Genomic DNA, 115,343 nt, shown 5'->3' with positions numbered 1-115,343 from the left:
CTGAAGTACTATGACAACAACCTCTATGGCACCATGGTGCTCCTCCAGTCCATGGTGGCCCACGGGGTGGATAAGATCGTGTTCTCCTCCACCGCCGCCACCTACGGCGAGCCCGAGTCTGTACCCATTCTGGAGACCGACCGCACGCAACCCACCAACTGCTACGGCGAGACCAAGCTGTCCATGGAGCACATGATGAGCTGGGTGTCCAAGGCCCACGGCCTGCGCTATGTGGCCCTGCGCTACTTCAACGCCTGCGGCGCTCACGCCTCCGGCAAGATCGGCGAGGCCCACAACCCCGAGACTCACCTCATCCCCCTGATTCTCCAGGTGCCCAACGGCCAGCGGGAGAAGATCTCCATCTTCGGCGACGACTATCCCACTCCCGATGGCACCTGCATCCGGGACTACATCCACGTCACCGACCTGGCCCAGGCCCACATCCTGGCTCTGGACTACCTGATGAAGGGCGGCGACAACAACGTCTTCAACCTGGGCAACGGCGTGGGCTTCTCCGTCAACGAGGTCATCGAGGTGGCCCGGGCTGTCACCGGCCATCCCATCCCCGCTGAGGTCTCTCCCCGCCGGGCTGGCGACCCCGCCCAGCTCATCGCCTCCTCTGAGAAGGCCAAGACCGTGCTGGGCTGGAAGCCTCAGTATGACGACCTGAACACCATCGTCTCCTCCGCCTGGAACTGGCACAAGGCCCATCCCCACGGCTACGAGAAGTAAGGGAGGGGCAGAGAGATGAACGAGGCCATTTCCAAGCTGATTACTTATGCGGTCCGCACCGGGCTCATTGAGCCCTGCGAGACCACCTGGGCCACCAATGCGGTGCTGGAGGTGCTGAAGCTGGACAGCTACACCGACCCCGGACAGGAATGGGGCGACATCGACCTGGCCGCCGTGCTGGATGAGCTGCTGGACGATGCCTATGCCCGTGGCGTCCTCACCGAGAACTCCGTGGTGTATCGGGACCTCTTTGACACCGCCATCATGGGTGCTCTCACCCCCCGGCCCAGCCAGGTGCGGGCCAAGTTCCAGGCTCTGTACCACGAGGACCCGGAGAAGGCCACCGACTGGTACTACACCTTCTCCCAGGACACCAACTACATCCGCCGGGACCGCATTGCCCGTGACGTGCGGTGGAAGGCGGACACCGAGTACGGGGAGATGGACATCACCATCAACCTCTCCAAACCGGAGAAGGACCCCAAGGCCATTGCTGCCGCCCGTAATCTCCCCGCCTCCAACTATCCCCGCTGCCAGCTGTGCGCGGAGAATGAGGGCTATGCCGGACGGGTGAACCACCCCGCCCGCCAGAACCACCGCATCGTGCCCATCACCATCAACAACTCCCCCTGGTTTTTGCAGTACTCCCCCTATGTGTACTACAACGAGCACTGCATCTGCTTCAACCAGGAGCACACCCCCATGAAGATCGACCGGGCCTGCTTCGGCAAGCTCCTGGACTTCGTCCGCCAGTACCCCCACTACTTTGTGGGCTCCAACGCCGACCTGCCCATCGTGGGCGGCTCCATCCTGGCCCACGACCACTTCCAGGGCGGCCGCTACACCTTCGCCATGGCCACCGCTCCCGTGGAGACTCCCGTTACCTTTGCTGGGTACGAGGACGTCACCGCTGGCATCGTCAAGTGGCCCATGTCCGTCATCCGCATTTCCAGCGAGAACCCGGAGCGGCTGGTGGACCTGGCCGACAAGATTCTGCTCAGCTGGAGAGGGTACACCGACGAGGACGCCTTCATCTATGCCGAGACCGATGGGGAGCCCCACAACACCATCACCCCCATTGCCCGGATGCGGGACGGCAAGTATGAGCTGGACCTGGTACTGCGCAACAACATCACCACCGAGGAGTATCCCCTGGGTGTGTATCACCCCCACCAGGAGCTCCACCACATCAAGAAGGAGAACATCGGCCTCATCGAGGTCATGGGTTTGGCCGTGCTGCCCGCCCGCCTGAAGGAGGAGCTGGCACAGGTGGCCGACTGCCTGGCCAACGGCGGCGACCTGCGTGCCCAGGAGACCACCGCCAAGCACGCCGACTGGGCGGAAGGCTTTAAGACCAAGTACGAGTCCATCACCAAGGACAACGCCTGGGACATCGTCCAGTACGAGACCGGCCTGGTGTTTGCCAAGGTGCTGGAGCACGCTGGCGTGTATAAGCGCACCGCTGAGGGCAAGGAGCAGTTCCTCAAGTTCATTGCACAGGTGTAATTGACAACAAACGACCCCGGAGCTACGGCTCCGGGGTTTTGTTTGTCTAATGTATTTTGCATGTTTGCCTTGCCCTTGCCTCTCCCTCTGGGAGAGGTGGCAGCCCGTAGGGCTGACGGAGAGGGTGGCAAGCCGTAAAAAGCAGGAACTTATTTTGAAAATGTTGTGTGTTCCAATAAAAACATGTATAATAGCACAGATTATAGCATGTGTGAGAAAAGGGGACCAATGATGTTTTATCAAATGATTACCTGTGCCCGGGACCGATGGTTTGCATCCTCTGCCTGCACCGTCACTGGGATTGTGGACTATATCGTCAAGACCAACCAAATGCGTGATGCCCAGGTGGATGCCATCAAATCCTACCTGTTTTTGAAAATCGCTTGCGGTTGTAGACCTCTGGTGGAATTGTTTTGCCAGGGGGCTTTTAACAATTTGGATTTAGAGCAAGAGGAGCTCTCTGCCACCACACGGGACTATCTGACTTCTCACCCAGCTGCTGCGGCGTTATTTGAGTACGCTTGTCTGAAAAACGACCGGGGCGCACAGGTTTCGCCAAAGCTGGAGAAACTGCTGCGGAAGTCACCAGAATCGGTAGATTGTGAGAGCTTCTTCCGGCAAGCTTTTTATGGGGTGGGATATACAGACTATCTCTTTAGCCTTCCCATGGGTGCGGGTAAAACTTACTTAATGGCAGCATTCATTTATTTGGATTTGTATTTCGCTAGAAATGAGCCTCACAACCCGGCCTTTGCACATAACTTTATGATTTTTGCCCCGTCTGGGTTAAAATCTTCTGTGGTTCCCAGTCTCAAAACCATTCAGCGTTTTGAGCCGTCTTGGGTCATCCCGGAACCGGCAGCCTCTGAAATCAAGCGGCTCCTCTCCTTTGAGGTCCTGGACCAGGCCAAGACAGCTAAGAAGTCCAACAAGACCAAGAACCCCAACGTGCAAAAAATCGCTAACCACCAGCCCCTTTCGGAGCTATTCGGGTTAGTGGCAATCACTAACGCAGAAAAGGTGATCCTGGATAGAATTCAGGAGGCAGATGGGCAAATCAGCTTCTTTGAAGAGAGTGAAGACGAGAAGGACCGCCAGGCCAATGAATTGAGAAATCTTATCGGGAAACTCCCGGCTCTATCCATCTTCATTGACGAGGTACACCACGCAGTCAGCGAAGAGATCAAACTGCGTGCTGTGGTGAACCGCTGGGCCAAGGAGAATACTGTGAATTCTGTGGTGGGCTTTTCTGGCACGCCGTACTTGGAAAAGCCGGAGAAAACAAAAGTGACCGATGAGCTCTCCGTCTCCTCGGGAGAGATCTCCAACATTGTGTACTACTATCCCCTCATCGACGGTGTGGGAAACTTTCTGAAAAGGCCTGTGGTCAAAATTGTAGACCAGGCGGAGAGCCGCCTGATCATCGAAAGTGGCATCAGAGAATTCCTCGACACCTATAAGGATACCGTATACCCCAACGGGACCAAGGCCAAACTGGGCATTTACTGTGGTACCATTGAGAAGCTAGAAGAAATGGTCTACCCCCTAGTGTCCAGCATTGCGGCAGAATACGGCTTGTCCGGGGATACCATTCTCAAATTCCACAAGGGAAACAAGCAATACCCCCAGCCTGCGGATAGTCAGATGGAATTTGAGTGTCTGGACCAGCCCTTTTCCAAAATTCGCATCGTTCTCCTGGTCCAAATTGGGAAAGAGGGCTGGGATTGTCGCAGCTTGACGGGCATCATCTTGTCCCAGGAGGGAGACTGTCCCAAAACCATGGTGCTGCAAACGGCGTGTCGGTGCTTACGCCAGGTGGAGAAGAACGCCCTGGAGACGGCGCTCATCTACCTCAATAGCAGCAATGCGGAAAAGCTCAACAGTCAATTGGAAAAACAGCACCACGTCTCCCTGAAAGAGCTGACAGAGGCCGACCACCATAAGGTCTCTCTCAAGCGGTACGACCGCACACAGTATCTGAAACTGCCCAAGGTGGACTTCTACCAACTGAAAATCAAGTATGAGACCCTCATCGTGGAAGAAGCTGCCCCAGAGGCGGCGCTTGCCACCGCCTGTGATGGGACAAAACGGGCGGCGGAGGTCATCAAAACCACGGACCTCACCATGAAGGTGGCGGAGACCAAAGTGATGGAGGAGGAACGAGGTGAGATGCCAGCCTCCTATTCTGCTTGGCTGTACGGCATCGTACGAAGCTCGTTTGGCACCCTTACCATGGAGCAGATGCAGCCTTATGACGCACAATTGCGAGAGGTGTTTGACACCATTACCTATCAGCGGGAAGGCTCCCGGTATTTTAGCTCCAGATATGACCACCCGGCGGTGCAGGCCAACGTGCGAAAGGCGTTTTGTGACCGGCGCACCTTCCAGACCCAGGAGGAGCGCATTCCCCAGTCGGCCAGCCTGTTGAACATTGCCAACTTCACCGAGAACATCGAGACGGAGCGGCCCCAGGACTACTACCCGCCTCAGGACACCGTGGAAAACATCGTGTTAGATGATCGTGGAAAGCTGAAATTAAAGCCAGACATAGCAGCAGCCATTTTGGCGTTGGAATCAGATGATAGCCAAGTTAATCGGGCCATTGCAGCGACCCTTCGCAAGCAAAACTCTTCCCACCCCCAGAAAGACCGCTCCTTCCACTACCTGCCCTACCGTACAGACAGTGGCTTTGAGCAGACCTTCCTGGAAGAGGTGCTGACTTTCCCGGAAATGGAACGCCTAGGCCTGGAGGTCTACTACAACGGCGACCGGGCCATGACGGAATTCAAAATCAAGTGCTACAAACAGAGTGGAAACGGCTGGCAGTATGTGGGCGTGTATACCCCCGACTTTCTCATTCTCCAGCGCAAAGATGGGCAGATACACAAAGTTATCATTGCAGAAACCAAGGGCGAGGCCTACGCCAACGACACCAAGTTTCAGGACAAAAAGGCCTTTGTGGAGACAGAATTCCTCCGGCAGAACAATGAGGCTTTTGGGTATGAGCGGTTTGAATATCTGTATTTGGAGGACGCTTTGCCGGAGCATGAACGGCTTTCAATGATACAGAAAAAGATTATAGAATTTTATGAGGTGATGGACGATGAATTGGCTTGACTATAGAGAAGCTCTAGGAATTGGGTTCTCGGACCAGGATAAGGTGGTTTTTTTTCTGAGGAAAATTTTTAATTTTCTTACGACCGCCTCCCAAGATACCCAATATAGTATTACCGAACGTGAATATTTTACATTTTGTAATATGACTGGAAGTCAATTTCATCCTATCAGTAGTTTTACTAATAATGCCTATCAAAATATTCTAGAAGTCTTACAGGTTAATACCCAGTCACTTGGCAGTTTCCTTTCATATTATGTTGCGTTTATTAATTGTAGAGAAGTAAATGATTGGAAACCCTCGAATAGAGATATGTTCATAAAAATTCTTTGCACAGCTTTGCAAGAGTCTCAAATTCCATATGATATGCTACAGGATAAAGATGGAGTTTTTGTTTTTCCCAAGGGAGCGAAAGAACTAGATAATGCACTCGTATCAGAACCTCTGGAATGGCTGAAAGCATATCCAAAATCGCATCAGGCATTCATAAAAGCATTGAAACAATATGCAGAAGCTACTCCAGAGAACGCAAGTGATGTTGCGGACAAGTTTCGAAAAGCCCTCGAAACTTTTTTTCAAGAGTTCTTCGGGGGTGCTCGTTCTTTAGAAAAATACATTACTGATCACACTTACGAGCAATACCTGAATCAACGTGGTGTACCAGCTGATATGCGTGATGAGTTTAAGAACACTGTCAATGCGTATGCAAAGTTTATTAACAACAATGCCAAACACCATGATAAGACACAGCTTAATGTACTGGAGTATCTTTTATACCAGACAGGTAACATTGTTCGATTTCTCATAACGCTGAGGCAGGAGGAAAATGCAAATGCCGATTAAATATGTACCGTTCATCCCAGAGCCTGTGGAAGGACAGGCGGTGCTGGGGAACTTTAACCGCATTTTGAAATACAAGGGTGCGGACGATGTATCTATGGTCTTGCAGCGAGGAATGCCCCTGTACGAGATGGAAAAACAGGAGACGGTGGGAGAAAATCGGGACGGGAATCTGGTCATCCGGGGTGAATGCGTTTCTGCCTGTGCTTACCTGAAAGAGCATGACATCCAGGTGGATTTGGTGTACATTGACCCGCCCTTTGCCAGCGGGGCAGACTACGCCAAAAAAGTTTACATCCGCCGAAATCCCAAGGTGGCTGCGGCGATTGCACAGGCCGAGCAGGAGCTGGACATTGACGAGCTGAAAGCCTTTGAGGAGAAGATGTACGGCGATGTGTGGGACAAGGAGAAGTACCTCAATTGGATGTATGAGAATCTTATGGCAATTAAAAGTGTCATGAGTGAGACCGCGTCTATTTATGTGCATTTAGATTATCATATTGGGCACTATATGAAGGTTCTAATGGATGAAATCTTCGGAGAAGATAATTTTCGAAATGAAATCATCTGGAAACGTGCAACTGCTCACAGTGATGCCGAGTTTTATGGAAATAATTTCGACTGTATTTATTTTTACACAATGGCGCAAGCACAGTATATCTTTAATACAGTTTACCAACCTTATGATGAGGCATATATTGCGAGATTCAGCAGAAGTGACCCAGATGGTCGAAAGTGGGATAGTGGTAATTTGACGGCCAAAGGGCTTCAAGGCGGAGGGTATGATTATGAATATAAAGGATACCGTTCGCTGTGGAGAATGCCACTCGAAACCATGGAAAAAATGGATCGAGAGGGCAGAATTCATATAACAAAAACAGGAGGTATTCGGTCAAAGGTATATTTGGATGAATTGCCTGGAATGCCTGCTCAATCAATGTGGACTGACATCAATCCCATTAATTCACAGGCGAAAGAAAAAGAAGACTATGCCACACAAAAACCTGAGGCACTTCTGGAACGCATAATCAAAGCATCCTCCAACGAAGGCATGCTTGTCGCCGACTTCTTTGGGGGCAGTGGAGTTACAGCGGCGGTAGCCAATAAGATGGGCCGCCGATTCATCCACTGTGACATCGGCCTCAACTCCATCCAGACCGCCCGGGATCGCCTAAAGGCGGATGGGGTACAGTTCGATGTGTTGGAGATTAAGGACGGGGTGCAGCTCTACCGCAATCCAGTTCAGACCATGGATAAGATCAAGTCCCTGATTCCTGGGCTGAAAAACGAGGATTCCTTGGATGCCTTCTGGGAGGGAGCCATTGCTGACAGCAGACTGGGAACCGTTCCCGTCTATGTCCCCAATTTGATGGACAGCAGTTCCAAGCTGTTGGATCAGGTGATGATGAACCGCATTATCCACCAGGCCATTCCAGATTTGGACAATGACGTGAAAAAGGTCATTGTCTATTACATTGACATCACCAGTGAGGAAGAAATTCGCAAGTTCATCGAGGAAGACGACAGCACCACCGTAGAGATCGAACTGCGAGACTTGAAGACCATTTTGGACGATGTGGTCATTGGGGACTATGCCACCTTCCACACGCAGGAGCCCCAGGAGGGCATCGAACGCTATACCGTTGTGCTGGACACCTTTGTCAGTGACCGTGTGATGCAGAAAATCACCGAGTTCAACGAAAAGGCCAGAATGAACGCCACCACCAAAAGGCCCTTCAAGCCTATAGAAATCAGTGACACCGGCCTGGAGCTCATCGAGTATTTGAGCCTGGATTGTACGGCGGCAGACGGAGAGTGGCACTCGGACAGCGAGATCAAGATTGATAAGAATGGCTACGTCATCTGCAATGGCGAGAAAACCAAGAGCCTCTGGGATGGTGCCATCCGTAGTGAGAAGAAACCTCTGCGCCTCAAAATCCGCAACATCTGCGGGGATGAGACGGTGTGGTCATTGGATAACCCATAACGACAACCGGGAAAAGGGTTGCAATCTCACATATGGAAAACGCCGCTTGCCACAATCGTATGGTTGTGGTAAGCGGCGTTTCTCTGCGGTGCCTTCAACCCAAAAGAAGAGCAAACCCATACCCCAGCCCCATGCAGGCGGGGAAGGTGAGCGCCCATACCAGCAGTAGCTGGGCCACCACTCCCGCCTTGGGATGGGGGGAGGCCCCACAGATGGCGGCCACCTTGGCGTGGCTGGTGGACACGGGCAGGCCTAGAGCCGAGCACACCCCCAGCACCACCCCGGTGCCCAGATCGGCGGCCAGCCCCTGGGTGGGGGTGAGGTGGGCCAGCTCGTGGCCGATTTTCTCCACAATCCGCCGTCCCCCCAGCCCGGTGCCCAGGGCCATGGTGTCGGCGGTGAGCAGCAGCAGGATGAGGGGCGGCCGGGCGGCGCTCACTCCCTGGGCCATGAGAAGCAGGGCAAGAAACTTCTGCCCATCCTGGGCCCCGTGGAGAAAGGCGGTGAGGGCGGCGGCCCACCGCTGCCCCTGGATCGGGTTGTGGGGGATGCGACCCAGCCCACAGCACACTGCCCGGCCCGCCACCACCCCGGCGGGGAGGGAGAGCACCAGCCCCACCCCCACCGCCACCCAGGCGGAGGGCTGAATGTCCGCCCCCAGGGCCAGAGCCGCCCCGGACAGCCCTGCCAGCAGAGCGTGGCTCTCACTGGTGGGCAGGCCAAACCGCCATGCCGCCACACCCCATAAGATCACCGCCAGCAAGGCACCACACAGCCCCGCCTGGGTGGCCTGGGGGGAGGAAAAGCGCACCAGATTCTCCATGGTGGCGGCCACGGCGGGAAAACACAGGCAGGCCAGGGCCACCCCGGCAAAGTTGCACACCGCCGCCAAAGCTACGGCGGGGCGGAAGGACAGGGCCCCAGAGCCTACGGCGGTGGCAATGGCGTTGGGGGCGTCGGTCCAGCCGTTGACCAGAATGACGCATAGCACCAGAAAGGGTAACAGGGCGGCGTGGATGGGCATGAGACATTCCTCCTTGCCATACCCTATGGAGGGGACAAGAGGGGTATGAAAAAAGTTTTCAAAAAATTTTGATAAAAAGAAGGATTCCCGCCAGATATGGAGTATATAGTGATAGGAAATATCGGATAGGAGGGGTGCAAATGGAAATTCGTACCTATGCCGAGGAGTTGGAGCGACAGATTCTCTCTCCCCGGGCCTGCTTGGCTGCCCAGTCCAAAGGGCGGGCGGTGGACATCCCTCCCTGTCCCATGCGCACCTGTTTTCAGCGGGATGTGGACCGGGTGGTGCATTCCAAGGCCTTTCGGCGGCTGATGCACAAGACCCAGGTATTCCTCCAGCCGGAGGGGGACCACTACCGCACCCGCATGACCCACACCCTGGAGGTGTCGGGAATTGCCCGGAGCATGGCCCGGGCGTTGGGTCTGAACCAGGACCTCACCGAGGCCGCCGCCTTGGCCCACGATTTGGGCCACACCCCCTTTGGCCACGCCGGAGAGCGGGCGCTGAGCCGGATGGTGGAGGGGGGCTTCCGCCACTATGAGCAGTCCCTGCGGGTGGTGGACCGCCTGGAGCGGGACGGTGCCGGGCTGAACCTGTGCTATGAGGTGAGGGACGGCATTCTCCGCCACACCACCGGACCCATGGCGGAGACCCTGGAGGGGCAACTGGTGCGCTACGCCGACAAGATCGCCTACATCAACCACGACATTGACGACGCCATGCGGGGCGGCATCATCTACCCCACCGACATCCCCGTACACATCTCCCAGGTGCTGGGCTTCACCCACGGGGAGCGCATTGAGCGGCTGGTGCTGGACATTGTGGCCAATAGCCAGGAGGGCATGGAGATTCACCAGTCCCCGGAGGTGGCCCAGGCCATGGCAGAGCTGAAAAACTTCATGTTTGAGGCGGTGTACTTCAACCCCAAGGCAAAAGGGGAGGAGTCCAAGGCGGAGGACATGATCTGCCACATGTTTGAATACTACTGCAAGCACAACGACAAGCTCCCCTGTGAGTATCAGGACATTCTGGTGCGGGAGGGCGTGGAGCGGGCGGTCACCGACTACATCGCCGGCATGAGCGACGCCTACGCGGTGGAGAAATTTGAGGAGCTTTTTATCCCCATGCGGTGGATGATTAAATAAAATGAGATAAAAGTGGCCAGAATTGGGGGTGATACCATGGCCATACCGGAACAATTTTTGGACGAGCTGAGCAGTCGGCTCAACATTGTGGACGTGGTGTCCGCCTACGTCCCCCTCACCCGGAAGGGTGGCAACTACTGGGGCCTGTGTCCCTTCCACCGGGAAAAGACCCCCTCCTTCTCCGTCAACGAGAGCAAGCAGATTTTCCACTGCTTCGGCTGCGGCAAGGGGGGCGGTGCGGTGCGCTTTGTCATGGAGATGGAGAATCTCCCCTTCCCCGAGGCGGTGCGCAAGCTGGCCGCCCAGGCTGGCATGGAGGTGCCCGAGGACAACAGCAATGGTGCATGGCGGGAAAAACGCCAGCGCATTCTGGAGCTGAATAAAGAGGCCGCCCGGTTCTATCGCTCCATGCTCTCCCAGCCCGAAGGGGCCCAGGTGGCGGAGTATATCGCCAAAAAGCGGCGCATCAGCCCCAAGTTTTCCGCTCGGTTCGGTCTGGGGGCCGCCCCCAACGCCTGGGACCGGCTCATTTTGGCCATGCGGGAGAAGGGCTACGACAAGGCCGACCTCATCGAGGCGGGCCTGGCGGTGGCTGGGAAAAACGGCGGCATCTATGACAAGTACCGAAACCGCCTCATGCTCCCGGTCATCGACGTGCGGGGCAATGTCATTGGCTTTACCAGCCGGGTGATGGACGACTCCACCCCCAAGTACTTGAACACCCCGGAGACCGCCATCTTCAAAAAGCGGTCCATCCTATACGGCCTCAACTACGCAAAAAACACCAAACGGCCCAACATGATTCTGGTGGAGGGCAACATCGACGTCATCACCCTACACCAGGCGGGCTTTGACAACACCATTGCCACCATGGGCACGGCTTTGACGGAAGAGCACATCCGCATTCTGGAAAAGTACACCCAGGAGCTGGTGCTGTGCTACGACAACGACAACGCGGGCGTGGACGCCACCCAGCGGGCCATCGCCCTGCTGAAAGGCTCCCAACTGCAAGTGAAGGTGCTCCAGCTGCCCCGGCGGCGGGACGACAGTGGCCAGCTGGTGAAACAGGACGCCGACGACTTCATCAAGCACCAGGGGCCTGAGGTATTTGAAGGCCTGCTCCAGGGCTGCGCCAACTCGGTGGAGTACCGCCTGGAGGAGGTGCGCCAGGGCTTCGATTTGAGCCAGGACGACCAGAAGGCCCAGTACTTACAGGCGGCGGCGGGTCTGGTGGCGGGCCTCAACAGCCCGGTGGAGCGGGAGATCTACGGAAACCGAGCCGCCGACGCCGCCGGCATCAGCCGGGAGGCCATGGCCCAGGAGGTGGAGCAGCAGCGCCGCCAAAAAGGGCGACAGGCCCGGCGTCAGGAGGAGCGGCGCAGCCTCACTCCCACTCAGACCATTCAGCCCAAGCAGCGGGAGCTGAGGTATACCAATGTGGCCTCCGCTCTGGCGGAGGAGGGCGTGCTGCGGGTGGTGCTGCTGGACCCCAGTTATTTCCGGCAGCTGGAGGACTTACCTGCGTCCGATTTCTCGGCCCCTCTGCTGGGGCGGGCCTATGACCAGTTGCGGCAGCGGTGGCAGGCGGGCAAGCCGGTGAGCTTGGCGGCCCTGGACGGGGTGTTTACCCCGGAGGAGATGGACCACCTGTCCGCCGTGGTGCAGCAGCCCCAGCCCATGCACACCGCTCAGGCGGCCTTAGACGATTATAAGCAGACCATCCTTGCGCAACACCGCAGGGCAGACATACACAGCGGCCAGGACTTGGCCCAACTCAGAGACCTACTCAAACAGAAAAAAAGCTACGGAGGATGAAAACCATGAGTGAAAAGAAGAAAAACGGAAAGAAGCCCGAGGTGGCTTCCGGCATTAGCATGGTCAGCAAGGAAAAGTTCGAGAGCGCCAAGGCCGAGCTGGTGAAGCTGGTGGACGGCATCCAGGGCGGTGAGCGTCTGGTGGAGCTGGTGGACGCTGGCTACAAGAAGGGCAAGCTGTCCTCCGGTGAGATGATGGAAGTGCTGGAGTCCATGAACCTGGAGAGCGAGCAAATGGACAAGATGTACGACATCATGGAGAACCTGGGCGTGGACGCCGCCGGGGAAGAGGACCTGATGCCCATCCTCAGCGAGGAGGACCTGCTGCCCCCCGCCGAGGAGATGGAGGACTTCAACGAGGAGGAGCTGGTGGACCCCAACACCCTGGTGGACTCCTTCGCCATCGATGACCCCGTGCGCATGTACCTCAAGGAGATCGGTAAGGTGGACCTGCTCTCTCCCGACCAGGAGATCGAGCTGGCCCAGGCTATGGCCGCTGGCAACCTGGCCAAGGAGCAGAAGGCCGAGCTGGAGAAGACTGGGGAGGAGCTGCCCGCCGAGGTGCTCCAGGAGCTGAACAAGAGCATCAAGGCCGGGGAGCGGGCCAAGCAGAAGCTGGCCGAGGCCAACCTGCGTCTGGTGGTGTCCATCGCCAAGCGGTATGTGGGCCGTGGTATGCTGTTTTTGGACCTCATCCAGGAGGGCAACCTGGGTCTGATCAAGGCCGTGGAGAAGTTCGACTACACCAAGGGCTACAAGTTCTCCACCTACGCCACCTGGTGGATTCGTCAGGCCATCACCCGTGCCATTGCCGACCAGGCCCGTACCATCCGTATCCCCGTGCACATGGTGGAGACCATCAACAAGGTCATCCGGGTCAATCGTCAGCTGCTCCAGGAGCTGGGCCACGATCCCACCCCCGAGGAGACCGCCGCTGAGATGAACATGCCAGTGGAGAAGGTGCGGGAGATTTTGAAGATCGCCCAGGAGCCCGTCTCCCTGGAAACCCCCATCGGCGAGGAGGAGGACAGCCATTTGGGCGACTTCATCCCCGACGAGGACGCCTCCGAGCCCTCCGAGGCCGCCTCGTTCACCCTGTTGAAGGAGCAGCTGGTGGACGTGCTGTCCACCCTCACCCCCCGAGAGGAGAAGGTGCTGAAGCTGCGCTTCGGCATTGAGGACGGCCGTACCCGCACCCTGGAGGAAGTGGGCAAGGAGTTCAACGTCACCCGTGAGCGTATCCGTCAGATCGAGGCCAAGGCCCTGCGCAAGCTGCGCCACCCCAGCCGCTCCAAGAAGCTGAAGGACTTTTTGAGCTAATAGAAGCACAAACCCCCGCTGTGTCTGCCTCTAATTTGGGCAGATGCAGCGGGGTTTTCACTTCTTTGGAAAGGAAGACATAGGCTTGCCAGCCTGGCGGGGACGCTCCCCGCTGGGGGTTCCTTTTGCCCGGTCAAAAGGAACCAAAACCCGCTTAGGGCGTCCCCCCCTAAGGACCTCCCTGGGGTACGAGGCTGGACCTGCGTCAAAACTGAGTTCGGCCCGTGACCCTTGCTGTGGCCCCTGTTTCTGCCACCACACCAGTCCAACTTGGGCAACTGGCCCTATGGCTGGGTGGTTTCCATGCCCGGGCCTACCTTGGCGCAGCGGCGTTCCCGCCGCCGGGAGCCAGCCCCCATTAGCTGGGAACAGCGGCGCACCAGGGTAAGGCCCTGGCAGCAGAAAGACACACTAGCAGAGAAGCAAATACAAGCCATAGAACGACACGTCATCTATGTGACCCAACCGAACCAAGGGCCGAATAGAGAAGAACGCAGGGACGCCCAGTGCCGCGGGGTGGATTCCACAAGGCGGGGGAAGGCCCCGCCTTTGGCGGTCTTTGGTGACTTTCTGGCGGCAGAAAGTTACCCCAGCGGAGCGTCCCTGCCAGGGGCGCAGGTTTGCGCCTAGGACATGGGAGAACATCAATGTTTACTTGTAAAAAGCCAAAATAGGCAAAAAGGCAGGCGGTCATCTTCACCGCCTGTCTTTCTATCTTATTCGTCGTAATCCCAGTCCTCGTTTTCCTCCTCCAACTCGGGGTGGAAGGAGCGGAACTTGGAGAGCATGTACTCCACCGCTTCATCGTCTATGAGGTTGTAGTAGAAGCGGACAGGAGACTTGCCCGGCAGCTGGTAATAAAAGTACAGAGCGTTGTTCCCATCGCCATAGGAAGTCCAGGCCTTTTCCAGCTCACTGTAGCGGTGATAACGCCCGTTTCCCGGTTTGGTCTTATGATAAAAGCCGTTTTCACCTACCAGGAACTTCACGATGAACCGACGATACAGCCCCATCAACGTCATCACCAGCATGAACAGAGCAAACAGGCCTATAAAGAATACCGCCGGATTGTTTGCCAAAGCCAGCGCAATGGCAACGCCGCCAGATATGGCCAGGCCAATGAGGGGGAATATCACAGCCAAGCTGTCTTTCCCAATTTGATAGACCCACTTATCCTCTTGCATTTCCTTCACTCCTTGAAAAAACGAATCTTATCGGGCGGTTCGGTTGGAATCCCGACGCACCTTCGCCGGAGTAGCGGCGGGCTTTTTTAAGCTCCAGGCCACCACACCCACACACCCCAGACCCAAGGCCGTGGAGAGGGCCCCCAACAGCGTTTTGCTCATGGGGACGGTTTCTCCGGTGCCCCCGCCTATGGAGTCCCGGGAGAACTGGGGAGAAGCCGGGTTATAGTACACCGAGATGGTGTCGCCCAGCCGCATAGAGGTGTCCGAGGTGGTGGAGTTCTGATAGGACGCACCGTTGACGGTGTAGGAGTAGACGATATTGTAGGAATCGTCCTGGGTGGAGACGTTCACCACTGTGGCGGTGGTCTGGGTCCAGCTGTTGTTCTGGGGGTTCAGACGCAGCATGGCCACGATGTGGGGGGAGAGCAGGTACAGCCCGATGCCCAGCAGCACAATCCCCAACAGCAGCAGCGGCAGAGGGGGAACCTTGCTGGAAGCGGCGGTGCGGGCTCGGGGGGACGCCGTGGGGCGAGTTGGCTCCTGGACGTCCTGGTGCTGGGCCGCCGCAATGCGGGCCTTTAGCACCTGAATCTCGTGGCTGAATTGCTCCTTCTGAAAGAAAAATTGCCGGGTGACCCCAGACCCATCGGTGAAGAAGAAGAGAAAGGCATAGGAACGGGTGGCTCTGCTGCCCTGGGCCCCACGGGGACGGTATACCCGCCGAACCTCTCGGCACTCCTTGATCTCGGTGTAGCGGTAGTATTTACCGTTGAAGGGAGTGGTGCGAAGATAGAACCCCTGGGCGTCCATCTTCACCTGAAAGCACCGATAGCGCACCGCCAAATAGACCAGAATACCCACCATGGCCACAGCTCCGATGCCGGAGAAAAGGGCCAGGGAATTGTTGTGGGTGGTCACGCTGTGCAGGAGGATGGGCAGCAGGAGGAAAACCAGCAGCGCCAAAATCACCCCTGCCAACACCAGATAGCTCTTGCCGTTGGGCCTTCCGGTGATTTCACACCGCTCAGGCTCAGGTTCTGTGGCGGTGGATTCCAGGCTTTGGTCCCGGGTACGGGCCTGCCTGGATGTGTCTTTGTATCTGTTCATGGCGTTTGCCCATCTCAGCGGAACACTCGGTTGAAGTCCCGGGGCATCTTAGCCTTGAAGGTGGTGGGCTGTCCAGTGGCGGGGTGGGTGAAGGACAGCTCGTTAGCGTGGAGGCACAGCCGCCCGATGGGGTTGGTGCGGGCGTCATACTGCTTGTCCCCGGCAATGGGACAGCCTCGCTCCTTCATGTGGACACGAATCTGGTTTTTCCGGCCGGTATCAATGGAGATATCCAGCAGGGAGTAGCCGGAGCCGCTCTTAATGACCTCGTAGTTGGTGATGGCCTCCTTGGCCCCGGGGCCGGGGTCGCCGGAGAAGATCATGTGGGTCTTGGTCTCCACCAGGTAGGAGTGGATGGTGTCCCGTTCGGGGCGAGGGGTGCCCTCCACCACCGCCAGATAGCCCCGGCGGGTGACAATGTCGTTCCAACGGGACTGGAACAGCTCTTTGGTGGCCTCGTCCTTGGCGAACATCAGCACCCCGGAGGTGTCCCGGTCCAGACGGTGGATGACAAAAATGCGGTTGTCAATGTGCTGGCTCTTCACGTAGTCGGTGACCATGTGGTAGGCCGTGCGCACCTTCTCCTTCTCGTTGCCCACGCTCAAAAGCTTGGCGGGCTTGTTGACCACAATGAGGTGCTCGTCCTCAAAGAGGATGGGGAAGGGGAGGGTGTCCTGCTTGGGGGCGGACACGGACAGGATGGTCACCACCTGGCCGGGGGCCAGGGGCGTGTCGAACTGGGAGGTGGGCTTGCCGTCCACCGTCACCAGCTTGCGGGAGAGCAGGGACTTGACGTTGTTGCGGCTCTTCCCCTTGAGGGTAGCCAGCAGAAAGGGGAGGAGCGTGGTGGGCTCGGCTACCGTGTAGCTGGGCTCCCGGCTCTTATCCCGGTATTTGGAGTTGTTTGGTTGCATGGATGTTGTACCGCCTTTTCTTCACATTTCTCTTTACTCTATCACAACCTGGGGCAAATGTCCACGTAAAATCCCATTGGGACAGGCAAGTGGAGGGCTGATGGTTCATAGAGTTTCCAGAGGTGATGGACATGGAGAAAAAGCAGAGCCTGTTGGAGCGGGCCTCCCGGCTGTTGGATGTGCCGGGGGATGTGTTGGCGGGGCTGCCCCGGCTGGAGCTCATCGGAGACGGGGAGCTGCGCATGGAGCCACACCGGGGCATTTTGGCCTATGGACCGGAGGAAATCCACATCTCTGCGGGCAAACTGCTGGTGATGGTGAAAGGGGAGGGGCTGGAGCTGCGGGCCATGAACCCCACCCAGCTGCTCATCACCGGGCGCATCACAGCGGTGGAGTTGACGAGGTGAGGGTATGAAAAAATGGTTCAACCTGCTGTTGGGTTACGCCGTCATCCAGGTGACCGGGGCCTATCCCGAGCGGTTTCTCAATCTGTGCGCCCAGAACCGCCGGGGCTTTTGGCGGCTTAAGTGGCCCGACGCCCACACCGTCCAGGTGCGGGTGCACCTGTCCGACCTGGAGGAGCTCAAGGAGCTGGCAGGGCGGTGCGGGTGCACCCTGGAGGTGCTCTCACGCCGGGGCGGCGTGGCCCAGGCCCAGCGGCTGTCCAAGCGGTGGGGCTTTGTGCTGGGGCTGGGTCTGTGCCTGGCGGCGGTGAGCATCCTCAGCCAGTTTGTGCTGGTGGTGGAGGTGGTGGGCAATGAGACGGTGCCCTCCGCGGTGATTCTCACCCAGTTGGAGCGGCTGGGGGTGCGTCCGGGGGTGTACGCTCCCTCCATCGCCCAGCGGGAGGTGGTCAACGAGGCCCTGATCTCCCTGCCCGAACTGTCCTTTATGGCCATCAACCTCTACGGCACCCGGGTGGTGGTGCAGGTGGAGGAGGCCGACCCCCAGCCGGAGCTTCTGGACCAGTCCACCCCGGCGGACATTGTGGCCACCGCCGACGGCATCATTGAAGATATCCAGACTTCCGCAGGCCAGGCGCAATTTGTGGATGGTGACATTGTGGCCAAGGGGGAAGTGCTCATCAGCGGCACCATTCCCCTCTACCAGCAGAACCCGGAAAAGCCCTACGCCGGGGACCTGGTGGTCCACGCCACCGGCACCGTCACCGCCCGCACCTGGCGCACCCTGGAGGAGCGCCTGCCCCTGACGGTGCCCACCAAAGTGTATGAGGAGGACACCCACACCGGGTACCGCCTGGGAATTTTGGGGCTGGAACTGGATTTTTTCGAAAAGAGTAGCATTTTCCCCGAAGGATATGATAAAATAACCAACACAGAGTTCCTGGAACTGGGCGGCTACACCTGGCCGGTGTGGTGGCAGACCACCACCTACCGGGGGTACACCGTTCAGGAGCAGCAGGTGGACCCACAGCAGGGAGAAGCGCTGTTGAAGGAATGGTTGCAGCAGCGGCTGGAGCAGCTGCTGGAGGTGGGAGACGGGGAGATTCTCCACCAGGACTTTGTCACCCGGGTAGAGGGGGACACCCTGGTGGTGTCCATGGTGGCCGAGTGCCGGGAACAGATCGGCCGCACCGTGGAGCGCCCGGGTACCACCGGACACGTAGAACCGGAAACCCAGAGTGGGGAGGAATCTTAACAAATGACAGAGCAGTGCATCAGCATTGAGCGTATGGAGGAGGCCATCAACCTCTTTGGCCTCTTTGATGAAAATATCCGCATCATCGAGCAGGAACTGGGGGTCACGGTGGTAAACCGGGAGTCCAACCTGAAAATCTCCGGCGACGGGGAGGCGGTGATGTGGGCGGTGAAGGCGGTGCAGGGCCTTCTCTCCCTGTCCGCCAAGGGGGAGCCCATCAACCAGCAGAATGTGCGCTACATCATTGAGTTGGTGCGGGCGGGCAACGAGGGCAAGATCGCCCAGCTGGCGGGGGACGTGGTGTGCGTCACCGCCAAGGGCAAGCCCATCAAGGCCAAGACCGTGGGCCAGAAGAAGTATATTGACTCCATTAAGAACAACACCGTCACCCTGGGGGTGGGCCCCGCCGGTACCGGTAAGACCTACCTGGCGGTGGCCGCGGCTGTGGCCGCCTTCCGGGAAAAACAGATCAACCGCATCATCCTCACCCGTCCGGCGGTGGAGGCCGGGGAGCGGCTGGGCTTCCTGCCCGGCGACTTGCAGTCCAAGGTGGACCCCTACCTGCGCCCCCTGTACGACGCCCTCTTTGACATGCTGGGGGCGGAGACCTATCAGAAGTACCTGGAGCGGGGCAACATCGAGGTGGCCCCTCTGGCCTACATGCGTGGCCGCACCCTGGACGACAGCTTTATCATCCTGGACGAGGCCCAGAACACCAGCCGGGAGCAGATGAAAATGTTCCTCACCCGTATGGGCTTCGGCTCCAAGGTGGTCATCACCGGCGACGTGACCCAGATCGACCTGCCCGCCGACAAGACCAGCGGCCTGAAAGAGGCCATGCGGGTGCTGCGTGGGGTGGAGGATATCGCCATCTGTCAGCTCACCGACCAGGACGTGGTGCGCCACGTCATTGTCCAGCGCATCATCAAGGCCTATGACGACTACTATCACGCCAACCAGCCCCCCAAGGACAAGGATAAGGGCGGCGACAAGCAGGGGAGGAGGAAGACCCATGGCTGACAAGCACCAGATCTCCATCTCCACCGAGGTGGAGGGGGCGGACACCGAGGAAACCTGTGCCCTCATCCGCTCCACCATTGCCACCGCTCTGGCCGCTCAGGGGGTGGAAGTGCCCTGTGAAATTGACGTGCTGCTCAGCGACGACGCGGGCATCCACGCCATCAATCTGGACATGCGGGGGGTGGACCGCCCCACCGACGTCCTGTCCTTCCCCACGTTTGAGCTCACCCCCGGGGAGAAGCCCCAGGCGGATTGGGCTGACCCGGACAGTGGCTGTGTCCCCCTGGGGGATATGGTGCTGTCTCTGGAGCGGGTGGAGGCCCAGGCCCAGGAGTACGGCCACAGCCGGGAGCGGGAGCTTAGCTACCTGGTGGTGCACTCGGTGCTCCACCTGCTGGGCTACGACCACCTGGACGAGGGACCCCAGAAGGCTCAGATGCGGGCCCGAGAGGATGCCATCATGGAGGAAATTGGACTGACCCGATAACCAACGTGTGAAAAGGAGGCTGTACCATGAAGAGGTTGCTGATGTTATCCGCTGCCACCCTGTGCGCCGGGCTGCTTCTCACCGGGTGCACAGCCTTTATCAACAAAACCGAAGTGACCACGGAGGAGAAGGTCACCACCCTAAAGCCCGTTCAGACCCCAGAACCCGTGGGACAAACAGAGGTGTTTGACGCCCTGGCGGGAGAGAGCATTCTGGGTGTGGTGATTCTAAATCCCACCCAGGCGGAGCTGGACCTGGCGGGCAATGTGGACCAGGTGTACCCCGATCAGGAGTACGGCGAGTATATGCTCATTGTGCCCAAGCTTCCGGGGAGCACCATCACCTTGCAGGAGATCTCCTACGATACGAACACCGGAGAGATCACCGACATCCAGGACGTGCACACCACCAGCGGCCCCGAACCCGTGTCCATGCTGGTGCAGCAGGACATTCCCGAGGGCTTTCCCACCCTGCGGGTGGTCATTGAGGCCGACGGCCGCACCGGAACCTATGAGTTGAGCTATTACGGCAAAGGGGACGGACGGCGGGACTTCTATGTCATGTGGAACCGGGAGCCGTAAGTTCCCTTCCCAATATACAAACGGCCATTGTTCAATGCCGATACCAAAGAAAGTTGAGGATCATCTACTATGTCTCAGATCAAGAAAAGCGGAATTATCACCATCGTGGGCCGCCCCAACGTGGGCAAGTCCACCCTGACCAACACCCTGGTGGGGGAGAAGATCGCCATTGTCTCCTCCAAGCCCCAGACCACCCGTAACCGCATCTGTGCGGTGTTGAACCGAGGAGACACCCAGTTCGTCTTTGTGGACACCCCCGGCCTGCACAAGGCCCGCACTCGTCTGGGCGACTACATGGTGAAGGTGGTGCGCCAGTCCGTGGCGGACGTGGACGGGGTCATGCTGCTGGTGGAGCCTGTGGACCGCATCGGCCCCGCCGAAGAGGAGCTCATTGGCCGCATCAAGGCCCTGGGCGCCCCCGCCGTGCTGGTCATCAATAAGATTGACACCATCGAGAAGGAAAAGCTGCTGTCTGTGATGGCCGTGTATGGCGCCGCCCACAACTGGGACGCCGTCATGCCCATTTCCGCCAAAACCGGGGAGGGTGTGGAAGAACTGCTGGACCTGCTGGCCAAGTGGATTCCCGAGGGGCCCCAGCTGTTCCCCGACGATGTGGTCACCGACCAGCCCGAGCGGCAGATCATGGCGGAGATCGTCCGGGAGAAGCTGCTGCGCAACCTGGACCAGGAGATTCCCCACGGCACCGCCGTGGAGGTGACCCGGTTCACCCAGCGGGACGACGACATCATCGACTGCCACGTCACCATCTACTGTGAGAAGGACTCCCACAAGGGCATCATCATCGGCAAGAAGGGCTCCATGCTCAAGAAGATCTCCACCCAGGCCCGGGAGGACATGGAGGCCTTTATGGGGGCCAAGGTGTACCTGGAAACTTGGGTGAAGGTGAAAGAAAACTGGCGTGACAATGTGAGTCTGATTCACAATTTTGGATATACCGAGGACTAAAGCCTCGCAGAGTTCGCACCCGCAGGTGCGAAAAAATTGAAAACCATTTTCTTCGGCGACATGTGCGGCGAAGAAAATACTTCTCAGCCCGCAAGTGTGGAATTTGTCCTCCCACGCTGGACAAATTATGCGCGCGGCGGGCTGCAACCCACTCAAAAAGATGCTTGCATCTTTTTGAAGGATTTTCCACACATAACCCCACACATCCCCTCTCACCCTAAGGGTAGAAAGGGGATGTGAAGCGTGAAGCCATTGGGGAACTGGGAGCTGTTTTGGAAGACCGGGCTGCCCGAGGCGTGGCTCATGACCCGCTGGGAGCGCCCGGAGACGGAGAAAGAAGGAAAGACCAATGCTCAAACGTGTCACCCAGGTGGAGCCGGAGACGGTGCGCCGTCTGGTGGACCTCTACCGGGAGTCCATGGACCAACTGGCACGCCATTTTGAATCGCCCCAGGCCATGGAACAGGCTTATGAAGAGTTTTTGAAAGAATTTGTCACCCACCACCGCCAGATGGTGCTGGTGGAGGAGGTGGACGGCGTGTGGGTCAGCGGCCTGCGCTGCGTGGAATGTGCCCCGGGAGTGTGGTTCCTGGAGGCCCTGGAGACCGCGCCCCAGGCCCGGGGCAAGGGCTGGGCCAAACAGCTGATCTGCCACACCCAGGAGCTGCTCACTGGGCAGGGAGCGGGCGAGCTATTCGGCCTGGTGTCGCCCCGGAATACCCCCTCCATCGCCACCCATGTGGCCTGTGGCTTTGTGGCCACGGATCGCCAACCCATCAACGGCTGGGGAGAGGAGGAGCCGGGCATGATTGTGTATGCCTGGCAATCGGAGGACGCCCCATGTACCTGACCACCACAGCCCTGGTCCTGCGGGAAGTGGAGTACAAGGACTCGGATAAGCTGCTCACGGTGCTCACACCGGAGCAGGGTAAACTCACCCTGTCTGCCCGGGGGGTACGCAAGAAGAAGGACGCCACCGCTGCCGCCTGCCAAGTGCTGACCTGGGCCGAGTTCACCCTCTCCCAGCGTCAGGGCCGCTGGCAGGTGAAGGAGGCGGTGACCCAGCGGGCCTTTCGTGGAGTGCGGGAGGACCTGGACAAGCTGGCCCTGGGCAGCTATTTTGCCCAGGTCACCGAGACCCTGTGTGAGGAGGAACAGCCCGAGCCGGAGCTGCTGGCCCTCACCCTCAACGCCCTCCACGCCCTGGACCAGATGCCGGTGTCCCTCACCCAGGTGAAGACCGCCTTTGAGTGGAAGGCCATGGCCCTGGCGGGCTATGAGCCCATGGTGGGGGAGTGCGGGGTGTGCGGCTGCGAGACCCCAGAGTCCCCCTGCCTCCACCTGCGGGAAGGGGTGCTCCACTGCAAGGGGTGCCGGGAGAAGCTGGGGGAGGGAGTGTCCATGCCTCTGACCGGGGCGGCTCTGGCGGCCCTGCGATACATCATGTGGGGCAACCCCAAGCGGCTGTTCTCCTTTACTTTGGACGAACCGTCCCTCCGCAAGCTGGCGGACGCCTCCGAGGCCTATCTCATGACCCAGTTGGAACGAGGATTTCATACCCTGGACTTCTATAAGTCCTTGCATACGGAGACTATGACATATGACAGAACTACTTGAAAAATCCATACAGACCCTGGAACTGCCGCGGGTGCTGGCCATGCTGGCCGACGAGGCGGTGACCGAGGAGGGCAAGGAGACCTGCCGGAAGGTGCGACCTCAGACGGTGGTGTCCGACGTGTCCCGGCTGCAAAAGCAGACCTCAGCCGCCTTTCAAATGCTGGTCAAGCACGGCACACCCTCCTTTTCCGGGGTGCGCCCGGTGGCCGCTGCCTTGCAGCGGGCGGACCGGGGCGGCGCATTGAACACCCGGGAGCTGCTGGACATCGCCCAGGTGCTGCGCTGCTCCCGCAATGTGCGGGAGTACGGAGTGGGGGAGAGCACGGAAAAGACCGTACTGGACGGCTACTTCCACAGCCTGTCCCCCAACCGCTTTTTGGAGGAGAAGATCAGCGGCTCCATTCTCAGCGAGGATGAAATTGCCGACTCTGCTTCCCCCGAGCTGGCGGACATCCGCCGCCACATCCGGGCGGCGGCGGGGAAGGTGCGGGATGTGCTCAACCGCCTCATCTCCTCCAACCAGTCCAAGTATTTGCAGGAGTCCATCATCACCATGCGGGGCGGCCGCTACGTGGTGCCGGTGAAGAGCGAGCACAAAAACGAGATTCCCGGCCTGGTCCACGACGTGTCCGGCTCCGGCGGCACCTTCTTCATCGAGCCCATGGGGGTGGTCAACGCCAACAATGAGCTGCGAGAGCTGCAAATGAAGGAGCAGAAGGAGATCGAGCGTATTCTGGCGGAGCTGTCTGCCGATTGCGCCGGGTTCCGGGAGGGCATCGAGGACAACTACCGCACCCTCATTGCCCTGGACGTCATCTTCGCCCGGGCCAAGCTGTCCACCCACATGGGGGGCATGGAGCCGGTGCTGGGGGACTACATCGAGCTCCACAAGGCCCGCCACCCCCTGCTGGACCCCAAGACCGCTGTGCGCAACGTCCTGTACTTGGGCAAAGATTTTGACACCCTGGTCATCACCGGCCCCAACACCGGCGGTAAGACGGTGACCTTGAAGACCCTGGGCCTCTTGACCCTCATGGCCCAGTGCGGCCTCCACATTCCCGCCATGGACGGGTCCACCATTCGGGTGTGCTCGGCGGTGCTGGCGGACATCGGAGACGAGCAGTCCATTGACCAGTCCCTGTCCACCTTCTCCTCCCACATGGTGAACATTGTGGCCATGCTGGAGCAGTTGGATGAGGACACCCTGGTGCTCTTTGACGAGTTGGGAGCGGGCACCGACCCGGTGGAGGGCGCAGCCCTGGCCGCCGCCATCATCGAGTCCGCCCGTCAGCTGGGAGCCCGTGTGGCGGCCACCACCCACTACGCCGAGTTGAAGGTGTACGCCATGACCACCGAAGGGGTGGAAAACGCCTCCTGCGAGTTTAACGTGGACACTCTAGCCCCCACTTACCGGGTGCTCATCGGCATCCCCGGCAAGTCCAACGCCTTTGCCATCTCCCGCCGCTTGGGACTGCCCGACTACATCATCCAGCGGGCTGCCGACCGGATTGATGCCGAGAACGTCCGCTTTGAGGACGTCATCAGCCAGCTGGAGAGCCAGCGCCAGGCCATGGAGCGGGAGAAGGAGAAGGCCCAGGAGCTGCGCCGAGAGATGGAGCGCACCAAGGCCGAGGCGGACCACTACCGGGAGCGCATCGAGGAGGAGCGGCGGAAGGCCACCGAGAAAGCCCAGGCCGAGGCCCGTGCCATCATTCAGGAGGCCCGGGACACCGCCGATGCCGTGTTTAAGGAACTCAACGCCATGCGCCGCCGCCAGGAGAAGGCCAAGGAGTGGGTGGACGACAACCAGCAGCGCTCCGACCTGCGCCGCACCCTCAACGAGGCGGAGAACGCCCTGGGTGCCAAGGGCGAGGAGCTGGAAGCCCCCGCACCCAACCGCCCGGCGGTGGTGGGAGACATGGTGGAGGTGCTGAAAACCCACACCCAGGCCCAGGTGGTGGGGGTGAACAAGGACGGCACCCTCCAGCTCCAGGCGGGCATCTTGAAGCTCAAGGCCAAGCAGGACGAGGTGCGGGTGCTGGAAGAGGCCACCGCCCGTCACAAGCAGAGCCAGAAGGACAAGGCCCGCAAATCCACCGTCACCCGTCCCTTCCGGGCCGCTGCCGCCAAGGCGGAGCTGGACCTGCGGGGTATGATGGTGGACGAGGCCCTGGCTGCTGTGGACATGTTCCTGGACAACGCCCTCATGGGCAAGCTGGAGACGGTAACCATCATCCATGGCAAGGGCACCGGCGCTTTGCGCAAGGCGGTGCGGGAGCACCTCAAGCACAGCCGATATGTGAAATCTGCCCGCCCTGGTGCATATGGTGAAGGAGAGGACGGCGTCACCGTGGTGACCATGAAATAACCAAGGAACGGGTGAATCGTACTTTTCACCAAACGGACCGCTGCGATTTGTACAAAATGCTGTTGACGTTACTTGCCAAATTTGGTATGCTAGGAATGCAAAATATTTTCGGGGAAAGCGCGGGATAGTACTCCCCCAATCCAAGCAAGAATATGGAGGGACTCTCTTATGGTAACGAAAGAGACTGTTGTGAACAACCAGGTTGGCCTGCACGCTCGTCCGGCCACCTTCTTTATCCAGAAAGCCAATGAATTCAAGAGCTCCGTGTGGGTGGAAAAGGAAGAGCGCCGTGTCAACGCCAAGAGCCTGCTGGGCGTGCTCTCTCTGGGCATCGTGAAGGGCACCGCCATCACCCTCATCGCCGACGGCCCCGACGAGGAGGAGGCTGTCAACGCTCTGGTGGAGCTGATCAACTCCGATTTTTCTGAGTAAGCCAGACGGAACAAAGCGCCGCTCACAGCGGCGCTTTTTTTATCTCATGGGGGAGGTTGTCTATGACCTTTGAAGAGCTGCGGGACAAGGCCCACGCACTGCCGTTAAAGCCTGGGGTGTATATCATGCAAAACGCCGCCAGTGAAGTGATCTACGTGGGCAAGGCCAAGGCGCTGAAAAACCGGGTGAGCCAGTATTTCCAGGACCAGAGCCGCCACAATGAGAAGACCCGGGCCATGGTCTCCCAGATCCACCACTTTGACGTCATTGTGGTGGCCACGGAGTTCGAGGCCCTGGTGCTGGAGTGCGCCCTCATCAAGCGCCACCAGCCCCGGTATAACATTCTGCTCAAGGACAGCAAGGGCTACCCCTATATCCGCCTCAGCGTCCAGGAGGAGTACCCCCAGTTCTCCCTCACCTCCAAGGTGGCCCGGGACGGGGCCCGGTATTTCGGCCCCTATGGCACCCGGGGGGCCAGCCAGGGCATCATCGACGCCCTGCTCTCCGCTTTGCGCCTGCCCACCTGCAAGCGGAAATTCCCCCGGGACATCGGCAAGGAGCGCCCCTGCCTCAACTTCCACATGGGCACCTGTGACGGCTATTGTCGTGCCGATATGGACCAGAGCCAGTACCGGGCTAACATGGACAAGGCGGTGCAGCTGCTGGAGGGCAAGCTGGACCAGGTGGTGGCGGAGTGGACCCAAGCCATGGAGCAGGCCGCCGAGGACCTGCGCTTTGAAAAGGCCGCCCAGTACCGGGACCGGATTCGGGCGGTGCAGCTGCTGGCCAAGCGACAGAAGGCGGTGGTGGGTTCTCTGGCGGACACCGACGTGGTGGGCTACCACCGGGGAGAGGCCAAGAGCTGTTTTGTGGTGCTCCACTATGTGGACGGGGAGCTGGCGGCCAAGGACTGGCAGCTGCTGCCCCTGCCCATGGAGGAGGACGAGGGGGAGAGTGTGGCCACGCTGACTGCCCAGTATTACCAGGGCCGCCAGGCCCTGCCCCGGCAGATTCTCCTCCCCCTGGACTTTGACGGCCAGGTGGAGCTGGCCCGGATGCTCACCCAGGCGGTGGGCCGGAAGGTGGAACTGCTCACCCCCCAGCGAGGGGCCAAAACCGAGCTGGTGGCCATGGCCAACCAAAACGCCGCCGAGGAGGTGCAGCGGGCCACCTCCGCCCAGGAGCGCACCTCCAAGCTCATGGAGGCCCTGGGGCGGCTGTTGGGCCTGCCCAAGCCCCCCCACCGCATGGAGGCCTTTGACATCTCAAACAGCGGAAATGCGGACATTGTGGCCTCCATGACGGTGCACGTGGACGGCAGGCCCCTGAAACGGGACTACCGCCACTTCACCCTCAAGGGGCTGGAGCACGCCGACGACTACGCCTCCATGGAGCAGGTCATCGCCCGCCGTTTCCGGCGGTATCTGGACGGGGACGAGAAGTTCGGGGAGATGCCCGACGTGCTGCTCATGGACGGCGGCGTGGGACAGGTGCGGGCGGCGGCCTCTGCCCTGAAAGAACTGGGCCTCAGCGTCCCCATCTTCGGCATGGTCAAGGACGACCGACACCGCACCCGGGCCCTGGTGGACGGGGAGGGGCAGGAGATCGGCTTGCAGCAAAACCAGGCCCTCTTTGCCCTCATTGGCCGCATCCAGGAGGAGACCCACCGCTTTGCCATTGAATTTATGCGCTCTAGGCAGGGCAAGCGGATGAAGGGTTCGGTGCTGGACGAGATTGCCGGGGTGGGCCCCACCCGCAAGACCGCCCTGCTCCGCCATTTTAAGAGCATGAAGGCCATTCGAGGAGCCTCTGTGGAGCAGCTGCGAGAAGTGGTGCCTCAAAACGCCGCCCAGGCGGTATATGACTATTTTCATAAGGAGTGAGACGTTACCATGCGTGTCATCACGGGAACGGCCCGGGGAAAGCGGCTCAAGGAGCTGCCCGGCATGGACACCCGCCCCACCACCGACCGGGTGAAAGAGGGGCTTTTCAATATCATTCAGTTTGACATTCCCGGCAGACGGGTACTGGACCTGTTTGCCGGCACCGGACAGCTGGGCATTGAGTGCCTGTCCCGGGGGGCGGCCTGGTGCGATTTTGTGGACCATTCTCCCGCCGCCATGAAGATCGTGCGGGAGAATGTGAAGGCCTGCAACCTCACCGACCGGGCGGCCTTCCACCAAACCGAGTTCGACGCCTTCCTGGCCAGCGCCAAGGGGCCCTATGACTTGGTGTTTCTCGACCCGCCCTATGCCTCTGACTGCATAAAACAGGCCCTGGAACGCATGACGGCAATTGACATTGTGTCGAGAAATGGTATAATAGTATGCGAGTCTCCAGTGGAAGCCCAGCTTCCGGAGCTTGCGGCCCCCTATGAGAAGGGGCGTGACTACCGGTACGGAAAGATCAAGCTGACCTTGTACCGCAGGAGTGTGTGACCCAATGAAACGAGCCATCTACCCCGGCAGCTTTGACCCGGTGACGCTGGGGCATTTGAACATCATCAAGCGGGCGGCCGCCATTTTTGACGAGCTCATCGTGTGTGTGATGGTCAATTCCAGCAAAAACGGCCTGTTCACCCCGGAAGAGCGGGTGGAACTCATTGAGAAGGTGACGGAAGGACTACCAAATGTGAAGGTGGACTGTTCCCGCCAGCTGCTGGCCGACTACGCCAGACAGCACGGGGCCAAGGTGCTGGTGAAGGGTTTGCGGGCCGTGTCCGACTATGAGTCTGAGATTCAAATGGCCATGATCAATGCCAAGCTGTATGAGGAGCTGGACACCGTGTTTTTGTACACCAGTCCCAAGTACGCCTATCTCAGCTCCACCGTCGTGAAAGAAATGGCGAGATACGGGGCAGACCTATCGGAATTTGTCCCGAGACAGATTATTACCCAGGTACAGAATCGGGTCAATGGGGCCCAGGAACAATAAGGAGGAATTACCTATGGCAACTTCTGTGGAAGAATTGCTGAATATGCTGTTTGATATGGTGGACGAGGCCCGCAATGCGCCTTTGAGCTCTGAGAAGTGCGTCATCGAGCGGGACAAGGCCCTGGACCTCATCGAGGACGCCAAGGCCCAGCTGCCCGTGGAGCTGGCCGAGGCCCGCAAGGTGCTCAACAACCGCAACGAGCTGCTCTCCAGTGCCAAGCGTGAGGCCGAGGAGCTGCAGAAGCGGGCAGAGAACGAGGCCCGCCGCCTGGTCAGCGAGACCGAGGTGATGGCGGTGGCCCGCCAGAAGGCCAGCGAGATGATGGCCCAGGCCGACCAGAAGTCCAAGGAAATGCGCACCGTTGCCAACCAGTACTGTGAGGACGTGATGCGCCGGGCGGAGGAGGCTCTGGGCGAGGCCCACGCCGAGATGCGCCGGGTGCAGAGCAAGTTCCACGAGGCCCTGGGAATTCCCAGCAGCACAACCTCTGCCAACCGCGCCTACGACGCCGAGGCAGATCAATAAGAGAGATTTGAATGGAGGACCGCAGGATGGCGCACATTCTGTGGTCCTCCATTTTACTCCACCACCCGGGACGCCCGGGAGGTATGGAACGAATAAGTGACCCAATTCCCGGCGTTTGGCAGAATAAACAGGGGAATCCGTGATTTTATTCAAGAAAACTTCATATTTTTCCAGGAAAAAAGTCCTTGCAATTTCCACCAGGGGGATGTATACTAGGGATAACTTGGAGTGAAATGGAGTGAAATGGAGGGGACGCGGGATGACTGGCACCTACGAGCATAGTCTTGACAGCGCCGGGCGTCTCATTGTGCCGTCCAAACTCCGGGAGGAATTGGGCTCCCAGTTTTACCTGGCTGTGGGTGTCAAGGAGAATCTGACCTTGTACCCCATGGCGGCGTGGAACAAGCTCCAAGAGCGGGTGGCCAACCTGACCACCGCGCAGGCAGCCTCCATGGATGTCTTCTTTGCCTCGGCTCAACTTTGCGAGCCGGACAAGCAGTGGCGCTTTCAGGTGCCCTCTTATTTGAAGGACTACGCCAAGATTGATCGGGATGTGGTGATTACCGGCAACAACGACCGGGCCCAGATCTGGAGTGCGGAGAACTGGAAGGCCAAGACCGCACAGCAGCTCAACCCCGAGCACATTGCGGCACTGTTGGAAGGACTGGGGATTTAATCCATGGAATATACACACAAGTCTGTGCTGCTCCAGGAGTGTCTGGACGGCTTGAACATCAAGCCCGACGGCATCTATGTGGACGGCACGTTGGGCCGGGCGGGGCACTCGCGAGAGATTGCCAAGCGCCTGACCACTGGCCGACTCATCGGCATTGACCGGGACGCCGCCGCTCTGGAAGCCGCGCCGGCCCGTCTGGAAGGGCTCATGGACCGGGTGACCCTGGTGCGTGGGAACTTCAGCCAGGTGGGGGAGATTCTCCGCAAGTTGGATATCCCCGCCGTGGATGGTATGTTGTTTGACCTGGGTGTGTCCTCGCCCCAGCTGGACGAGGCGGCCCGAGGTTTTTCCTATTTACAGGATGCCCCTCTGGACATGCGGATGGACCAGTCCGCCGCCCTCACCGCCTATGAGGTGGTCAACGAGTGGTCTCAGGAGGAGCTGAAACGAATCTTGTGGCAGTACGGGGAGGAGCGTTACGCCGGCCCCATCGCCGCAGCCATTGTACGCCACCGGGCTCAGGCTCCGGTGCGCACCACCCTGGAGTTGGCGGATTTGATCCGCAGCGCCATGCCCGCCAAGGCGTGCCGGGAGAAACAGCACCCGGCCAAGCGGTCCTTCCAGGCCATTCGCATTGCCGTCAACGACGAGTTGGGGGAAGTGGAGCGGATGCTGGATACCGCCCTGGACCTCTTGAATCCCGGCGGACGGCTGGCCATCATTTCCTTCCACTCCCTGGAGGACCGCCTGGTGAAGACGGCCTATGCAGGGTGGGCCAAGGGTTGTACCTGCCCCCCGGACTTCCCCGTGTGCGTGTGCGGGAAGACCCCCAAGGTGCGCCTGGTGGGGAAAAAGCCCATTGTTTCCACCCCCCAGGAACTTGAAGAGAATCCAAGGGCTCGCAGTGCCAAGTTGCGTGTGGCAGAGAAGCTGTGAGTGAGATAATAAAAGGAGACATCACTATGGCAACCCAGCGCAAAGTTAGACAGTACGCCACCTATGGCAACGTAGCTTATAAAGTAGACAACACCGCCCCCGCCCGGGAGCGGAGAAGAGAGGTGGAGCAGCCCCGGCGGCCCAGAGTCAGACCCCGGGAGCGGGTGGCCACCCGGCCCCAGGTACAGGTCCGGGCCCAGAGCGCTGTGGCGCCCTTCACCATTGTGGGATTTGTGGCAGCCATCGCCTGTGCCCTGTTGCTGGTGGTGTGCAGCGCCCAGCTGGCCATGGTCAACGCGGAGACGGTAGAACTGCGTTCTACCCTGTCCGAGTTGCAGGACGAGAAAAAAACACTGATGGCCCAGTATGAAAAGACCTTTGACCTGACGGCGTTGGAGCAGCAGCTCACCGCTGACGGTTCCATGGTGGAGGCGGGCGCAGGCCAGACCGTCTACCTGGACTTGTCCCAGGACGACAGTGTGGTGTACTACCAGGAGGCTCGGGAGGGAGTCTCCGGCCTGATTCGCCAAATTGAGGAATTTCTGAGCGGCATGCTGTCATAATGGCCGCCCCAGAACACATACAATGAAATGCGGACATAAGAGAGAATGAGGGGCGTAAGAAAACTTTGACCGGTTTCTTACGCCCTTCTTGTCCCGATATGCCGCCACGCCAAACCGGAATATATATAGGAGCGAAGACATATGCAAAAACCCAAATCCAATTCACGCCGCTCCCCTGGACAGGGAAACCGTAGTCTCTTCCGCCGCACGGTGGTGTTGCTGGCGGTGGTGGGAGTGGTGGCCTTTGTGCCCCTGGTGGCCCAGCTGGTGAAGCTGCAAATCTTCCAGCACGACGAATGGGAGCAGCGGGCGGCCAATCAGCAGACCCTGGACGTGGCGGTCAACGCCGGACGGGGTGCCATCTACGACGCCCAGGGCCGTACTCTGGCCCGGTCCGGCACCGTCTATCAGCTGATCCTCTCCCCCCGGGACGTGGTGGTTTCGGTGAATAAGAGCAGCTATGAGGATGAGGACGGCAACCTGAAGCAGGAGGAGTACGAGCAGGCCATCGAGGACAAGCGGGACCTGATTGTGGACGGCCTGGTGGACCTGCTGGGACTCAACGAGGACCGGCTGCGCCAGCGCATTGAGAACACCGACTCCGCCTATGAGCCTCTGGCCTACGAGCTGGAGGAGGAGGAGACCACTGCGGTGCGGGAGTTTATTAAGGAGAACAAACTCTCCTCCATGCTCTACTTCGAGCCCTCCAGCAAGCGCTATTACCCCTACTCCTCGGTGGGCGCCCATATCCTGGGCTTTATGGCCTATACCGAGAGCAGCGGCAGCGTGAAGGTGGGTGCCCAGGGCGTGGAGGCCCTGTACCAGGATGTGCTGTCCGGGGCCACCGGACGAGTGGTCACCTCCAAGACGGGAGCCGGCACTGAGATGCTCTCCACCTATGAGGAGTACATCGACGCCGAGAACGGCGGCAACCTCCACCTGACCATTGATGCCACCATCCAGTCCATGCTGGAGCAGACCCTGGAGGAGGGCATCCAGACCTATAACGTGAAAAAAGGCGGCTTTGCCATTGCCCTGGACCCCTCCACCGGGGCGATTCTGGGCATGGCCAGCAGCCCCAACTTTGACCCCAACGAGTACGCCAGCGTCTTCGACCAGGAGCTGCTGGATGAGCTGAAAGCCCTGGCCGAGGAGTACGGCGAGGACAGCGACGAGTACAACCAGGCCGTCAGCGACGCCCTTAACCTCCAGTGGAGAAACAAAGCCCTGTCTGACACCTATGAGCCCGGTTCTACCTTTAAACCTCTGGTGGTGGCGGCAGCCCTGGAGGAGGGGGTCATCTCTCCCAACGACCACTTTTACTGTGACGGCGGCCAACAAGTGGCCGACTGGTTCATTACCTGTCATAAGCGGGCAGGACATGGAGATCAAACATTGACCCAGGTGCTGGAGAACTCCTGCAACGACGGTATGATGCAGATTGTCCAGAAGTTGGGAGCAGACACCTTCTGGGACTACCTGGAGAATTATGGCCTGTTTGACTCCACCGGTATCGACCTATTTGGCGAGGGAACCAGTGTCTTCTGGCCCGGCGGCAAGGACTTTTTCACCAGCATCTACGGTGAGACTTCCGTGGCCACCGCCTCCTTCGGTCAGACCTTTAAGATTACCCCCATTCAGATGGCCACTGCATTTGCCTCTATGATCAACGGCGGCCATTTGTTGGAGCCCTACGTGGTGCAGTCGGTGAGCGACGACGACGGCAACAGCACCTACTACCACCAGGTGCAGGAGGTGCGCCAGGTCATCAGCGAGGAGACCTCTTCCACCCTCCGCGGTATGCTGGAGAGCGTGGTGGCTGGCCCCTCCGCCTCTGGCCGCAACGCCTATATGGCGGGCTACCGCATCGGCGGTAAGACCGGTACCTCCCAGAAGCGAGATGAAAAGACCGGCGACCTGATCTGTTCCTTCATGGGCTTTGCCCCTGTGGATAACCCCAAGGTGTTGGTGCTGCTGGCCTACGACTCCCCCGAGCAGTCGGCCTCCAACTCCAACTACACCCCCTCCGGCACCTACATCAGCGGTGGTAACATTGCCGCCCCCATGGCCGGGCAGCTGCTGGCCGACATTCTGGACTACATGGGCGTGGAGAAGCAGTATACCACCGACGAGCTGGAAGCTTCGGACACCACCATGATCAACGTCACCGGCTATGAGCTCACCGTGGCCAAGGGCCTGCTCACCGACCGCGGTATCCGTTGCCGCACCGTGGGCAGTGGCAATACCGTCACCGGGCAGCTGCCCGCCTCCGGTGTGACCATCCCCGGCAGCTCCACCGTGATCTTGTATCTGGGCGAAGAGGTGCCCAAGGACAAGGTGAAGGTGCCCGACCTGGAGGGGTTGAGCCCCTCGGAGGCCAAAAATACCCTGGAAGAGATGGGCCTATTCCTGCGAGCCACAGGTGTGACCGATGACGGCGGCAACCTGGAGGCCATCAACCAGAGCATCGCCGCCAATACCGAGGTATCACCGGGCACCGTGGTGGAAGTGAGGTTTGTCAGCAGTGTTATCGACTACGCCGATCAAGAACTCCCAGATTGATGACCCCATTGCCGTGGTGGGACGGGGCAACACCGCCACGGCCCACCTGCTGCGCCGTTTGACCGGGGCACCGGTGGTGGAATTGACCCCCTGTGAGGCCGCCATGGCCGGGGACGACACGTCCCGCTACCAGGCTGTGGTGGTGGAAAACTTCGAGCCCCGGGACCGCCGCACCCTATCCCCCTGTGCGGTGGCCCGGTGGGAGCTGTCCCGGCGGGCCGGGGTCACCGTGGTGGCCTTGGACGACGGGGAGGGGCGGCGGACGGCCCGGGCCATGAGGGGCCGGGTGTTCGCCTACTCCGACGGCAGGCCCCAGGCGGACCTCACCGCCAAAAATGTCTGTCTGCGCCGCCAGCGGGTGGAGTTTGAGGCTCTCACCCGAGACGATCTGCTCCGGGTGCGGGTACCCCGGGGCCAGGGCGGCCTCTATGAGAGCCTGGCCGCCTTGGCGGCGGCTGTGGCACTGGGCGTGCCGCTGGAGCAGGCGGCCCAGCGTTTGAACCAATCCTAGATACAAAAGAGAGAGTGGAGGTTAATAAACCATGATGAGTTTCGCAGCGGCGGCAACCGCCTTTCTGGTCACTGCGGTGGTGGGTAAGTTTCTGATTCCCGTCCTCCGGGCCATGAAGGCCGGCCAATCCATCAAAGAGATTGGCCCCAACTGGCACATGACCAAGCAGGGCACCCCCACCATGGGCGGTATTATGTTTATGGTGGGCATCACGGTGGCGGTGCTGATCTTCTGTTGGAAGGACCTGATGAGCGGAGACTATTCCGCCCTCATCGTGCTGGGCCTGGCCCTGGTATACGGGGGCATCGGCTTCATCGACGACTTTGCCAAGGTGCGCAAGCATGAGAACACCGGCCTCACCGCCGGGTGGAAGCTGCTGCTGCAGCTGGCCGTGTCCGTGGCCTTCCTGGCCCTGATGCGCAATTTCGGCTATCTCTCCCCCAACCTGTACGTCCCCTTTGCCAACATCGACATTCCTCTGCCCTGGGCGGTGTACCTGGTGTTTGCCGCCTTCGTGCTGGTGGGCTGTGTCAACTCGGTGAACCTCACCGACGGCCTGGACGGCCTGGCGGGCTCTGTGACCCTGCCCGTGGCCATCTTCTTCTCCCTTCTGGCTGCCTGGTGGGATAAGGGCAGCGTGGGCGCCTTTGCCGCCGCTCTGGCCGGAGGCATTCTGGGCTTCCTCATTTACAATTTCTATCCCGCCAAGGTGTTCATGGGGGATACCGGCTCCCTGTTTTTGGGCGGCGCCGTGTGCGGCATGGCCTTCGCTGTGGACGCACCCCTCATCCTCATCCCCGTGGGTATCATCTACATCGCTGAGACCATGAGCGATATCATCCAGGTGACCTACTTCAAGCTCACCCACGGCAAGCGTATTTTCCGTATGGCCCCCCTCCACCACCACCTGGAGCTGGGTGGGTGGAGCGAGGTGCGCATTGTGCTCACCTTTACCGCCATCACCGTGGCCTTCTGTCTGCTGGCCTTTGCCGGCGTGATGTACCGCTACGGGATATAACAGCCCCTCTGGCCCGGTTAGACGGGCTCTACTTCGCATTTTTCGTTCCGGGAAGGAGGCGCACCCGTGCGCAAAAAAGCCAAACGAGATCTCACCATAGAGCAGCAACTGGCCCGGGGGCCGCTGGACCTGCCCTACCTGGCCCTGGTGCTGCTGCTGACGGCCATCGGCCTGGTTATGCTGCTCTCGGCCTCCTATGCTTCTGCCTACTACGACCTGGACCCCAGCGTGAAGACAGGAGGCAACCCCTATTACTACTTTTTGGGACAGCTGAAGTTTGCCGTGGCAGGTGTGGTCGGCATGTATATCGTGTCGAAAATCGACTACCAGTGGTGGCGGGGGCTGTCTGTACCCGCCCTTGCGGGCAGTATCTTCCTGCTGATTCTGGTCTTTACCCCTCTGGGACGAACCAGTAACGGCGCACGGCGCTGGCTGGACATCGGCTTCTCCTTCCAGCCCTCCGAGCTGGTGAAGGTGGCGGTGATTCTGTTCTTTGCCGCCCGGCTGTCCAAGCGGAAGGACCAGATCAAAGCGCCCCCTAAGAAGTGGAACCGGCGTACCCTCCGGGGCCGCATGGGAGAGTTTGCCGAGAACATCGGCCTGCTGGAGCTGATTCCCTACGCGGTGATTCTGCTGATTATCCTCTTCTTGCTCTACAAGCAGCCCCACATGTCCGGTATGATTCTGGTGTGCTCGGGGGCGGCGGCGGTGCTGTTCGCCTCGGGCATCCGGCTGTACTGGTTTGTAGGCGGCGGCGCTGCCGTGGGTGCGGCGCTGCTCTTCCTCATCACCCAGACTGAGTACATGACCGCCCGTATGCAGTCCTGGCTCAACCCCGGCAGCGACCTGCGGGGAGACGGCTACCAGCTGTGGCAGTCCCAGATTGCCATCGGCTCCGGCGGCCTGCTGGGCACCGGGCTGGGCAACAGCCGTCAGAAGTACATGTTCCTCCCCGAGGAGCACAACGACTTTGTGTTCGCCATTGTCTGTGAGGAGCTGGGGCTCATCGGCGCCTGCCTCATCATTGTCCTCTTCGCCCTGCTCATCATCCGGGGCTATTGGCTGGCCCTCCACGCCCGGGACCGCTTCGGCAGCCTGATGATTGTGGGTGTCAACACCCAGCTGGCGGCCCAGGTTATCCTGAACATCGGCGTGGTCACCGGCGCTCTGCCCACCACCGGTATCTCGCTGCCCTTCTTCAGCTACGGCGGCACCGCCCTGGTGGTTCAGTTGGCGGAAGTGGGCTTGATCTTAGCGGTGTCCAGGCAAATCGTGGCGCCAAAGGAAGAGTAGGAGGGGGAGCATGAAGGTACTGTTTACCTGCGGCGGCACGGCAGGGCACGTCAACCCGGCCCTGGCCGTGGCCCAGACCTTTGAAAAATACCATCCCGGCTGCCAAGTCCTCTTTGTGGGGGCCGAGAAGGGGATGGAAAAGCGATTGGTGGAGCAGGCGGGATACCCCATCCGCTGTGTGAAGGTGTCCACCTTCGAGCGGCAGCTGAGTTGGAAGATCATCCGCCACAACTTCAAAAGTGTGTTTAAAGTGCCGGTGGGGCAGTGGCAGGCCTCCCGGATTTTACGACAGTTCAAGCCCGACCTGGTGGTGGGCACCGGAGGCTACGCCTCGTTCCCCGCTGTACGGGAGGCCACCCGCATGGGCATTCCCACCGCCATTCACGAGTCCAACGCCTTTCCCGGCCTCACCACTCGGGTGCTGGCCAAGCGGGTGGACCTGGTGATGGTGGGCTTCCCTGAGGCGGCGGAGTATTATACCCACGCCAAAAAAGTGGCGGTGACAGGTACCCCGGTGCGGGGGGCCTTTTTCCGCCTGGACCGGGCCCAGGCCCGGCGGGAACTGCGCATCACCGACGACAAGCCTCTGGTGGTGTCCTTCTGGGGCTCCCAGGGGGCCCGGGACATGAATCTCATGACCGAGGACTTCGTGCAGCGGTGGGTGGAGGAGGGCAGACCCTTCCACTACATCCACAGCGGTGGCCGGGACTATGAGACCATGGCCCAGCACCTCAAAGAGCGGGGCGTGTCGGTGACGGACCAGGAGGTCCGTCCCTACATTGACAACATGCCCACGGTGATGGCAGCCGCCGACCTGGTGATCTGCCGGGCCGGGGCCTCCACCCTGGGCGAGCTCACCGCCATGGGCAAGCCTGCGGTGCTGGTGCCCTCTCCCTATGTGGCTGCCAACCATCAGTTCAAAAACGCCAAGGTGTTGGCAGACCGTGGGGCGGCGGAGCTTCTGGAGGAGAAAAACTGCTCCGGCCAGAGCTTGTACGACACCGCGGTATCCCTGCTGGCCAACGCCGACAAGCGCCGGGAGATGAGCCGGGCCATGAAGGAACTGGCTACCCCCCGGGCGGCTGAGGACATCTACAAGGCTCTGATGGAGCTTCTTTAACCCTTTTCCCTTTTCTTTCATAGAATGTGCCAATGGAAGGAAAGGGAGGCGTTTTCATGAGCGTCATGTACATACAGGGCGGTGCCCTACTGGAGGGGGCATGGCGGGTCCAGGGGGCGAAAAACAGTGTGCTCCCGGTTTTGGCGGGGTGTCTGCTGGCCCCCCAGCCGGTGGTGATCCGCAACTGTCCCCGCCTGTCCGACGTGGACGCCGCCGTGGACATCCTCCAACACCTGGGGGCCAGCTGCCGCTGGGAGGGGGAGGAACTGGTGGTGGATGCCGGGCAAGCCACAGGCACCGCCATTGACGAGGGCCGTATGCGGGCCATGCGGTCCTCCATTATGTTTCTGGGGCCTCTGGCCGCCCGGATGGGGGAGGCCACCCTCACCTATCCCGGCGGCTGTGAGCTGGGCCCCCGGCCCATCGACCTGCACCTGGAGGCCCTGCGGGCCATGGGGTGTCAGGTGGAGGAGCAAGACGGCACCATCACCTGCCGGGGCCGTCCCCGGGGCGGGGTGGTGACTTTGAAGTTCCCCAGCGTGGGGGCCACGGAAAATGCCATGCTGTGCGGGGCAGGGGCGGCGGAGGACACCACCATCGTCAACGCCGCCCGGGAGCCGGAGATTGTCCAGCTCCAGCAGTTTCTCAACGCCCTGGGCGGTGAGGTGACGGGTGCCGGAGGCAGCGTCATCACCGTCCGGGGTGGGCGACCCCTCCACGGCGGAGCGATCTCCATTTTGGGCGACCGCATTGTGGCGGCCACTCTGTTGTCCGGGGTGGCGGCGGCAGGGGGCGAGGTGGAGCTCCAGGGCGTGGACTGGCGGCACCTGTCCACGGTGCTCCAGCTGTTCGAGCAGGGGGGATGCCGGGTGCGCAGCGCACCGGGCCGCATCTGGTTTTGCCGTAGGGGAGATATCCCCATGAAGTCGGTGGGACCGGTGGCCACCGCCCCCTATCCCGGCTTTCCCACCGACGCCCAGGCTCCGGTGATGGCGGCCTTTGCCACCGCCCGGGGCACCACCATTTTTCAAGAGACCATGTTCTCCCGCCGCTTCGGCCACGTGCCGGAATTGCGGGAGATGGGAGCGGATATCTCCCTCCACGGCCAAGGGGCGTGGGTGCGGGGAGTGAAGCGGCTCCACGGAGCCCAAGTGTCCGCCACCGACCTGCGGGGCGGGGGCGCACTGGCCGTGGCCGCCCTGGGAGCCCAGGGTGAGACCCAGCTGCGGGGCGTGGAACACATCGACCGGGGCTATGAGCGCCTGGAGGAGATGTTCAACCGCCTGGGGGCCCAGATACAGCGCAGATAAATTTACCACAGAGGTGATTTGGCATGGCACGTGAGCGGAAGCACCCCCGGCGCACCAGGCGCCGAGGCCGGTTTCGGTTTTTCTATAAATTGATCTCTCTGGTGGCAGTGGTAGCAGCCATTGTCACCGCCTGTGTCATCTTCTTCCGCGTCAATGAGGTGAAGGTAGAGGGCAACTCCCACTACACCGCCCAGGAGATCATTGACGCCTCGGAGATCGAGAGGGGGGATAACTTGGTGACCCTGTGGACCTGGCAGATCAACCAGCTGGTGGGCAGCAAGCTGCCCTATGTCCAGCGGGTGGTGGTGGGCCACACCTTCCCGGACAAGGTGACCCTCCAGGTGGTGGAGCGCACGGTGGCCGCCACCGTGGAAGGCAATGGCCGCCAATGGCTCATGGCCTCCGACGGCTACCTGCTGGAGACCACCAAGCAAAACCAGGGCATTGCCATTGTGGGCCTGGAGGTGGTGGACCCCCAGGCGGGCCAGCCCATGCAGGTCAGCGAAGCGGACCAGTCCAAGGGGGAGGCCATCGTCCCTCTGATGGAGGCCTTGGACCAGGCGGGGAAGCTGAGCCAGTGCACCCAGTTTGACTGCTCGGCGGCCTCTTCCATTCTGGTCAGCTACGGCATCCATCAGCTGCGCTTCCCCCTCCACGGGGACTATGCCCAGATGCTCAACCTGTTCCAGGCGGCTTTGGACAGCGGCAAGCTGCCCCAGGGTGAGGCCCGGGTGTTTGACTTCACCGTTTCTGACAGCAAGGTGTTTGTCCAAAACCCCAAGCAGTCCGCCCAGCCCGAGCCCAGTGCCAGCCCCGACCCGGACGCCACAGCTTCGGACGCTCCGGACCCCGCGGCCTCCCAGTCTCCGGACCCTGAGCCTTCGGCCTCCACAGAGCCCGCAGCCTCGGCGTCCCCGGAGCCCTCTGCCACTCCAGAAGCGTGAGACCCATGAGTCCCCATCCCGCCCATGTGTGCGGGGTGGGGGCTTTTTTCGTTTTATTGGCTGGAACTGCCAAAAGGACGCGACAAAATTCTGCAAAAAAACTTGCATTTCACTATTGACCCCGTGAGGAAAAGCCGCTAAAATAAAATGTGATTTGTAGTCTGGATTATTGCAGGCATTGACACAAACTGTTTTGGATATAGGAGGGTCATATTTATGGCTTTTGTCATGGATTCTGAGGTAAAAAGTGGCGACACCTTGAAGGTCATCGGTGTCGGCGGCGGCGGTTGTAACGTGGTCAACCGCATGGTGCGTGTGGGCATGCAGGGTGTGGAGTTCATTGCTGTGAACACCGACCGTCAGTGCCTGGCCGCCTCCGAGGCCACCCAGAAGCTGCCCATCGGCGAGAAGCTCACCGCCGGTAAGGGCGCTGGCGCCAACCCCGAGGTGGGCCGTGAGTCCGCCAAGGAGAGCAAGGACCAGATTTCCGCTCTGCTGGACAACACCGACATGGTGTTCGTCACCGCCGGTATGGGCGGCGGCACCGGCACCGGCGCCGCTCCCGTGGTGGCTGAGATCGCCAAGTCCCGTGGTATCCTCACTGTGGGCGTGGTCACCAAGCCCTTCAGCTTTGAGGGCCGCCGCCGTATGGACCAGGCCATGAAGGGTATTGAGGAGCTGCAGTCCAAGGTGGACTCTCTGGTCATCATCCCCAACGACCGCCTCCAGTACGCCACCGACGAGAAGATCACCTTCGCCAACGCCTTCGCCATCGCCGACGACGTGCTGCGTCAGGCTGTGCAGTCCATCTCCGACCTGATCACCACCACTGGTCTGATCAACCTGGACTTCGCCGACGTCACCGCCGTCATGAAGGACGCCGGTCTGGCCCACATGGGTGTGGGCCGCGCCGCCGGTAAGAACCGCGCGGAGGAGGCCACCCGTCTGGCCATCAACAGCCCCCTGCTGGAGACCTCCATCCAGGGCGCCAAGGGCATCATCGTCAACATCACCGGTCCCATGGACATCGGTCTGGACGAGGTGGAAGTGGCCGCCGAGATGGTCAAGGAAGTGGCCGATCCCGACGCCCTGTTCATGATGGGCGCTGCCTTTGACGACTCCCTCCAGGATGAGATTCGGGTCACCGTCATCGCCACCGGCTTCGGCGGCGTGAGCAACCCCACTCCCGGCAAGGAGGAGGCTGAGCAGCCCAAGGAGAAGGAGAAGGACCCCTTCGACGACATCTTCCAGATTTTCCAAAATAAGTAATCCATATTCACTCGTGCCGCTGCTTTTTGCAGCGGCACGAGCGCTATTTTATCAACAGGAGAGATGGACCATGACGGTACGGGGACGGTTTGCCCCCAGTCCCAGCGGGCGGATGCACCTGGGCAATCTGCTGGCGGCGCTGCTGGCCTGGCTGGATGTGCGCAGCCAGGGCGGGGTGATGGTGCTGCGCATGGAAGACCTGGACCCCCAGCGGTGCTCTCTGGATAAGGCAGCTCAGCTGGTGGAGGATTTACAGTGGCTGGGCCTGGACTGGGACGAGGGCGGCTTAGAGCCGGAGTATTGCCAGTCCCAACGCTCCCACCACTATGAGGCGGCGTTCCGCCGCCTGGAAGAGCTGGGGCTTATTTACCCCTGCTACTGCACCCGGGCGGAGCGTCTGGCCGCCTCGGCCCCTCACGCCTCGGATGGGGCGGTGGTGTATTCAGGCCGCTGCGCCCACCTCACGGCCCAGCAGCGGCAGGACCTGGAGGCAGCGGGGAGACGCCCGGCCTTCCGGGTGCGAGTGCCCCGAGCGAAGATTACCATAGAGGACGGCCACATGGGCCCCTACACCCAGCAGCTGGACCGGGACTGTGGGGACTTCATCGTCCGACGCTCCGACGGGGTGTGGGCCTATCAGCTGGCCGTGGTGGTGGACGACGCCCTCATGGGCGTGAGTCACGTGGTGCGGGGCTGTGATCTGCTCTCCTCGTCCCCGGTCCAGGCGTGGCTCCACCGCACGCTGGGGTATGAGCCGCCCCAGTTTTACCACCTGCCTCTGCTGGTAGACGCCCAGGGGCGGCGGCTATCCAAGCGGGACCGGGACCTGGATATGGGGGTGCTGCGAGAGAAATACACGCCCCAGGAGCTGGTGGGCTGGCTGGGCTGGCTGGCGGGTTTGCAAGATACGCCAAAAAGTGCCACACCGGACCAGCTGATTTCCCGGTTCCACTGGTCAAAAGTACCGAAAACATCCATTGTTGTAGGTTCAACTTGACACCCTTTTTTCCAGAGCGTAAAATAAAATATCAATACAATTTTGGAGGAGTGGTAAAATGTCGCAGATTCAATACAATGACAAATTTGTAAAAATGGGTCTGACCTTCGACGACGTGCTGCTGATTCCTGCCGAGAGCAACGTGCTCCCCGCAGACATCGACCTGCACACCCGTCTCACCCGCAAGATCACCCTGAATATCCCTGTGGTGAGCGCCGCCATGGACACGGTCACCGAGTCCCGGATGGCCATCGCCCTGGCCCGGGAAGGCGGTCTGGGTATCATCCACAAGAATATGTCCATCGGCGCTCAGGCCGAGCAGGTGGACATGGTCAAGCGCAGTGAGAACGGCGTTATCACCAACCCCTTCTTCCTCGGCCCAGGCCACACCCTGGCTGAGGCAGACGAGCTGATGGCGAAGTACCGCATCTCTGGTGTGCCCATCTGCGACAACGGCAAGCTCATTGGTATCATCACCAACCGTGATATGAAGTTTGAGACTGACATGTCTCAGCTCATTGACAACGTGATGACCAAGGACAACCTGGTCACCGCTCCCGAGGGAACCACCCTCCAGGAGGCCCGTGAGATCCTCCGCCGCCACAAGATTGAGAAGCTGCCCATCGTGGACAGCGAGAACCACCTGAAGGGCCTGATTACCATCAAGGACATCGACAAGGCCCAGGTGTACCCCAACTCTGCCCGTGATGAGAAGGGCCGCCTGATGGTGGGTGCCGCCATCGGCGTCACCGCCGACGTGCTGGACCGTGTGGCCGCCCTGGTGGAGGCTGGCGCCGACGTGCTGTGCCTGGACTCCGCTCACGGCCACTCCCAGAACATCCTCAACTGCGTCAAGCGCATCAAGAGCCTGTACCCCGACGTGCAGCTCATCGCCGGCAACGTGGCCACTGCCGAGGGCACTCGCGCCCTCATCGAGGCTGGTGCCGACTGCGTGAAGATCGGTATCGGCCCCGGCTCCATCTGCACCACCCGTGTGGTGGCTGGTATCGGCGTGCCTCAGATCACCGCCGTGTATGACGCCGCCCGTGTGGCCGCGGAGTACGACGTGCCCATCATCGCCGACGGCGGTATCAAGTTCTCCGGCGACATCGCCAAGGCCATCGCCGCTGGCGGCAACGTGGTCATGCTGGGCTCCCTGCTGGCTGGCTGCGAGGAGTCCCCCGGCGACACCGAGGTCTACCAGGGCCGTCAGTTCAAGGTCTACCGTGGCATGGGCTCTCTGGGCGCCATGGCCTGCGGCTCCAAGGACCGTTACTTCCAGCAGAACAACAAGAAGCTGGTGCCCGAAGGCGTGGAAGGCCGCGTGCCTTACAAGGGACCTGTGGCCGACACCATCTATCAGATGATGGGCGGCCTGAAGGCCGGTATGGGCTACTGCGGCTGCGGCACCATCGACGAGCTGCGCACCAAGGCCCAGTTCACCCAGATCACTGCCGCCGGTCTCCGGGAGTCTCACCCCCACGATATCTACATCACCAAGGAAGCTCCCAACTACACCGTCAATCCCCAATAATTCTTCGAAAAAATTCCAGAATTTTTTCGAGGGGATGCAGCCCGCTGCATGCATAATCGGGTCAAAGGGCGACCCGATTCCACACTGGCGGGCTGAGAAGTGTTTTTCCCGATGCGCATGTCCTCGGAAAAAACGCCATTCCAATTTATTTTCCCGCCAGCGGGCGGGAAAACTCTGCCGAGGGCTTTGGCCTATGCAAGAAAGTCTGAACTTCTTGTATGGACGTTGGCTTTTTGACAGTCTTCATCTGCCACAGAGGGAAACCTCTGTGGCAGATTTTTTCATTGCATTCACAGGGGAAAATCCATATAATGTGGGGAAAGGAGGGATACCCGTTGGAACATCAGATGTTAGACCAGGAGAGAGAGACAGCGGAGGAGACCTCTGACCAGCTGGGGCGGGCACCTCAGCGAACCTCACAGAAACAGAAACGGCCGGGGAAGAAATGGGCAATGGCTCTGTGTGTGGCGGTGGCCATCTTCGGCGGCCTGTGCCTGAAGGTATATCAGCTCCACAACCGGGTGGAGTGGCTGCTGGAGAACACCGTGGCCAAGAGCACCATCCGGGACCTGGCCTACCAGTACGGCCTCACCACCACCTTTCTCCAAAAGCTGTTCCCCCAGTCCTATGTATATATGGGGGCCAACGGCATCACCATTTCGCCCCTCAAGAACGACCTGACCCAGCACAGCTACGACTGGAGCGGGCTGAGCGAGGAGAATGGCCGCTACCAGTACACCGCCCCAGACGGCACTCAGGCCCTGGCAGGGGTGGACGTGTCCACCTACAACGGGGACATCGACTGGGCGGCAGTGAAGGCCGACGGCATCTCCTTTGCCATGATACGCCTGGGCTTCCGGGGCTACGGGGAGACGGGCAACTTGGTGCTGGATGACAAGTTCCAGCAAAACATCCAGGGAGCCACCCAGGCGGGACTGGACGTGGGGGTATACTTCTTCTCCCAGGCTGTCACCGTAGAGGAAGCGGTGGAGGAGGCGGAGTATGTGCTGGACGCCCTGGAGGGGGATTCCATCACCTACCCAGTGGTATTTGACCTGGAGCAGGTGGCCCACGACGAGGCCCGCACCGACGATCTGAGCGTGGAGACTGCCACGGAAATCACCCAGGCGTTTTGCCAAACCATTGCCCAGGCGGGCTATCAGCCTATGATCTACGGCAATGTCACGTGGCTCATGGACCGCATCGACCTGACCCAGCTCACTGAGTACCAGCTGTGGCTGGCCCAGTACCAGAGCACCCCCACCTTTCCCTATCAGTTTACCATGTGGCAGTACAGCCACCAGGGCAGCGTGGCGGGGATTGAGGGGAATGTGGACCTCAATTTACTGCTGACGCCCTTGTCCTGAGATGCGTACAACAACCAAAACCACCCATCTGACCTTGCTCGGATGGGTGGTTTTCTTCGTTATAGTGATCAATCGAAGGAGGGAATGGCGTGGTAGTTGGATAGGGCTTGTTCCAGACTTTCCACCACACGCTGTGCAAGGGGGAGGGGCTTTAAGACGGTTACATCTGGGGAATAGGTTTTGGCAAAGTGTTCAATGGCCATTTCGTTGGCATAAACGGTCATTGTGACATGGGAGTCTGTCTCATCGTGAAAATCCACCTGGTGGCCGAACAGGTCGATCACATCGCTGACCATGAATTTGGAAATACGCAGACTTGCATGAATGTTTTCACTGGAATACATGTAGGGGTGTTGTCTCATGTAGGTGGCCAAATCCAGAGAATCACCATTGGCCCATTTTAGTTGAGAAAACGGCTTTGCTGCCTCATCCAGAATGCGCAGGTTTAGAATACGATCCAGACGGTAGTTGGAGATGTCATCGTATTTGTCATGATTGCATATGAGGTAGTACTTGCCCTCTCTGGCGGCCATTTGATAGGGGCTGATGACATATTCCCGAGCTGACCCATCGGGACGTTTGCGCACGTGTACTTTTTTATCCGTTCCATATTCGGTATACTGGAAGGAGACCTTTCGGTGCTTGCTGATGGCCTCATCCAAGAGCTCAATGGTGTAGAACAGCTGCTTGTTATGTCCAACATCCTGGGGCATCCGGGCAATATGCTTGACCCGGGAGCGAAAGTAGACGTTGGACAACCCTTCCAGCTTGCCAATCAGGTCTTTGCACTGGTTGTGTGGAATGTGGCCGAAAAACAGGAGGCTGTCAATGAGCAGCCGGAGTTCTCCGGCGGTAAAGTCCCGTTTTAGGTAGAAATCGGACCAGAGATAGCTCTCTTCCTGGGTGGTTTGCCCGGTGCTGGGATTGGTGACCGGAACCATGCGGACGGTTTCGGTGTACTCGATGTCATAGCCGCAGTCCATCAGGTTGAGCAGATTGCGCCGAATGGATTTTCGATCGGCACGCATGGAATATTCCCGTTCCAGGATATCGGCAATCTGCTTTTGGCTGAGTCGATGCTCTTCATCGGTGTATCGCTTGAGAATGTCCAGAATATTGAGAATCAGCATTTTTTTCGGCTGCTTGGAGTACATGGTAGCCCCACCTCTCAAGGTATATGAGTTTATTATAGCGCATATGCCAGGTTTGACAAGGAGATGGGTGGGGAGAAAATGCCCCACGGTATGAGGTATTCTGTTCGTAAGCTTAAACCAGCACACGTTGGAATAGGAGTGGTATGTCATGGATGTGGAGATTTCTCAGCAGGTTCAAGATTGGGTGGAGTTGTGGCAGGATGCCAACCGAAAGAATGACCCCAGGGCGCAGTATCGGTTGGCCACGTTGTATGCGGCTTCCTCCGATGTGGAGGCAGAGAAGAAGGCGTTTGAGTGGTACAAAAAGTCAGCCGCTCAGGGATTTACAGATGCCTGCTTTTTCCTAGGAAAATGCTACGAGGATGGGAAAGGGACGAGAAAGAACTATCGTCAGGCCGTCCGATGGTACAAAGCAGCCCAGCGAGGTGTATCCGACGATTTAATGGAACATCCGGCGCCCATGGACCGCATTGAGGACGCTATGGTACAGCGATATATGGAATATGAGGCATATGCCCAGAGCGTGGACGAAGTGCTGGAGGCCCAAGGTAGTCCATGGGAGGATTCCTTTCAGAGAGATCTAGAGGAGGCTGAGAATGGGGATGCGGAGGCCCAGAATCGACTTGGACATCGGTATCGGTATGGACAAGGAGTGGAGCCGGACATGGAACAGGCGGTGTACTGGCTCTGGAAATCCGCTCAACAGGGTTGTGAAGCGGGAATCTCTCATTATGCGACGTGCATGGAAGAGAGAAAAGAGTACAAAGAGGCGGCAAAATGGCACCGCAAATATGCAAAGATACTCATCAAGTGGAGAAAACGGCGATTGGGCTGGTAAATGAAAAGAAGGGAATGAGCTACATGGATTTATCCAAGGTATCCACTCAGGAGCTGGTGGAAGAGTTGAGAAAACGGGAGGCGGTGGAGGTGGTGCAGGTACTGCCCTATCAGGAGTATCGCATTTTGGTGGGAGACCGGGAGACCCGCGACAGCGGTCCCGCCCTTCTTCTGCGGGTCTGGGATTAACTTTATGTTGCTGGGTTTGGGGGGGCAGTGGTAGAATAAACCTACAAGCAGGATGCTTTGCGGTAGAGTACAGGGAACGAAAGGTTCAAGGGGCGGCGAATCGCCGTCTGGGGTTTCGATGCAGTGTTCGACTTTGACTGGGCAAAGTCGGTGGCTTGAATGGATATTCAAGTATTTTGGTACCGCAAGGAATCATGGTTTGTGAGTGGTGGGGAAATGTATGTATATCCGAGAGAATGGCACCATTTATTTTCATGAATGGGATAGACCGTTTGTTGCTAAGTTTGGGGAGCACACAGCCACTCAAATGGTGCTGGCGTTCCAAGCCGAACACCGTGGCCTACCATTTCTCTATGACACTCACCAGCTGGCTGCGTTCTTACAGATGAACCGCAAACGGCTGTTCGATCTAGTAAAGCAAGTGGATGAGCATTATGACCAGGTGAAAATAGTCCAAAAGAACGGAAAAATGCGAGTGCTCCATGTTCCGGATGGAGCATTGAAGGCGGTGCAGCGTCAAATTCAACGAAACATCCTGATGCATTTTTTGCCCTCCCCGCATGCCACGGCGTACATCCGCCGGAGAACTCTGGTGGACAATGCGGCACCTCATGTGGGGAAAAAGTACCTATTAAAGTTGGATATCACCGACTTTTTTGGCAGTATCCAATTTGCGCAGGTGTACCGCAGTGCCTTTTGCAGCCCCTATTTTCCTAAGCAGGTGGGGGTGTTGCTCACACGTCTGTGTTGTTGGCAGGGAGCTTTGCCCCAAGGCGCACCCACATCTCCGGCCCTTTCCAATTTGGTGATGAAATCCTTTGATGTATACCTGGGAGATTGGTGCCAGAAGCATGCCATTGCCTATACCCGTTATTGCGATGACATGACCTTTTCCGCAGACCGTCCCCTGTACATGGTCTACCAGAAGGTACAAATCATGTTGGAGCATATGGGGTTTTCCCTCCACGAGGACAAAACCTGTTTTGTCACCCGAGCTTCCCGGCAGTGTGTCACCGGACTTACCGTCAATGAAACCGTGTCGGTGTCCAGGGTATACAAACGTCGACTTCGCCAGGAGCTGTATTACGCCCAAAAGTTTGGTTTGGCGGACAGTCTGAGGCACACCCAAAGAGGGGGGTTCTTCACAGGTGATACGCCAGATGTGGAGAGATATCGGAATCACCTGCTGGGTCAGGTGGGATTTGTCCTCCAAGTGGAGCCGGAAAACCGTTGGTTTCAACACGCAAGGAATGCGTTGAAGACAATGAGATAAACGAAAAAGGAGTGACCATAACATGAGCAAACCGGAGTGGATGACGCAGAAGGACTTTGACAAAAAGATGAAGGAGAAGGATCGAGATTTCTTCAAATGTCCCGCAGAAGAGTTGGCCCAAAAGCTGATCGGTAAGAATCTGTGCCATGTTGTCGATAAAGACAACAAGGACGAAGGACCCTTTGTGATTAAGGCTCGGATTCGGATCGCAGAGGCCTATCCAGAAAAGGACAAATTCACAGACGGGAATCGGGAAAAGAACAAGACCTCCCAGGCGTTGGAAGGTGGGCATCTGCACCTGTTTACCAAAAAAGGAAATGAGAGGAAACGTATGGATGTGGTAGCCAATAAGGTTGATGTATCCGAAGGGGTTTTGATTTGCAACGCCGATCCCTATGATGGCCCTCGAAATGTGGTGGATGGGCTGTATATTCCCAACAGTGCCGATGGCATGGATATGCTGAAAGATGACGCCGAAATCTGGATCGAGGACGATGGCACCCAGGCGGAGTTGAAGGAGCCGACGAAACGAAAGAACATCCCCGACGACAAGCCCCTGCGCTTCGAGGCAAAGCGGTTTATCTTCAAGTGAGGGGGAGGGGGGAAAAACCGGATGCTCTACCTTTCTTCTTTGCTCCAAACAACCCCCATTTATCAAGCTGCGGCGGACAGATTGTCCGCCGCACTTGCATCTCAACAGATTCCATATCGGTTTTTGACCGGGACCAAGGACATCTGGCTGCGAGATTTCATGCCAGTCCAAATTCGAGATGGCACCTTTGTCTCCTTTCGCTATGACCCGGGGTATCTCCAAGACACTCCCGAGCTGAAAACAGACTACGAGAAGGACATTGCCCCCCAGCTTTCTTTGGCTGCGACGTATTCCTCCATCAACCTGGACGGCGGAAATGTGGTGTTCTCCCCATCCAGGGAACAGGTGGTCATCAGCGATCGGGTGCTGGGAGAAAATCCTGCATATGCGCCCCAAGAGCTGGTGAAGGCGCTAGAGGAGCAGCTGATGGCCCAGGTGATTTTGATTCCATCCCTACCCAGTGATATGACCGGTCATGCGGACGGAATGGTTCGGTTTGTGGATGAGAACACCGTGGTGGGTAATCGTGTTCCCTCCAAATATGGCCTGGAGCAGCGCATCAAGCGGGCGTTGCGCACCTACCACATAGAGGTCATTGACTTTCCCTACTTCGCCTCTCCCAAAGACAGCGCCGTGGGGTGCTATCTCAATTTTCTGGAGACGGACACTTGCATCTTTCTACCTGTGTTCGACGTTGCCATGGACGAGGAAGCGGTGGCACAGGCACAAGATATCTTTTCCAAGCCCGTGGTACCGGTGTGTATCAATGAAATTGCAAAACAAGGCGGTGTCCTCAACTGCATCAGCTGGGAGATGCCGTAAGGTTTCACGGATTGCTTTCCCGCTACAAATCCGGTAGAATGAAACCCATCAACCCACGAGAGGAGGGTGCGCCATGCTCACCCTATTGTATGCCCGGGCGGGGCAGGAAATACGAAGAGAATTGCTGGAGCGGCTGGGGGCGTCCCCGGCCCAGCGCCGGCTGCTGCTGGTGCCCGAGCAGTACTCCCACGAGAGCGAGCGGGCCATGTGCCAGGTGCTGGGCAACGGGGCCTCCCGCACCTGTGAGGTGCTCTCCTTCACCCGTTTGGCCGGACGGCTGCGGGAGGTGGCCGGGGGCGGCGCCGCCCCGGTGCTGGACGGAGGCGGGCGGATGCTGCTGATGTACGCCGCCCTGCGCCAGTGCGCCCCTCAGCTGCGTATCTACCGTTCCCCCTCCCGCAAGCCCGCCTTCCTCACCCACGTGCTGGCCACCATCGACGAGTGCAAGAGCTGCTGTGTGCAGCCTCAGCAGCTCTTGGAGGCCGGGGAGGAGCTGGGGGGCCAGCAGGGGGACAAGTGGCGAGACATTGGCCTACTCTACGCCGCCTATGAGGCCCTGGCCGCCCAGGGAGCCGCCGACCCCCGCAACCGCCTGGACGTGCTGGCCCAGCAGCTCACCGAGACGGGCTGGGCCCAGGGCAAAGAAATCGCCGTATTCGGCTTTACCGACTTCACCCCCCAGGAGGAGCAGGTGCTGGAGCAGCTCATAAACCAGGCCCATGTCACCGTGGCCCTGGTGTGCGACCCAGACAACGACCCGGAGGGCATCTTTGAACCCGCCCTGCGGGCGGCTTCCCGGCTCAAGCGTCTGGCCCGCCGGGGCGGGACAGGGGTGGAGGAGCAGACCCTCCACCGCCCCCAGCCCAGCCACCCGGCCCTCTCCTGGATGGAGGGGCATCTGTACGGGCCCCTGCCTGATCTCTGGACAGTGGAATGCCCCGTGACCCTGGCCCAGGCCGCCACCCCCCGGCAGGAGGTGGAGTGGGCCGCCAGTGAGATCGTGGCGTTGCTGCACAGGGGAGACGTGCGGTGCCGGGACATTGTGGTGTGTCCCCGGCGGCTGGAGGGGTACGGGGAGCTGGTAGAGAGCGTCTTTGCCCAGTACGGCATCCCCGTCTACCTCAGCGCCATGGAGGACGTGCTGCGCCACCCAGTGCTGGCCCTGGTCACCTCCGCCTTGGCGGCCGCTGCCCAGGACTACCCCTATGAGGAGCTGTTCCGCTACCTGAAAACCGACCTCACTCCCCTGACCCAGGACCAGCGGGACACGCTGGAGAACTACGTCCTCACCTGGAACATCAAGGGAAGCCTGTGGACCCGGAAAAAGCCCTGGAACATGCACCCCCAGGGGTACGGCCTCACCTTCTCGGAGGAGGACACCGCCCTGGTCCAGCGCCTGGACGCCCTGCGCCGCCAGGTCATCGCCCCTCTGGAGCGGATGCGCAAGTGTCCCGACCAGACCGGGGCCGGGCGTGCCCAGGCCCTCTATCAGCTGTTGGAGGACATCGACCTGCCAAAACGCCTGGAGGAGCGGGCGGCCAGCCTGGAGCGCCGGGGTGACCTGAACACTGCCGCCCAGTACCGCCAGCTGTGGGACATTGTGGTGGGGGGCCTGGAGCAGTGCGCCCTGCTGCTGGGGGATACCCAGCTGGAGATGGAGGAGTTTGCCCGCCTCTTCGCCCTGGTGCTCAGCCAGTACGACGTGGGAGCCATCCCCGTGTCCCTGGACCGGGTCACGGTCGGCGAGGCCCCCCGCATGGCCCACAAGGAGTGCAAATACCTGTTCTTCCTGGGGGCGGACTCCACCGCCATCCCCAGCTGTGCCCCCGCCGCCGGACTCTTCTCCGACCAGGACCGGGAGGCTCTGGCGGCCTTGGAGGTGGAGCTGGCCTCCCGGCAGGAGGAGCAGCTGCGCCGAGAATTGACTATTGTATACGAGACCTGTGCCCGGCCCACTGGGGGGCTGTACGTCAGCTACGCCCAGCAGGACGGGGCGGGGCAGGAGCGGGGGGCAAGCTTCCTCTATGAGCGTCTCACGCAGCTGTTCCCCACCGCCCGCCACGGCGACCCCGCCGACGTGGCCTGTCGTCTGGCCGCCCCCGGCCCCGCCTTAGAGGCGGCGGGGCGAGTGGGGCAGGTGCGGACGGTGTTGTCCCAGCTGCCCGACATGCGGGACCGGGTGCAGCGGCTCCAGGAGGCGGGACAGTGGCGGCGCGGCCGCCTGTCCCCCCAGGGGGTGCGCACCTTGTACGGCAAGGCGGTGCCCATGTCCGCCACCCGGCTGGATTTGTACCAGTCCTGTCACTTCTGCCACTTCCTTCGGTTTGGCCTCAAGGCCCAGCCAAGGAAGCGGGCCAAGTTCGCCCCCTCCGACTACGGTACCTTTGTCCATGCGGTGCTGGAGGAGGTGCTGGGCCAGCACCCCGCCCCGGAGCAGTGCCGGGCTCTGGCCAAGGAGGCGGCGGACCGCTATGAAACCGAGGTGCTCCAGGGCCTGGAGGACGAGACCGCCCGGTTCCGCTGGCTCTTCGACCGCATGAAACAGTCGGTGCTCACCGTGGTGGACAGCGTGGCCGGGGAGCTGTCCGCCTCCCAGTTCGTCCCCGTGTGGCTGGAGCTGGGCTTCGGCAAAGGGGAGCAGCTGCCCCCGGTGGAGGTGGAGCAGGACGGCATTACCCTGCGTCTGTCCGGCTTTGTGGACCGGGTGGACAGCTGGGAGCACGAAGGAAAGCGCTACCTGCGGGTGGTGGACTATAAGACCGGCAAGAAGGCCTTCGACTTTGCGGAGGTGGAGGACGGGCGGGGGCTGCAGATGCTCCTCTACCTCTTCGCCCTCAGCCGCAACGGTGAGGCACTGTTTGGAGACCAGACCCTTATCCCCGCCGGGGTGCTGTATGTGCCTGCCCGCACTGCCCTGGTGGATGGCAGCCGCAACACCGACCCTCAAGCGGTGGCCCAGGAGCAGGAGAAACAGCTGCGCCGCCAGGGGCTGGTGCTGGATGACCCGGCGGTGATTGACGCCATGGAGGAGGCTCCAGACGGCAAATACCGCTATCTGCCCATCAATTCCCGCAACCGGGACTGCCTGGTGAACGAAGAGCAGATGCGGGAGCTGGACGAGTATGTCACCCAGGTGCTGCGCCAGGCTGCCAGCCAGGTGGCGGTGGGCAACATTGACGCCGACCCCTATTGGCGGGACGCCCAGCACAACGCCTGTCAGTGGTGTGAGTTCCGCTCCGCCTGCCACTTTGAGGAGTGCCTGGGGGACACCCTGCGCCGGAGACGGAGCAAGCGGGCGGTGGAATTTTGGAATTGGATGAAGGACCGAATGGGAGGTGGAGACCATGGCAATTGAACTCACCCGCCAGCAGCAGGCGGTGGTGGATAATCGGGGGGGCGACCTGCTGGTGTCTGCGGCCGCCGGTTCCGGCAAGACCCGGGTGTTGGTGGAGCGTCTGATGCAGCGCATCGAGCAGGGGGAAGATGTGGACCGCTTCCTAGTCATCACCTTCACCAATGCCGCCGCCGCGGAGCTGCGGGACCGCATCGCCGCCGCCATCCACGCCCGGCTGGCCCAAAGACCCAACGACCGCCATCTGCGCCGAAACGCCACGCTGGTGTATCAGGCCCAGATCTGCACCATTGACGCCTTCTGTCTGGATTTTTTGCGCCAGTGGGGCCACCTGGCCGGGCTGGACCCGGACTTCCGCCTGTGCGACCAGGGCACCGGAGAGGAGCTGCGGAGGGAGGCCCTGGAGCAGGTGCTGGAGGGGCGGTACGCCAACATTGCAAGCGACCCAGGCTTCCAGGCCCTGGCCGACAGCATGGCCGGGGACCGGGACGACCAGACCCTGGAGTCGGTGATTCTGGACATCCACGCCAAGGTCCAGAGCCAGGCCAGTCCCCTGGACTGGCTCATGGAGCGCAAGGCGGACTTTGATTTGACCGGGGAGACCGCCCCGGAGGACACCCCCTGGGGCAAGCTGCTCCTCTCCGATGCCCGGGAGCTGGCCCAATACTGGGCCCACACCCTGCAAGGGGTATTGCAGGAGCTGGAGGACGACCCGGTCTTGTGGAACAATTATGGGGGCACCTTGGGTACCACCATTTACGGCCTGGAGCGGGTGCAAGAGACCCAGGGCTGGGACGAGCTGGCCCAGGCCCTGCAGCAAGTGGCCTTTGAGCGCCCCAAGGCCAAGCGGGGGGACTGCGACGATGCTCTAAAGGAGCGGGCCAAGGGATTGCGGGAGGCCTGCAAAAAGCAGCTGGAGAAGCTGAAACAACGCTTCCAGGTCACCGGAGCGGAGGCCATGGAGGACCTGCGGGCCATTGCCCCCGCCATGACCGCCCTGTTGGACGTGGTGGCGGAGTTTGACCGGGCCTTTGTGGCCCTCAAGGGCCGACACCGCCTCATCGACTTTGCCGACGGGGAGCACCTCACCGCCGCCCTCCTCACCGACGGGGAGGGGAACCCCTCGCCCCTGGCTCTGGAGTGGCGCAAGCGGTATGTGGAGATCATGGTGGACGAGTACCAGGACACCAACGGGGTGCAAAACGCCATCTTTGATGCCCTGTCCCAGGGGGACAACCTGTTTTTGGTGGGGGATGTGAAGCAGTCCATATATCGCTTTCGCCTGGCAGACCCCACCATCTTCCTGGACAAGTACCGCCGCTTTGCCCCCTGGGAGACCGCAGAGCCGGGGCAGGGGCGCACCATCCCCCTGTCCGCCAACTTCCGTTCTCGTCCGGAGGTGCTGGACGCTACCAACTTTGTCTTCCGCAACGTCATGACCCAATCCGTGGGGGAGCTGGACTACGATGAGAACCAGGCCCTGCGCCACGGGCGGCAGGATTTGCAGCCCGACCCCCAGTATGCCACCGAGCTTTGCTGTGTGGACTTGTCCCAGCTGCCCGACCAGGAGGACAAGGTGAACAAGGACCTGGTGCAGGCCCGGCTGGTGGCCCGGCGGATGAAGGAGCTGCTGGCCTCGGGGCTTCCCATCGGGGACCGCCCCCTGCGCCCCGACGACATGGTGATTTTGCTCCGCTCCCCCGGCTCCACCTTGCGGTGGTATGCCGCCGCCCTGGACGAGGCGGGCATCCCTTGGAGCGCAGAAGGGGGAAGGGAGTTCTTCGGCACCACTGAGATTTCGGTGGCCATCTCCCTGTTGCAGGTGGTGGACAACCCCCGGCAGGACGTGCCCCTGCTGTCCGTCCTCCGCTCCCCGGTGTTCGCCTTCTCCCCGGACCGTCTGGCCCAGCTGCGGGCCGGGTGCTCTGGCTGCGTGTATGAGGCGGTGGAGGCGGGGGCCCAGCGGGAGGAGGCGGACTGCGTGGCCTTCCTGGCCCTCTTGGGGGAACTGCGGGCTCTGGCCGCCGAGGAGAGCAGCCACAAGCTGCTGTGGTACATCTACCAGCGCACCGACCTGCCCGCCATCTTTGCCGCCATGCCCCAGGGCGGGGCCCGTAGGGCCAACCTCATGGCCCTGTACGAGGAGGCCAGGCGGTTTGAGTCGGGCGGGCACAAGGGCCTCATGGCCTTTCTCATCCACCTCACCCGCCTGGCGGAAAACGGCCTGCCTGTCCCCGTGGAGGGGGAGAGCGTGGGGGGCGTGCGCATTCTGTCCATCCACCGCTCCAAGGGCCTGGAGTTCCCGGTGGTGTTCCTGTGCGGCTTGGAGCACCAGTTCAACACCGAGGACACCCGGTCCACCATCCTCTTCCACCCGGATTTGGGGCTGGGCCCCAAGCGGGTGGACCGGCAGCGGATGCTCCGCTACTCCACCATTGCCCGGGACGGGGTGACCCTGCGTTTGAGCCAGCAGCTCATCGCCGAGGAAATGCGCCTTTTGTACGTGGCCATGACCCGGGCCGAGCACAAGCTCATTCTATTCACCAGCGTCAACGGCAAGAATTTGAAGCTGGACAAGCTGGCGGCCCAGGCCCAGTGCCCGCCACCCCCCCGGCAGGTGGCGGGGGCCTCCTGCATGGCCGAGTGGGTGCTCACGCCTGCCCTGTGCCGGGAGGACAGTCAGCCCCTGTGGGATGAGCTGGGCCTACAGCGCCCGTGCAGCGCCCCCCAGCAGGGGTACCGCTGGGACGTGAAGCTGCTCACTCCCACCCAGGAGGATGCGGCCCGGGTGAGCCCCCTGGAGATGGGCGGGGAGGCAGAGCAGGGGGTGGAACTGCCCGCCGGGTGGCAGGAGGCTCTCACCTGGAGCTATCCCCATGAGGTATCTGCCCAGATGCCCTCCAAGCTCACCGCCACCCAGCTCAAGGGGCGGGATAAAGATGCGGAGGCGGCCCAGGACGGGGTGGAATATGCCCCTGCCAAGCCCACGGTGACCCTGCGCCGCCCGGTGTTCCAGGGCCAGCGGCCCCTCACCCCCGCCCAACAGGGTACCGCCCTGCATATGGTGATGCAGTATTTGAACTTTGACCGCACCCATACCCTGGAGGAGATTCAGGAGGAGATTGCCCGGCTGGTGGCGATGCAGTTTATCACACCCCAGCAGGGGGAGGCGGTGGACCCAGGGCGGGTGCTGGCTTTCTTCCGCTCTCCGCTGGGCCAGCGACTGGTGGCCTCGCCCCAGATGGAGCGGGAATTTAAATTTTCCATGCTGGTGCCCGCCGCCGACTACTACCCCAACGCCGAGGCGGGGGAGGAGGTGCTGCTCCAGGGCGTGGTGGACTGCTGGTTTGTGGAGGAAGACGGCACCGTGACGGTGCTGGACTTCAAGACCGACCGGGTCAGCGAGGCCACCGTGGAGCAGCGAGCCCAGGAATACCGCCCCCAGCTGGAAGCCTACAGCCGGGCCCTGTCCCAGGCTTTGGAGCTGCCCGTGGGCCGTTGTACCCTGTGGTTTTTCAGCCTGGGGGAAGAAATCAGCTGGAAAATAAAATAATTTGAAAAAGCCCTTGCTTTTTCTCCCTAAGCGTGGTAAGATACATGTTGCGTTTACATGGAGTCATTGGGCTCCTGGACTTATTTTCGAAAGAAAGAGGTGAATTCCATGAAGGAAGGCATCCATCCCAACTATCAGCAGACCACTATTACTTGCGCCTGTGGCAACGTGATCGAGACTGGTTCTACTAAGAAGGACATTAAGGTGGAAGTCTGCTCCAAGTGTCACCCCTTCTACACCGGTAAGCAGAAGATGGTGGACACCGGCGGACGTGTCAGCCGCTTCAACAAGAAGTTCGGTTTGGGCTAATCTTATGGTTTCTTTCAAGGAGACGTTGCAGTGTGCAACGTCTCCTTGTCTTTTTATGCAAAGGTGCATATAATGAAACTATCAAAGATACAAGGAGGCTACCATCATGTTGAAAAAAGTGGAACCCAAGGAGTTGGACTTTAACGTCTTTTCCGCCATTGGTGACCAGTGGATGCTCATTACCGCCGGGGACAAGGAAGACTGCAACACCATGACCGCCTCCTGGGGTGGCCTGGGCATCCTGTGGGGCAGCCCCATTGCCATTGCCTATATCCGACCTCAGCGGTACACCAAGGAATTTGTGGACCGTGAGGAGTATTTCACCCTTTCTTTCTTTGGCCCTGAGTACCGTCCTCAGCTGGCCCTGTGCGGGTCCAAGAGCGGCAGAGATGTGGACAAGGTGGCAGAGTGCGGCTTCACCGTGGCCACAGCAGCGGGGGACGCCCCGTATTTTGAAGAAGCGGACATGGTGCTGGTGTGCCGCAAGCGCATGGCCCAGCGCATGAATCCCTCCTATATCCCGGAGGACGTGCGGGAGAAGTGGTACCCGGAGGGAGATTACCACACCATGTACATCGGGGAGATTGTGGAGGCCCTGGTCAAACACCATTGAACGGACACCATGTGCCCGTTCAATGGTGGAGTGTTGCAGCCCACTGCGCGCAAGGCTTGCCCAAAGGACGGGCAAGCCTCACACTTGCGGGCTGAGAAGTGTTTTTCCCGATGCGCATGTCCTCGGGAAAAACGGGATTTCAATTGATTTCCCCGCCTGGGGGCGGGGAAACTCTGCCGAGGGCTTTTGATACAGTCTAGGCGTAAACATTCAAAGGAGTTTCTATGTTCGAAGATACACAAGTAAAAGAAATCAACCGAGCCATCCTGGTGGGGCTCAACGCCCCCAGCCTCACCAGGGAGGAGAACGCCACTGAGGAGACCCTGGAGGAGCTGGCGGCCCTGCTGGACACCGCCGGGGGCACCTGTCTGGGTACCGTGCTGCAAAATCGGCCCAACCCGGAGCCCCGCACCTTCATCGGCGAGGGTAAGACTGCCGAAATTAAGGAGCTGGTGGGGACTCTGGGGGCGGACATTGTCATCTTTGACAACCCCCTCTCGCCCTCTCAGCAGCGGGTGCTCACCGAGGAGCTGGGGGTGACGGTGATGGACCGGGCCGCCCTCATTCTGGACATCTTCGCCAAGCGGGCCCGCACCAGCGAGGGCCGCTTGCAGGTGGAGCTGGCCCAGTACAAGTATCTGCTGCCCCGTCTGACCGGCATGTGGAAGCACCTGGAGCGGCAGGAGGGCGCCATCGGTACCCGTGGCCCTGGTGAGACCCAGCTGGAGAGCGACCGCCGCCACATCCACCGGAAAATTGCCAAGCTGGAGGATGAACTGAAGGATGTGCGCCGGGTGCGGGCCACCCAGCGGGAGCGCCGGGAGAAAAACGAAGTGCCGGTGGTGGCCATCGTGGGCTACACCAACGCCGGAAAGTCCACCTTGCTCAACGCCCTCACGGGGGCGGACATTCCCGCCAACAACCGCCTCTTTGACACCCTGGACACCACCACTCGGATGCTGGAGATCTCGGACACCTGCACCGTGCTCATCTCCGACACCGTGGGCTTTATCTCCAAGCTGCCCCACCAGCTGGTGGACGCCTTCAAGGCCACCCTGGAGGAGCTGACCTTTGCAGACCTGCTGCTCCACGTCATTGATACCTCCGACCCCCTGTGGCGGGAGCAGGCGGACGTGGTGGACCGGCTCATTCTGGAGCTGGGCGCTGCTGAGACCCCCCGCCTGGAGGTCTTCAACAAGTGCGACCTGGCCCCGGCGGAGATTCTCCCCCACGGGGAGGACATTGTGTCCATCTCCGCCCGCACGGGAGCGGGCCTGCCCCAGTTGCTGGAGGCCATTGGCCGCCGCCTGGACACCGGGGCACGCCGGGTCACCATCCACCTGCCCTACGACCAGGGAGGACTGCTGGACACCCTGTATCGTGAGAGCAAGGTGGAGAAGGTGGACTACACCGAGACCATCGACGTGGTGGCGGTGTGTACCCCCAAGACCATCGGACGGCTGGGCCCTCTGGTGGAGGGGTGGAAGCCCCACAAAGAGGACTGGGAGGACTGAAACAACATGAGTGAATACCTCATCCCCACCCGGGAGGCCCAGGCCACCCTGGTGGAAAAGCGCTCGGAGTTCATCGGCCACGTGTGGCCCATTGAGACCGAGGAGGAGGCCCGGGCCTGCATCGAGTGGGCCAAGAAAAAATATCACGACGCCCGGCACAACTGCTGGTGCTACATCGTCAAGGACGGCGCGGTGCGCTACTCCGACGACGGCGAGCCCCAGGGCACGGCGGGCCAGCCCATGCTGGGGGTATTCCAAAAAGAAGGAGTGACCAACGTCTGCTGCGTGGTCACTCGCTACTTTGGCGGTATTCTGTTGGGGGCCGGGGGCCTGGTGCGGGCCTATACCCAGGCCTCGAAAATGGCCCTGGATGAGTCGGGCATCTCGGTGGTGCGCCGCTGGGTGGAAGTCACCGTGGACTGCCCCTATAACTTCTTCGAGCGGGTGAAGCTGGAGGTCACCGCCCTGGACGGGGTGGTGGGGGATGTGGACTATACCGACCACGTCACCGTCCGCGCCCTGCTGCCGGAGGGCCAGGAGGTGCCTTTCGGGGCTAGAATCACCGAGATTTCCGCAGGAGGCTTTTCCGCTGTGGAAGTGGGGGAAGTTTTTAAACCCGTGCCTTTGGCCTGACGAAATCCCAGACAATCATTCCGATACATCCCACCAGCAACAGCCCTAAAATCAAAAGGGCACAGTTGCGGAAAAACACCTGGGGAAGAATGAAGATAATGGGGTCGGTGTTGGGGTCAAAGAGCCAGTTGTCTTTGCCGGGGAAGAACAGGTGGTGAAAGACCACAAAGGCCCGGTCAAAGTCCAGGGCGGCCAGGCCGCCAATCACGGCGAAGCTGACCCCCAGCCCGGCCCCCGCCCAGAATCCGGGCCCACGGCCCAGAATGGGCGCACATCGGCGTTTTAGAAGGCGGGTGAGGACGAAGAGCACCACACACGCCGCCACACTCCCAGCCAACAATCCCAGGTCCAGCAAAAACAGGCCCCGCACGTCGGCAAAGTGGCTGGCCCCTTCCTGAGAATGGGGGAGGATGCCGGTGGAAAAGGTGTCGCCGCCAGTACAGTAGTCCATCATCTCGTTATAAGCCCGGCGGATTTCGGTCTCAGACAGGCCGATCTGCTCGGTGAGGTCCAGCGCGTCGATGTGGGCATAGTAGAAGGAGCGGCACAAAATAGGGGCGGCAATGGCTCCGGTGAGCAGCACCAGGGCTGCCAGCACCGCCCACAAGAGAGTGAGGATTTTACTTCGTTTCATGGGAGGACCCCTCCTTGGTGGATTCCCTGACAGTATACCACGCATTGAGGCGTTTTCCAATCGTATTGTTCTGCGAGAGAGGAGAGTTTTGAGTACCCCGTCTACGTTGTGGACCCGGGACTTCACCATCATCACATTGGGCAGTGTGGTGTCCATGGTGGGGAGCACCTTGTCCGGCTTTGCCATGAGTATCATGGTGCTGGACTATACCGGGTCCACCCTTTTATACGCAATTTTCAACATCGGTTTCCAGCTTCCGGTGCTGGTGGTCCCCCTGTTGGCGGGGCCGTACCTGGACCGGATGAGCCGGAAAAAAGTGATTTATCGGCTGGACTTTCTGTCCGCCTTTCTCTACCTGTTGATGTTCCTGCTCATGAGTCAGGGTTGGTTTAACTATGTGCTGTTGCTGGCCTTTTGCCTCATTACAGGCGCCATTAACAGCGTGTATTCCGTGGCCTATGACAGTTTCTATCCCAACCTCATCACGGAAGGGAACTTCTCCAAGGCCTATTCCATCTCCAGTCTGCTCTGGCCTCTGGCGGCCATGACCTCTCCCATTGCGGCCCTCATCTATGACCGTATGGGTACCATCCTGCCCTTGTTGGCCCTGGATGGTGTGAGTTTCTTCATTGCCGCCTGCTTTGAGCGCACCATCCGCTACCAGGAGACCCACATGGACAAGGCCGCCCCGGTGCAGAGTCAGAACCCTCTGCGGCAGTTCGGCGTGGACTTCAAGGAGGGTATGTCCTACATTCTCTCCGAGAAGGGGCTTCTGGCGGTGACGCTGTACTTCACCGTGAGCAACTTTGCCGGAAGCGGCGGCGGCACCCTGCACCTGCCCTTTTTCCGCAGCCACGCCTATCTGTATATCATGTGGCCGGTGGCGGCGGTGACCCTGTATGCCATCGTCTCCAACGCTGCGGTGATCGGGCGGCTCATCGGCGGCCTCATCCACTACAAGGTGCATTTTCCCACCCACTTGAAGTTCCGCATTGCCCTGTGCGTGTACGTTGTGGTGGGATTGAATGCGGCCATGGAGCTGTATCTCCCCATCCCTCTCATGGCCCTGGCCTTTTTCATCACCGGGGTGCTGGGGGTCACCAGCTACAACATCCGCATTGCCGCCACCCAGTCCTATGTGCCGGACACGAAACGGGCCCGGTTCAACGGCACCTTCCAGATGCTGTGCTCCCTGGGCGGCGTGGCGGGCACCCTCCTGGCCGGAACGCTGGCCGAGGGCATGGACGAGCGCCACGTCATCCTCCTGCTGGAGGCGGTGGACCTGGCGGCCATCCTGCTGTTTATGGTGGGGGGCCGGAAGTTCGTGGCCAAGCTGTACAATCGAGATCTATAGATAAGAAAGCCCTTCTGCCATGGAGCAGAAGGGCTTTCCCTATTGAAATAGATATCCCGGTGGCTGAACCTGCTCCAGAGTCTCCCAATCTAGGACGGAAATCAACTGGAAATACAGGTAGGCGTTCATTTCATCCAAGACCATGGCCATCTCTTCACAGTAGGCTGGGTCAGAGAGCAGCTTGGGGTGAAAGGGCATCTCCCGCCACAGGCGCAGGCCCAGCTGGGGGAACAGGTACTCCGTGCTGAGCTGTTCATCCTCCAGATCATAGATACAGGCGCTGTGGGCTTTTAAGGTGTTTACCAGGTCTTCCGCCGGGGTTTGAAATACCTTCAGTCCATGCAGGAGAATGGGAAGGTGGTGGCTCAGTTCTCCGTCTACTCCGATCTCCACCGCCCGGTCCTGGTAATAGTGTACCAGAAAGAAGAACTCATCCCCCTGGTAGCGGATGCAGGTGAGGGGACCCACTGTTTCTCTGGATATGTCCACCGGGGTGGAGGTGGGAAGCTGGGCCTCCGCACGAAGCTGTTCCACGGCGGTCAAAATCTCCTGGGGCGACATTCCCAGCTTTAAGGGGCCGATGCCCTGATGATAAGCTATACTAAGAGATTTCATATATAATCTGTTCATTAGCGTAAACCAAACAGTTTTTCATACTCCACCAAACAGGTAACCACTTCGTTATAGTATTTTTGCTGCAAGCTACCGTGGTAACCTTCCGAGTCCGGTTTGGATTTTAAGTCATTGACCTCGTGTTGAAGTGCTTCACGATACTTTTTTGCTTGAAGAAGGGAGGTTACTGTAGCGACATATGAAGAATTACCACAGCTTCCGGTTTTTTTGTGATCGGCTACCATCATGCGAATACAGTAGGCTGTATTTGTATTAAAACCATTTCTCAGTAAAGAATTTGCAGGTATAAAATGATGGCGATTACCTCCATTTGCAGTAAATTTATTATAGGGTTGTGCATCAAAATTATATCGAACTCTGTCTTCTTTGTTTTTATTGTTATAGGAGTGTTCTCTGCCATTATCATATACCCGGGTAGAATATTCAAACTTTTCCTTAACACCCCATTTTGTTATATTCCATGTGGAAATAACACCGTTTGTTACATTAGACTTAGAGAAAACAGTAGAGCTACGAAGCTGCCAGGTCGTATTGTTTAAAGTGTAGCACATAAGGGTACCAGAAACAACGCCAAGTGGATTGTCAGCATCAACCATGGCTGCTTTGACTGATATCGATTTGTCTGTAATTGGATAATAAATATACCATATGTCGATGATTGAACCGCGTGAGTTCTTTTCTACATACAATGTACCATTGTCGATAGTTCCGGTTTCGGTCTCGGAAGGAAGAGAAAGAGCATACTGCTCTGAAATTTCTTGAACGTCACTTGGACTAACATCGGAGAGAATATTAGTACTGTTTGTATAGTTGGATGCAGTTTGATAGAAATATGCCCTTATTTCTTTTTGTGCTTCAAGCAGTTCTGTCATTTCGCCCGTATCGTTTAAAAAGTCTACGATGGATGAATCTGCAAGGGCTTCTGGAACAGATAATTGAGAAATAACAACGGAATTATCACTTTCACTAGCAAATGAAAGTAACGATGTTGATAAAACCATACACAAGGATAACAATATTGTAATAAATTTTTTCATAAAACAACCTCCTCTCAACTAACTATAAATCAGTTTGCGAACAATAAGTTTATGCCTTGAAGATTTATTTCCTGAAAATAAGGCCAACTTGCTGTCGATGGCAATTTAAAAAATAAATTTCTGCATTTCATATCCCTACTTTCTCGTAATGCACCTATTTGTCAGTAGTAGACAAAACCCATAATTTGAACAGATACGTTAGAGTTGTTCCGAAAAGCTAAGTAATACTTCCCAGTTTTACGCACTCGAATGGTCTTATTTATGGTGCCAGAATTCTCAGTAAAACTATAAAAATACCCATTACTATCAATTAGACCAGCAGAAATAGACGAGCTTCTTGGTGAGTAGGTGAAGTTCATGGAAACCGTTTCCCCAACCTCTAGAGAAAACGGAGTGTCAGCTTTGAGAAGCTTTCCTGCATCGATGGTAATGTCCAAACGATTGGTTGCCCGGGTATTATCCAGATTAAAACTATCTATGACGGAGATAATCTCAGCTTGTTGCTCTATAGATTGGACATATGATACAGTCTCGGAACAAGGTGCATCGATGTATACTGTGGCAAAGGCTCCAGTACAGCATAGGACTACCATTCCAAGAGAAAGGGACGAAATAAGAAGTTTCTTTGTAAGCTGTTTCATGATTTCCTCCATCGTGATTTCAGATTATAGTGTGTTAGTCAAACCCAAAGTTTCCATCTGGAGCGACAGTACCTTCTTGTTGAAGGTGATCTATGTCTACAAGATTTTCATTTTGAGAACGGTTCATACGCCACAGACAAGTAGATAGCAAGAATACAAATACCAGGAACACGATAGCGGCTACAATGGAAATTCGTTTCCTGAATAAAACAGTAATACCTATTCTTTGCTTCTTGGGAACAGCCTTTGGAGGCTCGGGCTGACTTTCAGGAGAAGATGGCGTTTTTCCTTCTATATCGTGCCCCACCAATTCATCCAGGGATACCCCATACAGCCGGCTGAGCTCCAGCAGGTTCTCTGTGGAGGGGACAGAGCTACCCACCTCCCACCGGGAGATGGCCTGGCGGGACACGTTGAGACGCTCTGCCACATTCAACTGGGAATATCCGTGCTCTTTCCGCAGCGCCGCTAATTTTTCTGACAGTACCATGTTGACACCTCAAATCTATCTGATATTGAAGCAAGATGAAACCACATCGGGGTTGCATTCAGGCAAGTTTTGGTTGCAACCCCTAGTTTACATGCTCGTTGTGCCTTTGTCCAGCCAAGAAAAAGCCCCGCCCTTGGGATAGCAGGGTGCCATTCCAAGGGCGGGGGCTTTATTGATACAGCGAAACCAGCCACTCAATCCATTTCCACCAGGACATAGTCCACTGGGTCAAAGGGGGCAATGCTGCTCAGCAGTGCCTGAGAGACCTCCTCGAAGGTGACGTCCTCCCGCTGGCTCAGCACGACATAGTGGGAATCTGCTTGGGCATTTGGGAGGGTCCCGGTGAGCTCCAGACGGTACTGGTACACGGTGTCCTCACACTTCCAGGTGCCGTCTTTCAGCTCCTGATAGGTGACCATCACACTGTCCTGGCCGCTCTCATAGGTCTTGACCACGTTGGAGGCAGAACAGCCAGCCAGCAAAACCAAACTCAGGGCCAGGCCCATCAACCATTGCTTTCTCATGGGGAGACACTCCTTTCCTGGGTGGGGGCGGTTGCCCCTCAGATTCAAGTCCAGTGTATCCCATTCTGCGGGGGCCGTCAACCATCCAAGTCTTGAATGTTCATCTTGTCCAGCTGTTTTTTCCGGCTGTACTTCTCCCGACAGGCAAAGTAGATGCCCAACAGCACCAAGGTGGGAATGTTGTACATCAAAAACAGCAGGAGGGTGGGGACGAGAATGTCACCAAAGCTCTGATGCTCCGTGGGCACATAGGCATATAGGGCGGCCCCAAAGGTGACGCACAGACTAAAGAGAAAGGTGAGGCTGGGCAACACCAGCCCCGGCCAGCGGCTCTCCCGGCGGGAGAGAAAGATTTGCAGAAGAACGATGCCCACCAGCAGGGCAAGGGTGATGAGGGCGTTTATGGGATTGAACATATCATGGTCCTCCTTGTTGTTTTTTGTACTGGGTGATGAGCAGCTTGGCAGTGTCAAAGTCCAGCTTATCCTGGAGGGCCAGCCGCTTGATGAGGGCGATGTACGGCTCGCCCTCCACTTGGTCGCTGAGTTGAATTTTCTGAATCAGTCGGTCCAGACGCAGCCGAACCGTGGGGTAGGTCACCCCATATTGACGGGCCATCTCCTTCAAAGACCCGGAGGAGAGGAGAAACTTTTTGATAAACACCAGGTCTTCCTCCTCCAGATTGGCCATCCACTCGGGCATGATGTCCAAAGCCACGAGGCATACCCTCCTTTCTTTAACAATGTTGATTATATACTTCAATAAAGTTAAAGTCAATATGAAAGTAAGAGCTGCCGCATCTGCGACAGCTCTTGGGTTTACCCCTGGAGAAAGAGCCGGATTTTCTCCTGTGGGTCGGTATTTTTTAAGTATACAATGTTAAATTCCCGGATAATGGGGTCTCCCTCCATCCAGAACTTGCCCAGCTGGGGGTCGCTGTCCGCCAAAGCCTCATAGACGAAGCTGACCCCCAGGTTTTGCTTCACTGCATCCAAAATCAGCTTAAAGGAGCTGATGCAGATGTGGCGGTCAAACCGCTCCAGAGACTCGTTGTAGCCCTTGAGCTTCTGTTCCAGAATGGCCCGGGTGCCGGAGCCCGCCTCCCGGTGGATGATGGTGGCGGTGAGCAGCTCAGGCAGGCCCACCTTGCGGCCACAGAAGGGGTGGTTTTTGTGGCAGATGCCCACAAAGGGCTCCTGGCGGAACAGCTGCCATTCAAAGTGGGTCTTGCTGAAGTACCCCTCCACCACTGCAAAGTCCAGCTGGCCGTCGTCCAGCATTTGCAGCAGGTGCTCGGTGTTGTCCACAATGAAGGTGAGGGCGTGGTCCTGGCTGGTGAGGAAGCGGTTGACCAGGTGGTTGATGACGTAGTCCCCGATGGTCTTGGTGGCCCCCACCTTCAGCTCCAGTACGTGCTGATTGGAGAGTTTGCGCCGTACTTCCAGGTCGTTGTGCTTCACCGAGCGGGCATATTCCTCCAACGCCCGCCCCTGTGGGGTCTGAATCAGCTGCCGCCCGGCGTAGGTAAACAGGCTGCACCCGTACTCATGCTCCAGAAATTGAATGTGATGGGTGACGGCAGGCTGAGAAAGATGCAGAATTTGGGCGGTTTTGCGGTAATTCATCTCCTCACACAGGATGAGGAAGGTTTCCATTCGATAATCCAGCATAGATATACCCCAGTTCTTTCATAGGTAAAGTGGGTGATTCAGAATTTGAATCGTTGTATCATTAAGTCGAATCAATTATATCATCGAAGGTATGGTATAATCAACACGCTTAATTCTGCGAAAAAATGAACAAAGGAGAGGGAGATATGAACGTGATCGTCATCGGCGGCGTTGCCGCAGGCACCAAGACCGCCGCCAAGCTCAAGCGTGAGAACCGGGACGCCAACGTCACCATCTACACCAAGAGCCAGGACATTTCCTACGCCGGGTGCGGCCTGCCCTACTATGTGGGCGGCAGCATTGAGACCCGGGACGAGCTGATCGTCAACACCCCCGCAAAGTACAAGGGCCTGACCGGGGTGGACGTGGTCACCGGTATGGAGGCCACCTCCGTGGACGCCAACGCCAAGACCGTGACCGTGCGCAACGTGGTGAGCGGTGAGGCCAACACCGTCAGCTATGACAAGCTGGTGGTGGCCGTGGGCGCTGAGCCCTTTGTGCCCCCCGTGGAGGGCGTGAACCGGAAGGGCGTGTACACCATGCGTACCCCCGACGATGCCATCGGTCTGCGTGCTTACGTGGACGACAACCACTGCCGCAACGCCGTGGTGGTGGGCGGCGGCTTCATCGGCCTGGAGATCGCCGAGAACCTCATGGCCAAGGGCCTGAACGTCACTGTGGTGGACATGGCCGACCAGCTGATGCCCAACATCTTTGACGCTGAGGTGGCCGACTACGTCCGCCGCAAGCTCCAGGCTAAGGGCATGCGTGTGCGCACTGGCACCGCCCTCAAGGGCATTGTGGGCACCGAGAAGGCCACTGGCGTGGACACCAGCGCCGGCGTGCTGCCCGCCGACGTGGTGGTGCTGGCCATCGGCATCCGTCCCGCCACCGGTTTCCTGGCTGAGTCCGGCCTGGAGATGGTGAAGGGCACCATCGTGGTGGACGACCACCAGCGCACCAACCTCAATGATGTGTACGCCGTGGGCGACTGCGCCATGGTGCACAACCGCATCACCGGCAAGGGCCAGTGGTCCGCCATGGGCTCCACCGCCAACATCACCGGCCGGTGCCTGGCCAAGAACCTCACCGGCACCGACGCCCCCTACCTGGGCTGCATGGGCACCGGCGTGGTCCGTCTGGCCGACGACCTCAATGCTGGCCGCACCGGCCTCACCGAGGCTCAGGCCAAGGCTGAGGGCTATGACGTGGTCACCGTGACCTGCGTCACCGACGACAAGGCCCACTACTATGCCGACGCCTCCTCTTTTGTCACCAAGCTCATCGCCGACAAGACCACCGGCAAGCTGCTGGGTATCCAGGTGCTGGGCGGCGGCGCTGTGGACAAGATGGTGGACATCGCCGTCACCGGCATCGCCATGGGCGCCAAGGTTGCCGACTTCGACACCCTGGACTACGCCTATGCGCCTCCCTTCTCCACCGCCATCCATCCCTTCGTCCAGGCCTGCTACATCCTGGAGAACAAGATGTCCGGCGCGTTCGAGACCTTCACTCCCGCCGAGTACGCCGCTGGCGCTGCCAAGGAGTACCGCGTGCTGGACGCTCACCCCGCCGCCACTCTGCCCGGCGCCACTTGGGTGAACCTGTCCACCGTCAACGGCCCCATCGAGGGCACCAACCTGGACGACAAGCTGCTGCTGGTGTGCGCCAAGGGTAAGCGCGGCTACTTCCTGCAGAACCGCCTGAAGGCCCTGGGCTACACCAACACCCGCGTGTTGGAGGGCGGCGCCTTCATCAACACCGTGAAGATTTCCGTGCCCGGCACCGCTCTGAGCGCCGCTGAGATCAAGCGGGTGAAGGGCCTGGGCTGTCTCCAGGATAAGCGCTATCCCGACGTGTTCAACGTGCGTATCATCACCCGCAACGGTAAGATCACCGCCGACGAGCACCGCACCGTCATCGAGGCCGCCGAGAAGTTCGGCAGCGGCGAGGTGACCATGACCACCCGTCTGACCCTGGAGATTCAGGGCGTGAAGTACGAGAACATTCAGCCCCTCATCGACTTTGTCAACGAGCGCGGCCTGCTCACCGGCGGTACCGGCTCTCTGGTGCGTCCTGTGGTGGCCTGTAAGGGTACCACCTGCCAGTACGGCCTGCTGGACTCCTTCTCGCTCAGCGACAAGATTCACGAGCGGTTCTACCTGGGCTACCACACCGTGACCCTGCCCCACAAGTTCAAGATCGCCGTGGGCGGCTGTCCCAACAACTGCGTCAAGCCTGACCTGAACGACCTGGGCATCGTGGGTCAGCGTGTTCCCATGGTGGACCTGTCCAAGTGCCGTGGCTGCAAGGTGTGCCAGGTGGAGAACGCCTGCCCCATCAAGGTGGCCAAGGTTGTGGACGGCAAGGTGATCATCGATCCCAACGAGTGTAACAACTGCGGCCGCTGCAAGGGCAAGTGTCCCTTCGGCGCTCTGGAGGAGTACACCGAGGGCTACAAGGTCTACGTGGGCGGCCGCTGGGGCAAGAAGGTTGCCCATGGCCACCCCCTGAGCAAGATCTTCACCAGCGAGGAAGAGGTTCTGGACGTGGTGGAGCGCGCCATCCTGTTCTTCCGTGACGAGGGCATCACCGGCGAGCGTTTTGCCGATACCATTGATCGTCTGGGTATGGAGTATGTGGAGGATAAGCTGCTCAACCAGGCCATCAACAAGGAAGCCATCCTGAACAAGACCGTTAAGGGCGGCGCAACCTGCTAAGGAGAGAGAAAGAGAAATGAAGAGAGAGACAACCCATAAAGTGACTCCCCCTGATGGTGGTCAAGAAGACCTTCCCCATGTTCATCCTGTGGTTCGTGGTCATGGCCGGCCTGAACACCTTCGGCTTCTTCTCTGCGGTGGGCATCGACGTGCTGGGCAAGTACCTGTTCGCCGGGTACGTGGGCTAATCTCTAATACATAAAAAAGGTTCCATCCTCTCGGATGGAACCTTTTTTATTGCTTGTAAGAGTTATTCCAGATGATTTTCTTTGCGCAGCACGTCAATGGGGGTGACGGTGATCTGCCCGTCCCCGCTGAGCAGGTTGTCCGGCATAAACAGCCGCTGGCTGCAATCCAGACCCTCAAAGGTGATGGGGACCAGCTCCGCCACGTCTCGCTCCGCCCACTGAGCGGCGGCGTCGTAGATGTGGGAGATGGTGGGCACGGTGGCGTGGCCCCGCACCTCGTAGCTCAAAACATTGGGGCCGTCGTCGTAGTCGTAGGTGACCACGGGGGTGCCGTCGTTTTCGATGTGTCCGTGAATCATGATGAGAAGCCGCCCCGCCTGGCGCATCTTCTCTGCGGTGGGTACGATTTCCTCGGGCTGGATTTGAATTTTTTCATTGGTCTGCATGGTGACATCCCCTCACTTATTAACAGATTCTCGGCAACTGTGCGCCGGATAGCTTGGATAACACACGGTGGGCTCCAAAGGCGGTTTTCAGCACCGCCCGGCCTGGGAACTGAGTGGTGATGGAGCCGATGATGGCGGCGTTCTCGCCGCCGGGAGTGCGGTGTAGGGCCTCCAGCACCGCCGGAGCAGTCTCGGGGTCCACTACCGCCAACAGCTTGCCCTCGTTGGCGCAGTACAGGGGGTCCAGACCCAGAAGGGCACAGGCGGTCTCCACCTGGGGCCGCACCGGCACCGCGTCCTCCTGCACCTGGGCGCACAGGTCCGTGCCCTCCACAAACTCATTGAGCACTGTAGCCACGCCGCCCCGGGTGGGGTCTCGCAGCACCCGCACGCCGCCCGCAGAGAGAGCCGCAGCGGCCAGCTGGTTCAGAGGCATACAGTCGGAAATAAGCTCGTCCCCCTGGAGCATCCCGCTTCGAGCCAGCATCACGGCGGTGCCGTGGTCGCCCACGGTGCCGCTTATAAGAATTTGATCTCCCTCCCGGATGGCCTGGGGGGACAGCCCCGGCCATTTCACTTCCCCAATGCCGGAGGTGTTCAGGTAAATCCCGTGGCCGTGGCCTCGCTCCACCACTTTGGTGTCCCCGGTGACCACCTGTACCCCACAGGAGGCGGAGGTGTGGGCCAGAGAGGTAATGATGCGCTTCAAATCCGCCACCGGGAAGCCCTCTTCCAAGATCATGCCCAGGCTCAGATATTTGGGCACCGCCCCGCACATGGCAAGATCGTTGACGGTGCCGCACACGGCCAGCTTGCCAATGTCCCCGCCGGGGAAGAAGATGGGGTCAATGACAAAGCTGTCGGTGGAGAAGGCCAGGGGGCCGTTTACATCCAGCAACGCTCCGTCCCCCAGGGGGGCCAGGTGGGGATTTTGCAGGGCGGGGAGGAGCAGCTCCTCAATGAGCTGGGCGGTGCGGCCTCCGCCGCTGCCGTGGTCTAAGGTGATATATTGTGGTTCCATCGCGGGTCATTCCCTTCCATAGAGATAGGCGGCGGCACAGGCTCCCTCCCCGGACACCATGCACGGCCCCACCGGGTTGTCCGGAGAGCACACGGTGCCAAACAGAGGGCACTCACGGGGGCCAATGCGCCCACAGATCACATCCCCACACCGACAGGGGGAGGGGGCAGTCTGTGGGGCAGGGGAGAAGCCAAAGCGGGCGGCGGCGTCATAGGCGGCAAACTCCGGCTTCAACCCAAAGCCGCTGTTTGGAATATTACCCAGCCCCCGCCAGGTGTCGTCACGGGGCTCCAGCACCTGGGCCATCACCTGTTGGGCCATTTGGTTGCCCGACCGGGACACCGCCCGGGTGTATTCGTTTTCCAGCTTGGGGGTGTGGTCCTTCACCTGGGTGATAAGCAGGTGGAGGGCCGCCACCAGGTCCCCCGCCTCAAAACCTGCCACCACGGCGGGTTTTTGGTACTCTTGGGGGAGAAAGGAAAAGGCTTCCGCCCCCAAAATGGTGGCCACATGGCCGGGGCACAGGAAGCCGTCCACCCCGAAGTCCTCTTGGCTCAGCAGGGCCCGGAGGGCGGGGGGCGTGGCTTTCAGCAGGCACAGCAGGGAGAAGTTTTTCAGGCCCTGCCGTTGGGCTTCCAGCACGGCCAGGGCAGTGCCGGGGGCGGTGGTCTCAAACCCCACTCCCAGGAATACCACCTGTTTTTCCGGGTGGGCTTTGGCCAATTCTAAGGCGTCCATGGGGGAGTATACCACCTGGATGTCTGCCCCCAGGGCCTTTTGCCGCCGCAAATCAAACCCAGGCTTGGAGCCTGGTACCCGCATCAAATCCCCGTAGGTGGTGAGGGTGACCCCGGGCAGAGCGGCTATGCGCAATACCTCGTCCATCACATTGGCGGGGGTGACACACACCGGACAGCCGGGCCCGGAGATCAGCTTCACCTGAGGGGGCAGCAGCTGCCGCACCCCGGTGCGGGCCAGGGCCATGGTGTGGGTGCCGCACACCTCCATGAGGCGCATGGGGGGCAGGCTTTGGTCCTGGATGGCCGCCACCAGCCGCTCTAGCCCCTGGGGGCGGCGGAAATCCGCTTCACAGAGCATTGGCCACCTCCTGGAGGGCTTGCAGGTTTTGCAGGGCCTGTTCTTCGCTGAGTCGCTCCATGGCAAACCCGGCGTGGACCAGCACGTAGTCCCCCACTTGAGGATTGCGGATGAAGTCCAGGCGCACCGAGCGGCGAATGCCGCCCGCCTCGGCGATGCCCTCCTTGTTGTGAATTTCCATGAGCCGCAGGGGCACGGCCAGACACATAGTCATCCTTCCTTTCTCCGCGCTGCCGCGGCGATCAGCTGTCCCAGGGCAATCCCCTCGTCGTTGGTGGACACCCGGGAGTGGTGATAGGCCCGGAAACCCTGGGCGGCCAGTGCGTCCAGGATACGGGGCAGTAGATACATGTTTTGAAAGACACCGCCGGAGAGCATTACCTGAGTGAGGCCGGTGTGCTTCCGGGCGAATTGGCACTGTTTCACCGCCAATTCCACCGTGGCGTTCATAAACTGGGCCGCCAGCAGGTGGGGAGAATCCCCCGCCGCTTTGCGTTCCATCAGGGCGGCGGTAAGGGCGGGGGTGATCAGGCGGCACACGCCGTCCACCGTCTCCACCTCCACCGGGAGGGACTGGGTGATACCAGCCTGGGCCATATGCTCCAGGCGGATGGCGCTCTCCCCCTCGTAGTGGACGGGGGAGGAGCCCCCCAACAGGGCGTACACCCCGTCAAAGAGCCGCCCCATGCTGGAGGCAGGGGGACAGTTGAGCCCGGCTGTTAGCTGCATGGTGAGCAGTTGGGCCTGGTGGGCGGTGGACTGTTCTTCCAGCCCTGCTTCCACCAGCAGGCTGTGGGCGATGCGTCCGGGGTCCCGGGCGCAGGCGTCCCCGCCAGGCAGGCGGATGGGGGAGATGGAGCCCAGGCGGGTGAAGCTGTGGGCGTCTCCCGCCAGACACTCCGCCCCCCAGATGGTGGAGTCGGTGCCCAACCCGGTGCCGTCCCAGATGAGGCCGATGCAGGGCCCTGTGAGGCCGTTATCCGCCATACAGGAGAGCATGTGGGCGTGGTGGTGCTGCACTGGGAGAAGGGGTACATTCAGTTCCTTGGAGAGCTGTTGAGCCACCTGGGTGGACAGATAGTCCGGGTGGAGATCGCAGGCCAGCCCTTCCACCGCCACCCCGAAGAGGGTGCGGAAGTGGTGGAGCTGGGTTTGGTAGTGCTCCAGCGTCTCCATGTTTTTCAAATCCCCGATGTGCTGGCTCAGCAGGGTATCGGTTCCCTTGCCCAGGGCAAAGCCCGCCTTCTGTTCCGCTCCACAGGCCAACAGGCCGTGGACGGGGACGGGCACCTCCAAGGGCTGAGGCACATAGCCCCGGCTGCGGCGTAAGGGGTATTCCTTCCCCCGGAAGATGCGGAGGAGGGAGTCGTCACACCGGGTGACAATGTCCCGGTTGTGGAGGAGAAAGCCGTCGGCGATGCCTTGGAGGCCCTCCACCGCCGCCTGGTTACTGATGAACACGGGACAGTCCGAGGGGTTGGCGGAGGTCATCACCAGAGCGGAAAAGCCCTCCATGAGCAGATAGTGTAGCGGGGTATAGGGGAGCATGAGCCCCAGCTCGGGGGTGTGGCTGAGCACATCCGGGGCGGGGTCACGCTTGCGCAGCAGTACAATGGGCCGCCGCCAGCTGTTCAGCGCTTTCTCCTCTTCCGGGGAGACATGGCACAGGGCTCGGGCGGCATCCACGTCGGCGCACATGAGGGCCAAAGGCTTGCCCTCTCGCTCTTTGCGTTGCCGCAGCCGAGAAGCGTACTCGGGCAGACAAGCCAGGTGAAAGCCCCCCAGCCCCTTCACTGCCACAATCCCGCCCTGTCTCAGCTGGGTCTGGGCCAGTCGGATGGGGTCGCCCTCCACGGCTTGTCCCGCCCCGTCCAGGTAGGTGAGGGTGGGGCCGCAGTGGGGGCAGCAGGTGGGCTGGGCGTGGTAGCGGCGGTCGGTGATGTCGGTGTACTCGCCTTGGCAGTCTTCGCACATGGGGAATACCCCCATGGCGGTGCGCTCCCGGTCATAGGGGACGCTTTGAACAATGGTGAACCGGGGCCCGCAGTTGGTGCAGTTGAGAAAGGGGTGGCGGTACCGTCGGTCCTTGGGGTCTCGCATCTCCCGCAGACAGTCCTCGCAGATGCCCACGTCCGGGCTCACCTGGGTGTCCGGGAGGGTTTCCCCCACGCTGGGCAGGATGTGAAAGCCCGTCTCTCCCGTGGGGGGAATGGAAACGGTGCTGACCCGGCGAATGCGGGCCAGCACCGGGGCCTGTTGCTGCAAAAGAGGCACGAATTGGGTTACCTGGTCTGGCTGCCCCTCCAGCTCCAGCTCCGCCCCCTGGGAGGTGTTGCGGATGAAGCCGGACAGGCCCAGCTGGGTGGTGAGGCGGTGGACGGTGGGGCGAAACCCCACCCCCTGCACCAGCCCCTCCACCTCCAGGCGAATGCGGGAGCGCTCAGCCATCGGCTTTCTCGGCTGCCGCCTTGGCGGCTTTGGCGGCCTCTGCCTTGGCCTTCAGCTCGGCGATCTGCTCCGGGGTCAGCTTGGGGGGCGGCGCCTTCTTGATGAAGGTGCCGGAGACCAGGAAGTCCTCGGGCTGGGTGCCCACGATCATGTAGTCGTCACTGAGCTCGATGGACTTTCGGGCGCAGAAGTCCGCGCACATGGAGCAGAAGGTGCAGCTGGTCAGGTCAAAGGTGAGGGTGATTTTCTGGTCCCCGTTGGGCAGGGGCTCCATGGTGCGCTCCATGCACTGGGGGGCGCACACCCGCATACACATCCCGCAGTTGACACAGGTCTCCGGGTGGTAGATGATGCGGCCCCGGTAGCCGGGGGCTGCCTTGGGGGGCTCTCCCTTGGGAAACTTCTCGGTGGCCGGGGCACGGAACAGGTTGCCCAGAGCTTTGGTGAGGTAGGGAATCATGCCTGACGCATCTCCTTCCGCTTTTCAGCCAGTATTTCGGCGGCCTTGGCCAGAGCGGCCATGATGGCCTCGGGCTTGGGGGTGCAGCCGCCCACGGACACGTCCACATGGGTGTACTTCTCCAGGGGGCCGTCTACGCAGTAGCTGCCCTTAAACACGTTACCGGAGCGGGGGCAGGAGCCCAAGCTCACCACCACCCGGGGTTCGGGGACCTGGGCCAGGGTGCGCACCAGGCGGTCTTTTGTCTGGGAGGTGACGGGGCCGCTGACCACCACGATGTCTGCCTGGCGGGGGGTTCCGGTGAGGCGGAAGCCCAGCCGCTCGGCGTCGTACCGGGGGGTGAGCACCGACACCAATTCAATGTCACAGCCGTTGCAGGAGCCTGCATTGATGTGGAAAATCCAGGGACTTTTGGCCATGCTCTTGTCAATCATTCGTTGAAACATTTCCTTGTCCCTCCTTACAGGCCCAGCCAGACCAGAATGAGACTGATGAGGGCCAGACCGGCCACCACCGTCCAGTAGAATTGGAACACTTGCTCCACCTTGAACCGGGCGCACACGGCGTGGGGCACGCTCATGGTCACAAAGGTGAGCACCACGCTGAGGGCCACCATCACCAGGGCGTCCAGAGCGGCGTACCCGGTGGAGATGCCGCCCAGGAACAGCACGCAGAAGAGGGCGCACATGACGTACATTTTCACGCAGTGGGTGAGCCGGAACAGTCCGGCGGGGGGGCCGCTGTACTCGGCCAGGGTGCCCTCGCAGATCTCGGTTTCCGCCTCGGCGATGTCAAAGGGGTGCATGCCGATCTCGCAGGGAATGACGAAGAGCATGGCCAGGGCGGCGGGAATCATGCTCCAGTGGAAGAGCATGTTGCCGTTGACGGCCTGCCAGTCCACAATGGCCTGGAGGGAGAAGGTGACCCCCAGCGGGGAACCCTCACCCGCCATGCGGCCCACGGCCAGCATCACCAGCACGAAGGGCAGCTCGTAGGAGATCATGGCCACCATTTCCCGGCTCAGGCCCACCCCGGCGAAGGGGGAGCCGGAGGCGGCAGCGCCCACGATCATGGACACGCCCACTACTGTCAGGAGGTAGAGGATGACCACCAGGTCCGCGGAGGTGGAGTACACGGAGTAGGAGAACACGGGGACGAACAGGGCCACGGTGATCAGGGCGGCAAAGCCCAGCACCGGGGCGGCCAGGAACAGTCCCTTGCGGGCGTGGCGGGGGATGATGGTCTCCTTGCCGCAGCACTTGAGAAAATCGTACCAGGGCTGGAGCAGGGGCGGGCCCACCCGGTTTTGCATCCGGGCCACCAGCTTGCGGTCCAGGCCCGCCAGCAGGACCCCCACCACCACACAGAACAGCAGGCCGGGGAATACCAGCACATGGAAGATCGTCCAGAGAAGATTTGTCATGTCAGGTACCCCCTTTACAGAAAGATGACGCACAGCACCAGAGCCACAGCCATGGCGGCGGCGCCGTACAGGGTGTAGTCGTTGACCACACCGCTGTGCCAGTTGTGCATGAAGGAGAAGTAGTGTCTCCAGTTGTGCTTGAAGCCCCAGAACAGGTCGCTGCCTCCCACCTGGGAGTACACGCTGGCCTCACCGGAGAAGAAGGAGTCGTACTTGGGGTCCGTATCCGTGTCGGCGGCGATCTGGGAGGTGACGGTGGCCTTCTCGTCCCCGCCCAGCAGGGCCACGATGCACACGGCCAGGGTCACGGAGATGAGCAGCAGCAGCCACATCACCGGCTGCCAGGCCCCGGACAGGGAGAAGCCGGAGACCAGGGAAGATTCCACCCCGTGGGCGGCGGCGTACCCGGTGCCCATGGCGGCATCAATGTACCCGGAGGCATTGGTAGCGGCCTGGGTGGCGGGGGTGAGCAGCCACTGCTGCACCTGGTCGGGGAACAGACCGGGCAGGATGCACAGGGCGGCCAGAATCCACATGGGAATGCGCATACCCAGGGAGACTTCACGGGTATGTGCAAACTTGGGGTTGAGCTGGCCGAAGAACACGCTCTGAGCCACCTTGATGAAGGAGGCCAGGGTGAGCACGCTGGTGATCAGGGCGGCCACGCATACCACCACGAAGAAGAAGTTGCCCGTCTCTCCCGCCTTCTGGAAGGTGGCCTGATAGATCATCCACTTGGAGGCAAAGCCGTTGAAGGGGGGCAGGCCGCTGATGGAGGCCGCGCCAATGAGGAAGAGGGCGCAGGTGCCGGGCATCTTCTTGGACAGGCCGCCCAGCTCGTCCAGGTCCAGGCTGCCGGTGGCGTGTTGGACCGCACCGGCGGTGAGGAACAAAAGGCCCTTGAAGATGGTGTGGTTCATGGCGTGGAACAGGCCAGCGGACATGCCAAGAGCGGAGCCCAGGCCGATGACGGTGATCACGTACCCTACCTGGGAGATGGAGTGGAAGGCCAGCAGCCGCTTAAAGTTGTGCTGGTTGAAGGCCATGGTGACGCACACGAACATGGAGATGACACCCACCCCGGTGACAAAGTACTGCACGAAGGGCTGATCCATGTTCTGGTACAGGCAGTAGCACAGGCGGATGATGCCGTACACGCCGCACTTGGTCAGAACGCCCGAGATCATCAGAGAGATGGAGGCGGGGGCCACGGCGTGGGCATCGGCCGCCAGGGGGTGGAAGGGGAACAGGAAGGCCTTGGAGCCAAAGCCCACAAAGAGGAAGGCGAAAGCGATGAGAATCACCGGGGAGGAGGCCGTGGGCAGCAGAGAGGCAATCTGTGCCAGGTTCAGGGTGTGAAGCTGGGAGTAGAGGAGGGCGATGCCAATGAGCACCGAGGTGGAGCCCAGAGAGCCCACCACCAGGTACTTGAAGGCGCCCTCCAGAGCACCCTCGTAGTGGTTGCGGAAGGCGGTGAGGGCCACAGCGGTGAAGGTCATGATCTCGATCATGACGAACATGTTGAAGAGGTCCCCGGACAGCACCAGGCCCAGCACGGAGCCGGACAGCATCAAAAAGAGGGTGTAGTAGTTGACCAGGGAGTCGTCGTGGCTCATGTAGAAGAAGGAATAGACACCGGAGACGAACACGGCCACCACCACAATGAGGGCGAAGAACAGGCTCAGAGCGTCCACTTCCAGGCTGTTGCCGATGGCCCAGCCCTCCACCGGTTCCCAGTTGCCCAGCCAGTAGTTGATGACCTGGCCCCCCAGCAGCACCGGCTTGATGAGGGCGAGGATGAGCACCAGGGAGACCAACATGGCCAGAAACACCACAGTGTTGCGCACCTTGGCGTTGCGCCGTCCCACCAGGGAGGAGATAAAGGCTCCCAAAAACAGGGACATGATGGCCAGGATGGGGAAGTTGTTGATGAAGTTAGAAAAATCGAATGTCATCCTCGTAACCTCCTAATCTGGTCCGACTCCAAAGTGCCGTACTGTTTGTAGAGCATGATGATGAGACTCAGGGTCATGGCGGTGGTACACGCGCCGATGACGATGGAGGTGAGGGTGAGGGCCTGGGGAATGGGGTCCACAAAGAAGGTGTCGCGGGTGAGCTCCGAGATGTTGAAGATGGGAGCGGTGCCGCCGTCATGGAAGCCCACGGAGACGATGAGCAGGTTGACGCCGTAGTCCACCAGGCCCATGCCCACGCAGATCTTGAAGAGGTTCTTTTTCGTCACCATACAGTAGATGCCCAGGGCGATGAGAAAGAAGCAGACCAGGTAATTGGTGAATATCATGCCGCATCCTCCTCCTTTTCCTCGGGAGACTCGTGTTTGTCGTCCTCCAGCACGCTGAGCATCATGATCAGGAGGCAGGTGATGCCCGCCATCACGTGGTAGCCCACCGCATCGTTCATCAGGATGCTGGTGTCCACCTGTTGCCCGGCAAAGACGAAGTTGACGCAGAAGTTCAGGCCCGTGAACACACCCACCAGGGCGATGACCACGTACATGATCTCCGCCACCGTCTCACTGGAGTGGAGCATGTGCTCGTTGAAGGAGTGCTTGACGCCCCAGCCGCCGTACCCCAGGTACACCAGCAAAATGGCGCTGGCCACCAGTACGCCGCCCTGGAAGCCGCCGCCGGGGCTGGTGCTGCCGTGGAGCACCACGTAGCAGCCGAAGACGCAGGCCAGGGGAAGGAACAAATCGGAGGCGCACCGGGAGATGGCATGGGTCTTTTTATAGGTCTTCATGGCCCTGGTCCTCCTTTTTCACAGAATGGGCAGCCTTGCGCAGAATCACCAGGGAGCCTGCGATGGCGGCGATGAGAATGAAGCTCTCACCCATGGTATCGTAACCACGGAAGTTAAAGACCACGGAGAAGACCACGTTGTCGGCGGCGGTCTTTTCCAGGTTCTCGTTGACCATAATGGCGGCGGCGCCGTCAGCGTCGGAGTTGTCATAGGAGCTGGGGTCTTCGTACAGTCCCACCAAGTCGGTGTTGGTGCCGTCATAGGTGGGAGGACTGCCTGCCATGCGCCACCCGGCCCACACGCCGCAGGCCAGGAGCACCACAAGGGTCAGAGCCAAGACCACTTTTTTCGTGCCACTCATTGCTGCTCCCCCTTTCTGCCGTACACCTTGCGCAGGGCGATGATGTAGAGAATGGTGGACAGCACCGCCCCCACGCTGGCCTCTGCGATGGCCACGTCCGGGGCCTGCAAGAGCACAAACTCCAGGGCCACAAAGGAGCCGGTGGCCGCCAGGGCAATCACCGAGTCGATGACCTTTTTGGCGTTCACCGCCACGATGGCGGAGGCCACAATGCCGCAGAGCACCAGGGTGTTCAGGACAAAAACCAAGGTACCATTCATTGGGGATCATCCTCCTTATAGTCATCGATGATCGGCTCCGGGTTGGGCTTCACCGAGCGGTAAGCGCCCTTGCACAGAGCGTGGTTGGACACCGGGTTGGTACCCAGCACAAACAGCAGGATGAATACCAGCTTCACCACCACCGAGCCGCTCATGCCGTTGGCCACCACATACACGATGCTGGCCAGGATGACGAAGATGGTGCCCATGGTGGAGATGCAGGTGGAGGCCTGGAGCCGCCCGAACACGTCCGGCATGCGCAGGATGCCCAGAGTGCCGATGAAGGCGAAGAACAGGCCAATGGCCATGAGGACAGCCACCACAATATCTACCGTATCCATACCTCACAGCCTCCTTTCCAGATAGCGGCCCACAAACACGGTGCTGACAAAGCCCAGCAGGGCCACCACCAGGGCGATGTCCAGATAGATGGTGCGCCCGGTGTGCAGGGAGTAGAGCACCAGGGCCAGAGCGGTGACCAGGTCCAAGGCGTCCATGGCGCAGATGCGGTCGGCGGCCGTGGGGCCTCGGAATACCCGGTAGAGCAGGAGCAGGTCCAGGATGATGCACACGATGGCGCCAATTAAAAAGACTGTCATTTCCAAATCCTCCCGATCCAGCGTTCCATGGTTCCCTTGATGGCGTCCCCGGCCTTGTCCCGGTCGGTCTCCGCCACGTCGATCCAGTGGACGTAGTAGTAGTTGCGCCCCTCCTCGTCCTGGGCGGTCTCCATGGTGATGGTGCCTGGGGTGAGGGTGATGCAGTTGGACACCATGGCGATGCCGTAGTCACTTGTCAGGTTGGGGGAGCCGGGAATGCGCAGAATGCCCGGCTTGTAGCTGAGCTTGGGGCTCAAAACCAGCTTGGCCATGCTCACGTTGGCCTTGATGATCTCCCAGAAGAAGATGATGACACAGTAGAACACCAGCAGAATGAGCCGTACCGGGTTGTAGAGGTAGAAGGCGGAAGAGTGGATGAAGAAGCGGCAGGCGAAGGCCGCCACAATCACCGACACGATGCCGCCCAGGATGAGTTCCCGGGGGGCAAAGGACCAGGTGAGGAGCATCCAGAAGAGGAAGCACACGATGGCGGTGGACAGCCAGGCGGTAAAGCGGAAGCCCTTCATGACGGACACCTCCCGATTTGAGCATCGATTTTCTGGCTCAGCCAGTCCACCAGTTCCTTGAGGCCGGAGCCGTCCCGGTTGGACAGGCGGAACACCGCCACCTCCGGGTTCTGCTCCCGGGCGGAGCGTTCCACCCGCTGGTCGTCGAAGTCGAAATAGTCCTTCAAGTCGTACTTGTTCATCACCAGCGCCTGGGTGGTGGCGAACATCAGGGGGTATTTCTCCACCTTGTCGTCCCCCTCGGGGACGGAGAGGAGGGCCACCCGGAAGCTCTCGCCGATGTTGAACTCGGCGGGGCACACCAGGTTGCCGATGTTCTCCACGAAGATGACGTCCAAGCTGTCCAGGTCGAACTCGGGGAGCATCTTCTCAATGCTCATGGCCTCAATGTGGCAGGCCCCGTCGGTGTCAATCTGGGTGACGGGAATGCCCATGGCGTGGATGGCGTCGGCGTCAATTTGTCCGGCGATGTCCCCTTCGATGACGCCAATGCGGTATTTCTCCCGCAGGGCATTGATCAGGGCTACAATGGTGCTGGTCTTGCCCGCACCGGGGGAGCCCATGACGTTGACCAGGCACACCTGATGTTGGGCCAGCTTTGCCTTCACGGCGTCGCTGACGTCCTCGTTCCAGGCCATGACCTGGTGCATAACTTTGATTTCCATCAGTCAACCTCCAAACTCTCAATATAGAATTCCCGGCCTTGAATCAGCTTTAGGTGGGTGGACCCGCACTGGGGGCAGCGGACATGGCGGCGGTCGATAGGACTATCCTGATTGCAGTCCAGACAGTGGATGACCACCGGAAGGCGCTGGATGTCCAGCACTGCCCCCTGGGCGATGGTGCCCTGGCTGATGACGTCGAAGTAATCCTGGACACACTGGGGAACCACGCCGGAATACTCTCCCAGCTTGATGTGTACCGTTTTCACCTTTGTGGCCCCGTGTTCTTGGGCCACTTGTTCGGCAATGTCCAGAATGCTCTGGGTGATGGCTAGCTCATGCATGGCAGTTTAACGGTCCAGGCAGGAGAAGCAGGGGTCGATGGAGGCCACGATGAGGCCTGCGTCTGCCACGGTGTTCCCCCGCAGCATCACCGGCACCGTGGGGGCATTTTTGAAGGTGGGCACATGGAGGCTCACCCGGTGGTTATTGAGGCCGCCGTCGGTGACCACCTTGTATACCAGATGGCCCCGGGGTGCCTCATGGCGGGCGACGAACTCGCCGGCGGGCACCTTGGGGATGCGATTGCCCAGGTTAATGGGGCCCTCAGGCAGGTTGTCCACCGCCTGGCGGATGATCTTGATGCTCTCGTAGATCTCCAGCACCCGGATGACCACCCGGGCGTACACGTCTCCGGACTCCTGGACGGGGACGGTGAAGTCGAAGTCCTCGTAAGAGGAGTAGGGGGCGTCCCGGCGCACGTCCATGTCCACCCCGGAGGCCCGGGCGTGGGGGCCCACCGCGCCCAGACGGATGGCGTCCTCTCGGGTGAGGATGCCTACACCCTTGGTGCGCATGGCCAGGGTCTTGTCGTGGGTGAGCCAGTGGGTGATGGGGCCCATGCGCTGTTCCAGGTCGTCCATGGCGGCCATCAGGTCCCGGCGCTGGTCGTCGGTGAAGTCCCGGCGGGCGCCGCCGATGATGTTCATGCCGTAGTTGACCCGGTTGCCTGTCAGGGCCTCCAGCACGTCCATGGTGCCCTCCCGGTCGTTCCAGCACTGCATGAACAGGGAGTCGTGGCCCACAATGTGGCAGGCGATGCCCAGCCACAGAAGGTGGGAGTGGATGCGCTCCAGCTCCTCGATGATGACCCGGATGTATTGGCCCCGCTTGGGCACTTCCATTCCGGCGATGTGCTCAATGCACAGCGCGTAGGTCAGGGAGTGGGAGTGGGAACAGATGCCGCATACCCGCTCCACCAGCACCAGGGTCTGGATAAAGTTGCGCTCCTGGGCCAGCCGCTCAATGCCCCGGTGGTTGTAGCCCACGAAGACCTCGGCGTCGGTGATGCGCTCGCCGTCCACGGTGAGACGGGCGTGAATGGGCTCCTCCAGAGCGGGATGGTAGGGGCCGATGGGAATGGTATAACTCATAATGACCTCCCGGACTTGGCAGCTGGGCTGCCGCAGAATGATGGCTGTAAGATGCAAAAAAGGCCCGCACGTCTCCGAAAATTCCCAGAAACTGCCCACAGGAATTTCAACCAGATGTCTCTAACATATGGAAAATCCTGTGGCGCACTTTGTGAGTTTCGGCAAAACGTACAGGCCCACCACATCAGGTCTTGATGAAAATTATAAATCCGTCCTGCGTGGTTGTCAAGAATGTAACAAAAAAACCTCTGAAACTGTGTGGAATTTTACATATCGGATAAAGGGGGCTGGCGGTAGCGCAGTTCCCAGAAAGCGACCGCAGAGGCGGCGGCCACGTTGAGGGAGTCCACGTCGTGGGACATGGGGATGCACACGGCCTCATCGCACCCGTCGATGGTGGTCCGGGCCAGGCCGTCCCCCTCCGTGCCCAGCAGAAGGGCCAGCTTGTCGGCTTGGTGCAGACTGGGGTCTTCAATGGAGTGGGCGTCGGGGGTGAGGGCCAGGGCGACGGTGCGAAAGCCCAGGGTGTGGAGCTGCTCCAGTCCGCCCTCCGGCCACTGGGGGATGCGGGTCCAGGGAATCTGAAATACTGTGCCCATGCTCACCCGCACCGAGCGGCGGTACAGGGGGTCACAGCAGTTGGGGGTGACCAGCACCGCATCCATGTGCATGGCAGCCGCCGAGCGGAAAATGGCCCCCACGTTGGTGGGGTCTGCAATGCCCTCCAGCACCGCCACCCGGTGGGCGTTGCGGCACAGCTGCTCCACCGAGGGGAGGAGGGGGCGGCGCATGGCGCACAGCACCCCTCGGGTGAGGGGAAATCCGGTGAGCTGGGCCAACAGGTCCGAGGGCCCGGTGTACACCGGCACCCCGGAGCACCGCTCCAGAAGGGGCTGGGCCTGTCCGGTGATGTGCTTTTCCTCCATGAGAAAGGAGAGGGGCTCATAGCCCCCATTCAACGCCCGCTCAATGACCTTGGGGCTCTCGGCGATAAAGATGCCCTTTTCCGGCTCCTTTCGGTTTCTCAGCTGGGCCTCGGTGAGGCGGGCGAAGGCGTCCAGCCCCGGGTGGTCCAGGGTGTCCACATAGATGATAGTTGCCATGTCAATTCCTCCTAAGAGAAAGGCCAGGTGCATGCACACCTGGCCTAAATCGGTATTTGTTAATAGGAAGGGGCGTCAGAGGTCGCTGCGTTGGGGTCCTCAATGATCTTGCCGTCCCGCACCTGCTGCATCAGGTCCTTGGCCATCTCCACGGTGGACTCATCGGGGATGGTGACGTAGGCCTTCTGGCTGGGGATGGAGTAGGTGTACTCGCTGGAACCAGTGCCGGAGACGTAGTAGGTGACGATGTTCCAGTCGCCGCCGTTGGCCAGCTGATCCCGCACCAGAGCGGTGATGAGGTCGGTGGGGATGGAGGTCTTGAAGCAGTCATCCACTGCATCCATCAGGGAAGTGAAGTTGGTGAGCATGGCGGGGGACATGGCCTTCCCAGCCACGGCCTGGATGACCTGCATCTGGTTGATGCCGCGCTGATAGTCGCCGTTGACAAAGGCGTAGCGCTCGCGGACGTAGTACAGAGCTTCGTAGCCGTCCAGCTTGTTGATGCCCTGGGTGTAGTGGATGGTGGTGGGAGCGATGGTGGAGTAGAAGTCGTGCTCGGAATCCACCTCAATGCCGCCCAGAGCGTCGATGATGGTCTCAAATCCGGTGAAGTTTACCCGGAAGTAGTAGTCGATGTCGATGCCGTAGTACTGGGCCAGGGTGTCCTTGCTCTCGTCCACACCGTAGAGTCCGGCGTGGGTGAGCTTGTCGGGGTAGTCGTAGGAGCTGCTGCGGGCCAGGGGAATATAGAAGTCGCGGGGGGTGTTGAGCAGCAGCACCTGGCGGGTCTCGGTATTGACGGTGGCGATGATGTTCACGTCGCTGCGGCCGGTGGCCATGATGTTGCTGTCCCGGGAGTCGCTGCCGCTGATGTACACGGAGAACACAGAGTCCGCCTTGGAGATGGAGGTCTTGTCGTTGTTGTTCTCCGTCTCCACCACCACGTGGAAGGACTTGACTTCCCGCAGCCCGCCCATGGCGTCCTCATAGCCCTCCAGGTCCTCCAGCACACTCATGTGGCCCTGGTCGGTGAGAATGGCATCCACCTCGCCCTCAGCCAGGGCGTCCACCAGCTCGGTGGCGCTGGCGTAGGCTTTGGTGGAAAGGGTGGTCTTGTATTCCTGGTCCAGCTGCTGGATGGCGGCCTTGGTGTTGGCCTCCGTCATGGACAGGGTGCCGAAGGTCTCGTCCAGCAGGTCCTCCATGTTCCGGTCATCGTCGGAGCGGACATAGACGGTCATCAGAGAGGTCTCATCTTCTTCGGCGGTGATGTTGTTCAGGGTGTCCATGCCGATGTTGATGTAGCGAATGCCCACGGCGAAGATCAGGCAGAAGATCATGGCCAGCACCGAGCCGATGGCCAGCCGCACCGGCTTGGAACGGGTCAGACTCAGCCACCACACCACGATCACGGGAACGGCTACCACTGCGCACAGCAGCCCGATGCGCAAAGCGTCCAGCATCTGGGTGGAGATGGCGGTGTAGACAAAATATCCGCCTAATATGGTAAAGGCAATCAGGGCGAGTTTGTTGAGAAAAAAGTCAAAACCAAGGCGTCCAGACTTCTTGTTTGGATATTTTCCCATAATATGTTCCTTCCTTTGACACCGCTTCCAGAGGGGCGGGCGTCAGGGTGATGTGTGCGGCGACCCTGCCGCAGCGGATAACTTCCGACATTATAGTACAAAAGAAGGAAAATGGCAATGGAAGTATCCGGGAATTTCCACCTGTTTTCGATTTTTGTGGGAAATTACAGACGGCCCGGCGCTTCAAGCGCCGGGCCGTCTGTGAGATTGATTATGACTGGGGGGAGGTGACGATTTCTCCGTTGCGCACCTGCTCCATGAGCTGCTTGGCGGTTTCCACGGTGGTCATATCAGGGACAATGACATCCAGATGCCAGTCAGGATAACTGTAGGTGTACTCCTTGCTGAAGGAGCCGGAGACGTAGTAGCTGACGATGTTCCAGTCCCCGCCGGTTTGCAGCTGGTTTTGCACCATATCGGTGATGAAGTCAGAGGGAATGCTGGTGCGGAAGCAGTTGCCCACGGCGTCCATGAAGGGGAGGTACTGGGTGAGAATGGCGGGGGAGAGGACCTTGTCCGCCACAGCCTCGATCATCCGCATCTGGTGGATGCCCCGCTGATAGTCGCCCTTGGGGAGGTTGTACCGCTCCCGGACGAAGTACAGGGCCTTCTCGCCGTCCATGTGGTTGACGCCCTTTTCATAGGTGTAGTCGGAGATATAGGACTCGAAGTCGTAGTCCGAGTACACGTCAATGCCGCCCAGGGCGTCAATGATGCCCTCAAATCCGGCGAAGTTTACTTTGAAATAGTAGTCCAGCTCTATGTCGTAGAGCATTTCCAGAGTTTTGATACTCTCCTCAATGCCCCGGCCCCCGGCGTGGGTGAGCTTGTCCGGGACTCCGCCTGAGAAGGACAGGGGAATGAAGTAGTCCCGGGGAGTGGACACCAGCAGCACCTGGTGGGTTTTGGGGTTGATGGTGGCGATGATGTTCACATCGCTGTTGCCCGAGGTGGAGATATCGCTGCTTCGGGAGTCGCTGCCGCTGATATATACCGTAAAGGGCTGGTCCAGGGGGATGGCGGGAGCGGTGGTGGGCTGGGGAGCGGCGCTGGCCTGGAGGGGCACCTGAATGGTGTCCACCATGCGCAGACTCTGCATCACGTCCTTGTACTCCTCCAGGTCGTCCAGCACGGTCATGTGGCTCTGGTTGACCAAAATGGCGTCGATTTCCTTGTTGTTGAGGGCGTCCACCAGTTTGGTTGCCTCGGGATAGCCCTGGGGGGTGAGGGTGACGCTGTACTTGGCGTCCAGCTGTTTCACCGCCGCCTGGGTGTCCGTCTGGTCGGCGCTGAGCATGCCAAATGGGTGCTGGAGCAGCTCGTCCATGCTGCGGGTATCATCTCCCCGCACATACACGGACATGGCCAGGGTCTGGGCCTCCGGGTTGGTGACCCGGTCCAGAGTGTCCAGGCCCACCCGGGCATAGACAATGCCCACGGCGAACACCAGACAGAACACCACGGACAGCACGGAACCCGCCGTGCGCTTGGCGGGGCCGCGGCTGAACCGCAGAGCAAACACCACCACTACGGCCACCACCACCGCCGCCGCAATCAGGGCCAACAGCAGGGGGGTGAGCATGTGGGTGAAGAAGAGAGCGGCCACAAAGCCGATGCCGAGAACGGCAAACAACAGCAGGGCCAGCAGATTGACCACGGTCTCCAGACCGGAGCGGGCAGTTTTTTTCTTGTACCGTTTTGCCATGTGGCATATCTCCTTGTCGTTGTTATGGCACATTATAGTATGCCACAGGGGAAATGGCAACGGCTCCAGGGGGTCGGCGTGCAGAATTTACAACTTCGATACAACTCCTTGCGGAGTTCTTAAAAAGTGTCCAGAAATTGAAAAATAATGGGAAATAAAAATGAAGCTTGACAAACGACACAAGATATAGTAGCCTGTACTCACGGTGATCATACACCTGGCGGTATTAAGTGGAATCAACCACGTGGCGTATGATCGTGAAAGCCGGCCGACCGTCTGGGCAAGAAAAAGGTCCCAGTGGGTCGGTCTTTTTCTTTATCCAACAAATGGAAAAAGAAGGGAGTTCACAATGAAAGGACGCATTCACTCTGTGGAGAGCATGGGGCTGGTGGACGGCCCCGGCATTCGCACCGTGGTGTTTCTCCAGGGGTGTGGGCTGCGGTGCCAGTACTGCCACAACCCGGACACCTGGGAGTGTGGCGCCGTTGCCGCCAAGGAGATGACGCCGGAGGAACTGGTGGCCAAGCTGCGCCGGTTCAAATCCTACTACGGCGCCACCGGCGGGGTCACCTTTTCCGGCGGTGAGCCGCTGTTGCAGCCGGAGTTTTTGGCCCAGGCCCTGGAGCTATGCCAAAAGGAAGGCATTCACACCTGTCTGGACACCGCCGGGTGCGGGCTGGGGGACTATCAGCGGATTTTGTCCCACACCGACCTGGTGCTTCTGGACATCAAGCACTACACCCCCCAGGGGTTCCAGGCGGTCACAGGCCGGGACACCGGGGAATGGAGAGCGTTTCTCAGCCAATTACAGGCCCAAGAGGTGCCCCTGTGGATTCGACACGTGGTGGTGCCCGGGCTCACCGACGGCGATGAGCATTTGCAAGGGCTTTTGGACTTTGTCTCCACCTTGCGCCATGTGCGCCGGGTAGAACTGTTGCCCTATCACACCCTGGGGGTACACAAGTACCACACCCTGGGATATCCTTACCCCCTGGAGGGGGTGGAGCCCCTGGCCAAGGACGCTCTGGCCGGGTGGCAGGAGAAGTTTGACCGAGCGTTTCCCCATATTTGATAAGGAGGTACATTCCCATGAGCATTGATGTCAACTGCACCGCCTGGGAGGGCTTTCGCACCGGCGAATGGCGCCACCTGGTGAATGTGCGCAACTTCATTCAGAAGAACTACACCCCCTATACCGGAGATGACAGCTTCCTGGCCCCCATCTCCCCCCGTACCGCCAAGGTGTGGGAGAAGGCCCACGCCCTCATTGTGGAGGAGCTGAAAAAGGGCATCATCGACGTGGAGACCCACGTGGTATCCGGCATCGACAACTTCGAGCCCGGCTACATTGACCAGGAAAACGAGGTCATTGTGGGCCTCCAGACCGACGCCCCCCTCAAGCGTATCGTGAACCTGTACGGCGGTATGCGTATGGCCGAGTCCGCCCTCCACGAGTACGGCTACGAGCTGGACCCCGAGATTGAGCGCCACTTCAGCCTCTACCGCAAGACCCACAACGAGGGCGTGTTTGACGCCTACCCCAAGCGCACCCGTCTGGCCCGTACCGCTGGCCTGCTCACCGGTCTGCCTGACGCCTACGGCCGTGGCCGTCTGGTGGGCGACTACCGCCGGGTGCCCCTGTACGGCACCGACTTCCTCATTGAGGAGAAGCAGAAGGACCTGGACATGCTGGATGGCCCCATGACCGAGGAGCGCATCCGCCTGCGGGAGGAAGTGAGCACCCAGATTCGGGCTCTCAAGGAGTTCACCCACATGGCCAGCCGCTACGGCTGCGACGTCACCCGCCCCGCTGAGAACGCCCATGAGGCCGTGCAGAACCTGTACCTGGCCTATCTGGCGGGCGTGAAGGAGAACAACGGTGCCGCCACCTCTCTGGGCCGCACCGCCACCTTCCTGGACATCTACATCCAGCGGGACCTGGACCGTGGTCTGCTGGACGAGCAGGGGGCCCAGGAGCTCATTGACCAGTTCATCATCAAGCTGCGCCTGGTGCGTCACTTGCGTACCCCCGAGTACAACGAGCTGTTTGGCGGCGATCCCACCTGGATCACCGAGTCCCTGGGCGGCATGGGCATTGACGGCCGCACCCTGGTGACCAAGAACAGCTTCCGCTACCTCCACACCCTCACCAACCTGGGCACCGCTCCCGAGCCCAACCTCACCGTGCTGTGGAGCCAGAACCTGCCCCAGGCCTGGAAGGACTACTGCGCCAAGATGAGCATCGCCACCGACTCCATCCAGTACGAGAACGACGACGTGATGCGCCCCCTGTACGGGGACGACTACTGCATCTCCTGCTGTGTGTCCGCCATGGCCGTGGGCAAGCAGATGCAGTTCTTCGGCGCCCGGGCCAACCTGGCCAAGAGCCTGCTGTACGCCATCAACGGCGGTGTGGACGAGAAGAAGGGCCTCCACGTGGTGCCCGGCATCATCCGGGACGAGGACGAGGTGCTGGACTACTCCAAGGTGCTCACCAATTATAAAAAGGTACTGTCCTACGTGGCTGAGCTGTATGTGGACACCATCAACATCATCCACTACATGCACGACAAGTACGCCTACGAGGCCAGCCAGATGGCCCTCCACGACACCCTGGTGGAGCGCCTGGCCGCCTTCGGCGTGGCGGGTCTGTCCATTGCCGCCGACTCTCTGTCCGCCATCAAGTTTGCCAAGGTGCGTCCCATCCGCAACGAGGACGGCATCGCCGTGGACTTTGAGGTGGAGGGCGACTTCCCCAAGTACGGCAACGACGACGACCGGGTGGACGACATCGCCGTGGAGATCGCCGCCTACTTCTCCGCCGAGCTCAAGAAGCACCCCCTGTACCGGGGCGCCATCCACACCCTCTCCGCCCTCACCATCACCAGCAACGTGATGTACGGCAAGAAGACCGGCTCCACCCCCGACGGCCGCAAGGCCGGCGAGCCCTTCGCCCCCGGCGCCAACCCCATGCATGGCCGGGACGAGAACGGCGCTCTGGCCAGCCTCAACTCCGTGGCTAAGATCCCCTACCGGGGCGTGTGTCAGGACGGCGTGTCCAACACCTTCTCCATCGTGCCCAACGCCCTGGGCAAGAGCGCCCAGGAGCGTATCACCAACCTGGTGTCCATCCTGGACGGCTACTTCGTCCAGGGCGCCCACCACCTGAACGTCAACGTCATGGACCGTCAGGTGCTGTTGGATGCCATGGAGCACCCCGAGCAGTACCCCACCCTCACCATCCGCGTGTCCGGCTATGCGGTGAACTTCAACCGCCTGAGCCGGGAGCAGCAGCTGGAGGTCATCAAGCGGACCTTCCACGAGTCTGTGTAATCAAACATCGCTCCCCAAAGCCCAGAGAATGCTTCGGCGTTCTCTGGGCTTTCTTTCATGCCCTGACACTGCTTAAAACAGACAACTTTTATTTTATAAAGGCCATGCAATGAATTTGCATGCTTGAAAACTTGGTACAAATCTATGAGAAAAACCGTGAGTGAGAGGGGTAGATTTCCTGGGATTTGAGGGGAAATCCCGGCTTCAGGGCAAGGAAATGAGTGGCAGCAAATGAGAAATATTTGAAAATTCTAATGTGTTACGAGGGGATTACCGGAGAAAACGGTTGAAAAGCTGGGTGTTGTATAATTTGTATTGTTGGAATGGTGGAAAATATCAAATCTCTGTGCAATGTGTTGATTTTCGGATGGGCGAATGCTAACATCAATGATAAAGGTAACAGACATATGTGCAGTTTGTATGAAAGAGAGCATCAAATTGCAAAACCAATTTCCCTGATTGTTCCGGTTGGGGAACTGTTCTTCCCTGCGAGGGGAGCGGAAGGAGGCGAAGGCCAGACAGCAGGTGTGGAAGGCAGCGTTCCGCAAGAGAACCATGCAAGACTCAAGACTACTATGATAAAGAGAGGGGAAAACATGAAGAGTTTCAAGAAGTTCGGAAACAAACGCGTTGCAGCAGGCCTTCTCAGTGCGGCCATGGTGTTGTCCATGGTTCCCATGAGTCCGGCCCGAGCGGAGAGCCAGGACAGCGGGACGCTGTACAACTATTTACAGGCTGGCGAAGAGGACCTGGGCAATAACATCGCCCTGAAGGCCACGGCCGGGGCCTCCTACACCAACGTCTGGGGCATCTCTCCCAACGCCATGAACGATGGGAAGCTGGCCACCTCCGACCCCTACTCCAGCTGGAACAGCTGGGGCACCAACGACGAGGCCTATCCCGTCACCACCTCCCTGACTTGGGAGTCCGAGCAGGTGATCACAGGCATGCGGGTGATCTGGTGGGCGGACAACGCCACCATCAACGCCAACGCCAACGTCACCTTCCCCAAGTCCGCCACCCTGTACTATGTGGACAGCGAGGGCAACGAGCAGCTCATCACCGGGATGACCAATGAGAAGGGCATGCCCACCGACGAGGTGGGCGTGGAAGTGGATTCCAGCTCCAACAACGGCATCAACGGAAACAACCAGTACTGGAACTACGTGGAATTTTCTGAGCCCATCACCACCAGCCAGCTGCGCATGAAGATCCAGCGCAACGGCAGCGGCACCAACGGTGTGGGCATCAGCGAGTGGGAGGCCTTTGGCTATCAGACCATCGGCACCGGCACCAACGTGGCCGGTGAGGCCACCGTGTCCGCCTCCTACACCAACACCACCCTGCCCGACAACGCCGAGGCCGCCATCAATGACGGCGCTCTGGCAGACGGCAACTGGACCACCTGGAACACCTGGTCCGAGGCTGGCGACGTGGAGTACCCCGTCACCGTGGATTTGGACTGGGGCAACGCCACCTATGACATCTCCAGCGTCCGGGTCATGTGGTGGTCGGACAACGGGGGCGTGCAGTTCCCCGCCTCCTGCCGGCTCCAGTGGTACAATGAGCGCTCCAAGGAGTGGGTGGATGTGACTCAGATGGTGGACGAGACCGGGGCGGACACCTCCACCGTGGGCGTGAAGTTCGGTACCGCCGATGAGGCGGGCACCGATGCCAGCCAGTATACCAACGGGGCCAACCGCTATTGGAACGGCGTGACCATGAACGAGTCTGTGCAGACCAGCAAGCTGCGCCTGGTCATCGACCGCAACGGCAGCGGCCAGACCGGCGTGGGCATCGGCGAGGTGGAAGTGTACGGCACCAAGCTGGCCCAGACCGACGGGGACAACGTGGCCCTCCAGGCCACCGCCTCTGCGGACGCCCAGAACACCCCGGTGACCAACGTCAACAACGGGCAGCTGGCCACCAACGCGGGCACCTCCTGGAACACCTGGAACAGCAGCACCTATCCCACCACCGTCACCCTGACCTGGGACGCCCCCTATGTGCTCAACAGCATGCGGGTGATGTACTGGGCGGATAACGGCAACCTCACCGCCTCCGGCAACGTCACCTTCCCCAAGAGCTGTGAGGTGGAGTACTACAACCACGAGTCCGGCCAGTGGGAGAAGATCACCAACATGACCAACGAGTCCGGCGAGGTCGTGTCCTCCGTAGGCGTCAAGTACGGCAGCGCCGAGGCCGCCTCCGACCAGCCCGGCAGCTACCTCAACGGCAACAACCGCTACTGGAACGTGGTCTCCTTCCAGGAGCCGGTGAAGACCACCCAGATCCGCCTGAAGATCGACCGCAACGGGTCCGGCGCCAACGGCGTGGGCATTGGCGAATGGGAAGTGTACGGCGAGGAGATGACCGCCGAGTGGAACGAGCTGGTTTCCACCCAGATCACCGGCAAGGCCCGCATCCTCAAGGGTGAGACGGGCACCTTCACCGCCGAGAGCCTCCCCGTGGGGCTGGACGGCCTGAGCTACCAGTGGGAGCTCACCGAGGGCAGCCAGTACATGGAGATTGTGGGCGCCACCAATGAGTCTCAGGTGCAGCTGGCAGCCCTGGACAGCGGCTACGGCACCCTGAAGGTCACCGTGTCCCGGCAGGAGGAGGGCCAGACCGTCACCCGCACCGACACCTTGGAGGTGAAGGTGGACGGCATCGAGAGCATCGATGAGTATGTCACCGCCACCGAGGCGGGCCGCGCTCCCATCCTGCCCAAGACCGTGGTGGCCAACGGCATCGCCTTTGACGACCCCACCCCCGACCTGTACGGCCCCACCGGCTACAACTTCGCCGAGGAGTTCAACGCCTCCCTGGTCCCCGTGACCTGGGAAGAGGTGGACCCCGCTCTGTACGCCGAGGACAAGGTGGGCACCACCTTTGAGGTCAAGGGCACCGTGGTGTCCGGCGACGAGGAGTTGGAGGCTGTGGCCCGTGTCACCGTCAACGAGCCCGTGGTCACCCCCGTGGCCAACAGCACCGTCACCTTTGAGAACGTACAGCTCACCGATAACTTCTGGAACCCCAAGCAGAAGGTCAATGCCGTCAACTCCCTGAACAAGGCCATCTATCAGATTGAGCAGGCCTCCGGCGGCGAGCCCAACTTCGTCAACGCCATTGCCAAGCTCAACGGCGAGCCCTATGACGAGTTCCAGGGCTACGTGTTCCAGGACTCCGACATCTATAAGAGCATCGAGGCCATCTCCTACACCCTGTCCGTCATCCATGACGACACCGACCCCGAGATGGTGGCCCAGCGGGAGAAGCTGGAGGAGAAGCTGGCCTACTGGATCTCCCTGATTGAGCAGGTGCAGTACGCCGATGGCTACATCGACACCCACTTCACCCTGAGAAGCACCGGACACGCCGGCGGCAGCTCCGCAGGCACCCACCGCTGGCACGACTTCTCCAACCATGAGATGTACAACGCCGGCCACTTCCTGGAGGGCGTGGTGGCTTACACCCGCTACCGTGAGGGCATCGGCGATCCCGACTACAGCCTGTATGTGGTGGGCCGTCGGTTTGCCGACGAGATCGTGGACCTGTTTGGCCCCAACGGCACCCGCCACGAGGTACCCGGCCATGAGGAAATCGAGCTGGCTATGGTGAAGTTTGCCAAGCTGGTGGAGGAGTACGAGGGCGAGGGCACCGGAGACAAGTACATCCAGACGGTGAAGACCCTCATTGACCGCCGCGGCACCAACATGGACGAGCGCGAGAGCGGTTACTGGGGTGGCGAGTACTCCCAGGACAACGACTCCATCATGACCATCACCGAGGCTGTGGGCCACGCTGTGCGTGCCTGCTACTTCTACACCGGTGTCACCGATGTGGCCACCCTGCTGCCCGAGGACGACCCGGACCGGGCGGCCTACCTGAACACCATGGATGCCATCTGGGACTCCGTGGCCAACACCAAGACCTACATCACCGGCGGCATTGGCGTGCGCTCCCACGGCGAGGACTTCGGCGATCCCTACGAGCTGCCCAATGACGATTCCTACTGTGAGATCTGCGCCACCATCGCCCTGGCCAACTGGAACCAGCGGATGAACCTCATCCACGAGGACGCCAAGTACGCCGACGTGGTGGAGAAGAACCTGTACAACGCCATTCTGGTGGGCACCAACCTCACCGGAGATAAGTTCTACTACAGCACCTATCTGGAGGCCAAGAACGGCGATCCCCGTTCCGACTGGTTCGCCTGCGCCTGCTGCCCCCCCAACCTGATGCGTACCATCGCCAAGCTCAGCGAGTACATGTACACCATCCACGGTGACAAGCTGTTTGTGAACATGTACATCGGCAGCGAGGGCAACCTGAACATCGACGGCACCAACGTGAACTTGACTCAGGAGACCGAGTACCCCTGGGACGGCGCGGTGAAGCTCACCGTCACCCCCGACCAGGCCAAGGAGTTCACCATGAACATCCGCATCCCCGGCTGGACCCAGGAGCAGGCCAACAAGGAAGTGTCCATCTACGTCAACGGCGAGAAGGTCACCGCTGAGGCCGAGAAGGGTTATGTGGCCATCACCCGCACTTGGGAGAAGGGCGACATCGTGCGCATCGACATGCCCATGGAAGTCCGCATGACCGAGGCCGACCCCAACGTGGAGGCCAACCAGGGCCGCATCGCCATTGAGCGTGGCCCCATCGTGTACAGCATTGAGATGGCCGGAAACGCCCAGCTCAACAGTGACATTGCAAACTTCAGCCCCCTGAACTTTGTCATTCCCCGGGATGCCCAGCTCACCGCCACCTACCATGAGGACCTCCTCAACGGCGTGGTGGAGATCACCGGAGATGTGAAGTACAACGACAACGGCAACCTCATCGACGCCAAACTCCAGGCCATTCCCTACTATGCCTGGAACAACCGGGGCAACGACGGGGTGGAAGGCCAGAACAACTGCAGCCAGATGCTCATCTGGACCAACACCACCGGGGCCAGCGTGAAGATCGGCGGCGCCTCTGAGGTGGCCGTGGACGACAGCTTCACCCTGAACGCTGTGGCCGCTGGCCTGGACAATCCCACCTACACCTGGACCGTCAAGGACGGGGACGCCGTGGAGATTGCAGAGGGTGCCGACACTGCTATCGTGACCCTCAACGCCATCAAGGAGGGCACCGCCGTGGTGAGCGTCACTGCCACCAGCGGGGAGGACTCCGTCAGCGCTGAGTGGACCGTCACCGTCACCAAGGGCGGCGAGCCCACCCCCGGCGACGTGGACAAGACCCTGCTGGAGAAGACCATCGCCTACGCCGAGGGCCTGGACACCACGGGAGTCACCGACTCCGCCGTGGCCGCCTTCCAGAAGGCTCTGGACGAGGCCAAGGCTGTGATGGCCGACGAGAATGCCACCCAGGCTGAGGTGAACGCCGCTTGGGATAACTTGCTGGAGGGCATCTGGGGTCTGGGCCTGGTGCAAGGCGACAAGGCCTTGCTGGAGCAGCTGATTACCAAGGCCGACGACATGGTGGCCAACGCCGACCAGTACATGGCCGACCACTGGCAGGAGCTGGTGGACGCCCTGGCCAAGGCCAAGGACGTGTACGCCGACGGTGACGCCATGGAGGAGGACGTGCAGCCCGCCGCCGAGGCTCTGCTCAATGCCATTCTGGCCCAGCGCTTCAAGGCGGACAAGTCCATCCTGGAAGACCTCATCGGCAAGGCCGAGGGCATGGACCTCTCCGGCTATACCGCCGAGTCTGTGGCTACCTTCCGCACCGCTCTGGCCAATGCCCAGGCTGTGATGGATGATGCCACGCTGTCTGAGGAGGATCAGGCCACCGTGGACGCCGCTGTGGCCGCCCTCAACGACGCCATGAACGGCCTCACCGCCGGTGGCGCTCCCGAGACCACCGATACCCCCGAGGCTTCCCAGAACCCTGAGGCCACAGACAAGCCCCAGGCCACCGAGAAGCCGGAGAACGTGCCTCAGACGGGCGATTCCGCCCAGCTGATGGGCTATGTGGCCGCTCTGGCCGCCGCCGTGATGGTGCTTGGCGCTGTCACCGTGGTGCGTCGCCGCCGCAACGGCTAAAAGCATAAAAAACACGGTCAGCGTTTTGCTGGCCGTGTTTTTTTATGGAAATGAATAACGAAGAATGAATAATGAAAAATGCAGGCCCTGAACGTAGCTCCAACGTTCGGGACCTGCATAGGCTTTCGGTAGAGGCTACCGCAGGGGCCAGGCTTGCCCGGCGCCTACGGCGTTTTACCTGCAATACATTGTTAAATTGAAATCCGTGCCGCATGGCGGCACACCACAATTATTCATTTATCATTATTCATTCTTCATTTCCCTGGTGGAAACCACGTCCACCCCGGTCCCCAGCAGGTCGTGAATCACCACCTGTCCCAGATGCACCGGGGCGGTGAGGCGCACTCCATTGAGGGCATCCATGGCCTCAAAGATCAGCTCTTTAGGGATGGGAGCGGTGGTTTTCACAGGCAGGCGGCGGTGGAGCCCGCCCTGGATGCACACCGTGCTGGTGAGTACCCGGGTGGGGTGAAGCAGCTCATTTCTGCCGTACTCTGCCCCCCGGGGGCAGCTGTTTCCGGTGACGGCGTAGCCGTGCTCCTCATCCACCTGGAGGCGGCACCCCTTGGGGCAGACGATGCATACAAGTTCCTTCATGTCCCTTCCACCTCCTCAATGGATATGGTGAGGCCCCCAACAGCCCGGTCCAGCAGTACCCCGGGCAGGGTGATCTGCTCCATCTCCCCCGGGGCCATGTGGGGGCGGGGAAACTGGGCAATGGGATCGCCTGCTTCGTCTTTTACCACAATGCGGCTATCCCCAAACACGCGACATACCCGGAACAGCACCTGCACGTTGCCGCTGCCCCGGTGGATGCGCTGGGGAACGGTGTAGCTGACCCCAGAGCCGTGGGTGAGGGGAAGGGCTTCGGCGGCGGTTGGTTCCCCCTGGACATAGCGGGCAGCGGCAGCCCCTGCCCGCTGGCTCTCGGCGGTGACGTAGTCCACCAGGTCGTGGACGTGGAGCACATTGCCGCAGGCGAAAATGCCGGGCACCTGGGTCTCCATGTTTTCAAACACCACCGCCCCGTGGGTGCGTCCGTCCATGGGAATGTCGGCCTGGCGGGTGAGCTCGTTTTCCGGGATGAGCCCCACACTCAAAAGTAGAGTGTCGCAGTCAAAGACCATCTCGGTGCCGGGGATGGGGCGGCGGTGCTCGTCCACCCGGCTCACCACCACCTGCTCCAGGCGGTTGTGGCCCCGGAGGTCGGTGACGGTGTGGCTGAGGTAGAGGGGAATGGAGTAGTCCTCCAGGCACTGGACGATGTTGCGGGTGAGGCCGCTGGAGTAGGGCATCAGCTCCACGCAGGCCAGTACCTGGGCTCCCTCCAGGGTCATGCGCCGGGCCATGATAAGGCCAATGTCGCCGCTGCCCAGGATGACCACCCGGCGGCCCACCATGTACCCCTCCATATTCAGGTACCGCTGGGCGGCCCCGGCGGTGAAGATGCCCGCCGGACGCTCTCCGGGGATGGCGATGGCCCCCCGGGCCCGCTCCCGGCAGCCCATGGCCAGCACCACCGCCTGAGCCTCCAGCACTTGATAGCCATGCTGGGCGCTGACGCAGTGGACCTGGTGGGGGGAACCGGGGAGGAGCTGGAGCACCATGGTGTCCAGCTGCACTTCCACATCGGTGGCCTGGACTTGCTGAATAAATCGGGCGGCGTACTCCGGCCCGGTGAGCTCCTCTTTGAAGTGGTGGAGCCCAAAGCCGTTGTGGATGCACTGGTTGAGGATGCCGCCCAGCTCCTGGTCCCGCTCCAAAATCAGCACCTTCCGCAGCCCCTGGTCCCAGGCCTCTCGGGCGGCGGCCAGTCCGGCGGGCCCGCCGCCAATGACGATGAGTTCATACATGAGCGTTCCCTCCTTGGCCCTTGGTCTCTCCGGTGAGCAGGTAGGAGCCCTCCTGGTCCAGCAGCACCTCACAGGGGTCCAGCCCCAGCTCCCGGGCAATGAGGGCCTGGACCCTGGGGGCGCAGAAGCCACCCTGACAGCGGCCCATGCCCGCATTGCACCGCCGCTTCACCCCGTTGATGGTGTAGGGCGGGATGGGGGCGTGGAGGGCGGCCACGATCTCCCCCTCGGTGACCGTCTCGCACCGACAGACCACCCGGCCATACCGGGGGTCCTGGGCGATGAGGGCGTTTTTCTCCTGGGGGGAGAGGTGTTGGAACATCACGTGGGACCGCTGGTCCACAAAGTCCGGTTTGGGTTGCAGGTCCGGCTCCCTCTCCAAAATCCGTTCACAGGCCCACTTGCCAATGGCGGCGCTGGCTGCCAGACCGGGGGACTTGATCCCCGCCAGGTCGAAGAAGCCGGGGTGGTTTTTACTCTCTTCCAGAATGAAGTCGGAGCGGGTGGAGTTGGCCCGCAGTCCGGCAAAGTTGCGGATGTTTTCCCCAAAGTTGAGGCCGGGCACCGAGCGCATGGCCTGTTCCTTGACAAAGGCCAGCCCCTGGGCGGTGTTGCCCAGGTCGTGGCGGTCCTCCACCGGCTGGGCGTTGGGGCCTACAATGAGATTGCCGTGGATGGTGGGGGCCACCAGCACCCCCTTGCCCCGCTCATTGGGACACTGGAATACCACGTGTGAGACTTGCTTTCCCTGGCTCTTGTCCAGCAGGTAGTATTCGCCCCGGTTGGGGGTGATGGCATAGTCCGGCTCCTCCAGCAGCCCATGCACCTGGTCGGAGAACACCCCGGTGGCGTTGAGGACATACTTCCCTTCAAATACCCCCTTGGGGGTGGTGACGGCGTGGCCCCCCTCTATGGGGGTGATGGCCGTGGCAGGGGCGGAGCGGTGGAGCGTCACCCCATTGACTACCGCCACCTCTGCCATGGCCAGGGCATACTGCCAAGGGTCCACAATGCCGGCGGTGGGGGCATAGAGGGCGCCCACCACGTTCTGGCTGAGGTTGGGCTCTGTTTGGCGCACTTGGGCGGCGTCCAGCAGCTCCAGCCCCGGCACCCCGTTTTGTACGCCTCGGTCATAGAGGGTGCGCAGGGTATGAAGGTCTCCCTCATCAAAGGCCAATACCAGGCTGCCCACTCGGGCAAAGGGCACCTGGAGCTTTTCGCAGATGTCCCCGGCCATCCGGCTTCCCTCCACGTTGAGCTGGGCCATGAGGGTGCCCGGCTCCGGGTCGTACCCGGCGTGGATGATGGCGCTGTTGGCCTTGGTGGTGCCATTGGCCACATCGTTTTGAGCCTCCAAGATGGCCACGTTCAGGGGATACTGGGCCAGGTGATAGGCGGCGGCCGCCCCCACCACCCCACAGCCCAGAATGATGACGTCATACATGAAAAGGACCTCCCTTCCAAAGCAAAACGCAACCCAGATCCAGCCCCCTGATTGCGGCCACCCACCTGCGTTGCGCTCAACCCCTTGGTCTATCCGTTTGTTGGGGCTATTATATCCGGTTTTGTGGAAAAAAGCAAGGGATAGAAATAACGCATCTGCTAGACTGTGCACAGTGACGAAAAATCAGGGGCGGTTTGCGTCGTATCGCTGATTTTTCCCGGGCGGGGAGGGGAGCCCTTTACAGGTGGGTGAAAATCTGGCATAATGGGTGCAACCCAAGAAAGATGAGGAGCAGGACGGGCGAGAGGCAAGTCGCCAGTTGTGCTCTTTTTTGTTTGATGCGGCAACACCAGACACAGGAGGCGGAAGAGTATGAAACAGTACGTCATCGCCCTGGACCAGGGCACCACCAGCAGCCGCTGCATTGTCTTCGACCGACAGCAGAACATTGTGGCCTTGGAACAGCGGGAGTTTGCCCAGCACTACCCCAAGCCCGGGTGGGTGGAGCATGACCCCATGGAGATTTACTCTACCCAGTACGGGGTACTCATTGAGTCCCTGGTGGGCAACAGCATCGACCCTTCGGACATTGCCGCCATCGGCATCACCAACCAGCGGGAGACTGCCATTGTGTGGGACAAGGACACGGGCAAGCCCATTTATAACGCCATTGTGTGGCAGTGTCGGCGCACGGCGGGGCTGTGCGAGGAGCTGAAGAAGGACGAGGCCTTCACCGAATATGTGAAGGAGCACACGGGACTGCTCATCGACGCCTACTTCTCCGCCACCAAAATCCAGTGGATTCTGGACCACGTGGAGGGGGCTCGGGAGCGGGCAGAGGAGGGGAAGCTCCTCTTTGGCACCGTGGACAGCTGGCTGGTGTGGAAGCTCACCGGGGGCAAGGTCCACGTCACCGATTACACCAACGCCAGCCGCACCATGCTCTATAATATTCGGGACCTGCAGTGGGACGAGACCATCTGTGAAAAGCTGGGCATCCCCATGAGCATGCTGCCACGGGTGTGCAACTCCAGCGAAATCTACGGCTATGTGAACCTCCAGGGGGTGGAAGTGCCCATTGCGGGCATGGCAGGGGACCAGCAGGCGGCGCTGTTCGGCCAGACCTGTTTTGCCCCCGGCGAGGCGAAAAACACCTATGGCACCGGGTGCTTTTTGCTCATGAACACGGGAGACCAGCTCTACCGCAGTGAAAACGGCCTCATCAGCACCATTGCCATCGGTCTGAATGGCAAGGTGCAGTACGCCCTGGAGGGCAGCGTGTTTGTGGGTGGTGCCGTCATCCAGTGGGTGCGGGATGAGCTGCGCTTCATCACCGAGTCCCGGGATGCGGAGTACTACGCCCAGAAGGTGCCGGACACCGGAGGGGTGTACTTGGTGCCTGCCTTCACCGGACTGGGCGCCCCTTACTGGGACATGTACGCTCGGGGCTGCCTCATCGGCATCACCCGGGGCACCACCCGGGAGCACATCATCCGGGCGGCCCAGGAGTCCATCGCCTACCAGAGCTACGACCTGGTAGAGGCCATGGAGAAGGACACGGGCATCCACCTCACCGAGCTGAGCGTGGACGGCGGCGCGTCCCGAGACAAGTTCCTCATGCAGTTCCAGGCGGACATTCTGGGCAAACAGGTGCGCCGCCCCATGATTCGGGAGACCACCGCCCTGGGCGCCGCCTATCTGGCGGGCCTGGCCACCGGGTTCTGGCGGGACCTGGAGGAGATCCGTGCCCAGTGGACCCTGGACAGCCTCTACACCCCCAACATGGACCAGCCCCAGCGGGACAAGTTGCTGCGGGGGTGGCACAAGGCGGTGGGCCGCAGTTGCGGCTGGGTGGACCCAGAAGAGGACTAAAATTTATCGGAGCGAGCAGAGCCCCGGCGCAGGAAAAGCGCCGGGGCTTTGTTGCGTCAGGGAGAGAAAACGGACAACTTTTATTTCATAAAAAATAATAACATGATTTGTATTTAATGAAAAATCATACAAATTTGCCTGAAATACGCCTGCGATCTCCCAACTGTCTGGGCAAAGGATGGGGGAAATCCACGGCTGAAAGCGGGCGAATGAGTGGAAAGAAATGAGAGAACTTTGGAACACTCCAGGGGTTCACCGGAAAATGACCCATAAAATAGTTGAAAATGTGTGTATTGTATAATTTGTATTGTTGGAAAGGTGGAAAATATCAAATCTATGTGCAATGTGTTGATTTTCTCGTAAGTGGATGCTAACATCTCCTGTAAAGACACCAGACATTTACACAGTTTGTATGAAAGGGAGAGATGAATGGTGAAACGAATTGCATCCATTTGCTTGGCAGCGTCTCTGCTGGCCTCCATGGCAGCGCCGTTTTCTCTGGCGGCCCGGCCTCTGACCGACTCCTTGGGGGACCCGGTGCTGGACCTGTCCTTTGAGGGCACGCTGGCAGACGGCTCCACCCTCCAGCACCCGGTGACTGCCTCGGAGGAGAGCAAGCTCACCTTTGTGGACGGGGTGGAGGAGGGAACCCAGGCGGTGGAACTCCAGGGGGCCCATTTGAACCTGGGTACTTCTGTGGAGCTCCAGCCCCAGGACTTGACCCTCTCCTTCTGGCTCAAGCCCACCCAGACTATGACCGGGGAGCAGATCATTACCTGGAACAAGAACGAGTACAACGCCGATGGCTGGTATTTGAGCAGCCTCAACGACTCCATCCCCCTGGAGCTGTCCATCGGCCCCGGCTCCTCCCAGCCCTATCTGGTGGCGGTGGACGGGAATCGCAGCGAATTTTTCCCTGCCGGGGAGTGGACCCACATTGTGGTGACCTATGACCACGTGACCAAGGACGTGAACATCTACCGCAACGGCATTCCCCAGACCACCCGCATCAAGTACGGCATCAACGACAGTTCCACCGGAATCCTGGGCCAGACCGACGCCATGAAGAGCATCGGCTGGAACGGCGAGGTGTACAAAACCGACTCCTCCCACCTGCGGGGAGCGTTGGACGAGTACCGGGTGTATGACGAGGTGGCTACCCAGAAGGACGTGCTGGCCCTCTATGAGGAGATGGGCGGACAGGTGGACGGGGCGGAAGTGGCCCTGGCAGATTTGAACGGGCTCACCATCCCCAGCCGCACCACCGAGAACCTGACCCTGCCCGCAGAAGGGGCCTCCGGCTCCACCATCCGCTGGGAGAGCTCCGACCCCGATGTCATCGCCCTGGACGGCACGGTGGTACGGGGGGAGGAGGACCAGACCGTCACCCTCACCGCCTACGCCCAGTACCAGGACGCCCCGGAGCAGAGCAAGGAGTTCACCGTGGTGGTGGCCGCCCAGGTCCGGGAGGGGCTGAACATTGAAAACTCTGGTCTGGAGAATGTGACCCTCACCGACGACTACTTGGTCAACGCCTCCCAGCAGGAGCTAAACTATCTGGCGGACACCCTGGACCCCAACCGTTTCCTCTACGAGTGCTACAAGAGCGCAGGGCTCAACCCCGCCGACTACGGCAGCACCCAGGGCTATCCCGAGGGATGGGAGCGCAGCCAGGGCTCCAACTTCCGCAGCCACGCCTTTGGGCACTACATGTCCGCCATGGCCATGATGTACCGCAGCTACAACTACTCCACCGACAACGCCCAGGTCAAAACTCTGCGGGACAAGCTGGAGACCGCGGTGGAGGGCTTGAAGGTGTGTCAGCAGGCCACCTACACCGATGACAACCCGGATAATGACGGCTTTGTGGCCGCTTTCCCCGTGGAAGTGCTGGGTCTGGCCGACGGCCTGAGCACCTCCAACGAGCCGGTGGTGGTACCCTACTACAACCTGCACAAGGTGCTGGCGGGTCTGCTGGAGATCTACAACGACTTGAGCCTCAGCCCCAAGGCGGAGGACCAGACCCTGGCCCAGGATGCCCTGACTCTGGCGGAGAATCTGGGCACCTTCCTCTATAACCGCCTGGTGGGCCACGTGTCCAAGGACCGGATGCTGGCCACCGAGTACGGCGGCATGAACGACGCCCTCTATGAACTCTACCGCCTCTCCGGCGACCCCAAGCACAAGGAGGTGGCCCAGCTGTTTGACGAGACCTCCCTGTTCTGGGAGCTGGCCAACGGCAACGATGTGCTCAACGGCAAGCACGCCAACACCACCATCCCCAAGTTCATCGGGGCTCTGAAGCGGTATACCGTGCTCAGTGAGCCGGAGTATTACGACCAGCTGACCCAGGAGGAAAAGGACGAGCTGCCCCAGTATCTCAAGGCGGCAGAGTCCTTCTGGGACACCGTGGTCAACCACCACACCTATGTCACCGGCGGCAACAGCTGCTCCGAGCACTTCCACGCCGCCGACCAGCTGTACGCCCAGGCCACCGGCTCCAACGGCGGGGCGGAGACCACCTGCGAGACCTGCAACACCTACAACATGCTCAAGCTGTCCCGGGAGCTGTTCAAGGTCACCGGGAAGAAGAAGTATCTGGACTACTATGAGAACACCTACATCAATGCCATTCTCCCCTCCCAGAACCCGGAGACCGGCATGACTATGTACTTCCAACCCATGGCCCCCGGCCACAACAAGGTCTACAGCCGCCCGGATACCGAGTTCTGGTGCTGCACGGGCACGGGTATGGAGAGCTTCTCCAAGCTGGGGGACAGCCTGTACTACACCGATGAAAACCAGGTGTACGTCAGCATGTTCTTCTCCTCCACCTTCACGGACCAGGAGCGCAACCTCAAGCTCACCCAGACCGCCAACATGCCCAACGAGGACACCGTCACCTTCCAGGTGGAGAGCCTGGACGGCGGCCAGGTGAAGGAGGGCACCCAGCTGCTGGTGCGGGTGCCCGACTGGCTGGCCGGACCCCTCACCGTGGAGAAAAACGGCGTGGCCTACGAGTATGACACCTCCTACGGCTTTGCTGTCATTGACGTGGCCGCCGGGGACGAGATCGTGTGCACCATGCCCATGGAAGTGGTGGCCTACGACCTGCCCGACAACGCCAACTTCGTGGCCTTTAAGTACGGCCCCATGGTGCTCAGTGCCGACCTGGGGGACAAGGACATTGACTCCTACGTGCCCAACGGCATCCTGGTCCGAGCTGCCACCCTGGACGCCGACGCCCAGACGGTCATCGGCATCCAGAACCAGAGCGTAGAGCAGTGGCTGGACAACCTCACAGAGAACCTGGTGCGCATTGAGGACGACGAGAAGGGCCAGGTGCAATTTGTCCTGAAGAACACCGACTCCGACGATGGCGCCCTGGTGTACACCCCCCACTACATGCAGCACGGAGTGCGCTACGGCCTGTACATGTACCTGGAGGAACCGGACTCCCCCGCTATGCAGGAGCGCATTCTGGCGGAAAAGCAGTCCCTGCGGGAGGAGGAGCGGGCCGTCTCCAACCTCACCAACTTCGACGCCAACAACTCCGAGGCGGCCAAGGACCTGAAGTTTGACCGCTCCAGCGTGGGCGTGTTCCAAGGCAGACAGTACCGCCACGCCGAGAGCGGCGGCTGGTTCAGCTACAACATGGAGCTGGACGTGAACGCAGAGCACAACTACCTGCGCTGCACCTACTACGGCGGCGATGTGGGACGCTCCTTTGACGTGTACCTCAACGGGGAGAAGTTCAAGACTGAACGCATCACCGACGAAAACGGCAAGGTCTTCTACTATGTGGTGGACGAGATTCCCCAGGAGTATCTGGACAACCCCAACTACAAACTCAACGAGGACGGCAGCTACAAGCTGGACGAGAACGGGGAGAAGATTCCCGTCATCGAGGTGAAGTTCCAGTCCACAGGCGGCTATGCCGGCGGCCTGTTCGGCATCTCCATTCTCAACTCCCTGGAGTATGACAAGAACCCCGCTCTGTCCGGGCTGTCCTTTGAAGAAGGTACCCTCACGCCGGAACTGACCCAGGGCGTCACCGACTACACCCTCACCGTGCCCACCGGCACCCAGAGCGTGACCATGGATGTGGACCCCCACACCCCCAGCGGCCTTATCTACGTGGGCGGGGAGGGCGGCATCCTCATTGATGACACCCTGTCCCGCACCGTGGCCCTCACCGGGGAGGAGACCGTGTTCACCCTGCGCTCCTACGCCCAGGACCACGAGACGTATCTGGACTACACCATCACCGTGAAGACCCAGGACCAGGAGCCCACCCAGGTGGACAAGAGCATCCTGCAAACCACCTATGACTATGCACGGACCCTGTCCACCGACGGCGTGGCTCAGTCTGCCGCCGACTACTTCCGCCAGGTGCTGGAGGAGGCCGGACAGGTGCTGGCCGACCCCAACGCCACCCAAGAGCAGGTCAACACCGCCTGGGACAACCTCCTGGAGGGCATCTGGGGCCTTGGCCTCATTCAGGGGGACAAGACCATGCTGGACCTGGTCATCCTTCGGGCTCAGGACATGGTGGCACAGGCGGACAAGTACGTGGCCACCCACTGGCCCGAGCTGGTGGACGCCCTGGCAGCGGCTGAGACCGTGCAGAAGGATGGGGACGCCCTGCAAGGGGACGTGGACCAGGCCACCGACGCCCTGTTGGATGCCATTCTGGCCCAGCGGTTCCGGGCGGACAAGTCCATTCTGGAAGAGCTTCTCACGAAGGCCCAGGGTATGGATCTCACCGGATACACCGCTGAGAGTGTGGCGGTGTTCCGCTCCGCTCTGGCCAGCGCCCAGGCGGTGCTGGCAGATGAGAGCCTCACCGAGGACGACCAGGCCGTGGTGACCCAGGCGGTGGACGCGCTCACCGCCGCCATGGAGGGGCTCACCGCAGAGGGCGCGCCCGAGACCACGGACAAGCCCGAAGCCACCCAGACCCCCGAGGCAACCCAGCAGCCCCAAGCCACGCAGAAGCCGGAGCGTGTACCCCAGACCGGGGACGCGGCCCAGCTGTGGCTGTGGCTGGCCAGCGGCGGGGCGGCGGGTACCGCCCTGATGGGTGCTGCTGTTCACAACCGTAAGCGCAAGAAATAAAGCAAAAAAACATGGAGGAGCTTTGCTCCTCCATGTTTTTTTGCATATTAAGTTACCAAGCTGGATTTTTCTCCGGGGAGAGGGCGGCGGAAAAGTAAGACATGTCCTTTCCGTTGATGATGTAGGAGAAGTCCCCTTCGGGGCCGTCAAACTCCACATACACCCCGCTGGGACGGCGGTCGGCCTGGGACAGAGCCACACTCCACAGCTTCATCACCGCCTCGTCGCCGTAGTACAGCACGGCGTCCGGGGTCTCCTGGGGTGGGGTTCCAGGCAGTTTGCCAGGCCCCAGAGCGGAGATGGCGTTGTAGACCACATAGGCGTTGTCCCCGGTGATGCGCAGGGAGGTGCCGTCCACCTCAGCCCGCAGATTGTCCTGATAGTAGCACTGGTAGGTCTGGGTGGACAGGGCGGAGACAAACCGCTTATATCCGTACTGATGGCCCAGAATCCGGGCCACCGGGACGATACACAGAAGCAATAAGAGCAGGCCGATGGCCAGCAGAACCATAAGCTTCCACGTTCCACTGGGGGCCTTGCGCTGCTGGGGCGGGGTGATTTGCTCGTATAGGTCAGCCATAGGGAACCCCCTTTCTACTGGGCAGATGAGAGAAGGGCTTTAGAACTGCGCGCCGCCGAACTCCAGCAGAGTCAGCTGCTTGTTGCGGTCGGCGGTCCAGTTGATGGACCAGCCGGAGGCGAAGAGGAGCAGCTGGTTGCCCTTGTAGTCCTCCACCAGCATGGCGTCGTTGGGCAGCACCAGGTCGTCGGCCCGGAGGGGCTCGTCCCCGTCGTGCTCAATCCAACGCAGGAACTGGTAGGGCAGACCCTCCACGTACAGGTCCACTCCGTACTCATTGCGCAGGCGGTACTCCAGCACGTCAAATTGCAGGGTACCCACCACGCCCACAATGACCTCCTCCATGCCGGAGTAGGGGGTCTTGAAAATCTGGATGGCGCCTTCCTGGGCGATCTGTTCCATGCCCTTGAGGAACTGCTTGCGCTTCATGGTGTCCAGGGGCCGCACCCGCTTGAAGTGCTCGGGAGCAAAGGTGGGGATGGGGTTGAACTGGAACTTATGGGAGGCGGTGCACAGGGTATCGCCAATGGAGAAGATGCCCGGGTCAAACACGCCGATGATATCTCCGGCGTAGGCCTCTTCAATGATCTCACGCTCGGCGGCCATGAGCTGCTGGGGCCGGGAGAGCTTGATTTTCTTGCCGCCCTGGACGTGGTAGACCTCTTTGTCCGCCTGGAACTTACCGGAGACGATGCGCATAAAGGCAATGCGGTCCCGGTGGGCCTTGTTCATGTTGGCCTGAATCTTAAAGACGAAGGCGGAGAAGTCGTCGTCGAAGGAGTCGATGAGCTCCTCCCCAGCCATGCGGGGCAGGGGGGCGGTGGTCATGCGCAAGAAATCCTCCAGGAAGGGCTCCACGCCGAAGTTGGTGAGGGCGGAGCCGAAGAACACGGGGGAGAGTTTGCCGTGGCGCACTCGGTCCATGTCGAACTCGCAGGAGGCCCCGTCCAGCAGCTCAATCTCATCCACCAGTTGGCGGTAGTGGCTCTCGCCAATGAGGCCCGCCAGCTCCGGGTCGTCCAGATTCACCTCGGTAGCGATGGCGGCCTTGGCGTTGGTGTTGGAGGTGAAGTGGATGATCTTCTTGCGCTGGCGGTCGTACACGCCCTGGAACTCCTTGCCGCAGCCGATGGGCCAGTTGACGGCGTAGGTGTCGATGCCCAGCTCTCGCTCCAGCTCCTGGCACAGGTCAAAGGGGTCCTGGGCTTCACGGTCCATCTTATTGATAAAGGTGAAGATGGGGATATCCCGCATGGCGCAGACCTTGAACAGCTTCCGGGTCTGGGCCTCCACGCCCTTAGCGGCGTCGATGACCATCACGGCGGAGTCGGCGGCCATGAGGGTGCGGTAGGTGTCCTCAGAGAAGTCCTGGTGGCCCGGGGTGTCCAGAATGTTGATGCAGAACCCCTCGTACTGGAACTGCATCACGGAAGAGGTGACGGAGATGCCGCGCTGTTTCTCAATCTCCATCCAGTCGGAGGTGGCGGCCCGGGCATTCTTCTTGCCCTTGACCACGCCGGCCTGGGCAATGGCGCCTCCGTAGAGGAGGAATTTCTCGGTGAGGGTGGTTTTACCGGCGTCCGGGTGAGAGATGATGGCGAAGGTTCGCCGCCGGTTGATCTCAGCTTCGTACAGTGACAAGGAAACAACCTCCATATGATAAAATTGGGGCAGTCAGGCAAAACCACCCCATTGTGTATGATAGTGGAGCAATTATACCACCAACCGGGGAAAAGGGCAACAGAGAAAGTGGGGAAACGGGGGCGGCGTAGAGTCCGGCTCGATTGTTTTTGCATACCAATGGCATAGGGGCTGTGGGGGAGTCCCCAGTCCCTGATTGTGAAAAGGAGGGACTGCCATGACAGGACTGAAAGCCGTACTCAGTGATAAAGCAGTCTGGGTGGCTGTGGTAGGCCTTGTGGCTGGTATTGCGGTGGCATTAGGTTTCAATGAGAGCATGGTGGCTACCATATCCGGTGGAGTACTGTCGGTGGTGTCTGTGGTTTTGATGGCTCTGATGGGAGTCAAGAAGGCCAAGAGTACGAAACAGACGGCGTCTGACCCAGAGCAACCGGATGCCGACGACCAGGAGTCGGACGGCTTGGGATAAGATTGGGAAAACCGGCGGGAGACCGCCGGTTTTCCTTGTCCACAACAGGAATTTTTCGGGAAAAGGCGTGGGGATTGCCTTGGGTGGGGAAGAATGATATAATCAGCTGTTAGTATTACCGCAACACCCCACACCAGGGAAGGAGAGCCACACTATGAAGCTCATGGTCATCGACGGAAACTCCATCGTCAACCGGGCCTTTTACGGGGTCAGTCAGAATCTGTCCACCCGGGAGGGCCTGCCCACCAACGCCATTTTCGGCTTTGTCAACATCCTCTTAAAGCTGCTGGAGGAGGAACAGCCGGAGGGACTGGCGGTGGCCTTCGATTTGAAAGCGCCCACCTTCCGCCACCTGGCCTATGAGGGCTACAAGGCCCAGCGCAAGGGCATGCCCGAGGAGCTGGCGGTGCAGATGCCGGTGCTGAAACGGCTGCTGGACGCCATGAACATCCGCCGCTATGAGCTGGAGGGCTGGGAGGCCGACGACCTGCTGGGCACCATGGCTCGGGTGAACGGGGAGGAGGGCGGCCAGACCGTGGTGGTCACCGGAGACAAGGACTCCTTGCAGCTCATCACCGACTCCACCACCGTCAAGCTGGTGTCCACCCGCATGGGCCGCACCACCACCCGCAACATGACCCCGGAGGTGTTTCGGGAGGAGTACGGCTTCGACCCCATCCACATCATCGACCTCAAGGCCCTCATGGGGGATACGTCCGACAACATCCCCGGGGTCAAGGGCATCGGCGAGAAAACCGCCATGGCTCTGCTGGCCCAGTACCCCTCCATTGACGACCTGTACGCCCACCTGGACACGGTGGAGGTCAAGCCCGCCGCCCGGAAAAAGCTGGTGGAGGGGGAGGGGGACGCCCGGATGAGCTACGACCTGGCCACCATCCGCTGCGAGGCCCCCATGGACTTCCATCCCCAGGACACCCTGCGCCAGCCCTTCCACAACGACGAGCTGTACCAGATGCTCTTAGAGCTGGAGTTTTCCAAGCTCATCGACAAGCTGGGGGTGCGGCCCACTTCCACACCGGTCGCCGAAGCTGTGGAAGAAACCGCCGAAATTCGGGTGGAGGGGGTGTACCTCACGGGCGAGGAGCAGCTGGCCCAGGTGCTGCCAAAGTGGGAGAAAGCGGACTTTGTGGTGGTGCTCCCCCTGCCCAATCTGGACGGGGTGACGGTGAGCCTCAGCGAAGGGGACAAGGACTGGCTGTACGACGTGCGCAGCAGCCGCTACGAAGGGGATTACCAGGCTTTCTTGGCCCAGCTCTTTGGCCCTGGGGTGAAGAAGGTGGCCCACGGGGTGAAGGAGCTGTGCGAGAAGCTGCTGGACGAGGGCGTCCAGGGCCAGGGCTTCGTCTTTGACACCCAGCTGGCCGCCTATCTCCTGGACCCCACCGCAGGCAGCTATGACCTGCCCAAGCTTTCCATGCAGTATTTTAGAAAGGAGCTGGAGGAGTCCAGGGCCTGGCGGGATGAGGAGGCCTTCGGGGCCCTGTCCGACCAGGTGAAGGCCCAGGCCAAATGGTATGAAGACAACGCCTTCATTGGGGCCCTCTACGAGAAGCTGGCCCCCCAGCTGGACGAGCTGGGGCTGACCAAGCTGCTCCAGGAGATGGAGATTCCCCTGTGTTCCGTGTTGGCCAATATGGAGCGCCGGGGCGTTCTGGTGGACAAGGGGGCATTGTCCCGATTTGGCGAGATGCTCACCGGGCGCATTGCGGACACCCAGAAGGAAATTTATGCTCAGGCGGGGGAGGAGTTCAACATCCTCTCGCCCAAGCAGCTGGGCCACATTCTGTTTGAAAAGCTGGGGCTGCCCCCCATCAAGAAGACCAAGACCGGGTACTCCACCAACGCCGAGGTGCTGGAGAAGCTGCAATATCAGCACCCCATCGTCTCTCTGGTGCTGGAGTACCGACAGCTGACCAAGCTCAACTCCACCTATGTGGAGGGCTTGAGCAAGGTCATCGCCGGAGACGGGCGCATCCACACCAGCTTCCAGAACACCGTCACCGCCACCGGGCGGCTGTCCTCCACCGAGCCCAACTTGCAGAACATCCCCGTGCGCACCGCCCTGGGGGCGGAGATGCGCACCATGTTTGTGGCCCGGCCCGGGTGGGTGCTGGTGGATGCCGACTACTCCCAGATCGAGCTGCGGCTGCTGGCCCACATGTCCGGGGATGAGGCCATGATCCAGGCCTTCCGGGACGGGGTGGACATCCACACCGTCACCGCCTCCCAGGTCTTTGGGGTGTCCCCGGACCGGGTGACGGCCGACATGCGCCGGGCGGCCAAGGCGGTGAACTTTGGCATCGTCTACGGCATTTCCCCCTTCTCCCTTTCCCAGGACATCCATGTCTCTGTGGCCCAGGCTAAGAGCTATATGGAGAAGTATTTTGCCCACTACGCCGGAGTGCGGGCCTATATGGACGGCGTGGTGGAGCAGGGCAAGAGTCAGGGCTATGTGTCCACCTTATACGGCCGCCGCCGCTGGCTGCCCGAGCTGAAAAGCTCCAACTTCAACACCCGCAGCTTTGGCGAGCGGGTGGCCTTGAACATGCCCATCCAGGGCACCGCCGCCGACATCATTAAGCTGGCCATGATTCGGGTGGAGCATCGCCTGGCCCACGAGGGGCTCCAGGCCCAGCTGGTGCTGCAAGTCCACGACGAACTGATTGTGGAGTGTCCCCAGGCCGAGGCGGACACCGTGGCCCGGCTCCTCACCCAGGAGATGGAGGGGGTGGCCCAGCTGGCCGTGCCCCTCACTGCCGAGGCCAAGGTGGGCCAGACCTGGGCCGAGGCCCACTAAACAGGAGGTAGAACCACGTGAAGTATACACTGACCCCCATGACCGCCGAGCTGATCCCCCAGATTGCAGCCCTGGAGCGGGCCTGCTTCTCCCACCCCTGGACGGAGGAGATGCTGCAACAGGAGCTGTGGAACGAGGCCGCCGTCATCATCGTGGCCCTGCGGGAGGACGGCGTGGTGTTGGGCTACGCCGGCTTGCAGACGGTGCTGGACGAGGGGTATATCAATAATGTGGCGGTGGCCGCCAATGTCCGCCGCCAGGGCATTGCCGACGAGCTTATCGCCGCCTTTGTCCGATTTGGTCAGGCCAAGCTGGCCTTCTTGACCTTAGAGGTGCGGGCCTCTAACACCCCTGCCATCGCCCTCTATATGAAACACGGCTTTGCCCAGGTGGGGCGGCGAAGAGGGTACTACGACGATCCCAAAGAGGACGCCATTTTGATGACACTGGAGTTTGAACATGGAACTGAACGCGCTCAATGAGAAGGAACTGGCCTCCCTGTACCGGGAGGAGATGGAATATGACTTTCCCCAAAGCGAGCTCAAGCCCCTGGGGGCCATGCTGCGGCTGTTAGAGCTGGGGCAGTACGAGCCCCTGGTGGCCACGGAGAACGGGGAGACGGTGGGCTACGCCATGGTGTGGCTGTCCAAGGACCGGAAGGGCGTGCTGTTGGACTACCTGGGCGTGCTGCGGGGCAAGCGCAACGGCGGCACGGGGGGAAAGATTCTCGCCCTGCTGTTGGAGCGATACGGTCACGTCTTCGGAGAGGCGGAGGCTCCCACCAGCGACGACGAGGAGGAGAACCAGCTGCGCCGCCGCCGAATTGGCTTCTATCAGCGCAACGGCTTCCGGGTGCTGGACTATGAGTGTGCCCTCTTCGGGGTGCACTTTAAGTGCCTGTACTGCGGGCCTGAGACCGACGACCGGGTGGTAGAGAAGCTGCACCGCAGGGTCTACGCCGACTACTTCTCCCCCGCCCATATGCAGCAATACATTCAACTGCCCCTTTCCCCCGGCGAGGACATTCACCCTGCCCCGGCCTGGACGGAGGAGCATAATCCCACGGAATATGAGAGAAAGGTGATTTCATGAAAATTTTAGCCTTTGAATCCTCCTGTGACGAAACCGCCGCCGCCGTGATGGAGGATGGCCGCACCATCCTGTCCTCGGTGATTGCCTCCTCGGCGGACATGCACGCCATTTACGGCGGCGTGGTGCCGGAGATTGCCTCCCGCAAGCATGTGGAGGCCATTTCCGGCCTGGCCGACGAGGCTCTGCGCCAGGCTGGGGTGGACAAGTCGGAGATTGACGCCGTGGCCGTGACCCATGCTCCCGGCCTCATCGGGGCTCTGCTGGTGGGGGTGTCCTTTGCCAAGTCGGTGGCCTACGGCCTGGGAGTGCCCCTCATCCCTGTGCACCACGTCCGGGGCCATATCGCCGCCAACTACATCGCCCACGCCGACCTGGAGCCGCCCTTTTTGTGCCTGTGCGTCTCCGGCGGCACCACCGCCCTAGTGGATGTGAAGGACTACACCCACTTTGAGGTGCTGGGCGGTACCCGGGACGACGCCGCGGGGGAGTGCTTTGACAAAATCGCCCGGGTGCTTGGGCTGGGCTATCCCGGCGGCGGACCCATGGACAAGATGGCCCAGGGGGGCAACGACAAGGCCTACACCTTCCCCCGGGCCCATGTGGCGGACCACCCCCTGGATATGTCCTTCTCGGGTCTGAAGACGGCGGTGCTCAACACCGTCCACAACGCCCAGCAGAAGGGGGAGGAGCTGGACCTCCACGACCTGGCCGCCTCCTTTGCCGCCGCGGTGTCCGACACCCTGGTGCCCCGCACCATGGAGGCCAACCGGATGTTGGGGTACAACAAGATCGCCGTGGCCGGCGGCGTAGCCGCCAACAGCCGCATCCGGGCAGATTTGCAGCGGGAGTGCGAGAAGGTGGGGGCCAAGCTGTGGCTGCCGCCCCTGTCCCTGTGCGGGGATAACGCCGCCATGATTGGCTGTCAGGGGTATTATGAATATCTGGCTGGCAACACCGCCGGATGGGATTTAAATGCCCGGGCCAGCTTGGACATCTCCAAGGGATGACAGCCCATGGCGGCGTTATCCCCGGGGGCCCCGCACGGCGGGGCGGCGCTTA

The 115,343-nt window shown here is 60.3% G+C and carries 101 protein-coding genes and 1 riboswitch (1 of these 102 running past the window's edge); of the genes, 60 read left to right on the top strand and 41 right to left on the bottom strand.

Annotated elements, in window-relative coordinates; genetic code table 11:
* The 5 genes from galE to B5F22_RS03970 all read left to right on the top strand — a co-directional run.
* Positions 1–732: the 3' portion of a UDP-glucose 4-epimerase GalE gene (gene galE / locus B5F22_RS03990; protein ID WP_087391133.1), read on the top strand. The gene continues 258 nt to the left of window position 1, outside the view; the window shows 732 of its 990 coding nt (coding positions 259–990); the start codon falls outside the window, past its left edge; it ends in the stop codon at positions 730–732.
* A gap of 15 nt (positions 733–747) precedes the next feature.
* Positions 748–2,238 carry a UDP-glucose--hexose-1-phosphate uridylyltransferase gene (gene galT, locus B5F22_RS03985; protein ID WP_087391130.1) on the top strand — a complete coding sequence of 497 codons (1,491 nt, stop codon included), beginning with the start codon at positions 748–750 and terminating at the stop codon, positions 2,236–2,238.
* 228 nt (positions 2,239–2,466) lie between these two features.
* The gene (locus tag B5F22_RS03980) at positions 2,467–5,355 is read left to right on the top strand and encodes a DEAD/DEAH box helicase family protein (RefSeq protein WP_242955054.1); all 2,889 of its coding nucleotides are present in this window, start codon (positions 2,467–2,469) and stop codon (positions 5,353–5,355) included.
* On the top strand, positions 5,342–6,196 hold the full coding sequence (locus B5F22_RS03975) for a hypothetical protein (protein ID WP_087391124.1): 855 nt from the start codon (positions 5,342–5,344) through the stop codon (positions 6,194–6,196). Before B5F22_RS03980 ends, B5F22_RS03975 begins: the two co-directional genes overlap by 14 nt.
* Positions 6,186–8,180, top strand: coding sequence for a site-specific DNA-methyltransferase (locus B5F22_RS03970; RefSeq protein ID WP_087391121.1), 1,995 nt, complete (start codon positions 6,186–6,188; stop codon positions 8,178–8,180). Before B5F22_RS03975 ends, B5F22_RS03970 begins: the two co-directional genes overlap by 11 nt.
* Before the next feature lie 94 nt (positions 8,181–8,274).
* Here the strand turns inward: B5F22_RS03970 and B5F22_RS03965 are convergent, their stop codons facing one another.
* Positions 8,275–9,204: an inorganic phosphate transporter gene (locus tag B5F22_RS03965; RefSeq protein ID WP_087391118.1), complete on the bottom strand. Its 930-nt coding sequence runs from the start codon at positions 9,202–9,204 to the stop codon at positions 8,275–8,277.
* Positions 9,205–9,344: 140 nt separating this feature from the next.
* Here B5F22_RS03965 and B5F22_RS03960 point away from each other — a divergent pair, with 140 nt between their 5' ends.
* Genes B5F22_RS03960 through rpoD form a run of 3 tightly spaced genes read left to right on the top strand, consistent with a single transcriptional unit; the run spans position 9,345 to position 13,483 of the window.
* The gene (locus B5F22_RS03960; RefSeq protein WP_087231199.1) at positions 9,345–10,349 is read left to right on the top strand and encodes a deoxyguanosinetriphosphate triphosphohydrolase; all 1,005 of its coding nucleotides are present in this window, start codon (positions 9,345–9,347) and stop codon (positions 10,347–10,349) included.
* 36 nt (positions 10,350–10,385) lie between these two features.
* Entirely contained in the window at positions 10,386–12,164 is a 1,779-nt protein-coding gene (dnaG, locus tag B5F22_RS03955; RefSeq protein WP_087391115.1) for a DNA primase, read from the top strand.
* Positions 12,165–12,169: 5 nt separating this feature from the next.
* Positions 12,170–13,483 (top strand): RNA polymerase sigma factor RpoD, encoded by a 1,314-nt coding sequence (gene rpoD, locus B5F22_RS03950; protein ID WP_087231205.1) that lies wholly within the window; start codon positions 12,170–12,172, stop codon positions 13,481–13,483.
* Between the two features lie 716 nt (positions 13,484–14,199).
* Here rpoD and B5F22_RS03945 read toward each other — a convergent pair.
* From B5F22_RS03945 to B5F22_RS03935, 3 genes are read right to left on the bottom strand one after another with little or no spacing between them, the layout of a single operon-like run.
* Positions 14,200–14,667, bottom strand: a complete 468-nt coding sequence (locus B5F22_RS03945; RefSeq protein WP_087391113.1) for a hypothetical protein — start codon at positions 14,665–14,667, stop codon at positions 14,200–14,202.
* Positions 14,668–14,694: 27 nt separating this feature from the next.
* A complete protein-coding gene (locus B5F22_RS03940) occupies positions 14,695–15,777 on the bottom strand; it encodes a DUF3592 domain-containing protein (protein ID WP_087391110.1) in 1,083 nt (360 codons plus the stop codon).
* A 14-nt stretch (positions 15,778–15,791) separates the two neighbouring features.
* Complete coding sequence (locus B5F22_RS03935) at positions 15,792–16,691, bottom strand: RluA family pseudouridine synthase (RefSeq protein ID WP_087369589.1); 900 nt, start codon at positions 16,689–16,691, stop codon at positions 15,792–15,794.
* Between the two features lie 131 nt (positions 16,692–16,822).
* Between B5F22_RS03935 and B5F22_RS03930 the strand changes: the two genes are divergently transcribed.
* The 28 genes from B5F22_RS03930 (at position 16,823) to B5F22_RS03795 (ending at position 45,381) form a co-directional block, all read left to right on the top strand.
* On the top strand, positions 16,823–17,098 hold the full coding sequence (locus tag B5F22_RS03930; RefSeq protein WP_087231399.1) for a YabP/YqfC family sporulation protein: 276 nt from the start codon (positions 16,823–16,825) through the stop codon (positions 17,096–17,098).
* Between the two features lie 4 nt (positions 17,099–17,102).
* The gene (locus B5F22_RS03925) at positions 17,103–18,350 is read left to right on the top strand and encodes a sporulation protein YqfD (protein WP_087391107.1); all 1,248 of its coding nucleotides are present in this window, start codon (positions 17,103–17,105) and stop codon (positions 18,348–18,350) included.
* A 3-nt stretch (positions 18,351–18,353) separates the two neighbouring features.
* Positions 18,354–19,370 carry a PhoH family protein gene (locus tag B5F22_RS03920; RefSeq protein WP_087369587.1) on the top strand — a complete coding sequence of 339 codons (1,017 nt, stop codon included), beginning with the start codon at positions 18,354–18,356 and terminating at the stop codon, positions 19,368–19,370.
* On the top strand, positions 19,363–19,857 hold the full coding sequence (ybeY, locus tag B5F22_RS03915) for an rRNA maturation RNase YbeY (RefSeq protein ID WP_087391104.1): 495 nt from the start codon (positions 19,363–19,365) through the stop codon (positions 19,855–19,857). Before B5F22_RS03920 ends, ybeY begins: the two co-directional genes overlap by 8 nt.
* Before the next feature lie 26 nt (positions 19,858–19,883).
* Positions 19,884–20,438, top strand: coding sequence for a hypothetical protein (locus B5F22_RS03910; RefSeq protein WP_087231227.1), 555 nt, complete (start codon positions 19,884–19,886; stop codon positions 20,436–20,438).
* Between the two features lie 69 nt (positions 20,439–20,507).
* A complete protein-coding gene (gene era / locus B5F22_RS03905; protein WP_087391100.1) occupies positions 20,508–21,404 on the top strand; it encodes a GTPase Era in 897 nt (298 codons plus the stop codon).
* A gap of 349 nt (positions 21,405–21,753) precedes the next feature.
* The gene (locus B5F22_RS03900; RefSeq protein WP_087391097.1) at positions 21,754–22,254 is read left to right on the top strand and encodes a GNAT family N-acetyltransferase; all 501 of its coding nucleotides are present in this window, start codon (positions 21,754–21,756) and stop codon (positions 22,252–22,254) included.
* Complete coding sequence (gene recO, locus B5F22_RS03895; RefSeq protein WP_087391094.1) at positions 22,245–23,021, top strand: DNA repair protein RecO; 777 nt, start codon at positions 22,245–22,247, stop codon at positions 23,019–23,021. The genes B5F22_RS03900 and recO overlap by 10 nt, the downstream gene beginning before the upstream one ends.
* Positions 23,005–25,389, top strand: coding sequence for an endonuclease MutS2 (locus tag B5F22_RS03890; RefSeq protein ID WP_087391091.1), 2,385 nt, complete (start codon positions 23,005–23,007; stop codon positions 25,387–25,389). Before recO ends, B5F22_RS03890 begins: the two co-directional genes overlap by 17 nt.
* 168 nt (positions 25,390–25,557) lie before the next feature.
* Entirely contained in the window at positions 25,558–25,821 is a 264-nt protein-coding gene (locus tag B5F22_RS03885) for an HPr family phosphocarrier protein (RefSeq protein WP_087231242.1), read from the top strand.
* 62 nt (positions 25,822–25,883) lie between these two features.
* Positions 25,884–27,704: an excinuclease ABC subunit UvrC gene (gene uvrC, locus B5F22_RS03880; RefSeq protein ID WP_087391088.1), complete on the top strand. Its 1,821-nt coding sequence runs from the start codon at positions 25,884–25,886 to the stop codon at positions 27,702–27,704.
* A gap of 9 nt (positions 27,705–27,713) precedes the next feature.
* Positions 27,714–28,259 carry a 16S rRNA (guanine(966)-N(2))-methyltransferase RsmD gene (gene rsmD / locus B5F22_RS03875; RefSeq protein WP_087231247.1) on the top strand — a complete coding sequence of 182 codons (546 nt, stop codon included), beginning with the start codon at positions 27,714–27,716 and terminating at the stop codon, positions 28,257–28,259.
* 4 nt (positions 28,260–28,263) lie between these two features.
* A complete protein-coding gene (gene coaD, locus B5F22_RS03870) occupies positions 28,264–28,755 on the top strand; it encodes a pantetheine-phosphate adenylyltransferase (RefSeq protein WP_087231249.1) in 492 nt (163 codons plus the stop codon).
* Between the two features lie 13 nt (positions 28,756–28,768).
* A complete protein-coding gene (locus B5F22_RS03865; RefSeq protein ID WP_087231252.1) occupies positions 28,769–29,281 on the top strand; it encodes a hypothetical protein in 513 nt (170 codons plus the stop codon).
* A 259-nt stretch (positions 29,282–29,540) separates the two neighbouring features.
* The gene (locus tag B5F22_RS03860; protein WP_087231255.1) at positions 29,541–29,957 is read left to right on the top strand and encodes a division/cell wall cluster transcriptional repressor MraZ; all 417 of its coding nucleotides are present in this window, start codon (positions 29,541–29,543) and stop codon (positions 29,955–29,957) included.
* A 3-nt stretch (positions 29,958–29,960) separates the two neighbouring features.
* A complete protein-coding gene (gene rsmH / locus B5F22_RS03855; protein ID WP_087369577.1) occupies positions 29,961–30,893 on the top strand; it encodes a 16S rRNA (cytosine(1402)-N(4))-methyltransferase RsmH in 933 nt (310 codons plus the stop codon).
* A gap of 26 nt (positions 30,894–30,919) precedes the next feature.
* A complete protein-coding gene (locus tag B5F22_RS03850; RefSeq protein WP_087231261.1) occupies positions 30,920–31,456 on the top strand; it encodes a hypothetical protein in 537 nt (178 codons plus the stop codon).
* 141 nt (positions 31,457–31,597) lie between these two features.
* A complete protein-coding gene (locus B5F22_RS03845; protein ID WP_087391085.1) occupies positions 31,598–34,018 on the top strand; it encodes a penicillin-binding transpeptidase domain-containing protein in 2,421 nt (806 codons plus the stop codon).
* Positions 33,972–34,529, top strand: coding sequence for a hypothetical protein (locus B5F22_RS03840; RefSeq protein WP_143482183.1), 558 nt, complete (start codon positions 33,972–33,974; stop codon positions 34,527–34,529). The genes B5F22_RS03845 and B5F22_RS03840 overlap by 47 nt, the downstream gene beginning before the upstream one ends.
* Before the next feature lie 31 nt (positions 34,530–34,560).
* Positions 34,561–35,547 (top strand): phospho-N-acetylmuramoyl-pentapeptide-transferase, encoded by a 987-nt coding sequence (gene mraY / locus B5F22_RS03835; protein ID WP_087391079.1) that lies wholly within the window; start codon positions 34,561–34,563, stop codon positions 35,545–35,547.
* Positions 35,548–35,613: 66 nt separating this feature from the next.
* Positions 35,614–36,840, top strand: a complete 1,227-nt coding sequence (gene ftsW / locus B5F22_RS03830; RefSeq protein WP_242955053.1) for a putative lipid II flippase FtsW — start codon at positions 35,614–35,616, stop codon at positions 36,838–36,840.
* A 10-nt stretch (positions 36,841–36,850) separates the two neighbouring features.
* Complete coding sequence (gene murG, locus B5F22_RS03825) at positions 36,851–37,960, top strand: undecaprenyldiphospho-muramoylpentapeptide beta-N-acetylglucosaminyltransferase (protein ID WP_087391076.1); 1,110 nt, start codon at positions 36,851–36,853, stop codon at positions 37,958–37,960.
* A 56-nt stretch (positions 37,961–38,016) separates the two neighbouring features.
* Positions 38,017–39,270, top strand: coding sequence for a UDP-N-acetylglucosamine 1-carboxyvinyltransferase (gene murA, locus B5F22_RS03820; protein WP_087391072.1), 1,254 nt, complete (start codon positions 38,017–38,019; stop codon positions 39,268–39,270).
* A 101-nt stretch (positions 39,271–39,371) separates the two neighbouring features.
* Positions 39,372–40,214, top strand: coding sequence for an FtsQ-type POTRA domain-containing protein (locus B5F22_RS03815; RefSeq protein ID WP_158096611.1), 843 nt, complete (start codon positions 39,372–39,374; stop codon positions 40,212–40,214).
* Between the two features lie 216 nt (positions 40,215–40,430).
* Complete coding sequence (gene ftsZ, locus B5F22_RS03810) at positions 40,431–41,483, top strand: cell division protein FtsZ (RefSeq protein WP_087231282.1); 1,053 nt, start codon at positions 40,431–40,433, stop codon at positions 41,481–41,483.
* Between the two features lie 70 nt (positions 41,484–41,553).
* A complete protein-coding gene (gene gluQRS, locus B5F22_RS03805; protein ID WP_087391066.1) occupies positions 41,554–42,480 on the top strand; it encodes a tRNA glutamyl-Q(34) synthetase GluQRS in 927 nt (308 codons plus the stop codon).
* Positions 42,481–42,538: 58 nt separating this feature from the next.
* Complete coding sequence (gene guaB / locus B5F22_RS03800) at positions 42,539–44,014, top strand: IMP dehydrogenase (protein ID WP_087231288.1); 1,476 nt, start codon at positions 42,539–42,541, stop codon at positions 44,012–44,014.
* 452 nt (positions 44,015–44,466) lie between these two features.
* Positions 44,467–45,381 carry a glycoside hydrolase family 25 protein gene (locus tag B5F22_RS03795; protein ID WP_158096610.1) on the top strand — a complete coding sequence of 305 codons (915 nt, stop codon included), beginning with the start codon at positions 44,467–44,469 and terminating at the stop codon, positions 45,379–45,381.
* Positions 45,382–45,449: 68 nt separating this feature from the next.
* Here the strand turns inward: B5F22_RS03795 and B5F22_RS03790 are convergent, their stop codons facing one another.
* Complete coding sequence (locus B5F22_RS03790; protein WP_242955052.1) at positions 45,450–46,511, bottom strand: WYL domain-containing protein; 1,062 nt, start codon at positions 46,509–46,511, stop codon at positions 45,450–45,452.
* 172 nt (positions 46,512–46,683) lie between these two features.
* On the opposite strand from B5F22_RS03790, the gene B5F22_RS03785 reads away from it, so the two are divergent.
* The 11 genes from B5F22_RS03785 (at position 46,684) to B5F22_RS03740 (ending at position 60,222) form a co-directional block, all read left to right on the top strand.
* Positions 46,684–47,373, top strand: a complete 690-nt coding sequence (locus B5F22_RS03785; protein ID WP_087391058.1) for a tetratricopeptide repeat protein — start codon at positions 46,684–46,686, stop codon at positions 47,371–47,373.
* 14 nt (positions 47,374–47,387) lie between these two features.
* Positions 47,388–47,561: a BC1881 family protein gene (locus B5F22_RS11975; RefSeq protein WP_143482182.1), complete on the top strand. Its 174-nt coding sequence runs from the start codon at positions 47,388–47,390 to the stop codon at positions 47,559–47,561.
* A 220-nt stretch (positions 47,562–47,781) separates the two neighbouring features.
* Positions 47,782–48,834: a reverse transcriptase family protein gene (locus B5F22_RS03780; RefSeq protein ID WP_087369566.1), complete on the top strand. Its 1,053-nt coding sequence runs from the start codon at positions 47,782–47,784 to the stop codon at positions 48,832–48,834.
* A 22-nt stretch (positions 48,835–48,856) separates the two neighbouring features.
* Positions 48,857–49,426: a DNA-3-methyladenine glycosylase gene (locus tag B5F22_RS03775; protein ID WP_087391055.1), complete on the top strand. Its 570-nt coding sequence runs from the start codon at positions 48,857–48,859 to the stop codon at positions 49,424–49,426.
* Positions 49,427–49,447: 21 nt separating this feature from the next.
* A complete protein-coding gene (locus tag B5F22_RS03770; RefSeq protein WP_087391052.1) occupies positions 49,448–50,248 on the top strand; it encodes an agmatine deiminase family protein in 801 nt (266 codons plus the stop codon).
* 73 nt (positions 50,249–50,321) lie between these two features.
* Positions 50,322–53,603 (top strand): PD-(D/E)XK nuclease family protein, encoded by a 3,282-nt coding sequence (locus B5F22_RS03765; RefSeq protein ID WP_087391050.1) that lies wholly within the window; start codon positions 50,322–50,324, stop codon positions 53,601–53,603.
* A complete protein-coding gene (addA, locus tag B5F22_RS03760) occupies positions 53,593–57,153 on the top strand; it encodes a helicase-exonuclease AddAB subunit AddA (RefSeq protein WP_087391047.1) in 3,561 nt (1,186 codons plus the stop codon). Before B5F22_RS03765 ends, addA begins: the two co-directional genes overlap by 11 nt.
* Before the next feature lie 108 nt (positions 57,154–57,261).
* On the top strand, positions 57,262–57,462 hold the full coding sequence (gene rpmE, locus B5F22_RS03755) for a 50S ribosomal protein L31 (protein ID WP_087231297.1): 201 nt from the start codon (positions 57,262–57,264) through the stop codon (positions 57,460–57,462).
* Positions 57,463–57,568: 106 nt separating this feature from the next.
* The gene (locus B5F22_RS03750) at positions 57,569–58,075 is read left to right on the top strand and encodes a flavin reductase (protein WP_087231300.1); all 507 of its coding nucleotides are present in this window, start codon (positions 57,569–57,571) and stop codon (positions 58,073–58,075) included.
* A gap of 224 nt (positions 58,076–58,299) precedes the next feature.
* Positions 58,300–59,589 (top strand): GTPase HflX, encoded by a 1,290-nt coding sequence (gene hflX, locus B5F22_RS03745; protein WP_087231303.1) that lies wholly within the window; start codon positions 58,300–58,302, stop codon positions 59,587–59,589.
* 6 nt (positions 59,590–59,595) lie between these two features.
* The gene (locus B5F22_RS03740; protein ID WP_087391044.1) at positions 59,596–60,222 is read left to right on the top strand and encodes a YigZ family protein; all 627 of its coding nucleotides are present in this window, start codon (positions 59,596–59,598) and stop codon (positions 60,220–60,222) included.
* On the opposite strand, the gene B5F22_RS03735 is transcribed toward B5F22_RS03740, so the two are convergent.
* A complete protein-coding gene (locus B5F22_RS03735; RefSeq protein ID WP_158096607.1) occupies positions 60,200–60,856 on the bottom strand; it encodes a TIGR01906 family membrane protein in 657 nt (218 codons plus the stop codon). The genes B5F22_RS03740 and B5F22_RS03735 overlap by 23 nt on opposite strands.
* 88 nt (positions 60,857–60,944) lie before the next feature.
* Here B5F22_RS03735 and B5F22_RS03730 point away from each other — a divergent pair, with 88 nt between their 5' ends.
* Positions 60,945–62,210: an MFS transporter gene (locus B5F22_RS03730; protein WP_158096606.1), complete on the top strand. Its 1,266-nt coding sequence runs from the start codon at positions 60,945–60,947 to the stop codon at positions 62,208–62,210.
* Between the two features lie 39 nt (positions 62,211–62,249).
* Here B5F22_RS03730 and B5F22_RS03725 read toward each other — a convergent pair whose 3' ends face one another.
* The 8 genes from B5F22_RS03725 to B5F22_RS03695 form a co-directional block, all read right to left on the bottom strand.
* Positions 62,250–62,825: a hypothetical protein gene (locus B5F22_RS03725; RefSeq protein WP_143482181.1), complete on the bottom strand. Its 576-nt coding sequence runs from the start codon at positions 62,823–62,825 to the stop codon at positions 62,250–62,252.
* Between the two features lie 14 nt (positions 62,826–62,839).
* Entirely contained in the window at positions 62,840–63,880 is a 1,041-nt protein-coding gene (locus tag B5F22_RS11970; RefSeq protein ID WP_143482180.1) for a hypothetical protein, read from the bottom strand.
* A 161-nt stretch (positions 63,881–64,041) separates the two neighbouring features.
* Entirely contained in the window at positions 64,042–64,521 is a 480-nt protein-coding gene (locus B5F22_RS03720; RefSeq protein WP_087369557.1) for a hypothetical protein, read from the bottom strand.
* A 34-nt stretch (positions 64,522–64,555) separates the two neighbouring features.
* Positions 64,556–65,011: a helix-turn-helix transcriptional regulator gene (locus tag B5F22_RS03715; protein ID WP_087391039.1), complete on the bottom strand. Its 456-nt coding sequence runs from the start codon at positions 65,009–65,011 to the stop codon at positions 64,556–64,558.
* Positions 65,012–65,205: 194 nt separating this feature from the next.
* A complete protein-coding gene (locus B5F22_RS03710) occupies positions 65,206–65,535 on the bottom strand; it encodes a hypothetical protein (RefSeq protein ID WP_087391035.1) in 330 nt (109 codons plus the stop codon).
* 77 nt (positions 65,536–65,612) lie between these two features.
* Positions 65,613–65,951, bottom strand: a complete 339-nt coding sequence (locus tag B5F22_RS03705; RefSeq protein WP_087391029.1) for a hypothetical protein — start codon at positions 65,949–65,951, stop codon at positions 65,613–65,615.
* 1 nt (position 65,952) lies between these two features.
* Positions 65,953–66,252 carry a DUF2089 family protein gene (locus tag B5F22_RS03700; protein WP_087231325.1) on the bottom strand — a complete coding sequence of 100 codons (300 nt, stop codon included), beginning with the start codon at positions 66,250–66,252 and terminating at the stop codon, positions 65,953–65,955.
* Positions 66,253–66,353: 101 nt separating this feature from the next.
* The gene (locus B5F22_RS03695; RefSeq protein WP_087391027.1) at positions 66,354–67,205 is read right to left on the bottom strand and encodes a LysR family transcriptional regulator; all 852 of its coding nucleotides are present in this window, start codon (positions 67,203–67,205) and stop codon (positions 66,354–66,356) included.
* Positions 67,206–67,351: 146 nt separating this feature from the next.
* On the opposite strand from B5F22_RS03695, the gene B5F22_RS03690 reads away from it, so the two are divergent.
* Positions 67,352–69,925 (top strand): FAD-dependent oxidoreductase, encoded by a 2,574-nt coding sequence (locus B5F22_RS03690; protein ID WP_087391024.1) that lies wholly within the window; start codon positions 67,352–67,354, stop codon positions 69,923–69,925.
* Between the two features lie 53 nt (positions 69,926–69,978).
* The gene (locus B5F22_RS12735; RefSeq protein WP_275532475.1) at positions 69,979–70,113 is read left to right on the top strand and encodes a hypothetical protein; all 135 of its coding nucleotides are present in this window, start codon (positions 69,979–69,981) and stop codon (positions 70,111–70,113) included.
* 62 nt (positions 70,114–70,175) lie between these two features.
* On the opposite strand, the gene B5F22_RS03685 is transcribed toward B5F22_RS12735, so the two are convergent.
* The 22 genes from B5F22_RS03685 to B5F22_RS03580 all read right to left on the bottom strand — a co-directional run bounded on the left by B5F22_RS03685 (position 70,176) and on the right by B5F22_RS03580 (position 88,005).
* Positions 70,176–70,559 carry an NADH-quinone oxidoreductase subunit C gene (locus B5F22_RS03685; protein WP_087391021.1) on the bottom strand — a complete coding sequence of 128 codons (384 nt, stop codon included), beginning with the start codon at positions 70,557–70,559 and terminating at the stop codon, positions 70,176–70,178.
* A 19-nt stretch (positions 70,560–70,578) separates the two neighbouring features.
* Positions 70,579–71,580, bottom strand: coding sequence for a hydrogenase expression/formation protein HypE (gene hypE / locus B5F22_RS03680; protein ID WP_087391019.1), 1,002 nt, complete (start codon positions 71,578–71,580; stop codon positions 70,579–70,581).
* Between the two features lie 6 nt (positions 71,581–71,586).
* Positions 71,587–72,678: a hydrogenase formation protein HypD gene (gene hypD / locus B5F22_RS03675; protein WP_087391016.1), complete on the bottom strand. Its 1,092-nt coding sequence runs from the start codon at positions 72,676–72,678 to the stop codon at positions 71,587–71,589.
* Positions 72,668–72,892, bottom strand: coding sequence for a HypC/HybG/HupF family hydrogenase formation chaperone (locus B5F22_RS03670; protein ID WP_242955051.1), 225 nt, complete (start codon positions 72,890–72,892; stop codon positions 72,668–72,670). The genes hypD and B5F22_RS03670 overlap by 11 nt, the downstream gene beginning before the upstream one ends.
* Positions 72,889–75,126, bottom strand: a complete 2,238-nt coding sequence (gene hypF / locus B5F22_RS03665; RefSeq protein ID WP_087391008.1) for a carbamoyltransferase HypF — start codon at positions 75,124–75,126, stop codon at positions 72,889–72,891. Before hypF ends, B5F22_RS03670 begins: the two co-directional genes overlap by 4 nt.
* A complete protein-coding gene (locus B5F22_RS03660) occupies positions 75,119–75,586 on the bottom strand; it encodes a hypothetical protein (protein ID WP_087391005.1) in 468 nt (155 codons plus the stop codon). The genes hypF and B5F22_RS03660 overlap by 8 nt, the downstream gene beginning before the upstream one ends.
* Positions 75,583–76,032, bottom strand: coding sequence for an NADH-quinone oxidoreductase subunit B (locus B5F22_RS03655; protein ID WP_087231351.1), 450 nt, complete (start codon positions 76,030–76,032; stop codon positions 75,583–75,585). The genes B5F22_RS03660 and B5F22_RS03655 overlap by 4 nt, the downstream gene beginning before the upstream one ends.
* 14 nt (positions 76,033–76,046) lie before the next feature.
* Positions 76,047–77,009 (bottom strand): complex I subunit 1 family protein, encoded by a 963-nt coding sequence (locus B5F22_RS03650; RefSeq protein WP_087391002.1) that lies wholly within the window; start codon positions 77,007–77,009, stop codon positions 76,047–76,049.
* Between the two features lie 14 nt (positions 77,010–77,023).
* The gene (locus B5F22_RS03645; protein ID WP_087390999.1) at positions 77,024–78,964 is read right to left on the bottom strand and encodes a proton-conducting transporter membrane subunit; all 1,941 of its coding nucleotides are present in this window, start codon (positions 78,962–78,964) and stop codon (positions 77,024–77,026) included.
* The gene (locus tag B5F22_RS03640) at positions 78,961–79,311 is read right to left on the bottom strand and encodes an NADH-quinone oxidoreductase subunit K (protein ID WP_087231360.1); all 351 of its coding nucleotides are present in this window, start codon (positions 79,309–79,311) and stop codon (positions 78,961–78,963) included. The genes B5F22_RS03645 and B5F22_RS03640 overlap by 4 nt, the downstream gene beginning before the upstream one ends.
* Positions 79,308–79,769: an MnhB domain-containing protein gene (locus B5F22_RS03635; protein WP_087231362.1), complete on the bottom strand. Its 462-nt coding sequence runs from the start codon at positions 79,767–79,769 to the stop codon at positions 79,308–79,310. The genes B5F22_RS03640 and B5F22_RS03635 overlap by 4 nt, the downstream gene beginning before the upstream one ends.
* Positions 79,756–80,130, bottom strand: coding sequence for a hypothetical protein (locus B5F22_RS03630; RefSeq protein WP_087390996.1), 375 nt, complete (start codon positions 80,128–80,130; stop codon positions 79,756–79,758). Before B5F22_RS03630 ends, B5F22_RS03635 begins: the two co-directional genes overlap by 14 nt.
* Positions 80,127–80,390 carry a hydrogenase subunit MbhD domain-containing protein gene (locus B5F22_RS03625; RefSeq protein ID WP_087231368.1) on the bottom strand — a complete coding sequence of 88 codons (264 nt, stop codon included), beginning with the start codon at positions 80,388–80,390 and terminating at the stop codon, positions 80,127–80,129. The genes B5F22_RS03630 and B5F22_RS03625 overlap by 4 nt, the downstream gene beginning before the upstream one ends.
* The gene (mnhG, locus tag B5F22_RS03620; RefSeq protein WP_087390993.1) at positions 80,387–80,731 is read right to left on the bottom strand and encodes a monovalent cation/H(+) antiporter subunit G; all 345 of its coding nucleotides are present in this window, start codon (positions 80,729–80,731) and stop codon (positions 80,387–80,389) included. The genes B5F22_RS03625 and mnhG overlap by 4 nt, the downstream gene beginning before the upstream one ends.
* Positions 80,732–80,734: 3 nt before the next feature.
* Complete coding sequence (locus B5F22_RS03615) at positions 80,735–80,989, bottom strand: monovalent cation/H+ antiporter complex subunit F (protein WP_087231374.1); 255 nt, start codon at positions 80,987–80,989, stop codon at positions 80,735–80,737.
* Entirely contained in the window at positions 80,986–81,516 is a 531-nt protein-coding gene (locus B5F22_RS03610) for a Na+/H+ antiporter subunit E (RefSeq protein WP_087390990.1), read from the bottom strand. The genes B5F22_RS03615 and B5F22_RS03610 overlap by 4 nt, the downstream gene beginning before the upstream one ends.
* Positions 81,513–82,181, bottom strand: a complete 669-nt coding sequence (gene hypB / locus B5F22_RS03605; RefSeq protein WP_087390987.1) for a hydrogenase nickel incorporation protein HypB — start codon at positions 82,179–82,181, stop codon at positions 81,513–81,515. The genes B5F22_RS03610 and hypB overlap by 4 nt, the downstream gene beginning before the upstream one ends.
* On the bottom strand, positions 82,181–82,522 hold the full coding sequence (gene hypA / locus B5F22_RS03600; protein WP_087231383.1) for a hydrogenase maturation nickel metallochaperone HypA: 342 nt from the start codon (positions 82,520–82,522) through the stop codon (positions 82,181–82,183). Before hypA ends, hypB begins: the two co-directional genes overlap by 1 nt.
* Positions 82,523–82,528: 6 nt before the next feature.
* Positions 82,529–83,611: a nickel-dependent hydrogenase large subunit gene (locus B5F22_RS03595; protein ID WP_087390984.1), complete on the bottom strand. Its 1,083-nt coding sequence runs from the start codon at positions 83,609–83,611 to the stop codon at positions 82,529–82,531.
* A gap of 266 nt (positions 83,612–83,877) precedes the next feature.
* On the bottom strand, positions 83,878–84,714 hold the full coding sequence (locus tag B5F22_RS03590; protein WP_087390981.1) for an RNA methyltransferase: 837 nt from the start codon (positions 84,712–84,714) through the stop codon (positions 83,878–83,880).
* A gap of 59 nt (positions 84,715–84,773) precedes the next feature.
* Complete coding sequence (locus B5F22_RS03585) at positions 84,774–86,300, bottom strand: LCP family protein (protein WP_087390978.1); 1,527 nt, start codon at positions 86,298–86,300, stop codon at positions 84,774–84,776.
* A gap of 211 nt (positions 86,301–86,511) precedes the next feature.
* A complete protein-coding gene (locus B5F22_RS03580; RefSeq protein WP_158096605.1) occupies positions 86,512–88,005 on the bottom strand; it encodes an LCP family protein in 1,494 nt (497 codons plus the stop codon).
* A 203-nt stretch (positions 88,006–88,208) separates the two neighbouring features.
* Positions 88,209–88,294, top strand: a riboswitch (ZMP/ZTP riboswitch).
* 60 nt (positions 88,295–88,354) lie between these two features.
* Here B5F22_RS03580 and pflA point away from each other — a divergent pair.
* The 3 genes from pflA (at position 88,355) to B5F22_RS03565 (ending at position 97,397) form a co-directional block, all read left to right on the top strand.
* Positions 88,355–89,077, top strand: a complete 723-nt coding sequence (gene pflA, locus B5F22_RS03575; RefSeq protein ID WP_087390972.1) for a pyruvate formate-lyase-activating protein — start codon at positions 88,355–88,357, stop codon at positions 89,075–89,077.
* 17 nt (positions 89,078–89,094) lie between these two features.
* Entirely contained in the window at positions 89,095–91,338 is a 2,244-nt protein-coding gene (gene pflB / locus B5F22_RS03570; RefSeq protein ID WP_087390969.1) for a formate C-acetyltransferase, read from the top strand.
* Positions 91,339–91,934: 596 nt separating this feature from the next.
* On the top strand, positions 91,935–97,397 hold the full coding sequence (locus tag B5F22_RS03565) for a beta-L-arabinofuranosidase domain-containing protein (RefSeq protein WP_143482179.1): 5,463 nt from the start codon (positions 91,935–91,937) through the stop codon (positions 97,395–97,397).
* 243 nt (positions 97,398–97,640) lie between these two features.
* Here B5F22_RS03565 and B5F22_RS03560 read toward each other — a convergent pair whose 3' ends face one another.
* From B5F22_RS03560 to B5F22_RS03550, 3 genes are read right to left on the bottom strand one after another with little or no spacing between them, the layout of a single operon-like run.
* On the bottom strand, positions 97,641–97,994 hold the full coding sequence (locus tag B5F22_RS03560; protein WP_087390963.1) for a DUF1667 domain-containing protein: 354 nt from the start codon (positions 97,992–97,994) through the stop codon (positions 97,641–97,643).
* The gene (locus B5F22_RS03555; RefSeq protein ID WP_087390960.1) at positions 97,991–99,250 is read right to left on the bottom strand and encodes an FAD-dependent oxidoreductase; all 1,260 of its coding nucleotides are present in this window, start codon (positions 99,248–99,250) and stop codon (positions 97,991–97,993) included. The genes B5F22_RS03560 and B5F22_RS03555 overlap by 4 nt, the downstream gene beginning before the upstream one ends.
* On the bottom strand, positions 99,243–100,694 hold the full coding sequence (locus B5F22_RS03550) for an NAD(P)/FAD-dependent oxidoreductase (RefSeq protein WP_087390957.1): 1,452 nt from the start codon (positions 100,692–100,694) through the stop codon (positions 99,243–99,245). Before B5F22_RS03550 ends, B5F22_RS03555 begins: the two co-directional genes overlap by 8 nt.
* A gap of 372 nt (positions 100,695–101,066) precedes the next feature.
* Here B5F22_RS03550 and glpK point away from each other — a divergent pair, with 372 nt between their 5' ends.
* Positions 101,067–102,566, top strand: coding sequence for a glycerol kinase GlpK (gene glpK, locus B5F22_RS03545; RefSeq protein WP_087390954.1), 1,500 nt, complete (start codon positions 101,067–101,069; stop codon positions 102,564–102,566).
* Between the two features lie 432 nt (positions 102,567–102,998).
* Positions 102,999–107,684, top strand: coding sequence for a beta-L-arabinofuranosidase domain-containing protein (locus B5F22_RS03540; RefSeq protein ID WP_158096604.1), 4,686 nt, complete (start codon positions 102,999–103,001; stop codon positions 107,682–107,684).
* A gap of 52 nt (positions 107,685–107,736) precedes the next feature.
* Here the strand turns inward: B5F22_RS03540 and B5F22_RS03535 are convergent, their stop codons facing one another.
* Together B5F22_RS03535 and B5F22_RS03530 are read right to left on the bottom strand one after the other, a co-directional pair.
* Complete coding sequence (locus B5F22_RS03535) at positions 107,737–108,264, bottom strand: hypothetical protein (RefSeq protein ID WP_087390949.1); 528 nt, start codon at positions 108,262–108,264, stop codon at positions 107,737–107,739.
* Between the two features lie 39 nt (positions 108,265–108,303).
* Positions 108,304–109,905 (bottom strand): peptide chain release factor 3, encoded by a 1,602-nt coding sequence (locus B5F22_RS03530; RefSeq protein ID WP_087233047.1) that lies wholly within the window; start codon positions 109,903–109,905, stop codon positions 108,304–108,306.
* 217 nt (positions 109,906–110,122) lie between these two features.
* On the opposite strand from B5F22_RS03530, the gene B5F22_RS03525 reads away from it, so the two are divergent.
* The 5 genes from B5F22_RS03525 to tsaD all read left to right on the top strand — a co-directional run bounded on the left by B5F22_RS03525 (position 110,123) and on the right by tsaD (position 115,291).
* Positions 110,123–110,374: a hypothetical protein gene (locus B5F22_RS03525; RefSeq protein WP_087390946.1), complete on the top strand. Its 252-nt coding sequence runs from the start codon at positions 110,123–110,125 to the stop codon at positions 110,372–110,374.
* Between the two features lie 154 nt (positions 110,375–110,528).
* Entirely contained in the window at positions 110,529–113,192 is a 2,664-nt protein-coding gene (gene polA, locus B5F22_RS03520; protein WP_087390943.1) for a DNA polymerase I, read from the top strand.
* A 17-nt stretch (positions 113,193–113,209) separates the two neighbouring features.
* The gene (rimI, locus tag B5F22_RS03515) at positions 113,210–113,674 is read left to right on the top strand and encodes a ribosomal protein S18-alanine N-acetyltransferase (RefSeq protein ID WP_343223922.1); all 465 of its coding nucleotides are present in this window, start codon (positions 113,210–113,212) and stop codon (positions 113,672–113,674) included.
* Positions 113,652–114,284: a GNAT family N-acetyltransferase gene (locus B5F22_RS03510; RefSeq protein WP_087390940.1), complete on the top strand. Its 633-nt coding sequence runs from the start codon at positions 113,652–113,654 to the stop codon at positions 114,282–114,284. The genes rimI and B5F22_RS03510 overlap by 23 nt, the downstream gene beginning before the upstream one ends.
* Positions 114,281–115,291 (top strand): tRNA (adenosine(37)-N6)-threonylcarbamoyltransferase complex transferase subunit TsaD, encoded by a 1,011-nt coding sequence (gene tsaD, locus B5F22_RS03505; protein ID WP_087390937.1) that lies wholly within the window; start codon positions 114,281–114,283, stop codon positions 115,289–115,291. Before B5F22_RS03510 ends, tsaD begins: the two co-directional genes overlap by 4 nt.
* Positions 115,292–115,343: the final 52 nt, after the last annotated feature.

It is taken from the genome of Pseudoflavonifractor sp. An187 (genome assembly GCF_002160275.1).
GTDB classification, from domain to species: Bacteria; Bacillota; Clostridia; order Oscillospirales; family Oscillospiraceae; genus Enterenecus; species Enterenecus faecium.
This window is presented reverse-complemented; position numbering and strand designations above follow the sequence as displayed.

Coding starts and splice junctions, on each gene's coding strand:
- hypA (WP_087231383.1), bottom strand. CDS start 82,522: ATGCATGAGCTAGCCATCACCCAGAGCATTCTGGACATTGCCGAACAA.
- B5F22_RS03865 (WP_087231252.1), top strand. CDS start 28,769: ATGGCAACTTCTGTGGAAGAATTGCTGAATATGCTGTTTGATATGGTG.
- B5F22_RS03710 (WP_087391035.1), bottom strand. CDS start 65,535: ATGAGAAAGCAATGGTTGATGGGCCTGGCCCTGAGTTTGGTTTTGCTG.
- B5F22_RS03725 (WP_143482181.1), bottom strand. CDS start 62,825: ATGAAATCTCTTAGTATAGCTTATCATCAGGGCATCGGCCCCTTAAAG.
- hypF (WP_087391008.1), bottom strand. CDS start 75,126: ATGGCTGAGCGCTCCCGCATTCGCCTGGAGGTGGAGGGGCTGGTGCAG.
- ybeY (WP_087391104.1), top strand. CDS start 19,363: ATGGCTGACAAGCACCAGATCTCCATCTCCACCGAGGTGGAGGGGGCG.
- addA (WP_087391047.1), top strand. CDS start 53,593: ATGGCAATTGAACTCACCCGCCAGCAGCAGGCGGTGGTGGATAATCGG.
- coaD (WP_087231249.1), top strand. CDS start 28,264: ATGAAACGAGCCATCTACCCCGGCAGCTTTGACCCGGTGACGCTGGGG.
- B5F22_RS03635 (WP_087231362.1), bottom strand. CDS start 79,769: ATGAAGACCTATAAAAAGACCCATGCCATCTCCCGGTGCGCCTCCGAT.
- era (WP_087391100.1), top strand. CDS start 20,508: ATGTCTCAGATCAAGAAAAGCGGAATTATCACCATCGTGGGCCGCCCC.
- uvrC (WP_087391088.1), top strand. CDS start 25,884: ATGACCTTTGAAGAGCTGCGGGACAAGGCCCACGCACTGCCGTTAAAG.
- B5F22_RS03850 (WP_087231261.1), top strand. CDS start 30,920: ATGGCAACCCAGCGCAAAGTTAGACAGTACGCCACCTATGGCAACGTA.
- B5F22_RS03980 (WP_242955054.1), top strand. CDS start 2,467: ATGATGTTTTATCAAATGATTACCTGTGCCCGGGACCGATGGTTTGCA.
- B5F22_RS03780 (WP_087369566.1), top strand. CDS start 47,782: ATGTATATCCGAGAGAATGGCACCATTTATTTTCATGAATGGGATAGA.
- B5F22_RS03510 (WP_087390940.1), top strand. CDS start 113,652: ATGGAACTGAACGCGCTCAATGAGAAGGAACTGGCCTCCCTGTACCGG.
- B5F22_RS03925 (WP_087391107.1), top strand. CDS start 17,103: ATGAAAAAATGGTTCAACCTGCTGTTGGGTTACGCCGTCATCCAGGTG.
- rsmH (WP_087369577.1), top strand. CDS start 29,961: ATGGAATATACACACAAGTCTGTGCTGCTCCAGGAGTGTCTGGACGGC.
- B5F22_RS03690 (WP_087391024.1), top strand. CDS start 67,352: ATGAACGTGATCGTCATCGGCGGCGTTGCCGCAGGCACCAAGACCGCC.
- B5F22_RS03685 (WP_087391021.1), bottom strand. CDS start 70,559: ATGCAGACCAATGAAAAAATTCAAATCCAGCCCGAGGAAATCGTACCC.
- B5F22_RS03650 (WP_087391002.1), bottom strand. CDS start 77,009: ATGACAAATCTTCTCTGGACGATCTTCCATGTGCTGGTATTCCCCGGC.
- B5F22_RS11970 (WP_143482180.1), bottom strand. CDS start 63,880: ATGAAAAAATTTATTACAATATTGTTATCCTTGTGTATGGTTTTATCA.
- B5F22_RS03595 (WP_087390984.1), bottom strand. CDS start 83,611: ATGAGTTATACCATTCCCATCGGCCCCTACCATCCCGCTCTGGAGGAG.
- B5F22_RS03525 (WP_087390946.1), top strand. CDS start 110,123: ATGACAGGACTGAAAGCCGTACTCAGTGATAAAGCAGTCTGGGTGGCT.
- B5F22_RS03920 (WP_087369587.1), top strand. CDS start 18,354: ATGACAGAGCAGTGCATCAGCATTGAGCGTATGGAGGAGGCCATCAAC.
- B5F22_RS03885 (WP_087231242.1), top strand. CDS start 25,558: ATGGTAACGAAAGAGACTGTTGTGAACAACCAGGTTGGCCTGCACGCT.
- B5F22_RS03845 (WP_087391085.1), top strand. CDS start 31,598: ATGCAAAAACCCAAATCCAATTCACGCCGCTCCCCTGGACAGGGAAAC.
- B5F22_RS03940 (WP_087391110.1), bottom strand. CDS start 15,777: ATGAACAGATACAAAGACACATCCAGGCAGGCCCGTACCCGGGACCAA.
- B5F22_RS03935 (WP_087369589.1), bottom strand. CDS start 16,691: ATGCAACCAAACAACTCCAAATACCGGGATAAGAGCCGGGAGCCCAGC.
- B5F22_RS03655 (WP_087231351.1), bottom strand. CDS start 76,032: ATGTTTCAACGAATGATTGACAAGAGCATGGCCAAAAGTCCCTGGATT.
- B5F22_RS03555 (WP_087390960.1), bottom strand. CDS start 99,250: ATGTATGAACTCATCGTCATTGGCGGCGGGCCCGCCGGACTGGCCGCC.
- B5F22_RS12735 (WP_275532475.1), top strand. CDS start 69,979: ATGGTGGTCAAGAAGACCTTCCCCATGTTCATCCTGTGGTTCGTGGTC.
- B5F22_RS03770 (WP_087391052.1), top strand. CDS start 49,448: ATGCTCTACCTTTCTTCTTTGCTCCAAACAACCCCCATTTATCAAGCT.
- B5F22_RS03720 (WP_087369557.1), bottom strand. CDS start 64,521: ATGAAACAGCTTACAAAGAAACTTCTTATTTCGTCCCTTTCTCTTGGA.
- B5F22_RS03795 (WP_158096610.1), top strand. CDS start 44,467: ATGGCTCTGTGTGTGGCGGTGGCCATCTTCGGCGGCCTGTGCCTGAAG.
- B5F22_RS03705 (WP_087391029.1), bottom strand. CDS start 65,951: ATGTTCAATCCCATAAACGCCCTCATCACCCTTGCCCTGCTGGTGGGC.
- murG (WP_087391076.1), top strand. CDS start 36,851: ATGAAGGTACTGTTTACCTGCGGCGGCACGGCAGGGCACGTCAACCCG.
- B5F22_RS03970 (WP_087391121.1), top strand. CDS start 6,186: ATGCCGATTAAATATGTACCGTTCATCCCAGAGCCTGTGGAAGGACAG.
- polA (WP_087390943.1), top strand. CDS start 110,529: ATGAAGCTCATGGTCATCGACGGAAACTCCATCGTCAACCGGGCCTTT.
- B5F22_RS03615 (WP_087231374.1), bottom strand. CDS start 80,989: ATGACAGTCTTTTTAATTGGCGCCATCGTGTGCATCATCCTGGACCTG.
- B5F22_RS03945 (WP_087391113.1), bottom strand. CDS start 14,667: ATGCAAGAGGATAAGTGGGTCTATCAAATTGGGAAAGACAGCTTGGCT.
- B5F22_RS03960 (WP_087231199.1), top strand. CDS start 9,345: ATGGAAATTCGTACCTATGCCGAGGAGTTGGAGCGACAGATTCTCTCT.
- B5F22_RS03585 (WP_087390978.1), bottom strand. CDS start 86,300: ATGGGAAAATATCCAAACAAGAAGTCTGGACGCCTTGGTTTTGACTTT.
- B5F22_RS03590 (WP_087390981.1), bottom strand. CDS start 84,714: ATGGCAACTATCATCTATGTGGACACCCTGGACCACCCGGGGCTGGAC.
- galT (WP_087391130.1), top strand. CDS start 748: ATGAACGAGGCCATTTCCAAGCTGATTACTTATGCGGTCCGCACCGGG.
- B5F22_RS03610 (WP_087390990.1), bottom strand. CDS start 81,516: ATGAAGGGCTTCCGCTTTACCGCCTGGCTGTCCACCGCCATCGTGTGC.
- glpK (WP_087390954.1), top strand. CDS start 101,067: ATGAAACAGTACGTCATCGCCCTGGACCAGGGCACCACCAGCAGCCGC.
- hypD (WP_087391016.1), bottom strand. CDS start 72,678: ATGCTCTGTGAAGCGGATTTCCGCCGCCCCCAGGGGCTAGAGCGGCTG.
- B5F22_RS03890 (WP_087391091.1), top strand. CDS start 23,005: ATGACAGAACTACTTGAAAAATCCATACAGACCCTGGAACTGCCGCGG.
- B5F22_RS03670 (WP_242955051.1), bottom strand. CDS start 72,892: ATGACTATGTGTCTGGCCGTGCCCCTGCGGCTCATGGAAATTCACAAC.
- B5F22_RS03695 (WP_087391027.1), bottom strand. CDS start 67,205: ATGCTGGATTATCGAATGGAAACCTTCCTCATCCTGTGTGAGGAGATG.
- B5F22_RS03750 (WP_087231300.1), top strand. CDS start 57,569: ATGTTGAAAAAAGTGGAACCCAAGGAGTTGGACTTTAACGTCTTTTCC.
- B5F22_RS03790 (WP_242955052.1), bottom strand. CDS start 46,511: ATGCTGATTCTCAATATTCTGGACATTCTCAAGCGATACACCGATGAA.
- B5F22_RS03930 (WP_087231399.1), top strand. CDS start 16,823: ATGGAGAAAAAGCAGAGCCTGTTGGAGCGGGCCTCCCGGCTGTTGGAT.
- rsmD (WP_087231247.1), top strand. CDS start 27,714: ATGCGTGTCATCACGGGAACGGCCCGGGGAAAGCGGCTCAAGGAGCTG.
- mraY (WP_087391079.1), top strand. CDS start 34,561: ATGATGAGTTTCGCAGCGGCGGCAACCGCCTTTCTGGTCACTGCGGTG.
- hypB (WP_087390987.1), bottom strand. CDS start 82,181: ATGGAAATCAAAGTTATGCACCAGGTCATGGCCTGGAACGAGGACGTC.
- gluQRS (WP_087391066.1), top strand. CDS start 41,554: ATGACGGTACGGGGACGGTTTGCCCCCAGTCCCAGCGGGCGGATGCAC.
- rpoD (WP_087231205.1), top strand. CDS start 12,170: ATGAGTGAAAAGAAGAAAAACGGAAAGAAGCCCGAGGTGGCTTCCGGC.
- B5F22_RS03975 (WP_087391124.1), top strand. CDS start 5,342: ATGAATTGGCTTGACTATAGAGAAGCTCTAGGAATTGGGTTCTCGGAC.
- B5F22_RS03860 (WP_087231255.1), top strand. CDS start 29,541: ATGACTGGCACCTACGAGCATAGTCTTGACAGCGCCGGGCGTCTCATT.
- pflA (WP_087390972.1), top strand. CDS start 88,355: ATGAAAGGACGCATTCACTCTGTGGAGAGCATGGGGCTGGTGGACGGC.
- mnhG (WP_087390993.1), bottom strand. CDS start 80,731: ATGGATACGGTAGATATTGTGGTGGCTGTCCTCATGGCCATTGGCCTG.
- murA (WP_087391072.1), top strand. CDS start 38,017: ATGAGCGTCATGTACATACAGGGCGGTGCCCTACTGGAGGGGGCATGG.
- B5F22_RS03785 (WP_087391058.1), top strand. CDS start 46,684: ATGGATGTGGAGATTTCTCAGCAGGTTCAAGATTGGGTGGAGTTGTGG.
- B5F22_RS03630 (WP_087390996.1), bottom strand. CDS start 80,130: ATGAGTGGCACGAAAAAAGTGGTCTTGGCTCTGACCCTTGTGGTGCTC.
- B5F22_RS03550 (WP_087390957.1), bottom strand. CDS start 100,694: ATGTATGACGTCATCATTCTGGGCTGTGGGGTGGTGGGGGCGGCCGCC.
- guaB (WP_087231288.1), top strand. CDS start 42,539: ATGTCGCAGATTCAATACAATGACAAATTTGTAAAAATGGGTCTGACC.
- ftsZ (WP_087231282.1), top strand. CDS start 40,431: ATGGCTTTTGTCATGGATTCTGAGGTAAAAAGTGGCGACACCTTGAAG.
- B5F22_RS03560 (WP_087390963.1), bottom strand. CDS start 97,994: ATGAAGGAACTTGTATGCATCGTCTGCCCCAAGGGGTGCCGCCTCCAG.
- B5F22_RS03910 (WP_087231227.1), top strand. CDS start 19,884: ATGAAGAGGTTGCTGATGTTATCCGCTGCCACCCTGTGCGCCGGGCTG.
- hflX (WP_087231303.1), top strand. CDS start 58,300: ATGTTCGAAGATACACAAGTAAAAGAAATCAACCGAGCCATCCTGGTG.
- B5F22_RS03900 (WP_087391097.1), top strand. CDS start 21,754: ATGCTCAAACGTGTCACCCAGGTGGAGCCGGAGACGGTGCGCCGTCTG.
- B5F22_RS03625 (WP_087231368.1), bottom strand. CDS start 80,390: ATGAATGGTACCTTGGTTTTTGTCCTGAACACCCTGGTGCTCTGCGGC.
- B5F22_RS03775 (WP_087391055.1), top strand. CDS start 48,857: ATGAGCAAACCGGAGTGGATGACGCAGAAGGACTTTGACAAAAAGATG.
- hypE (WP_087391019.1), bottom strand. CDS start 71,580: ATGGAACCACAATATATCACCTTAGACCACGGCAGCGGCGGAGGCCGC.
- B5F22_RS03740 (WP_087391044.1), top strand. CDS start 59,596: ATGAGTGAATACCTCATCCCCACCCGGGAGGCCCAGGCCACCCTGGTG.
- B5F22_RS03715 (WP_087391039.1), bottom strand. CDS start 65,011: ATGGTACTGTCAGAAAAATTAGCGGCGCTGCGGAAAGAGCACGGATAT.
- B5F22_RS03660 (WP_087391005.1), bottom strand. CDS start 75,586: ATGATTCCCTACCTCACCAAAGCTCTGGGCAACCTGTTCCGTGCCCCG.
- B5F22_RS03645 (WP_087390999.1), bottom strand. CDS start 78,964: ATGACATTCGATTTTTCTAACTTCATCAACAACTTCCCCATCCTGGCC.
- pflB (WP_087390969.1), top strand. CDS start 89,095: ATGAGCATTGATGTCAACTGCACCGCCTGGGAGGGCTTTCGCACCGGC.
- B5F22_RS03535 (WP_087390949.1), bottom strand. CDS start 108,264: ATGGCTGACCTATACGAGCAAATCACCCCGCCCCAGCAGCGCAAGGCC.
- B5F22_RS03640 (WP_087231360.1), bottom strand. CDS start 79,311: ATGATATTCACCAATTACCTGGTCTGCTTCTTTCTCATCGCCCTGGGC.
- rpmE (WP_087231297.1), top strand. CDS start 57,262: ATGAAGGAAGGCATCCATCCCAACTATCAGCAGACCACTATTACTTGC.
- B5F22_RS03580 (WP_158096605.1), bottom strand. CDS start 88,005: ATGGCAAAACGGTACAAGAAAAAAACTGCCCGCTCCGGTCTGGAGACC.
- B5F22_RS11975 (WP_143482182.1), top strand. CDS start 47,388: ATGAGCTACATGGATTTATCCAAGGTATCCACTCAGGAGCTGGTGGAA.
- B5F22_RS03965 (WP_087391118.1), bottom strand. CDS start 9,204: ATGCCCATCCACGCCGCCCTGTTACCCTTTCTGGTGCTATGCGTCATT.
- recO (WP_087391094.1), top strand. CDS start 22,245: ATGTACCTGACCACCACAGCCCTGGTCCTGCGGGAAGTGGAGTACAAG.
- tsaD (WP_087390937.1), top strand. CDS start 114,281: ATGAAAATTTTAGCCTTTGAATCCTCCTGTGACGAAACCGCCGCCGCC.
- B5F22_RS03765 (WP_087391050.1), top strand. CDS start 50,322: ATGCTCACCCTATTGTATGCCCGGGCGGGGCAGGAAATACGAAGAGAA.
- B5F22_RS03565 (WP_143482179.1), top strand. CDS start 91,935: ATGAAGAGTTTCAAGAAGTTCGGAAACAAACGCGTTGCAGCAGGCCTT.
- B5F22_RS03735 (WP_158096607.1), bottom strand. CDS start 60,856: ATGAAACGAAGTAAAATCCTCACTCTCTTGTGGGCGGTGCTGGCAGCC.
- dnaG (WP_087391115.1), top strand. CDS start 10,386: ATGGCCATACCGGAACAATTTTTGGACGAGCTGAGCAGTCGGCTCAAC.